Genomic DNA, 115,343 nt, shown 5'->3' with positions numbered 1-115,343 from the left:
CCCTAAAACTGAAAATGTATGCACAAACACGTAAAGAAAGCAGTATCAATTCTGTACAGGGTTTTTCCCAATTGATCAGCAGCGACCTTATAAATACACATACAGAGGATTTTGAGCTCAAGTACGGGTCCCAACAAACCCCAAATCAGAACCGACACCCCCTTCATGTCAACCATTACAATCAAGCCACTGCCTATTGGATGGATAACTGGACTATGGCAAATTTGCTGAATGACGGCACCATAAGTGCCACCACGGGACTAAGGGTTTCCTACAGAAACATAACCGACCCGAGGCTAAGGTATTATATCTTCAGACAGGTTCCTGGAGACGGTGGAGGAGCAGTGGTGACTTGCGCAGGAGGGGGCTGCCCCGTAGGCCTTATAGGTAATGGGTATTTGGGAAGGGATGCAGGTGACCCTTCGGCGTTTTCCAATGAGGGGGCACTTCTTGCTACTTTTGGGGTGTACCCTGTGGCTGGTTTGGTGGATACGGATGAACCAAAAACAGTAACTGCTGCGGATGGAACGGGAAGAGGTATTTTCCCCATGCTGACAGCCTATATGGTGAAGTTCCTTCATGCAGAAATGGCCTTAACCACAGAGGTGAGCGGAGATCCACTTTCCCTGCTTCAGGAGGCCTTACGACTTTCCATGCAGAAGGTGAAAGCCTTTGGAGCAGATGAAATGCCCTCCATCGTGGGCAGCCCTTTTGAAATGCAGGATGAGGCTGTGGAAGCCTATATAGCAGATGTCACTAACGCCTTCAATAGTGCGGGGAACCAAGATGAGCGTCTGAATATCATCATGACAGAATACCAATTGGCGCTTTGGGGAAATGGTATAGAAGCCTACAACAATTACAGAAGAACCGGGTTCCCTGATTTTTCGGTGACAGCACCAGTGATGGGAAATCCCCCATACCCACAGCGGTTTATCATACCCGTTTCAGAACTGGAAACTAACCCTTCCCTTTCCAACTATTCTCCTGATCCTTTTGAAAGGGTGTTTTGGGCTATTCCTTAATCCTTTAAAACATTACAAATCAAGAAGCCATGAAAAAAAATATTCAAATATATCGCTTACTTCTTTTTTCCTGTCTGTTTTGGACGGGATGTGTGGATGAAGACAGCATCAAAATGCCAGATTTTGAGGTCGGCATTATTGCAAGGGCAGAAATTGAGGCCGGAAAATATTGGTTTAACATCAATCAACTCAACAGTACGGAGGTGGCCTTTGACCTTACCTATGAGGGGTTTGACATGCATACTGCTGAAAGGATTGACCTATTTCTGGGCAGGGGCAGCAGCACTGTGGATTTGGGGAGCTACACCACATTTCCAAGCAGGATCACCATGACAGGGGCAGAGGCCTATGCCCTTTTTGGATTTTCCCCGGAGGATGTGGAAGCTGCGGGAATTGTTCGTGATGAATTTAGGATTACCTATGCCATTACCACAGCCACTGGCGAGGTGTTTTCCCAATATGGGCAATATTTTAATTATAACCCCTCCTTGGATGGCAGGTTTACGGGGAGATATGCACAATTCTACACAAACCTTCCTGGTTTTGGGACATTGGTTCTAGAGGCAAGATCTCCAAATCCCCAAAATCCAAATGAGCAACAATAAAATAGTATTAAAAATAATTAGGCCGGGAAAATTCCTTTCCCGGCTTTAATGCTATGGGTCGGTATTTGTCGGAATCACAAGCAAATTCTTGAAACTTTTCCAGCTACCAGGTCTCTTCCATATTTTTGAGATCTTGGCTTGAAGGAAGTGCAGAAAAACCTTTATGAATAGGTACTTTCTGTTTTATACCAACTTGACTGGAATTGAGACCTTAATCCTGGAGACTCGACAACCATATACCTATAATCCAAATGAACAAAAGTATAAACGCTTAATCTTTCCAAGAAGACTCCATAAATCAGGAATAGGCAGACCTTGATTTTTGAATTTTCTTTACGTCAAGTTTAAAGTCATTTCAGCCTGCTTTTGTCCTATTAAAAAAGCAAAAAAAGAATAGAATTAAAATAATGGTAGATGTTGCCTTAACGTACATATGCTAATAAATCAGCAATCCTTCTATACCTCTAAATCATCGCCAGTATACCCTAAAGATATGGCCTTCAGCAAAAATACACCAAGCTCCCAATAATCAAATAGCGGTTTTATGCCTAAAGGGTATTTTCTCTGGATCCTAGAGCATGCTTTGAAGAAAAAACAACTGATTAAGTATTTTAATGGTTATTTCCACCCCTTCACAATCCCCTTTAGCTCGTCCAAGGAAAAGCTCAACACTGTCTGCCCCATAGAGTAGGGAGCTACTTCGTAGGTGTTGTACACCATTACCCAATCCTTGCCCTCATATCCCATGGCAGAGGGAAGAAAAATGGAATCTTTATCCAGAAAGAAACGGCCGTCTTCCGACAAGCTTATTCCATCCTCCACCTTATGGTGTTCCCTGAAAGCAGCCTCCACCTTTTCCAGTAGTGCATCCCTATCCAAAATAAGCTCTAAGGGATCAAGGACCTTACCTGGTTCACTCAGGTCAAAAATCATATAACTCACTACGGAATTTGGATGGGCACCACCCGTAAACTGATGATGATTAATCCTGAGGCTGATCGTTTCTGTACCCATTTGGGTGATATTTGCCCGGGTATCCAGCTCCCAATTTTGGGGGGATTCCACTTTGCCGGAAGCGGCTTCTTTAAAAGCTTCACAAAAAAACTCGAACATTTCGTTTTCCTCGGCCTGCTCCTCAACATCCCCAATTTGTAAATAAGAATAAAGCTCACCGCTAACCCTTTGATTCATTTGCCTAAAAGTGGGGTTTACCGGCTTGAACCTTGGATAGGTCATATAAACGGAGGCACATGCATCTTCATCACAGCATTCAAGCTCTTTATTGACAATATCATAAAAATAATAAACCCCATCCGGGTTTTCACAGGCGGTAAATACCGCCAAAATCATAAAAAACAAACCCTTCCTCATTAATATATATTCAATTTTGAAGAAACAATTCCATCAATTTTCTTGCCGCAGACAAAGTGGCCACTTCACCTTCTCTCACTTTTTGCAACAATTTAGGCATTTCTTCTTTAATGCTGGGGTGGGCATAAAAATAGAGTTCTATGAAATCGGTGATTTGAGTTTTGGCCCAATGGACACGCTGAGACCTTCTCTCCTCTTCCATATAACCTGATTTATAGACCAATTGCCAATAATCAGTGAGCTCATTCCATAACCTTTCTATTCCATCACCTGTTAAGGAGGAGCAAGTTAATACCTTGGTGGGGAAATTGTGGAGTTTTGGAGGAAATAATTTCATGGCCTGGGAATAAGCCCTTTGGGCCTCCCTGGCAGGGGATACAGATTGGCCGTCCGCCTTATTCACTACCAATATATCCGCCATTTCTACTATCCCCTTTTTAAGCCCCTGCAATTCGTCCCCGGCCCCCGGCAAAAGCAAAAGCAGAAATGCATCCACCATATGCCTTACCGCCACCTCGGATTGGCCTACTCCTACGGTTTCGATGATGATGAAATCAAAGCCTGCCGCCTCGCATATCAGGGAACCTTCTCGGGTGTTGGCACTGATGCCTCCCAGTGCACCCCCAGTAGCGGATGGGCGCACATATACCCGAGGATCTGCTGCTAAAGCACCCATTCGGGTTTTATCTCCCAAAATGCTCCCCCTACTTGAAGGGCTACTGGGGTCTATGGCCAGCACGGCCAATTTATGGCCCTTACTCACTACCTCCTTTCCAAATCTGCCAATAAAAGTACTCTTTCCCACCCCTGGCACCCCCGTAATACCCAACCTAAAACTTTTTCCAGTATGCGGCATCAAGGCATCCATGACTTCCTCAGCCAACTCCCTATCCGCCTGCAATTTACTTTCCACTAAGGTAATGGCCCTACTCAACATCACCCTGTCTCCTGCCAAGACCCCTTCAATATATGCTTCCTTATCGGGTCGCTTTTTTCGGCTCATTGAAAGGGTTGTTTTAAAAAATTCACCTCTCCCATAGCCGACTTTTCATAGGAGGCTAAGCAAAAAGGACGTAGGTCCTCCGAGAAATAGGGAGAATCTGGAGCCAACACCAAATCATTATCGGTATCAACCTTCTCTGCATCAAAGAAAAAAACTTGCGTCCTGCCATATTTGGTGTGTGGCATCAGGTCACCATAAGCTCTCATGTCCTCCCATAAAGTGTCTTTTACGGCTACTGCATAAACCCGCACTACCGGCCCAGTGTTGTTTTCATTTCTGTATTTCGCCCATTCCTGGTATTCCCCCTCAAGGCCATCTAGGCCTGGTTGGGTAAAGGTATCGGTAAGCATCCACCCCATAAGGAAGATGACCACTACCAGAAGGGCATAAAAGAGGTAATTCCCTCGCATATCGTTGGTATTTATCATCCTTAAACCATTAATTTAGGAGAAAAATTTCAGAATGGGGTTCGAATACGTAAAAGCACTGCATATTATTTTTATCGTCACCTGGTTTGCCGGCCTGTTTTACATCGTTAGGCTTTTTATTTATCAAGTGGAGTGCATGGAGCGACCACCTGAAGAAAGGGCAATCCTCAAACCCCAACTCGACCTAATGGCCTTCAGACTTTGGTACATTATCACTTGGCCCTCAGCCATTTTAACTTTGGTATTTGGTATTTGGGTTTTTTCTTACAGGTGGGGTTACCTGCATCTTCCTTTTATGCAGGCCAAGCTGGTTTTTGTTTTCTTGCTCTATGTTTACCACCTTAAATGTCATTTTATATTCAAGGATTTACAGGCGGGGGTGGTAAAATGGAACAGTTCCCAGCTTCGCATTTGGAACGAAGCATCCACCCTACTGCTTTTCGCCATCGTCTTTTTAATTGTCCTAAAAAGCCTTGTGGACATGGCTTGGGGCCTGCTGGGATTACTGGTGTTGGCAGCACTATTGATGCTGGGAATAAAAGCCTACAAAAAGGTCAGAGAACGGAACTAATACCCCATTTCCCTTGTCTTAACTTAAAAAAAACAAAGAGATGACATATAGGATTGTGCAATCCATGTTTATGCTGCTGATAGTGATGGTCACCCTAAGCTGTGAAAACAATAATAGGTCAAACGATCTTCCCATTTTGGGGAACAGACATACCGAAGAAATAGAAATTGAGGGGAAATTGGTGGTGGACACGGTATATCATACCATTGCCGACTTCTCTTTTCAAAACCAGGATGGCGAAACGATCAGCAACCGGGAAGTGGAAGGAAAGGTATATGTGGCTGACTTCTTTTTTACCAGTTGCCCTACTATCTGTCCGGTTATGAAAACCCAAATGCTAAGAGTTTATGAGAAATTTAAGGAAGAACCTGATTTCCTGATTTTGAGTCATTCCATAGACCCTACCCACGACACCGTATCCTTGCTTAAGGACTATTCCACCAGACTTGGCGTTTCTGACGCAAGAACCTGGCATTTTCTGACCGGTGAGCAAGAGCATGTGTTTGAAATTGGACAAACCTCCTACTTGACCACTGCTATGGAAGACAAAGACGAACCAGGAGGATTTCTTCACAGTGGAGCTTTTGTGCTAGTGGATCAGAAGGGACGCATTAGAGGGGTATATGACGGCACCAAAGAAGACCAGGTTGATAAATTAATGAAAGATATCCCAAAACTCTTGGCTAATGAAGGGCAACGTAGCTAGCCTAATCGCTAATGGCTGTTTGTACCTATTGTTGTCTTCATGTGGTAGTTCTGGGGAAAACGGCATTCAGGGCATAAAAGATCTTAAAACCAGACAGTATGCGGTGGCGGGACAGGAGCTCTATGTACAGCACTGTGCCAATTGCCATCAAAAAGATGGTTCGGGGCTTGGCCAATTGATCCCGCCCTTGAAAGGCGTTGGTTACGGTGAGAATGATGCCTCAAGAATTGCTTATATTATACGAAATGGATTACAAGGAGAAATTGTGGTGAATGAAAAAACATATAACCAACCTATGCCAGCCAATCCCCAACTAAAGCCTTTGGATATTGCCAAAATCACCACCTATTTGATCAGCAAATGGGGGGAGCAGCCTACCTTGGTCACCGCCGATCAGGTTAATGACTATATGAGAAATAATTAGCAAACACCTCTCACTATATCACCAAATCACTTTATTACCCCATCACCTTCCTCCAATAAAACCTCCGCCTCTTTTAGTGCCTCCTTGATGTCCTCATTGACTATTACCACTTTTTCCCTCTGCTCTTCCAGATAGCCCATGGCCTCCTCTTCGGACATTCCTTCCAATGTGGAATCAAATTGTCTCATCCACTCAAACATCCCCTCATACGCCTTTTCACATGCAATGGCAGCCTGTAGATAAGATTCAGCCGCTTGCGCTTCCAGTTCCTCAGCCTTGGCAGAAAGTTGCTTCTGGTAATCCCTAAGCTGCCCCATTTTTGGCATCACCTCATCGTGAATGGCAATTACCTCGGTTTTTAATTCCTCAACTTCATCTTTCTCCTCAGATCCCCTACGTTCTCCAGGGCCACACGACCATACAAACATCCCGATGATAAAAATTAGAAGGCACAGTTCTGTTTTCATGATTTTTGGATTATGTTTACACCTTGCAAAGCTAATCAATCTTTACACTACTCAACCACTATGAAACCTTTCTGTTTTGCCAAAGACAAGATCATTTCCTCCCATGAGGCATCCTGTCATCCCTTGGACATTGGCTTGATTCGGGGATATGCCATCTTCGATTTTTTTAGAACCGTAAACTACCAAGGGCTCTTTTTGGAGGAATACCTGGAACGTTTTACCCAATCTGCAAAAATGGCTTTTCTTCCCTTGGATTTTGAAAAAGAGGCCCTTAAAGAAATTATCACTACCCTGATTGAAAAAAATGACCATGCCAAAGGAGGCATTCGCATGCTTTTGACGGGTGGCATTTCCCCCAATCACTTCCTACCCGCTAAGGGAGATTTGTATATCTTTTGTGAACCACTGCAGTTGCCCTCTGAGGAGAAATATGCACGTGGAGTGAAATTGCTTAGCGTTGATTATGTAAGGCCTATCCCTACCATCAAGACTACCAACTACACCCTTCCATGTCTACTTAGTGTTGACTGGAAAACCGCCGGGGCAGAGGATGTGCTTTACCATCATCAGGGCGTGATTTCAGAAAGTAGTCGCAGTAATGTGTTTATCGTTAAGGACGGAATTATTTCCACCCCGAAATCCAATATTTTACTGGGCATTACCAGACGGCATACCATGGAACTGGCTAGAGAGGTACAGGTAAGGGATATTGCATTAAAAGAGGTGTTTGAGGCGGATGAGGTGTTTATCACCAGTACCACCAAGCGTATCCTTCCGATCACGCAATTGGATGACCAGGAGATTGCCGATGGCAAGGTAGGTAGCCTCACCCGCTCATTGATGAATCAATTTGAAGCCATGGAAAAAGAAGAAGTAATGGCCTGAGCCTACCTTTCCCAAAAATTGGGAGGGGTGATGCCCAATACTCTTAGATATACATAACCCTGGCCTCTGTGGTGGATTTCATTGTCTATCATATACAATAGACTGCTGTACACCTCCCCTTCATAGGTATTGAAAGCCTTGATCACCTGTTGAAAATGCTCGACAGGGATTTGTGGAAACCATTTATTGATGCCAGCAGTGTGCCTGTCCCAGGCCTCCAACAACTTATCCTTAGATTTTTCTTTTAAAGAAGCTTCGTCCAGTTCCTCCCACTCCCCAGTGGCGAAACCTTTTGCCGATGGCTCGGCCATTGCCAGAAGTTCCTGTGCCATGTCCCCAAAACTGCGCATTCCCCCGAGACTGAAGCTGAATAGTTTGTCTTCCGGAAAAGCCTCGATGACCCTTCTGGTCAAAGCCCTATGCCCCTGCCAATGTTCCAGCATTTGGTTGGGAGAAATTAATACTGGTGCGTGATTAGCGACTTGATCATTCTTTTCATTCATGATTTTTTGAATTAGGAGTTGTTGATTTGTTTATCCCAAATGTAGCTGGGGATATTGACAACCTATTGTCAGTAGGCTTTCAAAAAAATGGGTAAACTTCTTATATTCGTAAAACATTATGATTTTAAGGCCAACTTTAAAACCATGAACAGGTTAACCAGGCTCACCTCCATACTCACCCATTTGCAGACTAAGCGCAAAATCACAGCGCAGGAACTTGCCTCCAAATATAAAGTGAGCCTGAGGACAATTTATAGGGACATGCGAACCCTGGAAGAAGCAGGAGTCCCCTTAATGGGAGAAGCAGGAATGGGCTATGCATTGGTAGAAGGGTATCGGTTGCCCCCGGTCATGTTCACCCAGGAAGAGGCACTTTCTTTACTGCTGGCAGAGAAGCTATTTGGCAAGGTGTCAGACCATGAAAGCAGCCGCCAATTTGAGTCCGCCATGGAAAAAATAAAAGCCGTACTTAAAACCCCGGAAAAGGAGGCCTTGGAAGAATTGTCCTCCTTCGTGACAGTTAATCGGCATAATAGCCTATCCGGAAAAGATAAAGGGGAATATATACCCTGCATACTGAAAAGCCTTCATGAACATAAGCTGCTGGAAATGGTCTATACCTCCTTTGAGAAGGAGGAAACCACCCATCGCCAAGTGGAACCTGTAGGAATCTACTTTGCCCATGAACATTGGTATTTAATTGCTTTTTGCAAATTGAGAAAGGACTACCGGAACTTCAGGATCAGCCGAATAAAACAGTTGAGGGTATTGGATGAACCCTTTACCACCGGGCATCCCAGCTTGGAACAGTATTTGGAGAGCGTAAAGGAAAAAGAAAAATTGCTGAAAATAGTAATCGCCATTCCCAAAAAGTTTCAAAAATATATTTCAGAGGAAAAATACAACCACGGATTTGTAATGGAAGAGGAAAAGGGAGATGAGATTTGGCTAACCTTTATGAGCAGTTCCCTGGAGGGTTTTGTGCGATGGGTGGTCATGATGGGGGACATCGTAGAAGTCATAAGCCCTGAATCCTTAAAATCCCGCCTAAATCAATTACTCAAGGAAATGTTAGCCAAACAAGGCAATTTCAACGCCACCCCTACCTATAACTAAAGAAATATTAATAGTTTTGCTACATGAAATGCCCATGAGAAAGAATTCTCACACAGGGGGATGATTATTCTGGGCATTCCATCTGACCGCTGAAAAGAAATTATACACAGATGAAAAAGTTACTTCTACTGTTCAGCATTGGGGTATGGGGGTTTACCATGTATGCCCAGGGCGACGATATCCAAGTACTATTGATTACCGGGGGGCATGACTTCGAGAGAAATCCCTTTTTCGATATGCTGGAGGGAATGGAAGGTTTGGTTTTTACGGAAGTAAAACACCCGCAGGCCAATGACTATTTTAAAGGTGACAAAGCAAAACCTTACGATGTTATTCTATTTTACGACATGGTGCAGGACATAAACCCTGAACAAAAAGAAGGCTTTAAAAAGTTGGTGGAATCAGGTATTGGCCTTGTTTTTTTGCACCATGCCCTAGTATCCTATCAGGATTGGGACTACTTTCAGGAAATCGTGGGGGGAAGGTACCACGAGGGAGGTGAAAAAGCTTCCAATTACACCCATGATGTCCATTTTAATGCGGAGGTGGTGGACGGTTCCCATCCAGTATTAAATGGCATTACCGATTTTGAACTCTTTGATGAAATCTACGGAAACGTGGAAATCTCAAATAAGGTTAGTCCTTTGCTTAAGACCGATCACCCCGAAAGCATGCCTTATATCTCCTGGGCACAGGAACCCACCCCAACTACTCGAAGCATTTATATACAGCCTGGCCATGGGCCACAGGTCTATTCCTTGGATCCTTTCCAGCGCCTTTTGAAGCAAGCTCTGACCTGGGCAGCATTTAAATAATGGCAAAAAAACTGAAGAGAGGCTTTCGGAAAGCACGGTATATTGTATATAGAGAAACCAGCCATAACCCCACAGATAACATGTGGGGCTTTTTTGGGTCCCTTCTGGGTATATCCACCATTGGTTTGCTACAAGAATTATATTTTCGTGGTAGTGACGATGATATCCTTTTCTTGATTGGAGCTTTTGGAGCCACCTCCGTTTTGCTGTTTGGGGCAACCAACAGCCCCTTGGCGCAACCCCGTAATCTTATTTTTGGAAGTATCATTTCTGCAATTGTAGGTGTGACGGTTTATCAATTACTTTTTGTGGAAGCTTACCCTTGGCTTTCACCTGCAGTTGCGGTGGCCTCGGCGATTCTAGCCATGCAATACACCAAAACCCTTCATCCACCCGGTGGAGCAATTGCTTTAATTGCCAACATTGGATCCAGCGAAATAAAATCCATGGGGTATTATTATGTGGTCAATCCTGTAATGACTGGAGTGGTCATCCTGTTTGTGTTGGCAGTTTTGTTCAATAACCTCTCCCGAAACCGGATTTATCCTTATCAAAATATAAAACCCAGAGGTACTTCCTATTGGAGAAAAATTCAATTTTGGAATGTTCGGGTGTGGAAAAAGGAGTAAGAAAAAAAGAAGAAAACCCGGCTTCTCTGGTTACAGTTTAGGAAAATCAACGTATCCAAAAAATTTTGTACTGTCATTTCTCCCAAAACCTATCCTCCCATGATTCACAAAATGGACTTTCCTCAACCTGGCAAAGCAGTTTCAGTTCCTCCTCCTTGGCTTTGGACTGTATTTCTTGAAACAATACTCTTTCCTCAAACCTGATATGCGCATCCAACTCATCCGCTAATTGCGCCAATATACCCTTTGAAGCTACAGCTCTTTCAAACAATTCCCTTAATTGCTTATGCTGATTAAGAGCCTGTTGCACCATGGGGTGGTTTTTTCCCAAAATTGGAAAAAGTACCTGCTCCTCCGAGGCAAAATGATTTTTCAACTCTTCCTCCCAAAACCATTGGCAATACTTATGAATGCGATCTTCCACAATTCCTTTTTTGATACCTTGCCGGACTTTAAAACATAGCAATAACCCATTATGGTGTTCCCTGCTCCAAGACTGCAAGGCCGGGTGCCTTTTGATGGGTTTGCCTTTTGGTGGATGGTACATGGCCTAAAGATAGTAATATCACTGGACTTTCCTTAAGGTCCTTCCTGCGAAAGTACTGGTAAATACTCCTTCCTTGACCACCCATTCTCCGTTGACAAACACGTTTGTAACACCTGTGGCCAATTCATAGGGGGATTCGAAGGTGGCCTTATCTCTAAAGGTGTTGGGATCAAAAATGACCAAATCAGCGAAATACCCTTCTTTGATCTGCCCCCTTTTTTCGATTCCAAAAATCGCAGCGGTTTGGGCACTGGATTGGTAAATGGCAGTGGACAAATCCATCCATTCCTTTTCCAAGGAATAATGGCCTATTTTTCTGGCAAAGGAACCAAACTTTCTGGGATGACCCGAAGATGCATCTGAGCCAGTGACCACCCATGGCTGGGTCATGAAACGCCTCAGGTCCTCCTCCACCATATTATAGGAGATCACCCCAAGGCCTCTTTCATTACTTACCAAGTGTACCACAGCTTCTGGTTCAGATAGACGCAAATTTTGCGCAGCCTCCTTAAGGCTTATTCCCTCCAACTCGGGATTGCTGGTTTCAGAAAACACCAGAGCCTGGGCACCTCCCCTTTTACGGATGTTATCCTTTATTTCTGCCAGGATTCTTTCCCTGGATTCCTGCCTATGCAATCGTTGCATAAGGGCTTCATGCCCTCCCTCCTCGGCCCACCTTGGAATTACTGTAGGCTGAAATCCAGTTTTGGAGGCAAAATAGGGGTACTGATTTGCAGTGACAATAATTCCTTTGTTTCTAGCTTGTTCTATCATTTTCACCACCTCCTCACTCTGCCCCCAAACATCCGCCCCCAATGCTTTGATATGGGATATATGGACAGGGATTCCCGTGCCCCTTCCTACCTCAATAGCCTCTTCCACCGCGGCCAATAGGCCTACCGAATAAGAGCTTTCATCCCTCATATGCGTGTCGTAGATTCCTCCATAAGAATGAGCTACCTTCGCCAATGCCAAAATTTCGTCCAACTCGGCGAAATTTCCAGGTGCATAAAAAAGTCCTGTGGACAACCCAAAAGCCCCCTCTTCCATGGAACGCTTCACCAAGGTCTCCATCTCCTCAAGCTCTTGTGGGGTGGGTACAGCCGAAGAGGACCCCATTACCACACGTCTAATGGTACCATGCCCGACAAACATTGCCACGTTGGTTCCCAACCCGTTTCTTTCCCATTCATCAAGTTTCCGCCCCACAGGAAGTGGGCTTCCCCCGTCGTTACCACCAATGATGGTAGTCACTCCCTGCATAAGGGCCGATAAGTTTGCTCTACCCTCCGGATCAGACAGGTCCCCCTCCAAATGCGTATGAGGGTCTATAAAACCCGGGGCTAAATAATGGTCCTTTGCCGAAAAAATCTCTTTTGGGATGAGGTTGGCGTCAGAAGCCTTACCAATAAACTCAATTTTATCCCCCAGAATCCCCACATCCAACTTTTGAGGGGATTCGTCTTGACCCGTAAACACCCAGGCATCTGTGAGGAGAATGTCCAATGGTATTTCTTGTGGTGAGCAAGAAAAATACAGCAGAAAGGAAATAATAATGAGTGGATGCTTCATGGGTGTTTAGATTTACCTTGAAGATGGGGAATTATTTCCTAACATTATATATTCCTCCTTTAGGAGATGTAGGAAAATGCTTCGATTTAAAGGATGTTTTGATTTCAGGAGGAAGGAAAACCCTCCAAAATTTCATAAACTTCCACTCAAAAATTTTTAGCATAGGGAGTGTTAAATGCAGAGTGATTCCGTCATAGGTTAAAATTGATTGATTTTAAAGCCATTTTTGTGGCATTTTCATGAAGAATTCAATAGGACGCTTTAAAAAACCCAACCAAAAATTATATCCTTTTCTTAATGGGAACACCCTCAAGCCAAATAAATCTTAGAAATCTATGAATAAGGGTTAAGATTTAAACTTCTTTTATTTAATTTTGACAAAAAAATCACTCACGACCATGTACAACCACACTCAATTTGGGAAAAACAGGTTTCCCTCTTTTAAAAATCCCATCCCCTATCCTTCTCTCTTGACCGTCTTGCTTGGGATCGTTTTGATCTTAGCAGGCGCTTGTACCACAGAAGAAGACCTTGAATCCAAAGTGGAAAGGATTCATGCCAATGTACTTACCTTGGATACCCATGCGGATACCCCTCTGGTATTGGCCAGACCTGGCTTCGATATCCGGGAGGAACACGACGCATGGAAAACCGGTACCCAAGTAGATATTCCGAGGATGCGAAAGGGAGAATTAAACGGTATCTTTTTCATTGCCTATCTGGGTCAAGGCCCCCGGGACAGTGCCTCCCATGTATTGGCAGATGAGAAAATGACGGAATACTTTGACATTATCCACAGTACCATCTCCGAAAACCCCAATAACCTGGCCTTGGCCACCAATCCAAGTGACTTGGAGTCCAGTGCTGAGGAAGGGAAAATTGCCATTTATATAGGCCTTGAAAATGGATATGCCCTTGGCACGGACATCAGTAAGGTGAAAAAATACTATGACTTGGGAGCCAGGTACATCACACTTAGCCATAGCAGGAACAACGAAATCTGTGATTCCTCCACGGATCCCGATGGGCCGGAACATGGGGGCTTAAGCGCGTTTGGAAAAGAAGTGGTGACGGAGATGAACCGCCTGGGGATGATGATAGATGTGTCCCATATCTCCGATGACGCCTTTTATGACGTATTGGAATTAAGCACACAACCCATAGTGGCCACCCATTCCTCTGCCCGCGCAATATGTGACCATCCCCGAAACCTTACTGACGATATGATCAAGAAATTGGCGGAAAAGGGTGGAGTGGTACAGGTAAATGCCCTTAGTGCTTACGTAAAGACCCCAGAACCCAATACAGAGCGGGAAAGGGAAATGGAATTGCTAAGGGAAACCTATGGGGATTTTCAGGAAATGAGCCCTGAGGATAGGGATAAGTACCGTGAGGAGATGAGGGCTCTAAGGGAGAAATATAAGGAGGATATGGCTTCCGTAGCCGATTATGTTGACCATATTGACCATATCGTGGACCTGGTGGGCATAGAATACGTGGGCATAGGTATGGATTTAGACGGTGGCGGTGGCCTTAGGGACTGCTACGATATCAGTGAGATTCAGAACATCACGTACGAACTGGTAAAGCGAGGATATTCCGAAGAGGACATCTCCAAAATCTGGAGTGGCAACTTTATGCGGGTGTTTAACGAAGTGATGGAGACTGCTCAGGAGGATTTGAGGATCATGTAGGTTTTTTTTGCCACGGATGCACTAATTTTCACTAATAATTTGGAAGAATTAACCCTCCAGGTTTCCAAAACCTGAGGGGTTTTTTATTTAGGCGTTATCCATGGCAATTTATCAATCCTCAAACCATTTTTCACCAAATTTATACCTTAGAGAAAAGGTATGGTGTACAGCGCTACCCATGGATGAAGCCTCAAAGGAATATTGGTCTGGGTTTGACATAGGTCCATAATTCCCTTCCAACCTTACCATGGTACTGGTGCCCCATAATCTGCTAAGCCTGTACAATAACTCCAACCTCCAAAACAAAGGAACCCTTGCCTCAATCCCCCCTTCAAATGCAACAGAGTTCTTTCGGACTGGGTAGGTATCCATTGTACCGGTAAATTCTTCGGGGGACCTTGGATTCATGGGGATAAAACTTACTGATTGATTTTGTCGAACAATATTCATATTTGCATTTAAATCATACACATTTAAACCTCCTACCACTCCAATTTCTATAAAGCTAACCGGCAATGGGACATCGTAAATTACCCGTAACGGAATTTGTAAGGTTCTGTAATCCGTACCCTCAAACCAACTATTGGCAATTGGTTGATATCCTTCTTCATTATAATACCCTGTAACATTACGATTAAACTGGGTTTCATAGATACCCGCCTCCACGCTAAAAGCAGGCGCAAACTTATAACGAAGAGTACCTCCCAAAGCAAATCTTGGCATATACCCACCTACTAGATACCCTTGGGGATCTTGAAAATCCCTAATTTCATTCCTGGATATAACGTCAAAACTCACACTTAACCTGTGCTGGGAAAATCCTGTACCTGTCCAAACTGGCAAGGATATAAGTACGATAATAATAATTTTATACACCCTCTTTATTAATATATATTCTAATTTCACCTTCATGTCCTCCTCTTTTTACAAAATGACAAGATTCACTTTTCTTTATTTTTACACGCTTGGCTGCTTTCCATTTTGGTTTGCAATAAAAATTTTCATCTGCCAGAATATCCCGTAAATCATCGGTAAAATCGTTATCAGGGTCACAGTCTACTAGGGTTTGTTGATTAACAGTTCCACCAATTACCGCAGCCAGCTACCAAAAAAGCTTAATTCTTCAGGATCTTCATAAATATTTTCCTCAAAAAATTCATTAAAGCTCTCCAAATTTGCAAATTTAATCCTTCCGTTATCATCGAGTTGTGGAGGTTGAGATTCTGCGTAATTAATTTTTTCCAGATTTTCGTCTGAAATATCATTTATTTCGCATCCAAAAATCATTATTGCAATTAATGAAAATGTTTGGTAATGTTTGGTAATGTTTGGTAATGTTTCATTTTAATTATTTTTTTTATTACTAAAACACAATTATAATAATGAATTATGAACAAAAAAAATAATGGCATAATAAAATAAAATTATTATACTCTATATTAAAAAAATTATTTAAATACTATAGCTTTACTCAATTTAAACCCAAAGATTTTTTCCTCTCGAAAACCCAGCCTCAAAAACCAAATCCTTTACCCCTACCCTGCCCTTAATCAAACTTAGCTCCAGTGAAGAAGCCATAGTTTCAACTAAGTCCATTTTGAGTACTGAAGGTGAAATGGCCCTGGTGGGCATAGAATACGTGGGCATAGCATCTAATCCCAATTTAATAAAAACGAGGTATACTCCTAATTTATACAAATTGTCATTTTGGGAGCTACCCTATCAATTTCTTTATCGTCTTTTCTAACTCCATTGGTAAAATTAAAACCCCATTTTTCTACTGTTCTAACTCCCCCTCCTGTTTTAGGAGGGGGTTTGGGGGGTGGTTGAACGTAGGGTGATTTAAATTGACTGACTCGTCCCGAAAAAAGTTTACAGATTAAATTTTATTCATTGTTAGTCCTGTTACAAATTTACAGACATCGAATTTCATTTGCCATGGAGGCACTAATTTTCACTAATAATTTGGAAGAATTAACCCTCTAGGTTTTCAAAACTTGGAGGGTTTTTTTTAACGATGCATTGTCCACTACTTAAGGTCAAATCCATTCTTTAAGCTCAAAAAGGCTTGGCAACATAAGTCGACCAACGCATCATTTTCCCCGTACGATAGTTAAATCACCGCTGATAATTCACGTCCGATTTAAGGGAGATTTGCTAATGGAAATCGATTTGGACAATGGAAGGTCCTTTGTTGTCCCCTTGGAAAAATTTCCCGAAGTCAAGGAACTTACGAAACCCGAAAGAAATGATTTTGAGGTTATTGACGGAAGTTATTTGTCTTTTTAAAGCATTGATAAAGTATTTAGCATCAAAGAATTAATCGGAATTTATTAAATTGCACATCTCAATCTACTCCCATTTCACAAACCTACTATCCACCAGCTCCTCAGGGGCAATTTTTTGTTTTATCAATTTCAGCTCGGACAATACATCCATGGTTTTTTCCAGGTCTTTCTTGTTTACTACAGAGGAAGCAGCCCAGGTAGTCTGCGAAAACCATTCGGCTACATCGGAAGCATTAAGGCCATAAAATTCCTGAATCGCCTCCTTGGTGGAAGCAGCCTCTTTGCCAAGGGCAGTGTTGAAGGCATATAGCCCATCCCTTATCCTCCTGAGCACCTCTGGGTGTTCGTGAAGGGCACGTTCACTCGCCACCATGACAAAGCAAGGCCAGGGAGTGGGGATTTCCCCTACTCTTCGGAACAAACCCTTATCCACCAGCGGCTGGGTGGTGTATTTTTCCCATAAAAAGGCCTTCGGGGTGGCTTTTTTAAATGCCTGGATTGCCCCTTTCAGATCGCCTATTACCTCAAATTCCAAGGAATCACCCGGCCAGGCCTCCCTTTTCGCTAATAGAAATGCCATCAAATGCGACCCTGAACCCATCCGGCTCACCAGAAAGGGGATGTTCTTGAGTTGGTGGATCTCTTCTATGGAGGAGTTGGCAGGCACGTGGATCCCCCAAATTAATGGCGATCGTACGTGAAAACCGATGATTTTACCGGAGCTACCTTCAACTTTGTCCTTAATAAAGCTTTCCGTAAGGATGATGGCCAAATCCGCCTCACCCTCTCTTATGGCCCGGTTCATGGCACCGGACCCTTTGGGCTCATCCCTCCAATCCAGGATAATTTCATCCTCTACAAAGGACTGAGCCTCTACCCATTTCCTCCAGGGATAGTTATAATGTTCCGGAACCCCTATGATTCTGATCTTTTCCATATCCAAATATACACAACACTTTAAGGTATTTCCCTAATTTAAAAGGGATAGAAAAGGATTTTACCCACGGGATTTATATCTTTGTGTATAATTATTTGGCTATTTCATAAATCAAGCCAAAAATCCAATACATATTTCATTAAACAAACACCTATGAAATTTAAACCAGGAGTCAAATACGGTGAGGAACTGAAAGACCTTTTGGCCTATGCCAAAGAAAGTGAATTTGCCATGCCAGCGGTAAACTGCATCAGCAGCAACACCGTGAACGCAGTGCTTGAAACAGCTAAGAAGATCAACTCACCTGTAATGGTACAGTTCTCAAATGGGGGTGCTCAATTTTTTGCCGGAAAGGGACTTCCCAATGATAACCAACTAGCAGCCGTTGCCGGTGGCGTCTCTGGTGCCATGCACGTACATAAAATGGCCGAGGCTTATGGCGTCCCCGTGATTCTACACACGGACCATGCTGCCAAAAAACTTCTTCCTTGGATAGATGGCATGCTGGAAGAGGGAAAGGCGTATTACAATGCTTTCAAAAAGCCGTTGTTCAGTAGCCACATGCTGGACCTTTCCGAAGAACCCCTTGAGGAAAATATTGAGATTTCTAAAAAATACTTCCAAGAGTTCAACAAACTGGAAATGGCCATAGAGATTGAATTGGGAGTAACGGGAGGAGAAGAAGACGGTGTGGACAATACCGACATAGATAGCTCCAAACTCTATACCCAACCCGAGGAAGTGGCCTATGCGTACGAGGAGCTCAATCAGGTAAGTGATATGTTTACCGTGGCCGCTGCCTTTGGTAATGTGCATGGCGTGTATAAACCTGGTAATGTTTCCCTTAGGCCCATTATTCTCAAAAAGTCCCAAGATTACATTAATGAGAAATATGGTACCTCCGGCAAACCTGTGAACTTTGTGTTTCATGGCGGATCCGGATCCACCGTAGAGGAAATCAGGGAAGCCAACAGCTATGGCAGCATCAAAATGAACATAGACACTGACCTTCAATGGGCGTTCTGGGAGGGCATCCAGAAGTACTATAAAGAGAAAGAAGGCTACCTGCAAACCCAACTTGGAAACCCGGATGGGGCAGATAACCCCAACAAAAAATTCTATGACCCAAGGGTTTGGCTAAGAAAAGGAGAAGAAAACTTCAGCAAAAGGCTGGAAGTGGCCTTCGATATGCTTAACTGCATCAATAGGAACCTTTGATATAAAGGAATAAAGCTTACAATGATATGCCGCCAAGTAGTCACCTGGCGGCATTTTTTTTTCAGAACAGATTTTGATTGTTCAATCAAATGTAGTTACTTTGTAATAACGTTTAAAAAATTATGGAAACATCAATAATAAAAATCGGAAATTCAAAGGGCCTGCGATTGAGCAAGACCATCTTGGAAAAATACGGCATTAAAGACAAAGTGGAATTGATTCTCGAAAAAGGGCACATTATTCTTAAACCAATTGCATCACCGCGAGAAAATTGGGAAAAGGAATTTAAAAAAATGAACGAAAATGGTGACGACAAATTACTGATGAGCGATGTGTTTGGGGATGAAAACCACGAAGAATGGAAGTAAAGCAGTATTCAATCGTACTTGTTAATCTCGACCCGACAGTTGGGAGTGAAATAAAGAAGACAAGACCTTGTGTAATAATTTCACCTGATGAAATGAATAAGTACTTGAACACCGTAGTTCTTGCCCCAATGACCACGAACTTAAACAAATATCCGACAAGGGTTCCGGTAAAACACAATGGGAAGAAAGGTATGATTGCAATTGACCAAATTCGGACAGTTGACAAAGCCCGAATTATCCGAGTTTTTGAGAATCTGACGAAACTAGAAATTGAAAAATGCAAAGGAGTATTAAAAGAAACCTTTGTGGATTAAAATAGGCATAAAACCTAAGGCGTGGGTGGCCGCAGGCCGGCCCATAAGCACCTTTTTAACAGCTCCCTAAATCCAACCAAGACAAGGTACTTCCGGGTATCGAATTCCTCGAATCCAGGTAATTATCGGCACGATAAAGCTTGGAGAAGTAGGTACTGGATTTAGTAAAAATAGCAAGATCCCTCCTTTGGTCTTCAGCTGCTGGCAGCCTCTTTTACCACGTTAAAAAGGTTTTCTTTTGCCCTTAACTCAAACCCGGCCATCGCAAAATCCAGATCAGGAAGCTGAATATAGCGGTCAAAGCCTGCGTTTTTTCCCTCTTCCCCGGCACTGATCAGCCAAATGGGGGTCTTTTCTTGCTTAGCCATCCTCATAAGTTCATAACTCCCTTTTCCTTGGGCAGATTGCATATCGTATTTTCCCTCCCCTGTCAGCACCACATCTGCCCATTTCAACTTTTCCGGGATACCTACTTTTTGAAAGAAATAGGGGGCACCCGGCAGAAGTTCCGATTCAAAAAAAGCGCTTATCCCCAAGGCAATTCCTCCAGCAGCCCCAAATCCTGCCTGATCTCTTAATGGCTTCCGGCTCTTCTTTTGTAAAAGTTGAAAAAGGGCGGCAGAAGCCTTTTCAAATTTCTCCTTATCCTCCTCTTTCAATCCTTTCTGAGGGCCGAAAACGGGTATGGCACCGTTCTCCCCAAAAAAGTAATTATTCACGTCGCATAGAAAGGTAAACTTTATAGTCGGTAATTTCGGGGAAAGTTGGATATGCTTGATTTTTAAGATCATATCTGGGGTAAAGGGCCGGATTTCCCTGCCTTTATCATTTAAAAAGGATATTCCCAATGCTTGGAGCATTCCCAGGCCCATATCCACGGTAGCACTACCCCCCAAACCAATGACCACCTGTTCTACACCCCTTTCCAAGGCCGCTAAAATAAGTTCTCCGGTACCATACGTGCTGCACACCCAGGGGTCCCTTTCCACCTCCCTTAACCATTTTATGCCCGATACTGTGGACACGTCCAAAAATGCAGTTTTGGTGGAAGGTTCTAAAGAAAAAAAACCTTCTTTAGGACTTCCCAGGGGATCCCCTGCTGTCTCATGGATTTTCTCCAAGCCCAGGATTTCACTTAACAAAAAGCAAGTACCATCTCCACCGTCTGCGATGGGACAAGTCTGCACCTGGTCATTGGGATTTACCTCCAGGATGGCCCTTTTTATGATCTCAGCCGCTTCATCCGCTTCAATAGTGCCTTTAAACGCATTGGGTGAAATTAACCAGTTCATTCTTTATCCAGGTTTTTCATTCTTGTGAAATAGGCTTTGGTCTCCGCTTTGACTTTAGGCGCCAGGTAAAGTGCCGAAATCATGGTGGGAAAGGCCATGATGGCATACATCCCATCCACAAAGCTCATTACCACCGTGAGGGAAGTAACCGCACCTGCTACAATTGTGACCAGGTAAAAATAATTATAATAATCAGCTTTGCCTGCACCGAATAGGTAATTGAAGCACTTATGCCCATAGTAGGAATAAGTAAACATGGTGGATAGGGCAAAAACCAATACGGCAAACAGCAAGCAGTATTTCCCCACACCTGGCAAGCCCTGCTCAAAGGCAGACAGGGTCAGTAACACCCCATCCATCTCACCTGTTTTCCAAACTCCGGTAACCATGATCACCAGAGCGGTAAGTGTACACACCACTATAGTGTCAATAAAGGGCCCCAGCATGGCGATCAAACCTTCTCTAACCGGTTCGTTGGTCTTGGATGCACCATGTACCATTGGAGCTGTGCCAATACCTGCCTCATTGGAAAAAGCAGCTCTTCGCGCCCCTATGATTATCACCTGCCCCACTGCCCCTCCCAAGACGGCGTTACCAGAGAAGGCATCGTAAATGATGAATTTAAGCATTTCCGGTACCTCAGCCAGGTTTTTGAATAAGATGATAAACACGCAGATAAAATACATGGTAACCATAAATGGCACCAACCTGGAGGCCACAGCAGCAATCCGCTGAATGCCTCCAAGAATTACCAATGCCACCAACAGCATCATTACTATACCGATTATCCACCTGGTGGGTTGTCCCCAATCCAGGCCCATGGGTTGCAGCAAGACCACCCTAAGGACCTCGGTAAGCTGGTTGGCCTGAAAGATGGCCAAAAGACCCATAATTCCCGCTACACAAAAAATCACCGACAGGAACTTCCATTTTTTGCCCATTCCTTCCTCTATCACATACATGGGGCCGCCTTGCACATGCCCTGAGCTATCCTTACCTCTGTACATGATGGCCAACGTACAGGTAACGAATTTGGTGGCCATCCCCACAAAAGCAGAAACCCACATCCAAAAAATGGCCCCAGGACCGCCCATTCCTATGGCCAAGGCCACCCCACTGATATTTCCTAGACCGACAGTGGCCGCAATGGCCGAGGATAAGGCTTGTAAAGAGGTGATGTCGCCCTGGGCATTGGGGTCGTCATACTTACCTCCCACAACCTTCATGGCATGTCTTAAGCCCCTAAAGGGTATAAACCCCGTATAAAGAAGCATAAAAAAACCACCACCCATCAATAATATAAGTAGTGGTGTACCCCAAATCCAATCGCTAAATTGTATAATTAAATCTCCCACAAAGGTTAGGTTTAAAGGATGGTCAAATACCTTCCCAAAGTAAGGCTTTTATACAAAAAATCTAGGGATTTCAAGAGATCCTTTTGTGGAGTTTTGCTGGGAGGAATAGCCTAATTCAGGAAAGGTTCCTATTTTTGCAGGCATCTGCAAGTAACAAAATGAAACCTGACACAAAAACAATAGTGGTGAAAATTGGGTCCAATGTGCTCACACAGGAAGACGGAAGTCCTGATATGGCACAGATGGCCGCTTTGGTAGAACAGGTAGTGTTTCTCAGAAATCATGGGATGCAGGTGGTGCTGGTAAGTTCAGGTGCTGTGGCCTTTGGAAGGAAGAGCCTTCCTATTCCGCAAAAAGGGGACGCAGTAACCAAAAAGCAGGTCTGGGCAGCAATAGGCCAGATATCCTTAATCCGAAATTACAGAGAGATGTTTCTGGAAAAAGGGCACCAAATTGCCCAACTCATGGTAACCAAGGAGGACTTTAGGGACCGCAGGCATTACCTCAATATGAAAAACTGCCTGGATGGTCTATTGAAAAATGAGGTTATCCCTGTAATCAACGAAAACGACGCGGTAGCCATCACCGAATTGATGTTTACGGACAACGATGAGTTGGCAGGGCTAGTGGCTGCGATGATAGATGCCCATACCTTGCTCCTACTTACCAACGTGGATGGCATATATATGGGGCACCCCAGCGACCCCAGCTCCACATTAATTAGGAATGTCGGAAAAGAAATGCCCGACTTGAGCCAGTATATCTCCTCCAGCAAATCCTCCTTTGGTAGGGGCGGTATGCTCACCAAAATGAGTATGGCGAAGAAATCGGCGGATTTGGGTATAGAGGTGTTTATTGCCAATGGAAAAAAACCCAATGTATTGCTGGATTTTTATGAAGGAAGCCTGACCTGTACCTATTTCGAGGCCGGAAAATCCCGGCACAATCACAAGAAATGGATTGCCCATAGCGAAACTTATTCCAAAGGGGAAATCATCGTGAATAAGGGCGCAAAATCTGCCCTACTATCCCCACATATTACCAGCCTACTACCCATCGGAGTAGTAGCGGTAAGTGGGGAGTTTCTTAAAGGGGACGTGATCCGCATATTGGATGAGGAGGGGAATAAAATTGGACTAGGCAAAGCCGAGTACGGGGCAAAGGCCGCCATAGAAAAAATAGGTCAGAATCACCAAAAACCCGTAGTACATTACGATTATCTTTACATTTACGATCATGTCTGAAACACTATCATCTGAAAATACCTTGCAAGGCACTTTCCAGCAAACCCTCCAAGCTAGCAGAAGCCTGGCCCTTCTTAGAGAAGAAAAGATCAACGAGGTGTTGCTGGAATTGGCCAAAGAGGCTGTGGCCAATTCAGCATCCATCTTAAAAGCCAACTCGGAAGACTTGGAAAGGATGGATCCCCAAGACCCAAAATACGACCGGTTAAAACTAACCGAAGAGCGCATTACTTCCATTGCTGAGGATATTCGCAATGTTGCCGCACTTCCCTGCCCGCTAGGCAAGGTGATGATGGAAAAAACCCTGGAGAATGGTTTAGCTTTAAAAAAGGTCAGGGTGCCTTTGGGAGTGGTGGGAATAATTTATGAGTCAAGGCCCAATGTCACCTTTGACGTGTTCAGCCTTTGCCTGAAAACAGGCAATGCCCTAGTTCTAAAAGGGGGGTCGGATGCTCATGCCAGCAATACTGCAATTCTGCGCGTGATTCATGGGGTGCTGCGCAAATTTAACCTCAGTACTGATATTGTCACCCTTTTGCCTGCTAACAGGGAAGCCACCAAGGAGATGTTACAAGCAGTGGGGTACATCGACATCATTATTCCCAGGGGAAGCCAGGGGCTGATCAATTTTGTAAGGGAAAACAGCAGGGTTCCGGTAATTGAGACAGGAGCGGGCATTGTACATACTTATTTTGACGCCTCCGCCAACCTTGATAAAGGAAAGGAGATTATCGTAAATGCCAAAACCAGAAGAGTTAGTGTATGTAACGCCTTGGACTGTTTGCTCATCCACAAAAGCAGAATTAGTGATCTTCCTGCTATTGCCCAAGGACTAGCCGAAAAAGCAGTGCTGATTTATGCCGACGAACCTGCTTACCGGGAACTGGAAAAAAGCTATCCTGCCCCTTTGTTGGAAAAAGCCAGGGAGGAACATTTTGGTATAGAATTTTTGTCCTTAAAGCTTTCCATAAAAACGGTTGAAAGCCTAGAGCAGGCCATTGACCATATTTCCCTCCACAGCTCCAAACACAGTGAAGCCATCATCGCAGAGGATGAGGAGGCTGTTGACCACTTTCTAAAGGCTGTGGATGCAGCTGCGGTATATGCCAACAGCTCTACGGCATTTACCGATGGGGCCCAGTTTGGTTTAGGGGCGGAAATTGGCATCAGCACTCAAAAACTTCATGCCCGCGGCCCTATGGCCTTGGAGGAGCTTACGTCCTACAAATGGATCATTAGGGGTGAGGGGCAAATTAGGCCATAGGAGAGAAAACCTCCAATTGAAATTATTGAAGGTTCTTTTTTTGTAATTCGCGATTCAATAATAAATTAAAACATGTACTTGTAAATAAGTATTTTATGGAATAGATTTAAGAAAATTTGTAAAACCCTTATTCTCTATTTATTATGAAAAATTTAGGTAAAAATCTTGTTCAACAACTTCCTAAATTCGATTTGGAAAAAGTGAAAAATTTTCATCTGGAGAATTTATCCAGCAAATGTTAATGGTTTGATTCAAACTGTCTCAAAAGTCATAAAATGAAAATTTTCCTTTCATGATCGGGTAACTCTTTTGAGACAGTTTTTTAAGAATGACATGGAAAATCTGGAGGAAACCTCAGCAACTATCATAGGTTTTTTGAAAGGTTTACCATTCCCTCCCCGGGTAAATGAAATTATTTTTGATGAAAAGAACTTAAATAACCATAAGGAGCTGTTTCTTCCATTTTTTCATGCGGTATCAGAACCATTTCCTTCTATAGAATTGGAGACAAAGAAAATAGCCGGCGCAGCGGTTTATTTGGGTGCCTTGGGAGTTTATGGACTAGACCCTGTACTTGACCTCCAAATCAGTGGGGAGAAAATAAGGCCATCCATCTCATCCTCTTTTTGCCTATTGCAACATGCCCAATTTTTGTTGAGCAAAATATTTCCACCTAGTTCCAAATTTTGGAAGAGTTACTTTTATCGCTGGGAACTTCATTTCAAAGAACTTGAATTGAGCAAAGTCGATGAAGAAACTTTAATCCAATGGAATAAAGAGGATTATTATTCTCTATTATCCCACAAATATGCACTACTCTTTACCCCCCTTGATATTTGCTATCACCTTTCCCATTCGGATCACAAGACCTATTCATTGTTGGAAAATGCCCTAAAAGATTTTATTATTGGCTATAATATTCCCAATGAAATAGTTGGCTTTCAACAGGATACGGAGTTGAATATTGCCAATTACAGTTGGTGTAAAATGGTTCCAAAATTGAAAGAGATAGGACTTCAGGTTGAGGATTATTCCCTAAGCGACCTTCATAAACTACTTTACCTCACAGGGACAGCGGAAAATATGTACCAAGAATCCTTGCAAGCATATGATAGGTGTTTAATAACACTTAAAGAGTTAAATCTTGGTCTATTGGAAAAGATAGTAAGTGCCAGCAAGAAAAAGATCAAGCAGGAAAGTGAAATGTCAAATGAATATATTAAGAGCTTAAGAAGTTCCTGATGAATTTACTATTGGTCTATGGCTTAATTTGCCTGATTTACCATTTTATGGAATTCTTTTTAATTGGGATAATCCATGGAAAAAGTAGTGTGAGGTCTCTATTGATAGGAATTCCCTATATTATGGCTCAAATTTTTTTATTAATGGAGTTTCTCATCCTAGGTGAGAAATTTTCCCTTCCCTATCTGGGGTTGGTGGGTATGTGCATTGGTCTGAGCCTAAGATGGACAGCAATTCTCCAAGCGGGGAAGTCTTTTACTCATGAGCTAAGGACAGAAAAGGAACCCAACCATCAACTGATTACATCTGGTGTATATGGATTTTTTAGACACCCCTCCTATTTAGGGTGGTATATTTTTAGCCTTTCAGCCCCTGTTTTCCTTGGAAGCCCATTTTCTCTATTAGGGTTCAGTATATTAGGTTGGTACTATTTTAGGGCAAGGATTAAAGAAGAGGAAAAATATTTGATCCAGTTGTTCGGTGAAAGTTATCAAATTTATAAAGACAAGACCAGCTCAGGCATACCATTTATCGCTTGAAAATTCGTATCGAGCGGTGTAGATTCGGTTAAGGTTGCTTTTTGGGCTTTCAATTAGGGACAAATTAAACCCTAAATGGAATTTAGATAGCTGTTCCTCTCAAAAAATTTAAGGAATTGAGGTAATTAAAAGTTTAGCACCTCAATTCCTTCTTGGGCAAGCCTCATACGTTCATCTGTGGTGAATACCCATCAGAAAACTGCCTAGCGGCAGTAGCGATGGATAAGTTCCTGCTTTTTGCCCTTTTTAATGGCCTTTTTCGCCAACCAGTTCCCCAGAGGTGAAATCAGCTTATACATGAAATCGGTAACTTTCATTTTACCCATGTCTCCAAGTATAAAAGCAGTGGCCAAGTCCTTCGGGACACCATCTTTGTTTATCAATCCATCGTGGGCAAGGCCGTACATAATCCTTAGGGAATCCTCAAAGCCCGGCTGTCCTGGTGTCAGCTTTACTTCAAAGGTGATGTGCTCGGTGGAGGCATTCGCAAAACCATGCACCTCCATTCGTTTCACGGTGTAACTCTCTCCCGGTTTTAAGGGGAGAGACTGGCCTTTTGCCTGCTTTACCGTTAGCAGTCCCTCTTTTGCAGTAAATTTTTCTTCATAGTCGAAATGATAATGGAGGGGATTTCCCCCGCCAGGGCTCAGCTCTATTTCCAATAATGTATACTCTCCACCTGTATCTTTGGAAGTTTTCAAAAAAGTAACTTTGTCATCAAATACCGGATTGGTAATCACTCTTTCCATATGGTTATAATTGTCTTTTAGCCGCCATAAACTGCCCCTGACTGCCCCGTCCTGATATTTGCCGGAATTCAGGGAACGCGGTTTCATCTGTTTATAATTTTTTTTACAACGGTCAGATAGCTTGCCCCTAACTCGATTCGGGGGAATCTCGCTTTGAAAATCATCCCTACGTGTGAGGTTCTCCTCATGCTCGATTTCATGGCATTAAATATTTAAATCACAGAGTAGGCAAAACTATAAAATTAAGGCCTGAACCCCAAACCAAACTGCAAGTAGGGGCCCCGCATAAAACTGGCCATATTCAAGTTGGCCAAAGGATAGTTGCCTATTGGCAACTCATACCCGGCATGAATGGAATAAACCAGGTTAAAAATCTTGAAACTGGATAGTGGCATGGCATAAGCTATCAATACCTCCGGCTTCATCATCAAGCCCCTACTTACCAAGGTACCGTCGTGGTCTGGTTCTTCAAAAAGCAGGGGAAAATCGGGTTTGCCGTCTTTTTCCAGGGTGTACCTGAGATTTCCATAGCCCAATCCACCCAGTAGGCCCAGTTCAAGGTTTTTACGCTTATAAAGTTGTAAACCCAAATTGCCATATACTCTTACTGAGTTTAGGGTTTGGGTAAAATCCTCATTTGCCCTGTTAAAGGTACTTAAGTTCATCACTTCCATACCATACATTACCCTACGGTTTTCTCCTATGATTTTCAACCCAAAATTGCCCCTTACGTCAGGCAAGGGACTGTAACCGTGGTTTTCCAAAAAAGGATTTAAGGCTTCCGGGCTGTTAAAGTTTTGCCCATAAATAAAATGTACCCCTAAGGTGGCATCGGAGTAAAACATGTTTTTATCCGTGAGGGTGATCCCTGCACCAAACCTGACGAAGGCCCCACTTTGTATGTTGTCAAAACTAATTCCATTCAAGTTCCACGCATTTTCGAATGGGCTGAATGCATATCCGAACTTGGTGACCAATTCTAGGGCTTCTTCCAATCCCGGAATGTTGATGTCATACCCTAGCTGAAAGCCAATCTCCGTAAGGAAGCCACCAAAATACTGGCTTCCTCTGTGGATATTGTATTTTCGGAGAATAAATCCCTGTTCGGGATTTGCCAAAAATTCTTCTATATTTCCAAATTCAGCTTCCTTCAGCATCTGGAAGTTCATATAACCCATGCCCAGTGACATATAGTGCATAAGGTTAAATCCACCCTCCTCAATCATGGAATAACCTACATTGAGAAACAACCTAGTAGTCCTGTAGTCCACTTCATACTCCCTGAAGGTAGACCTGGGACCGTTGTTGTGATACAGTTCCACCCCAAGGTCAAAATCGTTAACCTGTGCTTGGTAACCTATGCCATTGGAGGTATATCCATTTCGCATTGAAGAAAGGCCCTTTTGTTCCAGCATAGCATTGAATTCCCTCACATTGGCTCCAGAGGGGCCGTTAAAAAGGTAAAAGGTAGACCTTCTCGAAACCGCGTTTTGGGCAAACGTGTCGGTTAGAAGTAAGAAAAAAAGAAAAAGGGTGATATGCCTCTCCATATTTGGTGGATCAATTTAGGGCAAAAATAAGGGTAAGACTTTATTTGCCATTGAGAAAGCACAAAAATATCATTGCAAACTTAATACGTATCCTTACAGATACTTGATAATTTTTGCGTAAAGGTTGCCCGGCACGAAGGGTTTTGCAACAAAATCATCCATACCTGCTTCTTCCAATTGCCCTTTTACCTCTGAAAAGGAAGCAGCTGTAAGTGCAATAATGGGTACCTTTGATTTTTCATTTTCTTCCATACTCCTGATTTTCTTGGCTACCTCAAAACCGTCCATGTCGGGCATTTGTAAGTCCAAAAGCACCATGTCAAAAGATTTTCCGTAGTAAAGCTCTAGTGCTATCCTTCCATCCGAAGCAAATTCCAGGTTGCCCACACCCCATTTGGAAAGGTATTTTTTCAATAGCACTTGATTGACCACATTATCTTCCGCCACCAGAAGGCTCATATTTTGCAACTCCTTGGATTGGCCTAATAAGGTTTCCTGGCTTTGAGCTTCATCGGAAGGAAGCTTGTCAAAACTGATATCAAACCAAAATACGGTGCCTAGCTCAGGTTTGGATTGTACATTTATGGAGCTACCAAACAAGTTTATCAGCTTTTTCACTATAGCCAGCCCCAGTCCAGTACCCCCATATTTTCGGGTAGTGTCTGTACTGGCCTGGGTAAAAGCTTCAAATATGGATTCTGTTTTATCCTCTGGAATTCCAATCCCAGTATCTTCGACTTCAAAATGGATTTTCACCTTCCTTTCACTTTGGAATACCTGACTTAGAGAAACGGTAATACCACCTTTATCGGTGAATTTCACTGCGTTAGAAATCAAATTATTAAGTATTTGCGCTAACCGCACAGGATCGCCCACGATGGCCTCCGGTAGTTCAGAATCTATTTTGGTAGCAATCTGAAGTTGTTTTTCCCTTAACTGATAGGAATAGGAGTGAACGATACGGTTGAGAATGTTTTTGGGGTCAAAGGGGACTTTTTCCATCTCAATCTTGCCCGAGTCAATCTTATTGAAATCCAGGATGTCATTGATCAACCCAAGGAGGTTTTCGGCAGAAAACTGCAAGGTACGGAGGTTCTCCAATTGATCTTCCCTAGGGTCGTCTTCCAACAACAAATGCGATAGACCGATAACCGCATTCATGGGGGTCCGGATTTCGTGACTCATAATGGAGAGAAACTGTGACTTTGCCAAAAGGGCCTTCTCTGCCTTCTCCTTTGCAATAAAAAGTTCATTTTGAGTTTCCTTTAGCCTGGTAATATCCCTTGCTATTCCGGTATAATAACGTATGTGTCCTGCCTCATCCTTTATCACCTTTCCATTTGAGCTGAAAACTTTGTAAGTGCCATTTCTGTGCCGCATGCGGCATTCGAAATTTGGATTCTTTAAAAAGAAAAGCATGGGATCTTCTCCCTCCGTAAGGAAAACATTAGCATCTTCGGGATGTAAAAAATCAATCAATCCTCCACTGGTGAACTCAAAGGTTTCATATCCCAAAAACTGTTTGATATTTGGTGAAACATAACTCAACTCCAAACCCGTGGTGATGGAATAAATTAGCTCTGTGCTTTCTTCCACTAAGTTTCTATACTTGGTTTCACTTTTCTGAAGCTCCTTTTTAGCAGTAAACTCTTCATTGATATCTCTGACAATTCCAAGTATATACTCTAAGTCCTTTCCATTGAAAATGGGTTTGGCAGTAAGTTCGTACATGCGGTTGAGATATCGGAATTCCTTGGAAACCGCCTTCTTCACCTTAAGTGCCCGCTCCACCACTGAATATATTTCCTGATAATTAGTAGTATGTGCCTGGCGAAGGTTTTTCCCTTCAAAATAACCCTTATCCAAGCCCCAATAGGCAAAATCGGGGCCCTCTGCTACTAGGTAGGTCAAATTTGGATCCACCAAAAACACATTGGTTTTGGGAATATTGGATGCCAGCACTCTATAACGGTTTTTAATTTTTTCGATTTCCTGACGGTCCTTTTTTCTTTCCGAAATATCCTGAAAAAGTCCCTCGTAACGAATGGCCTTTGTGTTTTCAAGGGTAAGCTCACTTAGTTTTTCCTCTACCCAGATAAATCCTCCATCCTTCAACCTTATCCTGTACTCCCTGTTGGCGGGAAATTGCTTTGAATTTGCAAAATCGTTTAAGTATTGCTCTAGATCCTCCGCGTAGATGAGATCCAAAAAACTGGTAGCCTTTGAAAGTAAGGATTTTGCCTCATAACCATACTGACTAATATTTTCTGTGACATAGGTTAACCTGTAGTTGTCCAATGGATCTATAGTGAAAAGTACCGCCTGGCTTTTCTCAACAATCAACTTGGCTTTTTTTGCCATATCCTCCCTTTGCCTTACCAGAGAAAGGTCCCGAAGAAGGAAGGAAAAACCCAAAATTTCCTCATCTACATTTTTTATGGGCTTGATAGAAACCTCATAGGGGCCTGGCGGAAAACCCAAACATTGCAGGTTCAATTCTTCTTTCCATATACCCTCTTCTTGGGACTTTGGTACGTAATCAATGATGGTTTTTTCTTTTTCTCCAACCACCGAAAAGATGGAGGAAATCTTCCCCTTAAATGAAGCCTCTATACCACTAGCCAATTTAGCAGCCTCATTCATGTAAATTATATGAAAATCCAGGTTGGTTACAAAAATAGGTTCATTTACCTGAGCCAGGATTTGAGATTCCAACATCAGGCTTTCTTCTATGGCTTTATTGTCGGAAATATCCCTGCAATAACCAAATACCTCCATTTGCTTCTTTGGGCTTAGGTGGTTAACCTGAATGCTGTAGGAAAGGAATTTTTCTAGGCCATCGGAATTTTTCAGGGTAAATTCACCTGACATGGTTTGCTTTTTCTTGATTGCCTTTTGAATCTGTCGCTCTACCTTCTTTTGATCCTTGGGAATAACCAACTTCAAAAAATCCCTAAAATATATGGAATCCATTCCTGGTTCAAGTTCAAAAATTTTGCGCAGCCCCTCAGAAAGGTAAATCTTCCTTTCGACATGCTGAAAACGCCATGACCCTGACTTCGCTAGCAATTCCGCGGAATTGAGCAGCCGCTCATTTCTAAACAACTTGGATTTAGATTCTCTATTGAGCATGGCTGCACCAAATACATCCCCAAGCTGACGCAACACGTATTTATTGTACTCCTGCCTTTTCCATAAATCATTAGGCTGCTTGCTGCTAAGCACATATACCCCTAAAAACTTTTGATCTGCGGTTATTGGCACAAGAATCAAAGAGGCGATATTAAATTTCCTGATCACCGAAGGGCTTAAATAGGGAACTACTTGCTCCCCTTCCCCAGTGAAAAGTACCAACACCCCGTTCTTTTGCAGTTCTTTTATGAATCCCTCCGTCTCTTTAATACTGATGTATTTTAAGGGCTGGTTTCCTTCCTGTTCAATAGAGGAGTTCACCCACTCAAAGGCACACTCCAGCCTGTCCTGATTTTCTCCTAAAACAAACAAATTGGCCCTGTCTGCCCCTTGTAACTTGCCTATCAGTCCAATAGCTTCTCTGAAAATCTCCTCTATTTCTTGATCCCGGGAATTTAGGAACCGGGTGGATATCCAATTCACCATCCTTTCCAACTCAAGTTTCCTGTTAAGTTGGGTCTTCAATTCTATTTGAGAACTATCCAAAGAAGCCGATTCCCCCTCTTCACTGTCTTCTATCTCTTTGGAATGGGGTGCTCTTCCATAGGCTAGACATAACTTACCTAGCTCGGGAGAATGTATTCCTTCCACCTCCCACTCGATCAGGTTCCCAATGGTATCCAAATAAACTTTGGGGGACATTTCCGATTCCTCTTTTGAGGAAAAAAAATGTTCGAGCTCATGGAGCAAATATGGGACATGTTCGAAAATTACCCTCCAATCCAATGGATGCTTTGGGTTCTGCGTAATAGTATGCAATCCCTTAGAAAAAATAACCTTACTCGGACCCAACACCAGATAAACATCATGGCCTTTGGGTCTTCCATATAGTAAACCTCGATAAAACGATGTCTTCATTTTAAAAATAATTGAGAAAACTCCTTAATAACCCTTCTTCACTTAGGCGAATCCTCTTAATTTAAATTGTAAATTTCACTCAGGCTAATTTAGAATTAATTTCTAAATTGCGCCCCTACTTAAAGTAGCCATTATAAAAGTAATAAATCCATAGGTCAAAACTACAACAATTCAACAAATTACTTCAAAATCAGGCACTTTTGGTAAACCTTCAGCACTTTTCACGGATTTCGGGCAGGCTGGCCCGCTTGATCACCTCGCTATTAATCACCACCATTGGCCCAGTCTTACAAAAATCCATACACTTGGTTTTCACTACCTTACACTTCCCTTTGTGTTCAGAAACTTTGAGCATCCCTTTTATGTCCTTGAGTAATTCCTTGCATCCATTTCGCTTACAATCCTTGCCTGTACAAACAAAAATAAACTTTCTATAGGTAGCCATACTAGAATAAATTTGAAACCCATTGTAATAATAATCCACAGAAATAGGCACCATAGGTACCCACCGCATATCCTAATACAGCTAAAAGTACGCCAACTGGTGCAAGGGAGGGATTAAAGGCAGATGCCACGATAGGCGCAGAGGCAGCCCCTCCCACATTGGCCTGTGATCCTACCGCAACAAAGAAAAAGGGAGCTTTAATGAGATATGCCACAATCAGCATTATGGAAATATGCAGGATCATCCACACCATACCTACAAGAAAAAACACCGGGTTGTCCAATACGGCCTGTAAATCCATCTGCATACCAATGGTAGCTACCAATACGTAAAGCATCACGCTCCCAAGCCGGGAAGCCCCAACCCCCTCCAGGTCCCTGGCCCTTGTAAAAGAAAGTAACAAGCCTAACGTGGTTGCCACTATTACAATCCAAAAAAAGCTGCTGTCCAAGGAATACTGGCTGAGTCTCGGATAGTTTACCCCTATCCAAGGAGCAAGTGCATCTGCCACCAAATGTGCCAAACCTGTCACGGCAAAACCAACGGCAAGGACAGCCATGGTGTCCCCCATCATGGGGATTTTAAGTATCCCTTCCCTATATTTCTCTACTTTGTTTTTAAGTGCCTCTATGGCAGATGCATCCGCTTTGAAAATCTTGTCAATTTTTCCGGGTTTTGCAGCCCAATACAGCAAAAAAGCCATCCAAACATTGGCCACTATTACATCCACCGCTATCATTTGACTGAAAAGTGCAGGACTGGCACCAAACACCTCCAACATGGATGTCTGATTGGCCCCTCCCCCTATCCAACTGCCGGCTATGGTGGACAGCCCCCTCCATGTTTCATCGGGACCAGTCCCTCCCAGGATATCGGGATAAAAAAGAGCCACCAGAAAAAAGGCTAATGGACCACCAAGCACAATTCCAATAGTCCCTGAAAAAAACATAATCAACGCTTTAGGACCAAGTTTAAGGATACTTTTCAAGTCTATGCTCAAGGTGAGTAAGACCAAGGAGGTGGGTAGTAGGTACCGGGAGGCCATAAAGTACAAACCAGATGATTCTCCTGAAATTACACCAGCAGAATTCAGCAGAGCAGGAATAAAGTAACAGAGCAATATGGTGGGCACTACCCGGTAGAATTTTCGAAATAAAGGGTGCTTGGAAGCCCCAGTGTAAAAGACCAGGCCAAGTATGGCCATCAGCAGTCCAAAGACCACTGCATCGTTCTGGATGAGAGGTTGGTGTTCGTGCATTTAGGTGGCATTAAAAACCCAAAGCTAATAAAAAGTGTGAGGGAATTTAGGTGGTGCAGATAGAAATTACTGTGGGTATATGCTGGAATGTGTAGGAATTCACTGATAATTTCTTTGAGCCCACACTTTTAACCCTATTAGAGAATAATGTCCAAATCCTGCCTTCCTATAATCGCCATTATTTCAACATTGTCATTATTTATCCTGTAGTATATGCTATCGGAGCCACAGACACATCGTCTATACCCTTTTTTAATGTGATCGACCGAATCAAACGAAAATAGCCGTTCGGCAATAATGTCAAAATAGGTAAAAAATGAATCGAAGTAATTGTCTGCTTGAGAAATTCCAAATTTTTCTGTCCCGTAATGATGAATTCGTATAAGGTCTTCTTTTGCTTCATGACTCAAACGGTACTTAGCCATTGAGTAAAGACTTGGATTGATTTAAAATTTGCTCTTTTCTTTCCTGCGTAAAGCCACTATTTTCAGCTTTTTCAAGTTTGACCCTAATCCAGTCTATTTGGGCTTGCTGCTTTCTCGCCTGTCTTAATAAGATCATTCACAAGTTCGCTTTTGCTAGCGTATTCTTTGCTATCCACTTGAGATTTAAGCCATTCATCGTTGGGTGCTGTGAAGGAAATACTTTGTCTTACCATAACTTGTCTTCTTTGGTATAAATTTACATCAATCATAAATCAATAACAACAAATTTTATTTTCAACAATAGCTGGCATAGAATGGTTTTGGTGGTGCAAGGGTGAACATGTCGTCTTCCCATTTTTAAGAGCGACCCTATTTAACGGAGTCCTTTTCACTCCTCTTATCCTGAACAAATTCAGAAGGCGTGACACCATCATACTGCTTGAAGGAATGGCAATGTAGGAGTACCAAACCGACTATGGTGAGGGATAGATTTAGTGGAAATCTCCCGCCCCTAAAAAGCTTGGGGAAGTAGTTTGGCATTATCACAGAGTTCCACCCTGTGTTAACATATTACGCCCTTTCAGGGCTGGGGTGAGTGTAAAAATCACAAAAACCCTCCGTACCCATTCGTGCAACCATGGCAAAAAAAACCTCCCGAAATGATACCCCATCATCCAGGCCTTTCTCAATTAGATTTACACTTTAATGACTGGGGTGAAGGTGAAAAACCACAAAAATCCTCCACAAACAAAAAATGTACTTTTATATATGAATCATGGTTAAAGTCATACTTGCCATCATTTTTACTCTTTCAACATAAATTGCATAATAAAGCGTTTCTCCCAAAACCCGCCTGATATCTTGACGTTTTAACAAAAACATCTATTGAACTAGGCACCTGATAAATAAGTTCTTAATTAACTGATCATCATGGTATTAAATGCTTTCGATTATTGAAAAAAGCCAGCAAATTGGCTTTTTGCGGTTTATTCCTGAAATAAAGTTCCTTTTAGGACTAATAGACTGAGATTGAATTATTGACTAGGTGCCTAATTCAAAAACAATAAACAAACCATGACTTGGTTTTAGTAATAATTTCCATATTCACTTAAAATATAATTATTATTTGTTTTAATCTCATAAAATATAATGATTTTATTATTTATTTTAGTAAAATTTAAATTTCTATAAAATTTTTATATATTGAATTTAATATATAAAAAATTTAATTTTTATTTTTTATATCTTTCTTCTTATTTTTCTCCCTTTGAAAAAAATTAAAGTTAAAGTTACGGATTCTACTGAAAGGAGAGAGACTAAAATAAATAATTAGCAAAAAAATTATTCCGAAAAACATTAGATAAAACCCATCAAACCCAGTTTTCATCAGAGTCCTACTGTTTACTCCATGAGCTACCAAACCTTTAGCGATCATCGCTCCGCCCATTAAAATAAACAATATTGATACTATTAATGGGAAAACAAAAAGGTAATTTGGTTTCATTCGCATTCCTTCTATTTATATGACAGAGCGAGATCTTAAATATCTCAATCCTATATAATAGGCTTTCGATATCTCTTTTTCTAAATAGCTTACCCAGTCAGGATTATTTTCGCCTCGATAATAAGAATATAACGCCATCAAAAAACCGTGAGCCTCTGGAGAGAGCTGGCTAGGGCCTTTATACATATACGATTCACTCTTTAAATCATTAAACCAGGCTTCCATTTTAATAACGGAACTGTTTGCGTTAAATATGCCAAATCCAAATAATAATAATACCACTTCTAATGAAACTACGTCATCTGAATACTCTTTACCATCCCTTCTTAATTTTAGCCTAGCAATTTCAAATACAATGGCTGAAACCAAACAATTGGAGTCGTGTAAATAGGACCGGTTAATTAATATCTCAATACTACCGTCTGAGTATTCCGTGAACCTACTTGATGCAAACTCACCTCCCCCCTCGGAAACTAATACGACTCCTGAATCGAGGAGAATATTCCCTGGTTCATCGAAAAAACTCAACTCTACATGCTTCAAATTTACATCCATTATAGCCCCCAGATTTTTAAAAAGAATATGACCGTAGGTCTCGTCTCCGCTAAACTTCCTACCAGTTATCTCTTCGAGATCGGTGTAAATTTTGGAACTCAAAACAAATAACTCGGAATAATCCTTGGTCACAAGGCTAAAAGTGCGAACCAACATAAGTCTATCGGTATCACCGACAGGACAATGCGGATTTTTTTTAAAAAAACTAATTACTTGGTCTAACCACATCATTTCTTCTTTTATCTACGGTATCTGGCTTTACACCATTTAGCATATCTTCGATCATTGAGAGGGGAGATGGACCAGTGAAAACCCTAGACAATCCCATTCTCATATTTTGTTCTTCAATTTGGAGCTCTCCAAACTCTTCAGGAGACAGCCCTCCTCTCGCTCTTTCCCTTACATTGCTCTCCCATTGTTCCTGTAACTCCATTAATTCTATTGTTGTGTTAAAATCATTGACAAAATAATTAGCTCCAAGAGATACCTCAAACCTGCCAACTTCTTCAATTATTTCAACCTTCGTTATGGTACGTACATCGTCAAGTAACTGTGCAGTTAATTTTACAAAATTTCCACTAGAATTGCCGTTTGTATGGGTATTGTCGAAATTTTCAGCAGCTCCTGCAGCAATAGAAGTATATATATTTCGTCCCCCTCCCCGACTGGTATGAAATCTTTGAGTTTTTACGTGTGTCCCATTATTTCTACCTACTAATGCAAATCCAGAATTATTAATTCTAGTAGTCTGAGATACTGGCCTTCTTAGTTTGGATATGGTCATTCCTCTTCGGGAGTTTCTTGCAGCAGGCCTTGCTCCTCCCGGGCAACAAGGCATCTTTCCATCCGGATCAATATACCTCACTGGATTGTTCCAAAACGCAGAATATGGAGACATTCCTATCTGCTTCGGATGATCCCCCATCGGGTCCACCCCCCACCACCTGCCCACCACGGGATCGTAGTGCCTGGCGCCGAAGTCGTAGAGGCCGGGTGGGTTCACCAAGTCCTTGCCATTAAAGCCTTCCATCCCATACCTTTCCCCCTGGTATCGGTATTCCAGACCACTAAGCTCCAGACCCCAAGGATCGTAGTGGGTCTCCTCTACCACCAGGGGCGGGGAAGTGCCCACCCTGAAGTCGTCGAACCAAACATCCACCCCGGACTCGTTCACCAAGAAGGCCTCCATCCTTCCATCCATGTCAATATATAAATTTTCTTCCAAATGCATATGCTTGCCCTCCGCATTTTTATCCAAAGCAAGCTTCCCGGTTTTATACCTCTTGCCCTCCGCGTCATAAAGAAGGTACATCATATAAGCCTCCGGGGCAGGCTTGGTTTGCAGTGCGCCTGCCAGCAGCGTCACAATACCCAAAAGAGCGGTGCTTCGGGAAGGGTCGTGCAATACATGCGTAAAGTCCGGAAGTGCCGCCACCACCCCTGACCTCGCTCCCGAAACCGCGAACACTTGCGCACCAAACATCCCTGCACCTCCTGCCCGGTATTTCCCGTTAACCGAAAGGTGTACCTGCTCCCCTTCCTTCACTTTTTGAACCCTTACCGGACCCAGCACCCTGCCCATAGTGGCATTTAGCCATACCACTCGGTCCCCACCTGGGGTGGTGTTGTGTTCTTTGGCCCCTTGGCGAGAGGCTTGTATCATTTCAAATTGCGCTTCTTCGTGAGCTGACCTGTCGGCCTCCATGGTGGCTGTTTGGTATTCCAGTTTGGGTGCCCTCATCACCTGCCTAAGGCTTCCAAGGTGATCCCTTGCGTAGAAATCGTAATAAAAACCATCCAACGCGGGAATAACCCTGCCCTCATCGTGCAGGGCTTGGTGCAGTTTACCGTTTTTCAACACAAAGCTTCCCGCCCACTCCCAGTGCTCTTGCATTCCCTCACCTAAATATCTTCTTTGGGAAAGCCTTTCTCCACTTGCAGAATAAACGTTTTCCACCCTTCCACCCGGGTGGAGGATTTCAGCGGGCAGGTCCAAATGGTTGTACACCATACGATTGATCCCTCTGTCCGGGTTGGTCAATAGGTTGCCGTCGCTGTCATAGGTGTATTGGGCTTCAGATGGGGAAGGCTTGAAGTCCATGGCCAAAAACTGTGTGGAAGTCCTGGCGTCCCTTACTTTGAGCAACCGGTTCCCGTGGGAGCCATACTCGTACCGCAGGTCGTCCACCTCTCCAAAAGAGGATTCGGAAATTTGATTCCTTCTTTTTAGGGTGAGCAGGTTACCATTGGGATCATAGCTGTTCCAACCACTGGTGTAGTGGTGGTTTTCATGGGAACGGCCTGGAACTAGGTACGCACCTCCTATCAGCCTGGAGACCGGGTCGTACCGAAAGTGGTATTGCCTTTCTACCCCGTCCTTTCCTTTCCAGGCTGCCATTGAAATATTGCCGTCCCACCGCCCTTGGTTGCCTCCTTTCTCATAATGAAGCCTCCAGGAAAACAAACCCTTACCAGCCTGCCGCTGCTCCATCCAAAGTGGCCAGCCCCTAAGGTGGTAGCCTTGGTTAACCTCTACCCCCAGAAGGGGTAAAGTCTTGCCGGACAGCCTGCCAAGCCTATCGTAGGAATACCTGACCAGCACCTGCTCTGGATCCGATTCCATTTTGACCCTTGTCATGGATAGGTGACCCGAACGACTATAGCTGTACCTGTGCCGCAAGGTAGCTTTTGCCGGGCCCCTAAGTTGCTCTAGCTTCCTGAGGGTCTTTCCCTCGAAATTATAGGAAGTGGAACGTCTCAGTGTACCACCGTTACTCAGTTCAACCAGTTCCTGGATAAGTCTCGCTTCCTTGTCGTAGAAAAACGATTTCCTCAATAGCCTCTCTTGCCCACCTATCTCGACCTCCAGCACGGCAGTGAGCAGTCCCTTGGTTCTGTGATCCGGATCGGTGAATCCACTGGGCCTAACGAACGTATTCATGCCGGGCGCAGTGGGGCCGTCATAAAAGTTCACCATTAGCACCTTACCCTCATTGGTGGGAAACCCTCCCCCTACCTTATAGGTGGTCCCCGCAGGGGACAGTTGACTTTCCAGACGTGCGTTGTTTTCTCCGTTCAGGGATTCGTGAAAGGACTGCATGGAGTTCCTGTTCCTTGCGTCCTTTACCAGGCCCTCCTGGAGTTTCCTGTTTAGGACATCGTACTTGGTGTAGTGCCAAGTGCCTGCATCCCTGAGCTTGCCGTCCTGGGTGGCCACCACCCTGTCTCTATTGTCATAAACGTAGTGCTTGACCGCCTTTCCTGGCAACTTACCAGTTTGCAGCCTGCCCAAATGGTCATAGGTATAGAGAAAGTATTGTCCCTCCACGATGGCATTTTCCCGGGAGCGGTGCCAAGCACCTGTAAGAAAACGGGTTGCTTTCGGAGGGATCAGTACCCTGAGGTCACCCCTTGCGTCGTACACATGGTAGGTGCACAGCCAGCCTGCATGCTGTAGGGAAGGGCTTTCTCCCTCCTGCACCTTTATCAAAATGATCTGGCCTTCCAGGTCAATGAACTCCATTCGTCTGTTCCCCTGCTCGTCCTTGCTCTCCCTCATCCATAGCCTGCCTGCTTCGTAGGCCCCGGGGCTATGGGGCAGTCCCTGCGCATCCACCTCCCAACGCCTGACCCCGTCGGCCGACAGGTTGGGCCTTTCGGCAAAAGTGGTGGCCCTGCCGGTTTCAGAGGCCCATGCTTGTCCAGGGCCTAAGGAGGTGACCACCCTTCGGAGAGCAGAGGATTCAAAAGTATGCTGGGTAAAGGCCCTTTCTTCACCCCCAAAGTTGTTGCGGTAGAATGAACGTTGCTCGGAAAGTGCATTTGGGCGAAACCCTCCGGGAAGGGCGCCACCACCACGGGGATAGGGAAGGTATTCTCGACTCTCCCTGCCAGCAAAATCGTAAAAGTAAGGTTGTACAAGGTCCGCCCCTGAAGGACTTGCCTGTCGCCCCAATTCCTGAATGGGCCTGCCCAAACCATCGAAATAGCGTATGGAGAGATAGGATGAGGCAATCCCACCTGTATGCAACTCTTCTATATTCTTTGTGGCATTCCTAGCCTTATAATGCGATATATGGCTATTATTTTGAAAGGAATACCCATTCATGGCTACCACTAGGCCAATAATAACAAAAACAAAGCTTTTCATATGTTTATAATTTCTTTTTAGCGGTCATATAGCCTGCCCCTGCCTGCCCCGAACTTGTTTAGGGGGACTCGCTTCGGGGGAATCTCGCAATCTTAATCCTCCCTCCGTGCGTCGCTTGCGTCATGCCCTGACTGCCGTCAGGACAGGCTCGATTTCATGACCTTAGGGGTTAAGAGCGAATGCATAGTCGAAATGATCCAGCAAATACCCTTCATCGTTTCTGACTGCCCTTAGCCTCCCGGCAGCATCATATTCATAGTAGCTGGTATAGTTTCTATCATCCGTATGGCTCAGCATTCCCACCAAAGGTTCGTAGGTATAAGTCCTCAAAAAAGCATTTTCAGGATGTAGCCTGAGTTCATCCACAAGGATTCCACTTCCATGGATACTGATGGATGTGGAACTCACCTCCCTTTCTATCAGCTTCCATTGGGTGGTAAGTGTTTCCGTTTTTCCCATAAACTGCCAGGTCCCTGTGCCACTAGCCCTACGGGCAAAAAAAGTTAGCTTATATTTATGCTGAGTACTGGCACTAATAGAGGTTTTAGAGATGGTACCCCTTGAAAGATTGTAACAATACTTACCTGTCTTTGCTAAAGCAGAGGTTTGTGGCTGGCCGGAGTATTCCCATCCTCCTTTGTCAGCAGTTTCAAAACTTGTATAAGCAATCTCAGACTTTCGGGCATTCAGAGCCACCACATTGAGGTAATTCCCGTTTCTCTCATAACCGTAAAATACCCTTGGTCCTGCCCTTGGTTTCTCTTCCGCAATATTCAAATATGGGTCATAGGAAATGACTTGGTTTCTGACCACCCTTTTCCCCTCAGCTCTCCCCCATTCTATCCATTTTGGCATCACCAATTCTCCCGATACTTCCATGACAACCCTGGTCTCCTCACGTAAGACATTGTTTTTGGAAGTTTTGGTATGCATTTGCAGGGCTAACCTATGCTGTTGAATCAATCGATCTACTGCTTCCTTCTCCCCGGGCTTATATTCCGAAGAGGGAAGATTAAAGGGATAATAGGTGCTGCTTGTCAAAAAACCTAAATCGCTAGTATGCTCTCGGGTTTGGGTGGGCAAAAGGTAAATTTTATCATATTGCGTTTCGGTGATCCGCTGCAAATAGCTACCCTGGTTCAGGTCAAAGGTCCGTTCTTCCCTCCGGACCTCAGGGTTCCAAATAGAACCGTGCTGATATTTCACGTGCAAAAATTGAATACAGCCATGTGGACCAAAGCTTCCGCAGCCCAACACATAATTTGAATTCCCCGAAATTTGTTCGTAGGCGTAGGAATGAATTAGCTCTCTCGACTTTTTGAAGCCTTGACCAACCCTAGCCCAATACACCTCGGATTTTGGTAAACCCCTCCTGTATTCATTGGAAAAGACCACCCCTGAAGGATAGGAATATCGTATGACATCCGGAAATTCCAGTGCACTATAAAAATTAAAATCCGTCCTTAATTGCTGTTGACCAGACCGTTGAACTTCCCTTACCCTAGCGTATCCAAAATAGGCTCCATTACTTCCCAATGGGATATTGGATTGGGAAATAAGTTCCAGCTTGACGCATCCGCTAATGATTTTTCCCATATCCATGGGCAATGCATCTACGGTCCTATTAAACCTATAGATATCGTAGGTAGGAAATGCAGCTAGTACCCCTGATGACCCTGTATTACCTAGGTTATAAACGTAATTGATGGTTTCGGTTTTTGGTACAAAGTCTTTGATTACTTGTTTAACCCTCAAGCCCCCTACGTTGACTTCTATTTTTTCAGTGCCACCCACATCCAACAATGGTGGGTTTCGGAACCCTTTTACCATCGCACTCACTCCACGAGTATCCATCTGCCTGCCGCTCATTTTTAAGGTATATTGTTCACCAGCCTTGAGGTAAACTTGTCCTCTTAGTTGTCCATTATTAAAGGTTCCGCTGGTTAAACTCACATAATGCCCCGGTTGCTGATTAAATAAGGCCAACTCCAAGGTTCCTACTTTGTCTCTGTCCCCACCTTCAAAACTATCCAATGAACTCACATTGACTAGGACCTCAAAGGGTTTAATAGTGTCATATTCGAAAATCTGAGGTTCCACCCTAAATGTGGAAGTACTTGTGCTTTCATTTATCCAGGCATGATAGGATTCCTCTTCCGCTCCCTGGTGAAGGGGAGCCAGAAATCGGGCATACTCAGATTTGGAAACTAATGCGGTGTTGCCCTCCATCTCAAAAGTCACACTGCCTCCCGTAGGAAAATTTATTTTTCTTAAATGGCCAATTGAAGCAAATACTGGGAAGGAGAGTCTGTTTGCATTTCCTTTGGTATACCTTGAAAACCGAGGAATAAGAGAGGTATTGGACTGCCCGTTATAAAAGCCCCAATGATCCTGTGCAAATGAAAAAAGATGAGGGAGCCTGTTGTCTGAATAATCAAAAGTATAAGGCATTTCCGCATTTAGCTCGATTAACTTTACCAGCCGCAATCGGCGTAGAGGGGTATTTGAACTAACTAAAGCAGGAAGTTGCATACTATTGGCATGCAGGTTACTGGAATAGTAATCATGTTCCAGCCTAAAATCCCTGATGGTTTTTCCCTGTTTATTCACCACTTGTACCCGGGACAATCTTCGGGTGGGGCTATCCAGTCTGTCCTCCTGTCCTAAAAACCTTACCTCTCCCTCCCCAAACTGGATGATACTGATCTGTTTGCCAAAAGTGGTGGTTTTCACCCAATGGGTGGTATTTCCTTCGGTAAGGCAGGGGCCCGTGAAGGCAGGGCCAAGTTCATTGTAGGAAGCTGTTTGAGAGGCCCTTCTGTATATTTCCTCAGAATAGGAACTGTAGGTAAAGTGGATTTTTCTTCCCTTGTAGGTACTGATCTCACTGAGATGCCAAGCTGAATTGGAAATAGGAAATAGTAAGTTACTCCTTGCCCCGCTGAGTTGCTCCTGAAGGGAACGTTCCACTTCATTAAAAACATATTTGTTCCCCCATTCGTCCCAGACCCTCCACCCAGTAATCCTGGAACTGTTTATGTCGAATTCCACTTTCAGGTTAGTGCGTTGTAAGAACAAAATACGCTTATCCTTATTGATCACGAACTTCCCCGAGTGAGAACCAAAGGAAAAATAGAATACATCCTGTTCTGCATCCAAAATTCCTTGGGTAGTCCTTAAATAATAGTCAAGTTGCTGTTGGGGAGTTAAGTTTTCATAGTCCATAAAATGGTTCAAAAAACCAGAAGAAGCCCCACTGGCTTCATCAGGAATCCCTTTAATGGTTCTGCTTATAGAACCTCCGGCCTGAAGAGCCCATCCCAATCCTACCCATCCCGCACGCTCTTCCACCCTGATCCCTCCGTGATGGTAGCTTAATGAAATGGGAAGAGAGAACTCATCCTGGACAATCTCATAGAGGGGTAAGCTCGTATTAGGAAGTCCACTGTACTTGGATATGGGGACATCGGCGAACTTGGCGAGGGCGCTTACCTCCGGAGATGGAGGATAATTTGCCGGCAAGGGAACCTCTTCCTCCTGGGCATATAAAAATTTAAATAAGAGAAAACAGCATAAGGTTAAATAAAATTGGGCATAGCTAATTTCTTTGGTTAAGGTTGGTTTTTTCCTTTCCATGACAGAATTGGGATAGTAAAAAGGTAATGTTGGCAAAAGCCATCACAGGCTCCCTTCCCTTCAAACATTCATAAACAACACGAAAACAATCCAGACCCCCAACAATGCACACGAAAACGAAAAAACAACCTAAAACGGCCTGGTAAATAAAGAAAGGGATTACCTTTAAATTGGATAAAATTGAAACAACTAGATTGAGAAAAACTGCTTAACAAGTCTCAACTCTCTTGTTTTTGCAGTACCTTATCAGAACTTGCATCCAAATCGGAAAAATTTCCTTTGAAGAAAAGTTTGACAAGGCCTTAAAGTCGATTTCTAAGTAAATTACTTAGACACAAAACAATTTGTGATAACCAATTTAGATAAAAAAGCTTTAAATCCAAACAAATTCTTAAAAAGAATTAAGCCTAGTGCAAAAATTTAACTAAATACCCATAAAGATTTATGAGTTCAATATTTCAAATGAGGTGTCCATTATTTATAGAAATAAATTTGAAAACGCTGCTGTATACCTTTCTTAGTATTTCATTTATCACATTTTCTTGTCAAAGACCTCAAAATATCCAGGAGTCTCATGAAGATAGTTCTTTTTTTTATACCCAGGAGCTTTTTAAAGGAAGAGGGGGAAGGAGTATAGTAGCCGCAAGAGATGGAACCATAATCGCATTTAATGGCAATGAAATCCGAAAAAGTAAAGATGGAATTACCTGGACAGACGTAGAAGATATCGGTGAGGAAGCCAAGGGTACGAATGCCATCCTAAATGAGGAAAATGGAGATATCCTCCTCTTGAACCCTAAAGGATATGTGCTGAAAAGTTCGGACCATGGCAGCACTTGGAGAAAAGAGGATATCACAATCCTTCCAGATGCCTTCGGCCTTGGGTCCCCCGAACATGTCCCCGTGATCGTGTGGGCTTCTCAATCAGGGACAACTTTGGCACATGGCCCTGAAAAGGGAAGGTTGCTGATGCCTGCCCGAATACTAGGCCCCACAAATTCCAATGAGGAAGAATGGCGACCTTACCACTACAACACGGCATTGTATAGCGACGATGGTGGAAAAGTCTGGCAGGTAAGTGCCCCCTTTCCCGTAATGGGTACAGGGGAGTCCGCATTAACAGAATTATCGGACGGCAGCGTTTATTACAGTTCTAGGGAACATATGACAAAGGGCAATCGCTTTGTAGCATGGAGCCACGACGGTGGTGCCACCTGGCTAAATGCCTACCGCTGCCCTTATCTTCCCGATGGCCCAAAGGAAAGTTCATACGGATGCATGGGCGGGGTGATTAGACTACCCCTAGAAGGAAAGGATATCTTGATTTACAGTAATTTGGATTCCGATAAAGGGAAAATGCCAGAACTGGTCGGAGGAACCATAGAAAATGACCGGGAGAATATCAGCGTCTGGGCTAGCCTGGATGGTGGGATTACCTGGTCTGCAAAGCGTAGCGTCTATTCTGGACCTTCCGCTTATTCCAATTTAGGGGTGGGGAGGCCAGGCACAGCCTTAGAAGGTAAAATTTTTCTCCTTTACGAAGGTGGTAAAGAACATATGTATGAGGGTGTACACGTAGCGGTATTCGACTTGGCATGGGTGTTGGAAAAGGAAGATTAAATTCGGGTAGTTTAGTTTCCACATAATTCCTCCCAAATCTAGTTTTATAAAAAATCAGAGAAATCTTAAACTCCTTTATTATTAGGGAGTGGGGAGGATTTTCACCTCCCCAAAAACCGATTTAATTTCCCAATACTAAGCTGGAATTAGCTGGCAATTCCGCTTTACTGCTTTCCTTCTTTGCCTCATTTAGAGAGTAAATCTCCTTTTTGAACCCCTCTGGTAAGTCCAAATGTAAAGTGTTGCTTCCCAAGTTGTGAACCACCAGTCTTTCTTCCCCTTCCCACTTGCGAATATAGGCCATCACCTCCTTAGGGAATTCCTCCTCCACCAAGACCAGCTCCCCTAAAGCAAGGGCCTTATCTGTGTTCCTTAGAGCAATAATTTCTTTATAGAAATTAAAAAGACTGTTTTTATTCTCCTGCTGTATGGCTAGGGGCACCACAGTTTGATCCGTGGAAAAGGTGGGATTAATCCAGCTGGTCCTTCCCTGGTCCTTCTCTTTTACATCCCATAAAAAGGGTTCCCGGATATTGGGATCAGGCTTCTCTCCCAGCATCCCTATTTCTTCACCATAATATAAATAGGGGGCTCCGGGCATGCTCATCAGAATGGCAATGGCCTGCTTGGCCTTATTCTCATTCCCATCCAGATCCGACAATATCCTGGGTTGATCATGGTTGGAGGAAATGGTGGCGTCGATAAACTCATCTGTAATATCCTGATAGAATTCCAAAACCTCCTTTTGGCGCTTGGGCAACAGTTGCCCATCTTCCTCCCTAAAACTTTCTAATAGCGTATAATGAAAATCAAAATTAAACAAAGCCGGAAGTCCGGGGAGATAGGGAGCCACCACCTCTTTCATGTCATAAACTTCACCCACCAAGTAAATATCCGGTTTGATTTTTTCCATCTCTGCCCTAAACTCCTTCCAAAAGGCATGGTTGTCCTCGGGTCTGTCGTCAGGAAAAATATGTTTGGCGGCATCCAACCTGAAGCCGTCGACTCCAACCTCCTCCAGCCAAAACCTACCAATATCGTAGACTTCTTCTCTTACCTTGGGATTGTCAAAATTCAGGTCAGGCATTCCGCCATAAAAAAACCCGTAATAAAAATCTTCTCCATCTCCTGGATCATGCCACTGCCGTATATTGTCCGAGTCTAGGGTAATGGTCTTTTTCTCCAGATACTCGGCTATGGTGTCCTTCTGCGCCCAAACATAATAATCCCTGTAGGGGTTATCCCTATCCTTTTTTGCCTCCAAAAACCAGGGATGCTCACTGCTGGTATGGTTGATGATCAAATCGATTACGATGCGTATATCCTTTTCATGAGCCTCCTCAATCAGATTTTTGAAATCTTCCATGGTACCATAATCTGGATGTATGGCCTTATAATCTGTAACATCGTATTTGTGGTAACTTGGGGAAGGCATTATCGGCATAAACCAGATCGCATTGGCCCCAAGCTCCTGTACATAATCCAATTTCTCAACCACTCCATTAATATCCCCTATACCGTCGCCATCTGTATCATAAAAAGACCGTATAAAGATCTCGTAGGTAACACCCGCTTCCGGCCAATGGTCCTCTATGGCTGGGGTAGTAGGTTGACAAGCCAATAATAATACCCCTAAACCAGAATAAATCATCGTCTTGAATAAGCTGTTCTTTTCCATTTTCATTTTTTTATTGGCACTTAATTTAAACTTATTAATCTTTAAGGAAAATTTTCCTCAAGGGGATGTTCCCATTTTGGACTTGCAAAAGGTAAGCTCCCTTTTTCAAGGACAAGGTAGGGATCACGTGAGTTTTTTCTTCTCTTGGTAATTCCCCTTCTTGCATTACTCTGCCCTGTAAATCAAAAATAGTATAATGCCTATCCCTTTGATTTAAAGGCAACTCCAAATTAATCGCCTTCCCAGCAGGAACAGGATAGATTTTTGTTTCGCTTTTCTCATACTGCTTTATATGGGTGATAAGGTCCGTTTGTAGAATATCCCCCTCAGGAAGTGGAATTGGTTGATTAGTGAAAATATAAAATGCGTTGGGTGCAAGGTCAAAAGCCCTACTTGCAGAAGATAGCCTTAACTCCTCCCCTGTGAGATAATCATACCAGGTGCCAGAAGATGGGAAATCAATAAACACATTGGTTTGATCCGAAAGGGAAAAATTCCCAAAAACCACTACATCCATTCCCTCATGCCTCAAGGTGATTTGCTTCACCAATCCAGTTAAATCCATAGTAACTTGCTCAGCACTGTTAAACACTGGATACGATTTCTTTAGTTGTATCATTGCCTTGTAGAGGTTCCATAGTCGATTTCTATCCTTATCTTCCAAGTATTCCCAACGGGTGGGTTTAATGCCCAAACGGTCATTATTCAGTTCCTCGTCATAGCCAAATTCCCCAAATTGCCAGATCATTTTTGGACCCGGCACGGTAAAATAAAAAGCTGTAAGCAACTGTTTTCGGTTTACAGCGTCGGATAGGTTTCTAAGGTTTAGGGGGGATGTGTTTCCATGTTGCAGGATATCAAACATCACCCTCTCCTCATCATGACTTTCCATATAGGCCACAAGGTGGTTTTTAGACCAATTTCTTGTTTGGTAATAAGCTCCATTGAAATTTCTGGAGGCGCCTCTGCCCATTTCCCTAAAAAGGCCATTCATGTTTCCCCATAGCAGCATGCCATAATCTGCCAATTCAGTTTCCTCATCATTGTTGGCAAAATGCTCCAATATCACGTAGGCATCTGGATGGGTGGACTTGATACGGTCGTAAATCCCTTTCCAGATAGCAATTCGAGACGGATCCCTTTGGCTCCACAAATCCACGTCGTCTCCGGAATTAAACTGAGTGAACCCCTTACTGAGGTCAAACCTGTACCCATCAAACTTATACTCCTCCAGCCAATAATGGTTGACAGAGTCCACGAATGCTTTGGTAAAGGAACTTTCGTGATTAAAATCATAACCCACGTTGAAAGGGTGTCTGGCCACCCGGTTCAGGTAAGGGTTTTCTTCAGTGGGGGGGCCATAATCCCCCTCATTATATAGACGCACCAAAGGTGACTGGCCAAATGCGTGATTGAGCACCATATCTAATATAACCACCATTCCCCTGCCATGTGCCTCATCAATAAGGGTCTTAAGGTCATCCTTGGTACCATAATATTTGTCAGGAGCGAAGAAAAAACTGGGATTATATCCCCAAGACAGGTTTCCTTCAAACTCCTTAATAGGCAAAAGCTCGATGGCATTAATCCCCAACTCCTGTAAATAATCTAACCTTTCCGTCACCGCCTGATAAGTTCTTTGCTCATCAAAATCCCTCACCAGCAATTCATAAATGACAAGTTCCTCCGGAGCGGGCTTTTCATAATCCAGGTGTTTCCAGGGAAAGGGTTGCTGGGCAGTTTGAAGATAGGAGGCTTGAAAAGTAGTTTTTCCCTCGGGATAGGGTCTTAATCCAGGGTATCGGTTCTCCCTTATGATCTCCTCGTCGTGAAGTGGATCGGAAACCTTCTCCGAATAAGGGTCTCCTATCCTTACATTCCCATCCACGAAATATTGAAAAATATAGGGTTCCCCGGGGATGAGCTCTCCTATTTCAAGCCAAAACAAGTTGCCATCCGGAGATTGGTGCATCTTGTATAATTCCTTTACCTGCCAATCGTTGAAATCCCCTATCACAAATACCTGCTGCTTTCCTGGTGCCTCCAGCAGTAAGCCCACTTGGGTATCAGAAAGGTAATTTATCCCCCTCTTCCAGTCTCCCGGAACAGGAGAAACAGTGTTTTCCCCAGTTACAATGATCGCTATTTGGGCTTCTTTTCTTTCCTCGCCTAGCTGCCCGATTACCTTTACAATATAAGTCCTCGGTTCTTTCCCCAAAAAGGTGTATTCTAGTTGGGTAGCTTCCTGCATGTTCAAAACCTCAATGCCATCGATTTCCAAATACAAGTCCGCTACCTGAGATGCCGCAGCAATTAAATGAATGCTTTCACCCTGTGTTAGAAGTAATGAGGAGGACTGGGGTTTGGTAAATGCCACTTCGAAGCCCTGACTAAGGTCAATAAAAAAATCTTGATTGGTATCCGTTTTCCCTTCCCTGCTTCCGTCTGCATTTCTGAACACCATTCCCAACCTATAAATGGTGACTGCACCGGTATCGAAAAATTCGTTTGGGGTTAAACTATAGGTCCATAGATCACTTTCACCCTCCACTTTTTGCATTCGTGCTTCGGGGTTACTGCTGCCCCAGGTAAATGGCACAATGTCCCATTCAGTAGATTCAGGTCCTTGCGTTACCGCTCCAATATGAATATACACTTGGTCGGCACCCTCCAATCCTGTGGTTCCCTCGCTGGCATCATAATAGATCTTGACCTCTTGGCCTGCACTGGGGAATTGGGGTTCTGTGCTTACCTGGGCCTCCACGAAGTTGCTGGAGAAAAATAGGGCAAAAACACCAAATAATAAGTAAAGGGTTCTCTTCATGGATCTAATTTCGCAGAGACAAAAGCAGCTGTCTCCTCACGCATTACCATGTGGAGACAGCCTTTTGCAATGAGGAAGGTTAGGTTAATTCTTTTCCAGGGTATAACTTATTTGGCCAGGGACTTTCCAGTCCATTACAATAGTATAGGCACCAGCCTCCGAAACTACAATATTGGCTCCATCTGCGTCCAGGACACCATTTGTCCCATCGTCCCCATAATTGAAACCCCAATCGTTGTTAGCCCTAAATTTCATCTCCCCCGCATTTAGCTCTACTGTGAGGGTAAGTACATTTTCTTGACTGTCAAATTCCAAGGGGGTATCTGTATCCCAACCACCTGGTGTGGCATCTCCCACGATTCCCCAAACTCTTCGGGTTCCGATTTCGTATGACATGTCATTGAGATCTACCTTAAGGCGAAAGGTGCCGAAGGTATCGCCTACATTGAGGTTGGCACCATCTGGATCCAATGTGCCATCCGGCCCATTGTCTCCATAATTGACTTCCCAACCAGGCGTTTCATTTACCTTGAATTCTCCCGAGCCACCCAAAATATGGACGAACCCTTCATAAACGCCATCCGAATTTTCCGAATAAATAATCGTATTTTCATTGGTGGGATCCCATCCTTGATAGTCCCCTGGCAAGTAAACCCGGGGGAACTGCAACTCCGCCGCAAAGGCTATGACCTGTAAGGCAACTGATTCAGAATACCTATTTTCCACATTAGGATTCACACTTGCCCTAACCCTGAAAACCACATTTTCGGCATCATTGGGTGTCAGCCCCTTCTGGATCAATCTTTCGTTAAAATCCGCCACCCTTATGATAGCCGGAGAGCCAAAACTGTTCACCACGTCGGTAACCTCCTCGAAATTACCTTCCAAAGCCATTTGGACGGTATAGGTGACAGCAGCCTGAAACCCAAAGTCGGCAGGGGTAAACTCAAAGTTGATGACTTCATCTGCATTTTCCTGATCCAGGTTCAAGGTCGCACCAGAAGTGGGGCTCAGCAACACAGGGGCATCCGGGGTCGCACTGATCGTAACAATTTCCTCCTCGGTGCAGGCAGCTGCCATTCCTATCAGGATCATGTACCATAGTTTATTATATATTGTCTTCATATTTCCTTGGGATTACAATTAATAACCAGCGTTTTGGGTAAGGGTAGGATTTGCAGTAAGGTCTGCAGCAGGCAAGGGATAAAGATTTCTGAAATCAGAAACTGAAGTACCGTTTATGCTTCCACCTTTCCATTGCCATAGGTATTGGCCTCCGGTGAATCTTCCGTACCTAATTAGGTCAGTCCTTCTATGGGCCTCCCACTTCAGTTCCCTGGCTCGCTCGTCAAGTACAAAATCAAGGGTAAGATCCCCTTCGGAGATATTGCCGGAGTTATCGTCATAAGCCCGTTGGCGCAACTCATTAACCAATTGAAGAGCCTGCTGGATTGAACCTCCGGAACCGCCCCTTAGCACAGCTTCCGCATACATCAAATAAGCATCACCCAATCTGAATAAGGGGAAGTCTACCGAAACTTGATCATTTACGGGACCCTCTGGCCTGTTTCCCTGTCGGGTAACGTTCCTATATTTGACCACAGCGTACCCATCGGTAAACTGGCTTATATTTTCGATGTTTCTTTGCTGTCCTTCGGTATGAAATTGCCCCCTGCTATCAGGGGTTCCATCTGTGGAGGGATAAAGGTTTACCAGTTCTGGCCTGGCTCTCAGTCCTTGCCATCCACCCGGCACACCAAACATTTCCCTATCCATGCTTCCTCCAATGGCGGCATTAACCAAAAAGGTGGTGCCTCCCCAAGAAGTGGTATTTACCAAATCAAAAGCTATGGGAAAGATGATCTCAGCACTTTGGTCATTATCTGCCAAGAATAAATGCCCATAGTCGGTTTCCAAAGAAAATCCTGCATCCAAAATTTGGCTTAGGTAGGTAATAGCATCCGTGTACCTGTTTTGGCCGGCATAGACTTCTGCATTCAGGTACAGCTTAGACAAAAGCATCCAGGCTGCTGCCTGATCTGCCCTTGCGTATTCATTTTGCCTAGGGGCGGAAAGCTGAGGAATAATGTCCAATAGTTCACTCTCCAAGTAGTCAAACAACCCCACCCGGCTAATTTGCTCAGGGAAAAAGGAACCCACGGGATCTGCCTCTGTCACAAAGGGCACATTACCATAGATATCCAAAGCATGCATATAACTTAAAGCCCTCAAAAACCTTGCTTCACTCCTAAACCTAACAGCTTCTGCCCGGTCAGGGCCTTCAATTCCCCTGGCCAAAAGGTTTTGGTCGCTAAGTTCCCGGATATATTCATTTGCCAAGGTGATCTGGTAAAAAATTCGGTAGTACATGGCAGCGATAAACCCATTGTCCGAAGACCAGGTAAGGGTGTTAAGGGAAGGAAGGCCCTCATCGTTCCAAGCGATAATACTTTCATCCGTGGGGAGTTGCTGTAGTTTCCAAAAGGCCCTTAGGTATGTGGAAGCCCCTTCATCCTGGCCCCCTATGTCCCCTCTTCCCGCTGGACCCTGCTGACCACTCAAGGCCAAGCCTCCATATATTTTTGCCAATACGGCCTTATAATTGTCAAAATCTTCATATACCTGAATGGAGGTAACCTCATTAAAGGGTTCAAGATCCAGGTCATTACACCCCATCCCTGTCCCCATAAGGATCAGCAACAAGATTAATTTATTGTTTACTATTTTTTTCATCTGTTTATAATTAGTTTTTCAGCGGTCAGATGGAATGCCCAGATTAATCATCCCCCTGTGTGAGAATACTTTCTCATGGGCATTTCATGGTTATTATGCATTTATGCGATTAAAAACCCAGATTAAGGCCTAAGGAAAATATCCTTGGCAATGGATAGAAATTATTATCTATTCCCCCGGGGATCTCTGGATCCACTCCGGTATAGTTAGTGACGGTAAAGGCATTCTGAACCGTTGCATTGACATTTAAGGTATAGCCCCTCTCCCGGATGCTCCCAAAAGTATACCCAAGGCTGATGTTCTCCATCCTTAAGAATGCAGCATCCTCCAAATAAAAGTTAGACCTTAATCGCGCAGTTTGAAAACCGGTGTTCAACACGCTGGTATGCATATTGGCCAGGTAGTCGGGGAACCTCAAATTCTGAAAGGCTCCATTAGCGGAGGAAACATTGTTATAGGCTCTGTTTCCCAAATTTCCTCGCATTACAAACCCGAAGTCCCAGTTGCGGAAATTCATTCTGGAATTCACCCCAAAGAAATGTAGGGCATCAGGGAAGCCATCCCTAAACAAATCCTGCTCATTGACTATTCCGTCCCCACTCCTATCTACGTATAGATTCTCTACAGGCCTGCCTGTCTCATCATACACCTGTTGCCAAACGTAGAAGGAGGCAGGTTGAAAGCCCACGGTATGTACTTGGATGGTGTTTCCCGTGCCACCGGAGATCCCTCCCACCAAAATACCTACTGCGTCCTCCTCCACATTGGAGAGGCTTATGATTTTGTTTTGGTTATAAGTGAAGTTAAGACCAAGGTCCCATGAAATATCCTGAGTCTTAAATACATTATAAGTTAATGCAGCTTCAATTCCTTGGTTTTCTATGTTTCCCACATTGGTGAAAAGCAGGTTGGTGAGGTTGGTTCCAGCAGGTACAGGGATCACAGCAAGCAAGTCATTGGTGCGCTTAAAGTAATAATCCAAGCTCCCATATAGCTTCCCTGCCAAGAATTCATAATCCAAGCCAGCATTATAAGTTACCGTCTCTTCCCACTTGATATTCCTATCATATCCCTCAGGCCTTAGCATGGTCAGGTATTCATCGCCAAACCGGTATCGGGCGGCATCGTCACTGAGGGTGTACCTAGGCAAAAAAGGAAAGAAAGAACCAATATCCTGCTGACCGGTAATCCCATATCCCAACCTTAATTTAAAATCTGTCAAAACGGTGTTGTCCTCAAGAAAACTTTCCTCACTAATTCTCCAAGCCGCTGCCAAGGAGGGAAACACTCCCCATCGGGTTTCCGGACTGAACCTGGAAGAACCATCCAACCTAACCGTTGCGGTGAGAAGGTATTTTTCTGAAAGGTTATAATTTACCCTTCCGAAATAGGAGATAAGCCGATTTTGAGGGCGAGTCTCCACTCCAGCAGGTGTCAGCACCTCACCTACTTCATTTACCCTATCAAAAGTGGGGTTTTTGATGAGAAAGTCCTGAAATGAATATCCCAAAGTGGCATCCAACCTGCCATATTCATTAAAGTTTCTGGAATATGCAAAATAAAAATCCGCCAAAAGGTTTTGCTTATATTGCTCATAAGGAGCAATGGAACCACCTTCGTTAAAGCCCAGTGCGGATGTAGCAGGTATGAAAGTTCTTCCATCACTTTGGCTGATATCATATCCCAAATTTAAATTTGCTCTTAACCCCTCCACAAATGGAATGGCATAATCGAGCTGTAGGTTACCTATACTTCTGTTCACTTCCCCCAGATCATCCCTTTGCTCCAGTAATCCCAGCGGATTTCTAGGAGCCAATGTTTGTGGGGTGCCATTGGCGTTTCTCCACTCCCAAAAGCCACCTAATCCTTCTGGATCATAAATTGGCTGAGTAGGGTCAAAAACCACTGCGGCTCCTATTGCTCCCTGATCGGCAAACCGGCTTTTGGTAAATACCCCCTTCATATTAAAGTTGATCTTAAGTTGGTCATCAAGGAGGGATGGATTCAGAGAAACGCTGGCTGTAGTCCTCTCCAGGTTATCAGTTTTCAATATGCCGTCTTGGTGCAGGTATCCAGCACTTATGCGGTAAGGAACAGCTCCTATGGCACCGGATACGCTTACGTTGTTGTCAAAGGCCAAGGCATTTTGGTAGATTACCTCTTGCCAGTTGGTGTTTTCCTCACCCATCAATGCCTGTTGTTCCGGGGTTGTATGTTGTGCTGCTGCTTCCCTGAATTGATCAGCATCCAAAACACTGATCATTTTGGTGGGTTGGGACACAGAGGCAAGGGTACTTACATTTACCCTGGTCGGTTGGCCTGCTTTTCCTTTTTTGGTGGTGATCAAGATTACCCCATTGGAGGCTCTAGAACCATAAATAGCCGTCGCAGAGGCATCTTTGAGGATGTCCATGGCCTCAATATCATTGGGATTAAGGAAATTAAGCGGATTTGAGGTACCAGAAACTCCGGTATTGTCCAAGGGAACACCATCAATTACAATCAAAGGATCATTGGTGGCATTGAGGGATGATCCTCCTCTTATCCGGATACGGCCACCAGATCCTGGCCTTCCCCCGTTGGGGGTAATTTGAACCCCTGCCACCTTTCCGGCTATGAGTTGTTCGGCATTGGTCACCTGGCCCACGTTGAAGTTTTCCTTGGTTACGGAGCCTACTGCGCCTGTAATATCAGCCTTTCTTTGGGTGCCATAGCCAACCACCACCACTTCCTCAAGCTGCTGGGTGTTCCCCTTCAAGTTTACATTTACCACTGATCGATTTCCAACAGAGGTCTCGAAAGTACTAAACCCAATAAAGGTAAACACCAGTACTTGCTCGGAGTCGCTCACCTCTATGGAGTAATTTCCATCAATATCTGTGGTGGTACCTTTGGTGGAGCCTTTCACGGTAACGTTGACGAAGGGTAGCTCCTCACCCGAATCTGCGTCTGTTACTTTTCCGGTTACGGTTCTGCCCTGGGCAAATAAATTGGCATTTAATAAAAACGCCAGGAAAAATACCGCAACCACCTTTAAGGTAGTCAATCTTTGCATCATAATTATTTGGATATTATAGTCAATTATTACCTTGAAATCTATCTTTGAATAATTTAATTAAAAACAATTTTATTTATGTTTTCACTTAATTCTAATTATTCGTTATGATGGTTTCATTAATGAGTTTAGGTAATTTCATTTGAAAAAAAATACCCGGCAAAGACAAATTTGAGGGAATTCCGGAAAAATTTTTATGCAAACGAAACCGCAAACGATTTCCATGCTCATTAATTTTAGTGGAAAAATCAGCAGTTTTTTGAGGTTCTAGTCCAAATGCGACTAAATGTTACTTATCTTAGCTAGGAAACGAAGGAAGTAATCAAGTCAATAATTTCTTAAATAAATACCATAATGAAACTGGGTAATGCCACGATAAAAGACATCGCGAAAGTATTGGGTATTTCTCCATCCACCGTGTCCCGAGCTTTAAAGGATTACCCTGGCATTAGCCAATCCACCAAGGGTAAAGTTAAGGAGCTGGCAAAAAAAATGAACTACAGGCCCAACGCCGTTGCACTAAGTTTACGCAAAAGCAAATCTTTCACGATTGGGGTCATCATTCCTGAGGTTGTCCATTTCTTTTTCAGCACCGTCATCAGTGGCATAGAAGAGGTGGCCATAGCGAGGGGATACAATGTGATCCTTTGCCAGACCAATGAGAATTACGAACGAGAGAAGAAAATGGTGGACACTATGATAGCCAACCAGATTGATGGATTGTTGGTCAGCCATTCAAAAGAAACCGAGAATTTCGACCATTTCAAAAACTTGCTGGACCAAGATTTTCCAGTAGTGTTTTTTGATCGGATTCCTGCATTGGAAAATACTACCAATGTAATTGTCGACGATTTTTCTGGTGCCTATCAGGCCGTTTCCCACTTGCTTCAGCAGGGCTATCAGGATGTTTTACACCTGGCAGGCCCTAAAAATTTGAAAATATCCATAGAAAGAGAGCGGGGCTATAGAAAAGCTCTAGAAGACAATGGAAAAACTTGCAAGCCAGAAAGGATCATTCCCTGTACAAATGGCACAGTAAAAGAAAGTGAAGACATTTGTTACGCTATTTTTAATCAGCCGAATTGTCCAGATGCCGTTTTTGCTTCTAATGATATCGCTGCAGCTGGATCCATACAGGCTTTAAAAAGCTTGTCCATCAAGGTACCTGAAGAAGTAGGGGTGGTAGGTTTCAGCAACTGGCAGTTCAGCGCCATGATTGACCCCCCAATGTCCACGGTTTCCCAGCCCGGATTTGCCATGGGTGAAAAATCCACCCAACTCCTTCTTGGCCTTATTGAACATGACGAAATAACTCCAGGAACGAGCATTTTGCCTACTGAATTGATACCCAGGGTTTCTTCAAGGAAGAAAAATTTTTGATTTTTTACATTTTTATGCAAACGATTGAAAGATATTGCTTTGGGCATTTTTTCCTTAATATGCACAAAAAACCTGCTTCTAAGATGGGAATCAGCACTTGTAATAGTTTTTTCCTTTGCTTTTCATTTCTAAATTAGCTACCCATAAAACGCCTGCTTGTCGCTATAAAACGAAAATTATAAGCCCAACACTATGTTAGTTTCTACGCCCATAAGTGGTTGTATTACCCCAGGATCGATAAATCAAATACTACCTATTTCCTCCGGATTGAGTGGAAAGACGGAAAACGCTATATTCACTATCACCCAATACGACCCTGAAATTGTCCGGATTCAAGTTTCCAGAGGGGAAGATTTTTCCCCAAACCCGTATTCAGTCACCATGACCCCAAAAAAAGGAAAGCCTGATTGGGAAGATAAAGAAAGTATAATTTCCCTGCATACGGGTAAGTTTCAGGTGCTGATCGAAAAAGAAAACCTGAGCTTTCGCTTCTTAGACCAAGAAGGAGAGGTATTAAGTGAGGATGATCCCAATTTCGGGATCAATTGGCTGGGAACGGAGATCAGTAACTACAGAAAACTCCAACCTTGGGAAAAATTTATTGGGCTAGGGGAAAAAACCGGGGGGCTCAACCGCTGGGGAAAGGTTTACACTAATTGGAATACCGACTATTTCGGGTATGGCCTGGAGGCTGACCCTCTATATATGTCCATTCCCTTTTTTATTGGTCTTCATAATGGAAAGGCCTATGGTATATTCTTTGACAACACCCACAAAACGGTCTTTAATTTTGGGGCAAGCAATAACCGATACAGCTATTTCAGTGCGGATGATGGGGATTTGGACTATTACTTTTTTCATGCAGATACTGTGGCCGAGGTGATTTCCGCCTATACAAGACTTACCGGCAGGATGGCCCTTCCGCCAAAATGGGCACTGGGGTATCAGCAATGCCGTTATTCCTATTACCCGGATAAGGATGTTCTGAGATTGGCCCAAACATTCCGGGAAAAAGACATTCCGGCAGATGTTATTTACTTGGACATTCACCATATGGAGGCCTACAAAGTGTTTACCTTTAATGGCAAAAGTTTTCCCGATCCTGCGGGTATGATTAATGCCATAAAAGAGAAAGGATTCAAGATAGTCGTGATTTTGGATCCGGGTATCAAGACAGAACAAGGCTACCTTCCTTTTGAGGAAGGCAAGAAAAACGGACTTTTCTTAAAATATCCCGACAACACCACATACGAGGGACACGTGTGGCCGGGTTGGTGTGCTTTTCCGGACTTCACCAATCCTGAGGCCAGGAAATGGTGGGGGGAAAAAATGGCTTTTTATACCCGGTTAGGTGTGGATGGTTTTTGGACTGATATGAATGAACCTGCCTCCTGGGGCCAACATACCCCCAACATTGTAATGTTCAACTATGAAGGGGAACCATGCAGCCATAGAAAGGGCAGGAATGTTTATGGTTTGGAGATGGCCAAAAGCACCCAAAAGGGAGCCCTCACCCATCTTCCGGATAAGAGGCCATTTGTGTTGAGCAGATCCGGATTTTCTGGAATCCAACGCTATGCCGCTGCCTGGACAGGGGACAATGTTGCCAATGACGATCACATGCTTCTAGGCGTAAGGTTGGTCAACAGCCTTGGCCTTAGTGGGGTGTCCTTTGCCGGATATGATATTGGGGGATTCGCAGGCAACACCCATCCCAACCTTTTTGCCCGGTGGGTAAGCATAGCAGCCTTTTCCCCTTTGTTCAGGGCGCACTCCATGATCAACAGCAATGATTCTGAGCCTTGGGCCTTTGGGGAGGAAGTGGAAGAAATTTCCAGGAACTATATTAAGTTCAGGTATGAAATACTACCTACGCTATATTCCGCTTTTTATCAAAGCCACCAAGATGGCTTACCCATTGCCAGAAGTCTGGCTATAGACTATTCTTTTGATGACAAGATTTATCACGGTGACTTTGAAAATCAGTACCTATTTTGCAATAAATGGCTAATAGCCCCTGTGGTTAGTTTTAAGGAGGTTACCAAAGTCTATTTCCCCGAAGGCATTTGGTACTATCTTTATACCGATAAACTTTTCCATGGGAACCAAGAAACCTATATGGAAAGCCCGTTGAATTACCTGCCTGTTTTTGTGAAAGGGGGAGCAATTATTGCCATGCAGAATGCCATTTCACATGTGGAGGAACCACATGATGGGATACTGCTACTCCATGTTTACAAGGGCATAGGGAATTCTAGCCATTTACACTACGAGGATGAAGGGGAAAACCTCGACTATCGACATGAAGCATTTTTCAAAAGGGAAATTTTGCTGGATAGTGAGAAGGGCTCATTGACCCTTGGGGATGCTATGGGAGATTACTCCTCTGAGTTTTCCTCAGTGAAAATATATTTTCACGGATTCGAACAAAAAAACGCATTTTTTCAGGATAAAGAGCATATCTTGGATCAGGTTGATGTTTCTTTCATGGATAAAATGAGTGAGTTTGACCCTCTTCCTGATGATAAACATACGTTTCATCAGTGCAAGGGGATAAGCAGTATCACTGTGCCTCATGTTAGGGAGGAATTTTCGATTCAACTCTACTAATTCTCCGTCACTGCCCCTAATAAAAAAGCCCATGTCCCTATCCCTTCATAAAAAAAAGCTCAGCTTTTGGCAAATTTGGAATATGAGTTTTGGGTTTTTGGGTATTCAAATGGGGTTTGCCCTTCAAAATGCCAATGCCAGTAGGATCCTCCAAACTTTTGGGGCGGATGTAGAACACCTTTCCCTCTTTTGGTTAGTTGCACCTATTACAGGAATGATAGTTCAGCCCATCATTGGTTATTACAGTGACCGCACATGGACGAGATTGGGAAGGAGAAGGCCATATTTCCTGGCAGGTGCAGTCCTAGCTGCGATTGGATTAATTCTGATGCCCAATGCATCACTTTTTGTTGCCTATTTGCCAGCATTATGGATTGGTGCCGGGTTTTTAATGATCATGGATGCTTCTTTCAATGTGGCCATGGAGCCTTTTAGGGCATTGGTGGCAGATAATTTGCCGGCCGACCAACGTACCCTTGGGTTTTCCATCCAAACCTCTTTGATAGGGGTAGGGGCCGTATTGGGGTCTTGGTTACCTTATGTACTTACCGAGTGGTTTGGGATGAGTACCACCGCTAACCCCGGTGTAGTACCTCTCAACGTGATTTGGTCATTTGGTATCGGGGCCACTGTGCTATTGGGAAGTATTCTGTGGACAGTGGTCAAGACCAAGGAATATCCCCCGGAACGTTTAGAAAATCCGGAAAATGAAAAAGAACTTCCTCCGTCCAAGGGCTTGATGGATATCTTCAGGGATTTTAGGTATATGCCAAAAACCATGAAACAACTGGGTTTGGTGCAGTTCTTCTCCTGGTTTGCTTTGTTTTCTATGTGGGTATTCACCACCCCAGCACTCGCACAGCACGTATGGGGTTTACCAGCCACGGATAGATCTTCCCTCCTTTTTAACGAGGCAGGGAACTACGTTGGAGTAATATTTGGAGTGTATAATTTAGTGTCTGCTTTGTTTGCGCTGCTCCTTCCTTATATAGCGGCAAAGGTAGGCAGAAAAGCAACTCACGCCATTTGCCTTACCGCAGGTGGGATAGGGTTAATGGCTTTTTTCCTTGTGGTAAATACAGAACACAAATGGGTTTTGAACATTCTTATGATTGGTGTGGGAATGGCTTGGGCGAGTATTTTGGCCATGCCCTATGCCATTCTGGCTGGAGCTATCCCTGCAAAAAAAATGGGGGTATATATGGGTATATTCAATTTTTTTATCACCGCTCCCCAAATCGTGAATGGATTTGTGGGGGGATTTATGGTCAAGCATTTTTATGGAGGACAAGCCATTTATGCCATAGTAGGTGCAGGTGTCCTTTTGATCTTTGCAGCCATATGCGTGGTTTTTGTTGACGATAAGGAAGAGCAGGCCTTAAGAGACCTGAAAAACATCCCAAATCATTAAAATACTCATAACCAATTATTTAAGATTAAATTAATTGTTTAATATGATTTTTTCGTAATTCTACGAAAATTTAGTAGGATATTAGAATTTTTTAGTTTACATTTGGATATGGAAAGATTGACAGAAACAGAAGAGCAACTAATGCACATCATTTGGAGTATGGAAAAAGTACTTATTAGGGAGGTATTGGAAAAACTCCCTTCCCCAAAACCACCCTATACCACCTTGGCCTCACACTTCAGACAATTGGAAAAAAAGGGTTTTTTGGACCACCTTACTTATGGCAATACCTATCAGTATTTCCCTTTGGTCAGTAAAGAGGCATATCAAAAAAGCAGCACCAGCCAATTGATCAACAACTATTTTGGGGGATCCGCGAAAAACTTCCTTTCCTTCTTGGTAAATGAAGAAAAGCTTTCAAAGGAGGAAATTACGGAACTTAAAAAATTAATCGAACAGGCCGATAAAAAATAATACCATGACCACTCTACTGACATTTCTTCTCGAAGCCAGCATCTGCCTAAGCATTTTATACCTACTGTATAGAGGCTTACTTGCCAAATGCACCCATTTTGGGTGGAATAGGTTATACCTATTGGGAATACTTGTATTATCCTGTTTGTTTCCCCTCCTCTCCCTACCTTCCCTTTGGAGTCCACCTATTATTTTTTCTCAGGGGGGAGAATTTTATCATAATTTGGAAGAGGTGGTGGTTTGGTATAATCAGCCGTCCTCCTTGGTATCTTTCCCTCATTTATTAGCGATTGTTTATCTGCTTGGCCTAGTATATGGCATAGCCCGCTTTATTGGGAGTTTGGTTTGGTTTTACAGGATCACTAAAAAAGCGGAAAGAAGAAAGGTTAACGGTTATTGGGTATATATCCATCCTGAGTTTAAGCCGGCTTCTTTCTTAAACTATATTCTAATGCCTGAGTATGATCTCGATCACAGGACTTCTGAGCTAGTACTGGTTCATGAGCAAAACCATATAAAGATGGGTCACAGTATTGATCTTTTGGTACTTGAATTTTTTCAAATCCTCTTTTGGTTTCATCCTCTTCTCTACCTGATTCGCAAAAGCCTGAAAGAAGTACATGAGTTCCAGGTAGACAAGGAACTGGTGAAGGTAAGTAGCCTTAAAGAATATGCCTCTCTTCTGATCGAGCCCTTTGCCCAGGTTAGAGGACCGTCATTTATCCATTACTTTAATCATTTACAAATCAAAAACAGAATTATCATGATGACTAAATCTCAATCCACCCCTTGGGCTAAAAGTAGGTATGCCCTGTTGCTGCCCATAGTAGCCCTTTTAACTTTTGTGTTCTCTTGTGAAAAAGAAGCAGAACCTACAGATGACGTCCGTGCTTTATCGGCAAAACCCTCAAAGACGAATGTTTTTGATGTAGTGGAAGATATGCCCGTTCCCCAAGGTGGCATGGAAGGCTGGAACCGGTACCTCCAAGAAAACCTGCACTACCCTCCAGATGCCAGAGAAGAAGGGATTGAAGGTACAGTCTATGCTGAGTTTGTCGTGGATGAATCCGGAAAGATCCGTGATGTCGAGATACTACGAGGAATAGATAACCGATTGGATGCGGAGGCATTGAATGTGTTAAAAAATTCTCCTAATTGGAGCCCCGGAAAACATGATGGAAAGGATGTCAATGTAAAGATGAGACTTCCCATCAGGTTTCAAAAATCGAAATAGATGTTAAATGCAGGGTAAACAAAAGGCCATCGGTATTCCGATGGCTTTTTTCCCTAAACAATCAGGAATAAATACCAGTGGAATACCTTTCCCATAGAAAAACCAATTCACTCAGCATCATGGCGGTAGCGCCCCATACAACCTCTCCATGTATGTCGAAATAAGGGGCCTTTATAAATTGACCGCTACTCAACTTCAATTCCTTTTCTTTCCGGATTCCCTTATCCATAAGCCCCAAAAAGTCACAGAAAAAGAGTTGATCCACTTCCCTGGAATCGGGATTGAAAGTAGGTGTATAATCCAAAAACCCAATATAGGGGTTTACTGAAAAATTGGATGGAGGGATATAAAGTCTGGAAAGGCGTCCAATTATCTGAATATCTTCTGGGTTTACCCCTAGCTCCTCACTTGTCTCCCGCAGAGCAGTTTCCTCCAAATTACTGTCCCCAAATTCAAATTTGCCACCTGGTAGGCCTACTTGCCCGCTATGTACACCTTTATATATTGGTCTTTTAATGAAAGGTACCAAGCAATCATCCCCATTTGGGAAAAGCAATAAAAGCACCGCACCCTTTCTTGCATTACTTTTCTCTTGCAAGGCAAACCTTTCCTCATCCAAGGGCAAGGGTGCCATTCCCATCTGTCCTTCCTTTCCCGGAAGTGGAAATTGCAGAAGATGTTTAAGTGTCTCCAGAATTACCTTAAATCCTTGATTTTCCCCTACCTTATCCTTCATTTTCCAAACTGTCCATCCGAATTACAACTTGCCATTTTTGTTAGACAAGAAAATACGCATATTTATTTATATAACCATCTACTACCAGGTAAAAGGTTCATCCATAAAAAAAGGTCTGAACAGCGTTCAAACCTTTTTCACTTATCAAACCTATTAAACCTATTGGGTTTATTCATAATAATGAATAAACTTGGTTGAAATTTACGTAATAATTCCATTTTTGCAAAAACACTTTCATATCATTTACTCCAAGCTTCCAAAATTGGGATGCTAATCTCTCCATAAAAGTGTCAAATGAACAATCTTATGTGTATGTCAAAAAGAAATAAGAGTCTGATAAATAAAACCATAGCTCATATCCATGAAGGTTTTCTTGATTATATGGATGCCTTTGAAAAATTGACACTTTTAGCACCAAAAAACTTTAGCCTTCGAAACTGGGATAATTTACAAGCCAACCACAGGGAGCGATTGCGACTTTATAAAGATAAACTTAGGGTGACCATAGGGCAATGCAAATCAATTCTGGGAGAACAATCCGGTGAAAGCGAATTATGGAAACAAATCAAAGCGGCCTATTCCTATCATATCCAAGAACAACCCGATCAGGAGTTAGCGGAATCCTATTATAACGCCGTCATCCGGAAGACCTTTCCGGGGTTGGCAGTGGACGAGGAGTTGATGTATGTGCACCAAGCTTATAACAGTTGCCACATTGAACCTGCCGAAGCATTATTTTATAATTATCCTGCCCATTTAGGCATGAAAAAAATTTTCAAAAAAATCCTAGAGGACTTTGATTTTGGGGCTCCCTATTACCAAAAAGAAAAGGATATAGAATTTTTGGTCAAAGGGGTTAAGGAAATCATCCTGACTAGGTACACCACTACGCAGGAAACCACCACTCAGGTATTGAAAAGTGTATTTTACCGTAACAAGGCAGCGTATCTTATCGGGCGTACCTATATCGGAAATAAATGGATGCCTTTTATCATCCCTTTTGTGCACAATGAAAAAGGAGTATTCGCCGATACCCTGATTTTCGACCCCAATATAATGAGTGGTATCTTCAGCTACACAAGGTCCTATTTCATGGCAGATATCAAAATACCTGCTCAGGTAGTTTCATTCCTAAACTCGGTAATCAAACACAAGAGGCCTTACGAACTATACAACGCCATAGGCTTCAACAAGCATGGCAAAACGGAGTTTTATAGGGATTTTTTGTACCACCTTTCCCAGACTGATGACCAATTTGTGTTGGCTGCGGGAATTAAAGGCATGGTAATGACAGTATTCACCCTCCCCTCTTACAACATCGTGTTCAAACTTATCAAAGACCATTTTGATCCCCCAAAAAACATGACACGGCAACAGGTTAGGGAAAAATACAAATTGGTGTCCCTGCATGATCGGGTAGGAAGAATGGCCGACACCCATGAATTTGAATACTTTCACTTGCCGCTAAACCGAATACACCCCGAATTAATGAGGGAACTAAAAAACACCGTTAACTCCCTTTTGGAAATAAAGGGGGATTATCTGGTAATCAAGCATCTCTATATAGAACGTAGGTTAAAGCCACTCAACATCTACTTAGAAGAATGCGGCCTTGATGAGGCCAAACAAGTTGTAGAAGACTATGGAAACGCGATCCTTCAATTAGCCAAAGCAAATATTTTCCCTGGTGACATGATGACTAAAAATTTTGGGGTAACGCGACAAGACAGGGTGATTTTTTATGACTATGATGAAATAGAATTCTTGGTGGACATGAATTTCCGAGAAAAACCCAAGGCCACCACCTACGAACAGATCTATGCCCCTGAACCTTGGTACGACATTGGTCCTCAGGATGTCTTTCCCGAGGACTTCAAAAGATTCATGATAGGTAGGGCAGACATCAGGCAACATTTCTTCGAATTCCACCGAAAACTCTTTGATCCTAGTGTATGGAATGACATCAAGAGTAAAATAAAAGAGGGAGAATTACTTCATGCATTTCCTTACCCGGAGTCAATGAGGTTTAGGCCAGAGGAGGAAATTTAGGGCTGATCCTCATACCATCCCGCATACATTGGGTAATTCCCGGCAATCCTGATGATCTCCGATGTCATTTTTTCATCCGTTGCCTTTACACGCTTTGCGGGAATACCTGCGTAAATGCTGTTTTCTTCCACTATGGTGCCTGCCAATACTACTGCTCCGGCGGCTACTACAGAGCCACTATGGATTACGGCGCCGTCCAGGATGATGGCTCCCATTCCTATCAACACATTATCGTGAATAGTACAGCCATGCACAATGGCTCCATGGGCAATGGATACGTTACTCCCAATATTGGTAGGTGCTTTTTGATAGGTGCAGTGGATGATAGCTGCATCTTGTATATTGGTCTTGTCACCAATTCGGATTTCATGCACATCTCCCCGGATTACCGCATTGAACCAAACCGTGCAGTCCTCTCCCAATTGAACATCTCCTGTCAGAGTGGCATTATCTGCCATCCAGCATCCCCTACCCCATTCAGGGGCTTTTCCATTTACCTTTTTTATCAAAGCCATAATCTCGTGGATAAAATTAAATTAATCGTTGATAAATTTACTACTATTTAAAAAATATTTGTACAACATATGAACTTTTTGGCACAGCTTTAGTTTGCATGTATATACATTAAAAAAACTGAACCTTAACAAAACATCATCAAACATGAATTTAATTAAATTTCCCGCATTGATTATTGCCAGTGCCTTACTGATGGTAAGCTGTGGAGGCGGCGGCGACACTGTAGAAACATCCGAAGCCGAAGACGTAAAAGCAGGATCAGGTGCTACCTTGACCATTGCACCAGAATCTAGTAAAGTAAACTGGAGAGGGTATAAGCCTAAAGGTCAGCATTATGGTATCATCCCTGTCACTCACGGAGAGCTGAATGTAGAGGGGAATAGCATCACAGGCGGAAGCTTTTCTTTTGATATTACCAATTTGGAAATCCACGATCTTGAAAAAGATTCGGAGGATCATGGTAAGCTTTTTGGGCATCTTCAGTCTGATGATTTCTTTGATGCAGGAAATCATCCTGAAGCCAGGTTTGAAATAACCGGCATTGAGCCTTTTTCTGCTGACCAATTGGAAGATGAAGACCAATATGAGACAGAGAATACGCCAAAAAGTTCTACAGAACTGGCTCCTGATAGTCCTACACACTGGATTAAAGGAAATTTAACCATGAGAGGTACTACCAAGAACATCAAATTCCCTGCAAGTGTATCCATAAATGATACTGCTGTAGAAGCCAAGGCCGGGTTCAATATTGACAGAACCGAATGGGGGCTTTCTTACGGTGATGAAGCCAATGTAGTAGACAGGGCTAAAGACCAATTTATCTATAATTCTGTCAGCGTGGAATTTGATATTAAGGCTAATTAATACTGACAATAGCTATAATGAAAAGAGGGGGTGATTTCGCCCCCTTTTTTTGTGTAATTTTAAGTCGTGAATATTTTTAAACATATTAACAAAACGACATGGAGTCCAGAATTGACACAAAAGGCCCTGTATTGGGCCTGCCAGAATTTCCCCTACGTGGCATATTTTTGTCCTCAAAATTCAGGTTATCCCAAAGATGGATTTGAGCACCTCCTATTTGCAGGAACAGAATCCTTGCCGAACGCTTTACACCAAGTAACGGATGGCTATAAGGTTGGGATTGTAGGGTATGACAAAAAAAATGATTTCGAAGATTTAGAAAGCCAGAATCCAACCCTCCTCCAGTTTCCTAAGGAGTTTTTTTTCAGACCTTCCCTATGCATACAGATTCATCCTTATGGAAACAAGGCTACCCTTTCATCTGATTTTGGTGTATCGTTGGAAACAATAAACCAAACGGTTATTGCTACCGCAAATGCTTTCGCAGAAGGTATTCGCATAAGGTCTATGACCCGGCCTGATGAATATTTCAGCAATTTTGAGAAGATTCAAGAACATATAAAAAGGGGCGACGTTTATGAGTTGAATTATTGTCAGGCCTTCGAGGGCACCTTTACCTCCATGGATTCCCTCAGATTCTATGCAGCTCTTTCCCAAAAGTCCCCCATGCCATTTAGTTCCTATTTGAAGGTGGATCATCTTGTGCTGGTAAGTGCTTCGCCTGAGCGGTTTCTCAACAAAAAAGGCAACATACTACTAAGTCAACCCATAAAGGGAACCAGCCCCAGGGGCAAGACAAAAGAAGAGGATGACCAATTGGCCTGCAAGCTAAGCAACAGTGAAAAAGAAAAAGCCGAAAACCTCATGATTGTGGACTTAATGCGCAATGACCTCTCTAAAGTGGGAAAGATTGGTTCTGTAAAAGTGGAAGAGTTATTTGGTATTTACCGGTTTCATCAGGTCATCCAAATGATTTCATCCGTCACCTGCGTGCTTGATAAAAAGCTTTCACTTGGAGACATCTTCAAGGCCACCTTTCCCATGGGCAGCATGACAGGAGCACCAAAAATCAAGGCCATGGAGTTGATAGATAAGTACGAGAATTTTAGCAGAGGATGGTTTTCCGGTGCGCTGGGATATGTTACTCCATCCCAGGATTTTGATTTTAATGTGGTAATTCGTAGTGTTTTCTTGGATATGCTTAAACAAACTATCTATTTTGCAGTCGGTAGTGCCATTACCTCCGATGCCTTGGTGGAGGAAGAATACCAAGAATGTCTTCTTAAAGCCCAGGCCATAAGAGAGGTTCTCTATGAGGCGCAATCCAATAGCCAATTCATTTAATTCCTTTTATCTGACCTTTCTGCCACTACTTCCACCCTTTTTATTACGTCAAAAGCTAGTATGAAAAAACTAAAAAGTATCTTAGAAACAATCCACAAAAAAAACCCAGGTGAAAACGAATTTATCCAAGCTGTTTCCGAGGTTTTTGAAACTATTTCTCCCCTATTAAATGATGATGATGCCTGGCTGGACCAACGCATCCCGGAACGCATGGCTGAACCTGAACGCGTCATTTCCTTTAAGGTAACATGGGTTAATGACCAAAACCAGGTTCAGGTAAACAGGGGTTTTAGGGTTCAAATGAATTCTGCTTTGGGGCCTTATAAAGGGGGACTTCGGTTTCACCCTAGTACCAACCTAAGCATATTGAAGTTCCTGGCCTTTGAACAAACCTTTAAGAATTCATTGACAGGACTTCCCTTGGGAGCCGGCAAAGGAGGGGCGGATTTTGACCCTAAAGGAAAATCCGAAAATGAGGTAATGCGATTCTGCCAAGCCTGGATGCAAGAAGCCTATAAATACCTAGGGCACTTCATAGATATTCCTGCTGGTGACATTGGTGTAGGAGAGCGGGAAATAGGATACCTATTCGGTGCTTACAAAAAGATCACCAACAGGTTTGAAGGAGTACTTACGGGAAAGGGGCTGGATTACGGAGGATCCTTTCTTAGGCCGGAGGCCACGGGATATGGCTTGGTGCATTTTGCCCAAAACATGCTGGAATCCATCAACGAGGCTCTTGAGGACAAGGTTTGCCTGGTATCGGGAGCGGGGAACGTCTCCCAGTTTGCCATAGAAAAATTGCTGGAAGAAGGTGCAAAGGTAGTAGCTTTTTCGGATTCTTCGGGTTTTATCCATGATAAGGAAGGTTTAGATGAGGAAAAACTGGCTTTTTTGAAAAATCTCAAAAACATAAAAAGGGAAGGCATAGAAGGATATGCCAAAAAGTACAAGTCCGCCAAATTCCATAAAGGGTCGAACAAATCCATTTGGGAGATTGACGCAGATTGTGCCTTTCCTTGCGCTACACAAAATGAGGTAGACGAAAAGCATATTGAAGCCATGATCAAAAATAAATTAATTCTTTTGGCAGAAGGAGCTAATATGCCACTCACCCAAAAAGCAATTGATGCTATACAAGCCTCCAAAATATTATATGGCCCAGGCAAGGCTGCCAATGCCGGAGGGGTGGCTATCTCAGGTTTGGAAATGACCCAAAACAGGATGGGCAGGCAGTGGAGTAAACTTGAGATGGAACAGGAACTACGCATCATGATGCGGAATATACATACACATTGTATAGACAGCATTCGTCAATATGACCTAAAGGAAGGGGATTATCTTACTGGAGCAAATATTTACGGATTTAAAAAAGTAGGAAAAGCAATGATCGCACAGGGGGTGGTATAAAAAAAGCGGCCCGAATAGGGCCGCTTTTTTAACTTATTCTTCAGCTTCTTTAAGTTGTAAGGTATAGTTGTAATCCTCGTCAACTTCTTCATCCAGGGGCTGCATATCTTCCCCTAACATGGTTATTGTCCTATCTTCGTTGAGCACAAAATACCTTGGTTCATTCGTGCCAGGATTTAATTGATACAAGGTAGCATCCCTATCTTGACCATGCCCAGCAATAATGGTGTAGTTTCCTTCTACTTCTTCTTCAGTATCACCAGCGGGGGTGTTGTTATATTCCATCACAAGCCTGTAGTCAGGGGTGACTTCGGTTTCGTCATGCTCCAACCATAACTCCATAGAAATATAATCGCAATCCAAACAGGGTATGTTGCCTTCATAGACTACCCAGTCTGGAGTAACTTCTGACCTTACATCCTCCACGGTTTCTTCTATTTCTTCTATAACTTCAGATCCCTCCCTTTCGGCAGGCCCACATGCAAAGGCAAACGCCAATACACTCGATAATAACACTATATTTTTCATGATTAATCGTTGGTTTAGTGTGATATGTGTAATTTCTTTCCATAATAAGACAATATTTATGCCAAGAATAGATGTATTATCCTCGCCCCAACACTGGAAAGCCACATTTAGTCGAATTATGGACAGGAAATATTTTTCCTACCTATCAGGTAAGTATAAACCCTTCCATTCTGGAATTTGTTGCTAACAAAAAGAGAGCTGGTCCTTGGACAGAAAGATCATACATATTGATATGGATGCATTTTTTGCATCGGTAGAACAGTTGGATCATCCTGATTTAAAAGGTAAACCTGTGGCCGTAGGAGGAAACAAAGAAAGAGGGGTTGTGGCTGCTGCGAGCTATGAGGCCAGGGCTTTCGGTGTGCGTTCGGCCATGTCTTCCAAACTTGCTGCCCAGAAGTGTCCAGAGTTGGTTTTTGTAAAACCAAGGTTTGCAAGGTACAAGGAACTATCGCTTCAGATCAAGGAAATATTCTTTGAATATACGGATCTGGTAGAACCACTTTCGCTGGATGAGGCTTTTTTAGATGTCACTGCCAATAAAGCTAACAACCCAAGTGCCACTCTAATTGCCCGAGAAATTAGGACCAAAATATTAGAACAAATTGGTTTGACAGCTTCTGCAGGCATCTCCTACAACAAGTTTCTGGCGAAGGTAGCTTCTGACCTGAATAAGCCCAATGGGCAGGCTGTAATTCCCCCAAAGGAAGCTTTGGCCTTTTTGGAGCGGCTGGCCATTGAGAAATTTTTTGGAATAGGGAAAGTAACCTCCGAAAAAATGCATAAACTGGGCATTTACTCTGGGAAAGACCTGAAAGCTTTCACCCTGGAGTTTTTGGTGGGGAGGTTTGGAAAAGCAGGCAGGCATTATTATGATATTGTAAGAGGCATTCATTTGAGTGAGGTCAAACCACACCGTATCAGAAAGTCGATTAGTGTGGAAAGTACCTTTGAACAGGACATGGAGGAGTTTGTACTAATGAGGGAGGCTTTATCCAAGCTATGCGAAGAGTTAAAATCAAGGTGCCACAAACAACTTCTGAGGGGAAGAACTTTTACGCTAAAGATCAAATACAAAGATTTTACGCAAATAACCCGGAGCAAAAGTTTTGAAAACCCAATTTCCCTGGAGGAGTTTTTCCCTGTAGCTGTGGATTTACTTATGCAACAACCCCTATTGATGCCTGTCAGGCTATTGGGTATAGGAGTTAGTAATTTAGAGAGCAGGGAAAAGGGTTTGGGCAAGCAAATCCCTATCCCTTATTCGCCGTTATAATGGATTTGGCATTATTCTGGATAGTTTAAATTCAATCAAATTTTTAATTTAAAACCTACAAGTCATGGAAATCGAAAAAAAGTACTTTAAGTTTGGGGTGAAATATGGGGTACCTTTGATGGTAATTGGTGCTACCATTGCCATGAAAAAGTCAAAAGGACTGGGGAACCTACTTATGTTTGCTATTACTGGCCCTCTTTTACTTGGTTATGCCTATAGCCTTGCCAGGATCAAGCAAAACTACGAGGAATTGTAAGAGGATCTTAGAAGGGATAACCGATGGCGAAATTAAAGACTAGGTTTTCCCTTCTCCAGTCCCCATCCCTAATTTGAAAGCTTTTCTCCCACCTTTCCCCTTCAGGCAAATGAGGTCTTCTTACAGGGGTAGCCAGATCTAAGCGGATCACGAAAAAGTCCACATCTACTCTGACTCCAAAACCCACCCCTACGCCTAATTCCTGCAACCAATCCGAAGTGAATTTACCACCGGGCAGCGCTTCGTTTTCATTCACCAACCACACGTTTCCGGCATCTGCAAAAAACGCTCCCTTCAAAACAGAAACGATAGGAAACCGGTATTCCAAATTGGCTTCAATCCTTATATCCCCAGCTTGGTCAAAAAATCCAGCAATATTTGCTTGGTCTGGAACATATGAACCAGGCCCCAAGGACCGTATGCGAAAAGCTCTCACACTATTGGGTCCACCTGAAAAATATTGCTTAACGAAAGGCAAGGAAACCGAATTTCCGTAGGGAAGGCCTATCCCGCCAAATAGCCTGCTCACCAACAGATTGTTTTCGCTAAACCGGATATAATACCTGAAATCGATATCTCCCTTATTGTACTGTGCATAATCAAAGCCCAAAAAGCGGTTGGGGTTTTGTGAATTCACCAATTCGTTAGCAAGGTTAAGGCCAGCACCGGCAACATCTAAATTGGCCCCAAAATAAATGCTGTGGGTTCGGAATTTATCCATTAGCTGGTTATATGCAAAGCTGTAGGTGATACCAGCAATGAATTGTTGCTCAAAGCTTAACCTCAGAAAGGGGTTTCTGTCCAAAATCTCATCAAATTCCGGAGTGGTTCTGGATAAATGCACAAAGTTCAAGCTAATAGGGTTGATTTCGTGGTATACAAACCGATTTGCATTCCAAAAATAACCATAGGTAGATGAAACGGAACTCAACCTGTATAGTCCCCTCCTATCCTGAAATTCCGTCCCCAGACTGATTTTTGTTTTCGGTACTGAATAGGCAAATCGCTCACGGATAGGAATAGGGAACACAACTCTTGGGAAGATCAAGTCCCCTTTAAGCCCCAACTCGAAAGAGGTCAGTCCTTCTCTTTCCCCACTCGCAATCTGCGCCTCATAGGCAAATTTCCCTGTTAGGCTAAGGATTTCTCCTCCCTTAAAAAGGTTCCTGTTTCTATAACTAAGTAACAAGGCTGGGCCGGCAAAATTGTTGGATTTAGAAACACCTTGAAGTTCAGCCCTAACTGCCCGCTTATCGAGTGGAGACAAATAAATATGGCTGTCCAACACGCCTTCCCCATCTTCATTCAGTTCCTCCCTTTCTCGGTATCTGATGTTGACGTATCTGTAATTGCCGATACCGGAAAGCCTGTTGCTGGTTAGCCTGGACCTGTCCGAATCAAATAAATCCCCTTCTTCCATAAGGATGTATTGCTCCAGCAAATGGGGTTTAAAGACCTTTTGTCTTTGCACAAAATCAATCCCCCTAACAGAGGAAGTGTCAGCCCCTTCCTCATACCCCTCAAGGGCAAAATTTGGGTATACGGTGATGTCCTCTATCCTGTAAGGTATTATTCCCTCTTCCGGTGCATTCTGTTTTAACCTCAAGAATAAGTCAAAAGTCTTATCCTCATAAGGGTTGGTATCTGCTTCAAATATCAAAAAATCCGGATTGAAATTGTAAAAGCCCCTTTTCTTAAGTGCCACATCCAGCCTTTCCCGTTCTTCCCTCATCAGACTTAAGTCAAACCTGTCCCCCTCCTTGAGTTTGGTGTCATCCAGCAATTCCCTAATGACCCTATCGATGGTTAAAGAATCATGGTCATATTCATAGTTTTTGAGTTTATACGGGGCTGGAGCGGTTGCCTCATATTTTACTTTAGCAGTATAACTGCGGTACTCCACCTCTGAGGAAGCCGTGCTGTAAAAAAAACCTCTATTTTCTAGCCTATTAACAAGCAATGACTCGGTCTGAGGAATGTTGACTTCATTCAGATAAACAGGCTCCTCTCCTATTTGGTTTTTCAAAAAACGGTTGATAAAACCTGGCTTTTCCTGGGAGCCCTTAAAATGGGCCCATAGCCCAACACGTTGTCCCAAAATCTTGGAATTTGGAGTAGGCCTGAAAAGGGAATTCAGTTCCCTTTCAATGTCATTCCATTTTTTCACACTCTCTTCTTTTTCCACCTCAAGTTCAGCACCTTCGTAGAGGTATCTTCCTTCCGGGATGAATTGCTTTACATTACAGGCTGCAATGCAAATAAGTAATAAAGCATGTGTGAATATCCTTTTTCCACTCATTTAATCAGATATTTTACTATTCTTATGGTTGCTCACTTTCTTCTGAAGTGTCCTCCTCCTCTTCTTCCCCATTGCCTCCATCTTCTTCCTCTTTCCTAGCTGCGCCTCTCACTCTGTTATTCCTTTCTACCTCAATCCCTCTCCACAATTCCCTGAAATGGTTAAACTCTCTATTAAAAATCACTGACATACCGGTAACTATCAGTTGACCATCAATAAAGCTTTCAAATGAATTTCTCCTAAAGCCCCTGAGCCTATATCTCCCATTTTCGGTAAGCAAATACTCTATGCTCACATTTCCCAAAAGGGCATTTCCCCTGTCCATTTGCTGGGAACTACCTTCAATATCAATTTGGCTGCCCACTTGCACTATCAACCTGTCATCCATAAACCTGGTTCTGGCACTTACATTAAGCTGTGTGCGATCCTGTGGCCCCCCTGACTGGTAATCGGTAAATGAATCCATGTCAAAATCCAACTCAACCCCAGAGTCTCCTAATAGACTTTCCGAAAGATTGTTCAACTGGCCGGAAAGCACCTGACTCACACTGGATCTAGCCAAGGCTGCTGTACCGCCACCTGCCCCATCCCCACCACGGTCAGGAAAAAACCTGTTTAGCACCAACAGTGAAAAAACTTGCCTATTGAGTTCCCCTTCTTGGTTGTTCAATTGTTGAATTTGACCATAAACGTTGCCACCTGCCGCTCCACGACTTTCCTCCGGCATATCCAATTCAAACGAAATTTCAGGCCTTACCAACTCTCCATTTATGTTGAGGTAAACCAGAAAAGGGAGTTCTTGGCGAAAGCCTCCAGTATTTCCTCCTGCTTGGGAAGCAATTAGTTCTGAGGGCGAAGTCCTCACTCTGTAGATGGCTGTTAGGTTGAGGTTGGCATCCAAAGGATCACCGGCCCATTGGATTGTACTCCCCTCCTGAATCTCAAACCGCCTGCTTACTACATTGTAAAGACTCATTTCATAATGCCCCTTCCTCAGTTCATAGGTACCGGAAAGGGTAACCCTGCCATTGGGATCCAAATTTAAGTTCAGGTTGCCCTCACCGGAAATCATAAGGTTGTCACCAGACCTTTCATCCACTATCACCCTGAAAACGGCATTAGGGTCTACCTCCAGCACGGCGGCAACTTGATATCCAGTTATCCCAGATGTGGTTTGTTCAATGGCCCTTCTGGTCAAGATATCATCAGGATCATCTCTGTTTACAAACCTGATCACTCCATCTCTTTCAATAAGATCCAGCTGGGATTCCGGCACTATGAAGGAAAGATCTGTTCCTGACCTAACCTTTAATCTACTGTCTACAATGGGCAATTCAAGGTTTCCACTGATGGTTACATCTGCATCTATGGTGGCATTTCCAAAGAACAAATCATTGTCTTCACGAGTAGAGTTTAATACCCTGAAATTATTGGCATTTAAGGCCAAATCAAAGGAGGGATTTGAAAGTTCCTCAGTTCCTACGGTTCCGTCCAAGACAAAAGTATTGTTGTCCTGGTCATTAATGGTGAATTTATCTATATACACCCCTTCGTTATCTACCCGCAAGACTTCTTCCGATAGCCGAAACCTGGAGTTTAGTTCCGCCACTGTAAATGCGGCTCCGTTAAATTTGAACGTGCCCTTATAATCAGGGTCTGAGGTGGTACCTGACACCTCTATTTCTCCAGATATAAATCCCTCACCATCCCTCAGGTTATCTTGGGAGAGCCCTGCCAAAGTTTCCATTTGCACCGCATTCAACACTAATCCAAGATCCAACTGGGCCCCCTCTTCGTCTGCCTTAAATTCCCCCTCTAAATCCAGGTCTATCCCCCCCTCTTTAAGGGCTAAATTAAAGTGGTAATCATCTTCCCCTACCGACTCGGCTTCCAGGTTGAGGTTCCCCAAAAGAATATCAAATACAGTCAGTTCCCTGACCGATAGATCGGCAAGTATTCCCGTTGCCCCGAAGGGATTTTTGACTATCACATTTCCATCCATAAACCCTCCAGCAAGGGCTTCGTCTGGATTAAGGATACTTGTAAAAGTACCCAACCTAAAGTCCGCAAACCGTAAAGCTATATGAGGTGCTTCAATATCACTCACCTGATGGGTAATTTCAAATTTTTGGGTATTTCTGGTCCAAATGAAATCATAAAACTCCACTAGATCCTCCATAATCCTCACTTCGTTACTATCAGGTATCTGCCATTCCCTTTTATTAAACACCAAATCTTCGGGCAAAATATGTAGGGCTATGGTGTCTCCCGAAAACCCAAGGTCAAAATTCACATGTGCCAGTCTCTCCTCCCCGTCATAGGCATTAAAATCAAAGAGCAACCCTTCTTCTAATAGCTCACCAGTGAAAAAAGTCCTGCCAATTGCTATTGGGCCACTTTCCAAGCTTACCAAACCGAATCCAAACCGAAATCCCTCCTGGTCTGCTCTCAGTCGAACCCCCACACTATCTATATTTATGCCCGCATAGTCCAAGAAAGGGAAATCCAACCTCCCATCTACACTGCCAGCACTTTCGTCAAAGTCAAAATTTAATGTGGCTGAATCCAAACGGTTTAAGTCCGGCAATACCACCTCGCTTAAGAATTGGGTGTCGTTAATTCCCATAAAAAATTCCACATTCACCGGAGAATAAATGGTATCCGGTGGGATGCTGTCCAAAAAATATTGGTTAAAAAAACGCTCTAACCCTGACATCGTTTCCTCCGGAGAGGAATTGGACAATAATGTCATGTTTACTATTGAACTTGCCAATTCCAATTCGGTAGAATCAACTCCTATGGTTGCCATAAAATCAAACTCACCTATGGAAAAAGGCCTTTCCTCAAAAACAACCAATCCATCTTTTAAAGTTGCCTCAAGACTGAACTCCTCTAGATCCCCAGCAAAGGATGCTTTAAGTTTAAATCTTGGACGGAGGTCATTAGGGCTAAGGTTCAATGCCAAAAGATCCGCTCCCCTAAGATCCAGGTCAAGATTCACCCGTGAATTTAAACTATCCAAATGAAGGTCACTCAATAACTCAACGTCCAGGTTTTCATCTTGGAAGGCTAACTTCAACTGGCCATCGCTATTGTGCATTTCACCCTCAAAGACCAATCCCGCAAAATCATAACCATTCAATTCCAGCCTTTTGAAATCAGAACTCAGATAAGCATCAATGTCATTCAGCCCGTTTCCTTCTCCCTCTGCCAGTAATCGAAATGAAATAACCCCCACCTGGGGGTTCTCCAGCAATTCCCCAACATCAAAGTCCTGAATATCCAATGTAAAACCAAAAGCCAATCTATCCTGTTGCGAAAACATCCCGTCCAGTTCCATTACCCCTTCCGGTATTTCCAAACGTAGTTGTGCGGCTAATTCCTCCATTCCTCCTTTGGCCTTTCCAGTCAATTGTATCGTTTCAGGCATATCAAAATCAACCTCTGCAGCAGCTAAGAATGGCTCCAAATCCGCTCTTTTACTTTCAAAGGACAGGTTTTTGATGTCAGCAAGTAGGTTTTCAGTGTCCATAAATTGACTAAAACTTCCTGAAACCCTTAATTTAGTATGTCTGCCCCAATCCAGACGGAAACGATCTAACATTACATTTTCTGAGTTGCCAGAAACTAATACCGTACCCCTAATGGGGTGGGCAGCTATAGCCCGGACATAGGGGTCATCCCTTAATTCAGGAGAAAAGTAATAAGCATCTCTGGCATCGAGAATTAGCTCTGGCAAGCGCACATCAAAATTTCCGGACTCGGGATCTGCAATAAAGGCTTCCAAAGAGGGGTAAGAAATGAGCATTTCCCCTCTTAGAAGGTTTAAGTTTGTTTGAAGGTTCAAATCACTTATCCGGGTTTCTTGGTCGGTAATCTTCAGGTCAAATTCAAACCCTTCTAACCTAAACCCACTGCTTTCCAAAAAGCTGAGTTTTCCAAGTCCCAAACCCACTTGTTCTTCCTTTAAGAACAAATTGTTTAAGGACAGGTTAAACCCTTCCATATGTATAGCTTCTGGGTTAAAGTAACCTTCTCTTGCTTGTTGTCCATTAAGAGAATAAGATAGGGAATTGTTCTCCAAATCAATATTCCCCACATCCACTTTCCACTCAGGCCAATCAAAACCCTCGTTACCTTCAGGGGTGGGTTCCTCGATATCTTGTTCTTTCTCGACCTCCTCAGCATTGTATCTAATGGTAGAGTTTTTCAGGCTGAAGGTTTTCAGCATCACTACCTGTTTATCCAGATCGGCCTCAGGCAAATTCAAAAACAATTCCCCTATATCGAGCAGGGCTTCCATCCCATCTGGTTCAGAGATATAATTTGCCTTTATGTCTTTGAGCGATAAATGATCCACCACCAATAAGGGCATAGCTGTTTCTGTGGTGGTAGTATCCGGCGGGGTAACGAATGGCTTTGTTTGTCTATAGTTTGCTTCTGTATCTTCCCAATCCAACCTTTCTATGTGAAAGGCCATTTGATTGAGATCGATATTTCCCATATCCAGTTCCAAAAGCCCAAGTCTTAATTGAACATCCATACCGTCCTGCTCATCTATATAGCTCAGACGAAAATCCCTCCACCTTACAGGCCCAATTCCTATATTAGGCATTTCTGTATCTTCTGCATCTAACTCCTCTGGCTGTCTTTCATCCTCAGGGGTAGAATCTTCTGGATCGATAAACGCATCCAATAGAAAATCAAAATTGAACTCCCCCTCCTGGTTTCGGTGAATGTTTGCATTTAACCCTTCCCAATCCAAACGAGTTACCTGAATTTCCCCCTCCCTAATCAGGGGTAATACCTTCACTCCAGTTTCTAGGGATTTGGAATACAAGAGGGTATCTCCCTTAGTATCTTCCAGGTAAAGACCCTCTAGGTATAAATCTCCCCTGAAGGTCAAGAAAAGCCTGTCTACTGAAAATAGGGTTCCCGTTTGATTGGAAACGTAAGTAGTTACTTTCTCAACAATAAAGTTTTGCCCTAAAGGACTACGGATGAAAAGCAACAAAGCCACCAACAGTACGACAACAAACAATAGCAAGTAGCCAAACACTTTTAAAAGTGTGTAGAGTATCTTGGAAAACGTAGTCAAAATGCGTTTCTGTAGTTGGTTAGTTTTCAACGGCAAAATAACACCCTTGGTGTTTAAAAACAGCGTAAATATACATCAAATCAATTTCATACCTAACAACAATAGGATCATGAAGTTCAAAAGCCAAGCTCAATGAACATGCCATATTTAAAGTAGAGCCTAAGAAAAGGTGGGAATAAAATTAATCCCCACCTTTACTTCCAATTATCGTAAGCTGTTTTTTTCATTAGTGCATTTCACCCATGGCACCCATCACAGCATTCACATCAATGTTTAGACCTTTCGCTACCCTGGAACCAAATTCCTCGTCCATCCTAAACCAATGACATAATTGCCTGTAAATGATATCCTTTTTCTTAGGCCCTGTAATACCCCCCATGGCCCCTATCACATTGTTAATCGTATTGTCTTGTTCCTCTTTAGTCATCACGTCCCTAAAAAGTGCTCTTGGTTGGGAATAATGATCATTGTCTCCAATTTTGCTGTTTCTGTCATACCAATCTGATATACTATCCCCTAAATCCTCAGACGGTTCGCTATAAGATTCATCTATTTCAATCTGATCAAAACTATTAGGCCAGTAGTTTGGAGCTTTGCCCCCGTTGGTATCCATTCTCACGGACCCGTCCCTTTGGTAGTTGTTTACAGCATAGGGACAGGCATTAACGGGTAATTGCTCATAATTGGTGCCTAATCTGTATCTGTGGGCATCGGGGTAGCTCAATAACCTACCCTGTAACATCTTATCCGGAGAGTAGCCAATCCCATCGACCACGTGGGCAGGGGCAAAAGCGGACTGCTCAACATCCCTGAAATAGTTATCAGGATTTTGGTTCAATTCCATAACTCCTACATCCATCAGCGGAAAATCCCCATGTGACCAGATTTTGGTCAGGTCAAAGGGATTGAAGTCCACTTTTTTGGACTCCTCAACGGTCATCACCTGCATTTTAAGGTTCCATTTCGGAAATTCTCCCCTATCTATGCTTTCAAGTAAGTCCCTCTGCGAATAATCCATGTCCCTGGATTTCATTTCAGCCGCTTCTTTATCGGTTAAATTCTTTATCCCTTGCGCGGTTTTAAAATGAAACTTCACATACACCCTTTCATTCCTGGCATTGAGCATGGAAAAGGTATGGCTCCCATATCCATTCATATGTCTGTATCCATCTGGGGTTCCCCTGTCACTCATTAGGATAAGTACTTGATGAAGGGATTCGGGGTTGAGCGACCAATAATCCCACATCATCGTTGGGGATTTACAATTGGTGTAGGGATCTCTTTTTTGGGTATGAATAAAATCCCCAAATTTTTTGGGGTCCTTCACAAAAAATACTGGGGTATTGTTCCCAACCAGATCCCAATTGCCATCCTCCGTGTAAAATTTAACTGCAAAACCTCTGGGATCCCTTTCAGTATCCGCCGACCCTTTCTCACCCCCTACGGTAGAAAAACGGGCAAACACCTTAGTTTTTTTTCCTAATTTATTGAATAGTTTGGCTTTGGTAAATTTGGTAATGTCATTGGTAACCGTAAAAGTACCGAAAGCACCGGACCCTTTTGCATGAACGACTCTCTCAGGAATTCTTTCCCTATTAAAATGAGCCATTTTTTCGTGTAGTATATAATCCTCTAATAAAATTGGGCCTCTGGGTCCTACGGTTTTGGAATTGTCATTTTCCACATAAAACCTTCCAGATGCCGTGGTTAGCTTATTGTTTTTCTTCTGATCTGACATAATTGTTGGGTGTTTTTTCTAAAATGTAAATGAATTAATAAGTTGATGACTGCTAAGAACTGACTTATTTAAGATAATTTGGTGATTAGGAAAATTTTCAGACTGTTCAATCACCTTTAGTCCCTATTTAATAGAACCCTGTAATGGCTTACCTGGATAGGTAATTTTATACATTCAAAACTGTTATGATTTTTTAAAATAATTAAGATAGAACATCATAATAGTTCCGCTTTGGGCTGTCATTTTGTCCGCATTTTACTAAATTTGCGCTTTGAAAGCTGCACAAATTCTATGCAAAACATTATTAAAGATATTGATATTTTACCTGAACAGGAAGTCCAGGGCTGTGAATTTACAACCACGAAGGAAGAGCAAACAGGGAAATCAAAGAAACTGTACATAGAAAGTTATGGTTGCCAAATGAATTTCTCAGATAGTGAAATTGTGGCATCCATCATGAAAAAAAACGGCTTCGACACCACCGCATCCTTTGAAAAGGCGGATGTGATCTTCCTCAATACCTGCTCAATAAGGGAAAAGGCTGAGCAAACGGTGCGGAAGAGGCTTCAACAGTTTAACCATATCAAATCCCAAAATCCATCCCTTACCATAGGGGTATTGGGCTGTATGGCTGAGAGGCTCAAGGAAAAATTGTTAGAGGAAGAAAAACTAGTGGATGTTGTGGTTGGCCCCGATGCTTATAGGGACTTGCCTTCTTTGGTAATGTCCGCTGAAGAAGGCAATAAGGGGGTCAACACCTTTCTGTCCAGAGAAGAAACCTACGCAGATATCTCTCCTGTCCGGTTAAATAGCAATGGGGTAAGTGCCTTTATTTCCATTATGAGAGGATGTGACAACATGTGTTCCTTTTGTGTGGTGCCCTTCACCAGGGGTAGGGAAAGGAGCAGGGACCCCTATTCCATAAAGCAAGAGGCTGAGGAGTTATTCGAAAAGGGCTACAGAGAGGTTACCTTATTGGGCCAGAATGTAGACAGCTACAAATGGTCCCCGCAGGAAAATAATAAGGCGAGGCTAAACAAAAAAGAGGATGCGGTAGAACAAATAGTGAACTTCTCCAACCTTCTGGAGTGGATAGCCAAAATTGACCCTAAACTGAGAGTAAGATTTTCTACCTCACACCCTAAAGACATCACAGATGATGTACTATATACCATAAAAAAGTACGACAACATCTGTAAATACATCCATTTACCCGCGCAGAGCGGGAATTCCAGGGTATTGAAGCTGATGAATAGGACCTATGACAGGGAATGGTACCTAGAGAGGGTTCAAAAAATTCGAGAAATACTGGGGGAAGACTGTGGCATATCTTCCGATATGATTGCAGGGTTTTGCTCTGAAACTGAAGAGGAACACAGGGATACCTTAAGTCTAATGGAAATTGTAAAATACGACTTTTCCTATATGTTTTATTATTCGGAACGACCTGGAACCCTGGCTGCCAAAAAATACAAGGACGATATCAACCTAGAGGTTAAGAAAAGACGGCTCCAAGAAATCATCGCCAAACAGAATCAAATATCCTTAGCCAGAAACCAAAGAGACATAGGAAAAGTGCAAGAAATACTGATCGAGGGTACTTCCAAACGTTCGCTGGAAGAGTGGAAAGGCAGGAACAGTGCCAACAAAGTGGTTATCGTTCCAAAGGGAGATTATAAAAAAGGGGACTATTTAAAAGTAAAAATTGTGGATTGCTCCTCTGCAACGTTGTTTGGGGAAATAGTGGCTTGAAAGGATGAACATGATCAGCGACTCCGAAATATTGAGTGTTAAACAACGGTTTGGAATCATAGGCAACAGCCCACTTCTCAACCACGCCATACAGGTGGCCATGCAAGCTGCACCCACAGATATGACGGTATTAATTACAGGGGAAAGTGGAAGCGGTAAAGAGTCCTTTTCCAAAATCATCCACAGCCTGAGCCCACGGAAGCACGGTAAGTTTATTGCCGTTAACTGTGGTGCCATACCGGAGGGCACGATTGATTCAGAACTATTTGGTCATGAAAAGGGGTCTTTCACAGGAGCACATGAAGCCAGAAAGGGGTATTTTGAAGTTACGGACGGAGGTTCTATTTTTTTGGATGAAATTGGGGAAATGCCTCTTGGTACACAGGCAAGGTTGCTGCGGGTACTTGAAAACGGAGAATTTATCAAAGTGGGTTCCTCTAAAGTGATGAAAACCGATGTGCGGGTGGTCACGGCGACAAATGTAAACCTGTTAAAGGCAGTGGAAAAGGGAAAATTCAGGGAAGACTTGTATTACAGGCTTAACACGGTTCCTATTTTTGTACCTCCACTGAGGCAAAGAGGTGAAGACATTATTTTGTTATTTAGAAAATTCACTACTGATTTTTCTGAAAGGTATCATGTGAAGCCCATATCACTTACCGAAGAGGCAAAGTCACGTTTGATTAAGTATCCGTTTCCCGGCAATATCCGCCAGCTAAAAAACTTGGCCGAACAAATTTCCTTATTGGAACAGGAAAAAGAAGTGGATGGCGAGACACTATCGCAATATTTACCCACGGAAAACTCCACACTGCCAATTTCCTATTCAGGTGGAGGCAATTCTCACGGCGAAAGCAAGGCAGATTTCAGCGAGCGGGAAATCCTTTACAAGGTTTTGTTTGATATGCGTAAGGACATGACAGACCTTAAGAAGCTGCTGCTGGAAACTTACCAATCCGGTGGGTTAAACCAAAGCCTTTTGAAGAAACACCAGGATTTGTTTGAAGATGTGGAAAGTCAGCCTTCTTCCTATGATAGGAAAGAACAGACCAGTACAAATTTACCCCTAGTGCTAGACAATATTGGGGAAAAGGAAAGCCAGGAAAGAAACCATACCCCAAAAAGAGAGTATAAAGAGGATATCATCGAAGATATTACCCATGAAGAAGATGAAAGTTCCCTATCCATTGAAAAGAAAGAAAAGGAACTCATTCTCAAAGCACTGAAGAAACACAATAATAAAAGAAAATATGCTGCCATGGACCTTGGAATCTCTGAAAGGACGTTATATAGAAAAATAAAACAATATGATATTCAGGAATAGGTTTATTAGTGTCTTCTCAATGCTGTTGACCGCTTTCTGCCTTTGGTCCTGTAAGGTGGAGTATAGCTTCACTGGCACCACATTAGACTATAATGTAACCAAGACTTTTTCTGTGGAAAATTTCTTCAATGATTCCGGAGGAGGTCCTGCCAATATGGGTCAACTATTCACGGAGGATTTGAAGGATTACTTTCAACGTAACACGCAATTGGAACTGATTAGAGGAAGTGGAGACCTTCAGTTTTTGGGAGCTATCACCAGATATGACATCACGCCACAAGCACCGGTATCCAGTCAAAGCCCCACACAACCTGACAGAGCCGGTCAGATGAGGATCACAATTGGTGTGGAAGTGGAATTTATTAATCTCACTAATGAGGAGGAAAATATGAAAAGAACCTTTTCCTTCTTCCAGGATTACGATCCCAGGAACACTTCCCTCCTTCAGGTGGAAACCGAACTTGTAGAGGTAATCTTTGAAAATATCATCCAAGACGTTTTTACCGCTACTGTAGCAAATTGGTAGTTTGAAATTATTGACTTAACTTTATATCTTACCATAATAAATTAATAGAAGTGGACGCAAAGGAATTTTTGGAACTGATAAAGAACATTGATCATTTGGATCAAGAGAGGTACCGGGAGGCGCTACAGTTGAGCCAAAAGTTCCCCTATTTCCTCCCACCTTTTATTATAGCAGCGAAGCATGAAATCAACTCTTCTAAGGGGTATGCCAATGACAAGCTTCATGATGCAGCCTTAAGGTCCACAAACCGACAATGGCTTAAAGAATTAATAGAAAATCCTTTAGGTAGCTTAATTCAGTTGGAAAAGGAAGGGCCTATTCCTAGTGAAACGAAGGATGATGCACCAATACCCTTGTCAGTTGCCGACAAAGATGATGTTGGGAATACGGTTTTCACTCCTGAAAACCCTTCCCTTTCAGAAGAGGAAGGAAAGGAATCAGGAGAAAAACGGAAAAGAAATGATAGTAGGGAAGATGTATTAAAAAGACTTGAAGAAAACCTGAATAGATTTAAAAAAAAAACTGAAGATGCCGCTGTAAGCTCCCAGAACTTGGAAAGTACAGAAGAAGACGAAACAGGAGAAAGGCTAATAGACTCCATCAAGAAAAAGGAAAAAAAAACGATTAGCGACCCTATTCAGTTACAGCAAAAGGAGCTTATCAAACAGTTTAATAAGAAAAATATCAAGATAGCACCTGCAAAAGGTCAGGAAAACCAGCAAGATCTATCCTTGAACAGTACCCAACCCAATAGTGAAGTGGTGTCCGAACCTTTTGCCAAGTTGTTGGTACAGCAAAAGAAATTAGATGAAGCAAAGGGAATCTATGAAAAATTAATGTTGAAATTTCCAGAGAAAAGAGCTTACTTTGCCGACGCAATTGAAAAAATAGAGAATAAATCATAATACAGCTATGTTTGTAGTGTTAATTAGCATAATCATTATTTTGGCCGTACTACTTGTATTGGTCATATTGGGACAAAATTCAAAAGGGGGCGTGGGTGCTGCTTTTGGAGGCTCAGCCTCCCAAATCATGGGAGTGACAAAAACCGGTAATATCCTTGAAAAGGCAACTTGGGTTTTGGCCATATTTATCCTTGTCCTATCCTTGGCCTCATCCGCCTTTCATCAAACTAGCAGTGGTCCTGAGTTCAGTTCTCCAAACATAGACAACGCCAGGAACCAAATTTTGACTCCTTCCTTTGAGGAAGAGGACAACCTACTACCTATGCCCCAGGAGGGAGAAGGTGAGGAAAATATTTTGGAGCCTATAGAAGAGGAGGAGTAAATTACTGTTTTTTACTTACTTAAAAATTCAAGAGCCTGCCCATCCATGGACAGGCTCTTTCTTTTCCCATTGGCATTTTCCCTAAGCACAAATTTAAGTGTTCGATCTTTTGAAGATCTCGATTAAAATCCCTAAATTGGTGTTATTGTTTCCCAAGAAATTCAATCCAACCTTAACTTTATGTTTGAAAATCATCTTACCTTAGAGGACATTGGTGCAGATCAGTGGCCGAATATTATCTTATGGGCAGCACCAGTAATGTTTTTTCTTGTTTTTGTGGAATGGATAATAAGCCTAAATAAAAATAAAGATGCTTACGATGGCAAGGATTTTCTTGCCGCCTCCACCATTGGTTTTGTTAATGTAGGAATAAGTGCCTTGATCAAAGTAGCTATCTTTGGCATTGCATTGTTCTTTTATAATATTGTTCCTTGGAAAATCCCAGCAACTTGGTGGTCCTTTATTCCTTGTTTTTTTGCTTTGGACTTTGCAAGGTATTGGGCACACAGGGTTGCTCATGAGCAGCGGTTCTGGTGGGCCACCCACGTCACCCACCACAATTCAAAAAAATATAACTTCTCGGTTTCCTTTAGACTTAGCTGGACACAACATATAAAAATTATATTCTTTATCCCTGTGATGTGCATGGGCTTCGATCCATTTGTTTTCTTTATTTGCCATCAAATCGCCGTGTTGTACCAATTTTGGATCCATACCGAATTTATCAAAAAACTTCCGGCTCCTATTGAGTTTTTCTTTACTACTCCCTCACACCATAGAGTACACCACGCCAGCGACGAACATTATCTGGACAAAAACTATGGATCCACCTTTATCATATGGGACAGGATATTCGGCACTTTTATGCCGGAAGGGGAAAGACCAAATTACGGGATCACTAAACCTGTAACTTCCTACAATCCCATTTATTTGGTGTTTCATGAATGGGTGGATATAGTAAAGGACATGAAAAAAGCCGAAAGCTTTTCTGAGGCCTGGAAAATATTGTTTGCTCCTCCTGCAGAGGATGTGATAAAGGCAAGGGAGGAAGCTAGACAAAATGGGATGCAGGAGAATACATCCATTGCTCCTAAGACCGCTCCGACTCCAGTTTTGAATACCAATGAAAACCCCCTTATGGACAAAGAGGAATAAGGAACTGAACATTCCCCTAATCATGCGCTAAAAAAATTAACAACCTAGCAGAGGAATTCGGTCTTCCATGGTAAAACCTTCTTCCTCTACTAGGTTTTTTTTTCACTTACAAACAACTATTTTTTTAATATTTCCTCAATCCGCTTTAACTCGTCCTTAGTAAACTCTAATTTGTTTAGGGCATCAACATTGTCCTTTAATTGAGAAACCTTGCTGACCCCGACCAAAACTGTTGTAATGCGGGGATCTTTTAGCAACCATGCAATTGCCATTTGTGCCAAACTCTGTCGCCTTTCTTGCGCTATGGCGTTCAAACCCTCTACTTTTTGGAGAAGTTCAGGAGTGATGGCATCCATTTTTAGGTACCGGCCGTCCTTTTTGGCACGAGAATCCTCCGGAAAACCACCTAGGTATTTATTGGTTAATACCCCTTGTTCAAGTGGGGAAAAAGCAATTGACCCTATACCTTCTTTTTCCAATACATCCAAGAGACCATTTTCCACCCAACGATCCAGCATGCTATACCTAGGTTGGTGAATCAAACAGGGAGTACCCATGGCTTTTAGCAATTTGGAGGCCTTGGCAGTTTCTTCAGCACTATATTGGGAGATACCCACATAGAGGGCTTTCCCTTGTCTTACTATCTGATCCAATGCTCCCATAGTTTCTTCTAGCGGGGTGTCGGGATCAGGTCGGTGGTGATAAAATATATCCACATAGTCAAGTCCCATGCTTCTTAGACTTTTATCCAAAGAGGCGATTAAGTACTTACGAGAGCCAAAGTTACCATAAGGCCCTGGCCACATATCCCAACCTGCCTTTGAAGAGATGATCATTTCATCCCGATAGGGTTTAAAATCCTTTGACATAATCCTGCCAAAATTCTCCTCCGCGGCTCCGTAAGGAGGGCCATAGTTGTTGGCCAGGTCAAAATGGGTGATCCCTAGGTCAAATGCCTGCCTTAGCAATTGCCTCTGAATTCTAAAGTCATCGGTGTGCCCAAAATTGTGCCATAGGCCCAATGAAATAAGGGGAAGGTCTATTCCACTTTTTCCGCATCTCCTATACTGCATGCGTTGGTATCTGTCATTTGCGGGTTTGTACATGGGCAAGGGTTCGTGGTCTCTAATATCCATTTGAGAAAATAGTTAGTTGAAGATAATCGAGGCTAAAGTTACTCAGTATTTAGGAGGGCAATAAGTAAATATTATCCTTTTTTGCTTTCTCCAAGTAAGACCTAAGCAAATGTTTTGTCTCCATAACCGGTTTTACGGCTTTCAACTGATTGGTAATATCTCCTTCTACTTGATGTTCTCTATCCACAAAACCAAATGCGGACAAGATCCCATTTTCAAAAAGAAGGGCTACTTCCTCTGATTGATCCCTGCCCTTTTCCTTGATCAGGATCCTGGATCCATCCATGCGCACCTTGTCCAAAAATTGCTGGATACGGGCATTATAACTTTCTGGTAATTCAGCCCCCATACAGGCACCGTTGCATGGTGCCCCCTCTAATCCGAAACATGCCCCCTTTGCCTTTTGAATTCCACAGAGTTTAGGGCAAAGGGAATGATTTTTAACCTGGTCCATTAAAAAATGCCAGGCCTCAGAATGGCTGGAGAAAGTACAAATAGGAACCTGTTTCCCGTTAACTTTGGACACTGTCATGCGTTGGTATCCGTTTTGATCTTCATACAAAAAAATCCCCCACCCGTTGCTTTTAACCTTCAAGGAGCGGTTGTATTTTGGCCATAGCCTTTTGATTTCTAAGGTTTCCAGCAACAAGGCTAAAAACTCGTTGCCCGTAAGCTCAAAAGACACATCATGTATTTCCGTTCTAAGGGCAATTTTCGATTTACCCACGAAGTGTCCTTTAAACCTCTTTTTGATATTGTTGGCCTTACCAACATAGATGACTTGCCCCTTGGCATCATGAAAATAATACACCCCTGTCCCCTCTGGAATGTTTTGGTATATATCCTTACTGATGTTAGGCGGCAAGCTCATTTCTGCCCCTTTGTTTTTAAGGGATGCAAGGATGTTTTGTTCAGGATCGTTCTTAAGCAACTGGCCAAAAAGCAATGCCGTGGCATGGGCATCTCCCATCGCTCGGTGCCTTCCATCTATTTTTATTCCCCTGACTCCACAGATAGCGCCCAAGGAATAGCTTCTGTGACCAGGAAAAATCTTCCGGCTAAGCCGTACTGTACATAGTTTGGAGGGATTGTATGCTATACCTACCTTGATGAATTCTTCTTTAATAAAATTTAAATCAAAATTTACATTGTGGGCAACAAAAACTTTGTCCTTTAGCATCCCATATAGCCGTTGGGCAATATCATTGAAAACAGGGGCATTGGATAGCATGTCTTCATTAATCCCCGTCAACCCCGTGATAAATCCGGGCAAGTTACGTTGAGGGTTTATCAAAGTCTGATAGGTATCGCATATGCTATCCCCATCATAGAGAACCACAGCAACCTCTATGATGCGGTTACCGGAAGAAAATCCACCAGTAGTTTCTATGTCAACAATCGCATACAAAACCCCCAAATATTTAAGTCTAATTTATCAAAGGTGGCTCAAAATAAAAGATTTCAAGCCAAAATTAAGGACATTTTGGTTATATTTCCCGAAAGTATTAAATAGAATTTCATTAGCCAATACAATCCCATCTATGGATATGAAACCGAGCATGACGAGCACATCACACATTGGACTGCCCCGGATAGCTATTGGGGTGATTGTTAGATTCTCCCGAATCGAGTCCCCCGAAGCAAATTCGGGGCAGGCAGGTGCAAGCTGCCTGCCTGACGGTTTACCTGCCGAAGGCATGCCAGTCAGGTGTGACCATTAAAAAACAAATTATAAACCTATGAAATCGAGCCTGTCCTGACGGCAGTCAGGGCATGACGCAAGCGAGGCACGGAGGGATGATTATAGACTACGAGATTCCATATGGCCTTTAAAAAACAAATTATAAACCTATGAAAGAAAAAGCCGATAAATGGCAAATGGAAATTGCAGAGCTGAGCTATTCTTTTGAAAAGACCGTAAAAGGCCTTCCTTTGGAAAAGCTCAATCACAAGCCTTCTCCCAATAGGTGGAGCGTAGCAGAAAATCTAGCGCATCTTATAACTGTCAATTCTTCCTATTTCCCAACTTTCGACCAGATCTTAGAGGGCAGTTATCGCGAGTCATGGCTGGCAAAACTGCCATTAATTCCCCAGAAAACAGGAGAATTATTACTTAAAGCCATGAAGCAGCCTAGAAAGACTAAGACTTTTGGAACTTGGAAACCCAATAAAAGTCTTTACGACGAAAGAATCTTAGAGGCCTTTTTTGACCAACAGCACGAGTTGTCCAATTATATCCAACAATTGGAGTCGAAATTGGAAAAAGATGTTATCATCGCTTCTCCAGTGAGCAATTGGGTGGTTTACCCCCTTTTCCTTGCTTTCGAAATAATTATAGCCCACGAGGAGAGGCATTTGAAACAAATCGAACAAACCTTACTAGCATAGCGCATGGCTACAGAAAAAGAAAAGATGCTGGCAGGGGAACTCTATTTGGCTTCCGACGAAACGTTGGTGAAAGAACGGGTTAGAGCTAGAAAGGCTGTGAAAATGTTTAACGAAAGCGACCCCGAAGCCCTTAAGATGGATCTATTAATAGAACTTTTTGGTAAAACCGGAAAAGACTTCTTTGTAGAACCCCCATTTCACTGCGATTATGGTTATAATATTTTTGTAGGTGATCAGGTGTATTTTAACTTCAACTGCGTAATTCTGGATGTAACTCCGGTAAATATAGGCAATCGCTGCCTTTTTGGCCCCCATGTGCAACTTTATGCAGCCACGCATCCCCTCGATGCTAAGACCAGGGGTACCTTGCTAGAAAATGGCAAACCCATTACCATAGGAGATGATGTATGGGTAGGAGGTGGAGCCATAATTTGCCCAGGAGTCACCATAGGTAGCCGGTCTGTTGTGGCAGCAGGTGCTGTCGTTACCAAGGATGTTCCTTCCGATGTTGTGATGGGTGGAAACCCAGCAAAAATCATCAAGGAACTTTCCATATGATTGGCCAGGTTTTCTTAGGATTACTAGTTTAAATTTGTAATACATATCAGGTAGGAAATTTGCACAGCCAATTCTATGATAGAAAAAGGCCAGTTTTCAGGTCAAATTTGTAAAGTTATAAACGGTCAAAAGCTCACTTTCCTGATGGAAAAGGCTTTATGGCAGGAAGATTTAAGTACCCTTTTAATTGCAGACACCCACTTTGGCAAGGCAAGGCATTTTCGTAAGGGGGGAATACCTATTCCAGAAAACATTCATGAATCCGATTTTGCCCTAATTGCAGAACTCATCCGCACAAAAAAGGCCAGAAAGGTAGTTTTCTTAGGTGATCTTTTTCATAGTGACTGGAATACTCATTGGGGGGTTCTTGAGATGTTCATGAAAGAGTTTTCACAAGTGGGTTTTGAGTTGGTAAAAGGCAACCATGACATTTTAAGGGAGGAAATTTATTCCCAATCCCAACTTACTGTTCATCATCACCCTATCCAGATTGGCTCTTTCCTATTGAGTCATGAACCGGTAAATGCGGTGGGGCTTACCAATATATGCGGTCATCTCCACCCGGGAATACGGCTCAGCGGTAAGGGAAAACAGAGCCTTAGGTTTCCTTGCTTTTACGAATCCGAAGATAGAGTTGTCCTGCCTGCTTTCGGGAGGTTTACAGGAACAATGGAAATTAATAATTATGGGGAAGGAATGGCCTATGCGGTAGTGAGCAAAAATCTTATTCCAATCAATTTGTCATAAAGGTTGGTTAAGTAACGGTTGCTCCTTAATTTTGAAAATTATTTATTTTAGCCATGGCAAAAGTACAAAGAAGGAAAACAAGGTTAGGTAGTTATAAATTCGCCAGCGTACTTTTCAGCATTACATTATCATTGTTTATCACGGGGTTATTCGGGTTAATCATAATTCAGGCCAAAACCTTGACGACTTTGATACGAGAAAATATCGAGGTGCAGGTATTCCTCAACAAAGGTTTGTCATCCAACCAAATAAAGGGGTTGGAGCAAACACTGGGAAAGAAGCCTTACGTGCTAAACAAAGAAGGTAAGGCCATGCTCCATTTTATTTCTAAGGAAGATGCAGCCCAGGTTTTTACTCAGGAGGTGGGCGAGGATTTCACCAAATTCCTTAAAGACAACCCCCTTAGGGATTCGTTTACCTTTTCTTTAGAGGAAAGTTACCAGTCCACTTCAATGATCGAGGAGATTGCCCAGGAATTAACATCCATGGAAGGTGTATTTGAAGTGACCTATATGAGTGACTTGGTGGAGTCCATCAACCAAAACTTGGTCAAGGTGAGCCTTGTACTTGGGGCCTTTATACTTATTTTGATGATAACGGTGATCATACTTATCAATAATACCATACGGTTAGCCTTGTTTTCACAGCGTTTCCTAATACGCAGCATGCAATTGATCGGAGCCACTAAGGGATTTATACGGGGGCCTTTTTTGTGGAGAGCTTTTTTTTATGGAGCTTTAGGGGGTATTATTGCCTCCGGGATGTTGTTCCTTTTAATGGAATATGGCAAGCAAATGATAGAGGGGTTTAACTTGTTATATAATTTGGAGTGGCTTCTCCTGCTTTTTGGGGCGTTAGTTTTGCTGGGTGCCTTCCTTTCCTTATTAAGTACCCTTAGGTCGGTCAACAAATATTTGAAAATGTCCTTGGACGAACTTTATTGAATCATGAAGAAAAACGCATTTCCATTTTCTCGAAAAAATTATCAACTGATGCTTATCGGTCTAGGCATCATCATTTTAGGCTTTACTATCATTGGCTTGGACCGTGAACCGCATGGTTTTGGCTTCATGGGACTTACCCTGGGGCCTATTCTCACTATGCTGGGATTTTTATTTCAATTTTTCGCAATATTTTATAGAACTGAAAAAAAATAATGACTGTTTTTGAAGCAATCATCCTTGGCATAGTCCAAGGATTGACAGAATTTTTGCCTGTATCATCAAGTGGACATTTGGAAATCGCATCGGTAATTTTAGGCAGCCGAAGCCTGCCTGAAGAAAGTTTGATGTTTACAGTAGTGGTACATTTTGCCACCGCTCTAAGTACTATTGTAGTATTCCGCAAGGATATTTTAGAAATATTAAAGGGCTTGTTTCAGTTCAAATGGAATGAGGAATCTATTTTTTCGCTTAAAATTATCCTATCTATGATTCCCGCAGTAGTCGTAGGTGTTTTTTTTGAAGAAGAGTTGGAACAGGTCTTTGGAGGAAAAATTGTCTTTGTGGGTTTCATGTTGCTGGTTACCGCAGTTTTACTTTTCTTGGCCGATAAGGCCAAAAACACAGATAAACCGGTATCTTTTAAAGATGCCTTTTTAGTCGGGTTGGCCCAGGCCGTGGCTATGCTACCCGGGATTTCTCGTTCTGGTGCCACCATATCTGCCTCTGTACTTTTGGGTATTGATAAGGGAAGAGCCGCACGGTTTTCCTTCTTGATGGTTTTGCCTTTAATTATCGGTAAAATCGGAAAAGACTTGTTAGAAGGCTCCTTGGCCTATGAAAACGAGCAATTTGGCACAATGGCCATTGCTTTTGTGGCTGCTTTTGTGGCTGGACTTTTTGCCTGTTCTTGGATGATTCAACTTGTAAAACAAAGTAAATTAACGTATTTTTCAGTTTATTGCTTGGTGGTGGGATTACTTGCCATAATTTCAGGTTTATCGATGTAAGATGGATGAAGGAAAGGTGTTTTTAATAAATAAACCACATGGGTGGACATCTTTTGATGTAGTAAAAAAAGTAAGGAATGCGCTCAAAATCAAAAAAGTTGGGCATGCGGGAACCTTGGATCCGTTGGCTACCGGTTTGTTGATACTTTGCGCAGGTAAGGCCACCAAAAAAATCGAATCGTATCAGGCTCAGGAAAAGGAATATACAGGTACCTTTGTACTGGGGAAAACGACAGAGTCTTTCGATCTTGAAAGAGAAGTAATAGAAGTAGCAGACCCATTCCACCTTAGGGATGAAGATATCATCCGTGCCGCAGAAGCGTTGACTGGTTCTATCTCGCAAATTCCTCCTGCCCATTCGGCCATAAAAAAAGATGGCAAAAGGGCATATTTATCTGCCCGAAAGGGGAAAGAAGTGGTTTTGGAACCTCGGATAGTGGAGGTAAAAAAATTTGAGATCACATGCGTACACCTTCCTGAGGTAGAATTCAGGGTAATATGTTCCAAAGGCACCTATATCAGGAGCTTAGCAAGGGATTTAGGCAGTCTTTTAGGAGTAGGTGCCTACTTGTCCAAATTAGAAAGAACCAGAATTGGGGACTTTGAGTTAAACAAAGCTTATGAATTGCCAGTTTTGATTGATAAAATCAATTCCGAAAAGCATGCAGATTTACGAGGACCTGGATGAAATACCTCACATCCAACACCCAGTAGTAACCATTGGCACCTTTGACGGTGTACACCTTGGCCATCAAAAGATCCTGAAAAGGTTGGGGGAGATCGCCAATGCCATAAATGGGGAAACTGTTTTGGTGACTTTTTGGCCCCACCCAAGGATGGTGCTGAATCCGGAAGGGCACAACATCAAGCTGCTTTCCTCTTTTGAAGAAAAAAAAGCATTACTACGGCAATATGGGGTTGATCACCTAATAAGTATCCGCTTCACCAAAGCATTTTCCCAAACCTCCTCCCAAAGTTTTGTAGAGGATATCCTGATAGAAAAAATTGGTACCCAAAAACTGGTGATCGGTTATGATCACCGATTTGGTAGAGGAAGAGAGGGAAGTTTCGAGCACCTAAAAGCTAACCAGGACAAATATGGATTTGAACTCGAGGAAATTTCAAGACAAGACATAGATAACAATGGAATAAGTAGCACCAAAACCAGAGTTGCGCTGGAATCAGGAGACTTGGATACCGCAAAAGCCTTCCTAGGCAGACCCTATGAACTCTCTGGCACGGTAATTAAGGGAAAGCAAATAGGCAGGTCCTTAGGGTTCCCAACCGCAAATATTGAGGTAGCTAACCCAAACAAGCTAATTCCAATGGACGGAGTATACGTGGTGGAAGTGGAATGGGAAGGAATGCTAAAAGAGGGGATGCTGAATATTGGTAACCGTCCTACATTAAGTGGACAAAACAAAACGGTGGAAGTTCACGTATTCGAATTTGAAGGAGATTTATATGGTAAACAGATAAAAGTCTATTTCCATGACTTCTTAAGAAGGGAAAAAAAGTTCGATGGTTTGGACTCACTGAAGGCCCAATTAGCAAAAGATAAAATTTCTACCATGAGTTACTTCCAACTAAAGCCCAAATGAAATCGAGCCTGTCTTGACGGCAGTCAGGGCATGACCAGGATGACTCACAGAGTTCTAAAAATTGGCATTTACAGAAAGGAAATGACATTTGGTTTCTTGCAGGCCTTTCCTGAGTTTTTTCAGGGGCCGCAACGAACCTGCAACGCTCGTGGAGTGAATTAGTAACTCATCATTGGTAGCAATGATTATATAACACCTGCCTGAAGGCAGTCAGGTGCGAGGTTCCTCCCGATAGCAATCGGGAGGACTGCTAAAAAAACAAACAGATGTAGCAATGATCAATAAGACCATCAAAAATGCCGAAGAAGCTGTGAAGGACATTGGGAGCCATTCTGTGTTGATGTTGGGTGGTTTCGGTCTTTGTGGTATCCCGGAGAATTGCATTGCAGCCCTGCTGGAAAGACCCTTGAAGGGACTAACCTGTATCTCCAACAATGCCGGTGTGGACGATTTTGGCATAGGTCTGATGTTGAAGGAGAAAATGGTCAAAAAGATGATCTCCAGCTATGTGGGAGAAAACAAGGAGTTTGAGAGACAATTACTTTCTGGAGAGCTGGAAGTGGAACTCATTCCACAAGGCACTCTGGCAGAAAGGATTAGAGCAGGAGGAGCGGGTATTCCTGCCTTTTTTACACCTGCTGGTGTGGGTACAGAAGTGGGAGAAGGTAAAGAGATCAGGGAATTTGACGGCAAATTATATTTGCTGGAAAGGTGGTTGAGGGCTGATTTCTCCCTGGTGAAGGCCTGGAAAGGAGACACAGCCGGCAATTTAATCTATAAGGGAACAGCACGCAATTTTAATCCTATGATGGCTGCGGCCGGCAGAATAACCATTGCAGAGGTGGAAGAGTTGGTACCTGCAGGAGAATTGGACCCTAATGCCATTCATACACCTGGTATCTACGTGAAATATATTTTTCAGGGCAGCAATTATGAGAAACGAATTGAGCAAAGAACCATAAGAAAGACCTAAAATAACCCGAAAGTACCTATGCTAAGCAAGGAAAAAATCGCACAACGCATTGCAAAGGAGATCAAAAACGGTCAGTATATCAATCTGGGGATAGGCATCCCTACCCTAGTTGCCAACTACATACCCGATGAACTTGAAGTTGTACTTCAAAGTGAAAATGGATTGTTAGGAATAGGCTCCTTTCCTACAGAGGATCAAGTAGATGCTGACCTCATCAATGCCGGGAAACAAACCATAAGCATGGTAAAGGGCTCAGCACTTTTCGATTCTGCGGAATCATTCGGAATGATAAGGGGCGGCCATGTGCACCTGACTATTCTAGGTGCCATGGAGGTCTCAGAAAATGGAGATATTTCAAATTGGAAAATACCAGGGAAAATGGTAAAGGGCATGGGAGGGGCAATGGACTTGGTATCTGCTGCCAGGCAAATCATAGTAGCGATGCAGCACTGTAGTAATGAGGGTAAGTCCAAACTTCTTAAGGAATGCCGATTGCCCATTACCGGAGTAAAATGTGTAAGAAAAATAGTCACTGATCTGGCGGTTTTGGAAATCTTGCCAGAGGGAGGCTTTAAATTGATTGAAAGGGCACCAGGAGTGTCTGCTTCTACTATCCAGGAAAAAACGGAGGGTAAATTGATCATTCCCTCAGAGGTGCCTGAAATGGAATTCGAATGATTTTTTGGTGGATAAGGAGCCATTTCCCTTTTCTTTATTAATTTTGCCCCTTGAAATAGGTACACATGAAAAAATCAGAGATAAAATTTAGTGTTGCACTGGACGAAAAAAACCTTCCTAAATCCATAGAGTGGGAAGCATCCGATAAGGAAGAAGAAGGTTTGGAGTCCACAAAGAGTATCAGCCTAAACGTATGGGACAACCTTAACCACAGTACCTTAAGGATAGACCTTTGGACAGATGAAATGTCTGTGGTGGAAATGAAAAGGTTCTACATTGATATTTTAAGCGGTATGGCACAAACCATCCTTAATAGTACGGGAGACGAATATTATTCCGAAGAAATAAAAGAGCTTTGCGACAGATTGGTAAAACATGTAAATGAGGAAAATCAAAAATCTGATGGACAACCTTAATTGGTTTGTCTAGAAAAGTAACTTTTTTTTCCTCATTTTAAAAAAAGAAAGAGGTGGCCTGATTGTTTTTTTATGGATTCCTGCTTCAATCCCATGTCTTAATTCAAGATTTTTTAATTTTATTAAAAATTATCCTATTTTTAACTATCAAACACTTATATTTTACGTTTAATCCATATTAATGCAAGAGTTTTCTTTGATTGCATAATTCAAGGAACTCTGTTTTGACTATCAAATGGTAGGGTGATAATAGGTATGGCTCTAGAGTCATTATTGTGATGTTTGCGTAAGTATCATATTTAACCCAAAAACCAATGATAAACTATTACCAAAAGTATTGCTCGGTTTTAGCCCTGATAGCTCTATTTTCTTTCAATTATCCTCAAAAAGGATATACCCAGGAACAGGTAACTATTTCAGGTAGCGTAATAGATGCTGATACTAATGACCCTCTTATTGGTGTGAATATCCTGGTGAAAGGTAAGGTAATTGGTACCATAACCGATCTCAACGGGAACTTCAGCCTTAGGGTCAATCAGGCCCCTCCCCTGACCCTGGTATTTTCCATGGTGGGCTTCGCCACTCAAGAAAGGAATATTACCGAAACTAGTGTAAGTAACTTAGTCGTTAATCTGGAGGAACAAACTTTGCTTGGACAGGAGGTAGTGGTTTCAGCCTCCCGAGTGGAAGAAAGTATTCTTCAATCCCCGGTATCTATCGAGAAGATGGACATTTTGGCCATACGGGAAAATGCCAGCGACAGCTATTACAAGGCCATTGCAAACCTTAAAGGGGTGGATATGACGGCTTCCTCGATCAATTTTCAGATTTTGAATGCCAGGGGGTTCAATTCCACCGGAAACACCCGCTTTGTGCAGCTTATCGATGGAATGGATACCCAGGCTCCAGCACTTAATTTCCCCATAGGCAATCTCAATGGACCTTCGGAACTGGATGTGGAGAGTGTGGAGTTTATCCCTGGTGCTTCCTCGGCCTTGTACGGACCCAATGCCTTCAACGGTATCTTGCTCATCAACAGTAAAAGTCCTTTTGAATACCAGGGCTTGAGTGCCTATTATAAGCAGGGGTTTAACCATTTTGGAGGTAGACCCGGGGAACCCAGTTCGCCACAACCTATGTATGAGGGCTCCCTTCGCTATGCCAAAGCCTTCAACAATAAGTTTGCATTTAAAATCAGTGCTTCCTTTATGCAAGCAGAGGATTGGTACGGCACAGACCAAACAGACCTCAATGTTGCGGCACAGGGTGAATTACCTTTTAATCCAGGACAAAATAGCGTCCATGTCTTTGGGGACGAAGTTTCCAACAACATCGGCTTGTTAAGGAACGTCGCTGCGATACAGCAACAAGCCAATGCGTCGGGTTTGGGGGGCTATATTTCCAGCATTCCCGATCAAGTGGTTTCCCGAACTGGCTATGATGAACGATACTTGGTGGATTATGGGGCTAAAAACTACAAGTTGAATGGCGCATTGCACTACAGGGTAAGTGACAGGGCAGAATTATCCTACACCCTAAACTACGGTTCTGGCACCTCGGTTTATACCGGTGCCCAGCGCTATTCCCTAAACAATTTTGAAATTAGCCAACATAAATTGGAGTTGAAGGGAGATAACTTTTTCTTAAGAGGATATACCACAAGGGAAAATTCGGGGGACTCGTACATTGCCGATTTGACCGGGGTAAATATCAACAGTGCATGGAAGGACAACGCACAGTGGTTTGGCGAATACACTCTTAACTATATGGGTGCTCTGGCGCAACAGCAAGTGGCTCCAGGAGGCATGGGTAATCCTTCCCAACAAGCAGCCGCTCACCAATTTGCCCGATCCCAAGCCGACCAGGGAAGGTTCCTGCCAGGAAGCCCAGAATTTAATAATGCAGCAAATGAGATACGTTCTGATTTCATTCCTGGAGGATCCTTGTTTAATGACCAGTCCAGGATGTATATGGCCGAGGGGCAGTACAATTTCAAGGAGGAAATCGACTTTATGGATCTCCAAGTGGGTGCCATGTATAGAGTGTATGACTTGAGATCCAATGGAACCATTTTCGCAGACGTGGAGGGTAATGATATCACAGTCACCGAGGTGGGTGGATTTGCGCAAGGGTCCAAGCGGGTATTGGACGACAAGCTTAAGATTACTGGATCTATTCGATATGACAAAAATGAAAATTTCCAAGGGCAATTCAGTCCAAGAATTTCAGGCGTATATACTGAAGGGAACAGTAATTTCAGGCTTTCTTACCAAACAGGATTCAGGATGCCGACTACTCAGGCCCAGCATATAGACCTCAATGTGATTTCTGCAAGACTTATTGCTGGCTTACCCTATTACAGGGAAAAATACAATGTTTTTGAGAATGCCTATAGCCTCACCTCGGTGCAAAGGTATATTGAAGCTGTTGGCGCGGGGGAAAGTCCCGTCTCCGCAACTGCCACCGGTCATCTGCAAAGGGTGGAATCCTTACCGGACTTGCGCCCGGAACAAGTGAGATCTGTAGAGGTAGGGTATAAGGGATTACTTGCCCAAAACAGGTTGTTGATTGATTTTGCCTATTATTACAATATCTTTAATGACTTTATTTCTCAGACAGCTATAAGAAAGGCAACAGGACCTGTTTTTCCCGGCGCATCCCCAACTACTGAACAAGGAGCCTTGAACGCCATCAATGCTCCCTCCCTATTGACGCCAGTCACTATTCCTGGTCAGGAAAACACCTTTCAAACCTATACCAATATTGTAGACCAAGAAGTAAGGGCACATGGTGCCGCTTTAGGGCTCACCTATAACCTCCCCAAAAATTACACTATCAGTGCCAATTACAATTACAATAAGCTGATCACCGAACTGGATGAGGGTTTTTTGTCCGAATTCAACACCCCTGAGCACAAAGGCAATATTATGTTTGGGAACAGAAAACTAACCAGAAATCTGGGTTTTAATCTTTCCTATCGCTACCAGACAGCCTTTAGATGGGAATCTTCCTTCGCCCAAGGAGACGTGCCTGAGGTACACAATATGGATGCCCAGGTGAGCTATAAGGTAAGTAGCTTAAAATCAATCGTGAAACTTGGCGGATCCAACATCTTCAATAACAGGTACATCCTCAACTTCGGGGGACCTACTATAGGGGCTATCTATTACCTGTCTATCACCTTTGATGAATTGTTAAATTAAAAGGCCAAAAGAAATGAGAACTATAAAACAATTACTGCTCTCCCTCCTATTGATTTTGGCGTTTGCTTGTCAATATGAATTTCCAGAGGACCTGACACCTGCTCCTAGCCAAGGAGATGCGGATTTCTCCAAAATGGTAAGTATAGGGTCTTCGATAACTGCTGGGGTAATGGATGGTGCCCTCTACAACCGTTCTCAACGAAATTCATTTGCCGTTATCCTTGCCAATCAAATGAAGCAAGTGGGGGGAGGTCCATTTAACAACCCCGACATCAATGCAGAGGTAGGTTTTTTTAGTCCAGGTCCAGAGGGGGTAGTTTTGGGAAGGTTAATTTTGAGACAAAACCCTGCAACAGGACAAACCCTACCAAACCCCATAATTCCCGGAGACCCTTTCACCCCATTTGAAGGGGATAAAGCTATGCTCAATAATTTTGGGGTAAACAGAATCTCCTTGGCAACTTCCATGATGCCAGAAGTGGGGGATGTTTCACAGCCTCAGCATCCTGCCTTTAACCCAGAATATGCACGGTTTGCAAGCGATCCAGGAAATAGTACCTTAGTAGGGGATGCCGCAGCGGCACTTTCCGATGGAGGAACGTTTTTTACTTTTTGGCTGGGCAAAAATGATGTGTTGGGGTATGCACTCACCGGAGCAGCAAACCCCCAGCTATTAACTTCGGATGAGAATTTTACCCTAATGTACAATACCGCTCTTAGTAGGATGCTTACTGCAAACCCAGAAGCAAAAGGGGCTGTTGGTAACATACCATCACTCAATGTTTTACCCTATTTCAACTTAGTGCCATGGAATGCAGTACCCTTGAGTTCCGGGCAGGCTACTGCGGCAAACCAAGGTTTCCGAGAATATAATGGGGGACTGGAGCAGGCAGAGGGGGCAAACCTTATAAGCTCAGAAGAGCGGGAACTAAGGACGGTTCAGTTTCAACAGGGGGCAAATGGTTTCCTTATGGAGGATGAGACCCTTACTGACTTATCTGGTTTAGGATTACCTTCCATACGACTGAGTAATGCCGGAGACAGAGCCACTTTACCCCTTTCCCAGGTTCTTGGTCAACCTGTAGACGGAAGCCCTACTGCTATTTTTGGTGTTTCTGTACCTGTTGGAGATGAATATGTGTTGATTCCTACGGAGCAAGAAGAGATTTCCGGTAAAGTAAACTCCTTTAATGCTATTATTCAATCTGCTGTACAAAGCCATTCCGACCGACTGGTTTTAGTAGATATTAATGGTTTGTTCAACCAAGTGGTACAAGGAACTGTAAGCGCAGGCGGAGTGGCACTTACTGCAAGCATAGCCCCTCCAAATGGTGGGCTCTCGGTAGATGGCGTACACCCAAATGCTCGAGGAAGTGCGTTCATAGCAAACCATTTCATTGAGGCTATCAATCAGAAGTGGAATGCAACTATTCCTAAAGCCAACCCCAACGAATTTATGGGGAACGACCTTCCTCGGTAGTAAAATGGTGGGGGAAGTGAAATTTCCTACCCCCACCTTATTATTCGAATTCACCCTTCCTTTTTTCCCATACTTCCTCAATTTCCATCTTCTGGGTATGTTCGGTAGGCATAAAATCCTTATTCGCTTTTCGTATATTCATAAACCCAGAAAGCTGGCCAAAAACGAAGAGAGGGATTTTCGGAATAACTAATAAAACCGACTTTGGGGTTCGGTTAAGCAACAATATTAAAAGAAATCCAGCAGCGAACAGGCACAAAGCAGCAAATAGAAGCAATCCATATATGGGTGCGACAACTAGGGTAACTATTAAAAGGGCCAAACTCATGCCTACCAAAACTACCATAGGCGGCATCAAAACAACTATTGCAAAAAAGGTCAAGTTCCAATCCAATGACAATAACCCCTTGAAAAAAGCTCCCAAAGCGTCTTTGCTATGCCTAAAGTAACTGTTCAACCACCTGCCCCTTTGTTTGCCGATTTGATGAGCTTGGATGACTTTTTCGTCAAAGACCACAGCCTTGGAAGCATAGGCTATTCTTTCACCTTTTTGCACCATTTGAAGTTGAAGGGACTTATCCTCAGACACTACCACTCCTTTTGCATTTAGTTCCTCCATTTCTTTCCTTAAATTCTCCTTATACAATTTTTTTTCTATGGACATTCCAGAACCTGCTATGGTAGATGAGGATCCAAGAAGAAATGGAGTGGCTCTAACGGAATAATCGTAATAGTATTCTCCCAAAGCATCTAAGGCAGCAAAAGTGCTATCAACATTCTTAGCTATTCTCTTTCCTTGTACCAGGTTAAAACCTTTTTGGTGCCATGCGGCAATCTCGTTTAGAAAATGGTGAGGAACCAAGTTATCAGGATCAAATACTGCCACATGCGTAACCCCGGGATCCATTTCTTCAAGAGCATAATGAAGCGAAGCAACCTTGCTATTAAGGGGGGAACTTGGCTGAAGGAGGTGTAATTTATTGTTTTTAACCTCTATTGGTTGTCCCATGCAGGAATCTGCTACCAGGTAAATTTCAAAATCAGGATAGTTTTGCTTCAGCAAAGCCCTGACCAAAGGCCATGTCATACTTAAATCTTTGTATGCCGTGATGACACAGGCAAAACAAACCCTATCCAAGTTTTTGCTATTAACAGGTTTAATGGTTTTTGCCAAAACAGTAGCCCATATAGCGGTGATTATGGGGAAAAAAAGGTAAAAGGCACATGCGAAAATTAAGATTTGGAGAATTATCAAAGGAATAAAAATTTAAGTTTCAATTATGCGATGAAAATAATATTTTTATGCTGCTTATTCCCTATTTTTAGTCTAATTTTTATTTATTTCTATCAAGGCAGCTTTACATGCATAAATTAAAAGAAATCCCTTTAGTAATGGTGAGTATGTCCAGGTGGGATGGGGATTTTTCTTCAGCTTCGTGGTCTTTAGCTAAAACATTTGCCAAGAACCAGCCCGTAATTTATGTGGACTACCCATTTACATTTTCGGATTATTGGAGGGAAAGGAATCTTCCCAGATTAAAAACCAGGAAAAAAGCGTTATGGAGAAAAAAGGGAGCTTTAAAAAAGCTGGATCAGTATCAAGGTGAACTTTATGCCTTGACTCCTCCACTTATGATACCAATAAATTGGCTGCCTGAAGGAAAAGCTTACAGGTTTTTTTCCAATATCAACGACAATTGGCTTGCCAATTCGATTACCCTTGCCCTTCACAGCTTGGGATTTAGTAGTTGTGTTTTTTTCAATTCATTCAACCCGCTTTACCTCTCCCAACCATCAGGGAAACTGGATTTTCAATTCTACATTTATCAATCTAGGGATAATATCAGGGGGCTTGAGCCTTATTTGAGAAAACACGGCACCCAAGCCGAAATTATTGCCATTCAGCAAGCTGATTTGAGTATTGCCACTTCCAGACAACTTCAGAAAGACCTAAGTTCACTTTCCGGAAAAGAAGTGGCTTATATCCCGAACGCCGCAGATTTCGACAACTTCAAGAAAGCATATTTAGGAAAACCTCCATTACCGGATGAATTAAAGGAAATCCCTGGTCCATTGATTGGCTATACAGGTAATATTTGTCATAGACTGGATTATGACCTCATCAAAGCCATCTGTCTGGCTCACCCTGAGAAAAACCTAGTAATGGTTGGCCCCAGAAACCATTGGAAAAGCACCACCATTGATTTGGATGAAATAGACAATTTACACTTTGTGGGGCCAAAAGCAATCGAAGAATTGCCCAATTATCTTGCCCACTTTGACTTGCTCATCCTACCCTTTTTGTGTAATGAAGTGACAAAAAGCATTTACCCTCTTAAGATCAATGAATATTTGGCTTCGGGAAAACCAATTGTTGCCTCACCTTTCTCAGAAGATATAAAGGATTTTGGTGAATTCATTACTCTGGCAAAAACACCAAAGGAATTTGTAAAAGGTATAGAGGACGGAATAATAAACGATACCTCAGAAAAAAAAGAAAAAAGACATCAAATAGCTGCCCAAAACACGTGGGAATATAGGGTGAAATGTCTGTGGGAACTGGTGGATAAAACAAGATAGCAATTCAGTGCCTGCAATGCTATACATTTTCACTTTGGAAAAGTGCTGGAATGGTTCTCAGGATGATTTTAAAATCGAACCAAAGGCTGAAATTTTTTACATAATCATTGTCCAAGCTCAACCTCTGATCCTCAGACATCTCTCCTCTCCCTCTTTTTTCTACTTGCCAAAGTCCCGTGATGCCTGCGGGGCCTAAAAAACGAAGTGAATATTTATCGGTGGTGATTTTTTCAGCTTCATATAAGGGAAGCGGCCGATTTCCCACCAAAGACATATCTCCCTTGAGAACGTTCCAAAGCTGAGGCAGTTCATCTATGCTGGTGTTCCGAATGAATTTGCCTACCTTAGTAATTCTCGGGTCATCCTGGATTTTGATAAAAGCCACATCCTTATTGGTCGCCTTTCTTTCCTTGTAAATTCTTTCACAGACCACATGATTGTCGTCATACAATGGCTGAAGACATCCTCCACCCGCCTGTTCACACCATTCACATAATTCCCTCACCACTGCCTTTTCGTTAACCTCCTTGGGTGAATTCGCGGTATTGTACTGATTTAGGTGCTTTAAATTTTGCAATTTTGCATCAGCACCAGTATACATAGATCGTAATTTGTAAAACTTGAATATCGTATATCCAGTGCCCACCCTGTAGGAATAATAAAAAATGGGTCCTTTAGATTCGATTTTGATTAAAATCCCAATCACTAGTAGTAATGGGGACACCAATAGCAATACCAAACCAGAACCAATAATATCCACAAGACGCTTCAACAAAGGGATTTTATATGGCTTTAATTGAAAGTCCGATTTTTTGTTGTTTTTCCTAAAGGCTTGGGGATGTTTCAGCGTAAAGGCTATCCTGTATTTTAAATGCTTTTCCTCCATGGGTTGGGCAAATACATCCACAACCCCCTCTTGAAGACAATCCTTGAATTGTTCAGTTTCTAATTTTGGTACGATTAGAAAAAAAGGAATTTGGCCAAACCCCAATTCATTGACCGTTTTTTTTAGCGGAAGGCCATGAATATCCCTCACTGCAGCGGCACTAATGATCAAATCAGGATGGATTTTTTTATGGACCAATGAATTATATAGTGCCACCCCATTGCTAAAGTTAATCAGATGATAGGATCCCTTAAGCAGCTTTCTAATCTCCTCAGCTAACTTTTGGTCTTCCGCTACAATAGCAATTGTACTTAGGTTGCCCTCCATTTATGCATAGGAAAATTTTCCAACTCTTCGGAGTATAGAATTTATTCTTGCCTCTAATTCCTTAGGGTTAAAAGGCTTGACCATAAAATCATCAGCCCCAGCATTTAAAATTTCAATTTTTTTCTCAGAGGATTCTGTTGCAGACAACATGATCACAGGTATCGATGAAAAAAAGCTGCTGGAATTTAAAAATTTCACAAAACTTTCCCCATCTATATCTGGCATATTCAAATCACAGATGATGACATCCGGAATGTTCCCATCTTGCATCCAAGAAATAGCATCTTCCGGTTTATTATAAACCTTAACATTAAATTTTTCTTTGAAATAATGTTGAATGATTAGAAGAACGGAAGGTTCATCATCAATTGCCAATATTTTCAATTCCGATTTCATGGCTCTTTACCGTAGGTGACAAAAGTATTACTCCTCAAATATAACTTAGTTTACTTAAAAACAGTTAAAAAAAATATATTTTTTCGAAATAATTTAAATGACAATACCGTAAAATTAGAACAGAAAGTGTATTTTTTTATAAATTACAAAATATTATATTTAAAAGACGTTTTAATAAAGATCAAATCCAGTTAGTAAATTTGATACCGAAAGGGCATTTTAGCCCATTTCAGTAAGTGTCTTTTCGAAATAAGATATGGTTTTGTCCAGCCCTTCCTTAAGTTGCACTTTAGGCTCCCATTCCAGTTCTTTTTTTGCCAAATCAATAACTGGTTTCCTTTGCATAGGATCATCCTGCGGTAAAGGCATAAACTTCAACTTGCTCTTAGAACCTGTTAATTCAAGTACGTTCTTGGCAAGTTCCATCATGGTAAACTCCACCGGGTTGCCTATGTTCACAGGGCCTGTGAATCCTTCCCTACTCAACATCAATTTATGCATTCCTTGAATTAGATCATCCACATAACAAAAACTCCTGGTTTGTTTTCCATCCCCAAAAATGGTGATATCCTTACCTTGAAGTGCCTGAACGATAAAATTACTCACCACCCTACCATCAAATGGGTTCATTCTAGGCCCATAGGTATTGAATATCCTCATAACTTTGATGGAAAGTTTATTCTGCCTATGGTAGTCAAAAAAAAGTGTTTCTGCGCACCGTTTCCCTTCATCGTAACAAGCCCTAGGGCCTGTCACACTAACACTTCCCTTATAGGATTCAGGTTGTGGGTGAATCTCAGGATCCCCATATACCTCACTAGTACTTGCCTGAAGGATTCTAACTTTCAAACGCTTGGCTAGGCCTAACATGTTGATAGCGCCAATCACCGAGGTTTTGGTGGTTTGGACTGGATCAAATTGATAATGTATAGGACTAGCTGGACAAGCCAAATTATATATTTCATCCACCTCTACGAAGAGTGGCATGGTAACATCATGTCTAAAGAATTCGAAATTCTTGTTATCCAAAAGATGGTGGATATTTTTCCTTCTTCCAGTAAAAAGGTTGTCTACACATAATACCTCGTTACCTTCCTCAAGCAACAAATCGCAAAGGTGGCTCCCTAAAAATCCAGCACCCCCTGTCACTAAAATCCTTTTCATTATTTGGTGGTTTAAAGAATAAATATTTAAAATAAAATGGCGGCTATTAACAATTCTATCACTCAATTACCCAAATTATTGCCTTCAAAAGTAATCATTATTTATTATTCAAAACACGGTTTGGCGGTAATTTCTAAAAAAAAACAAAAAGCCTTTATGCCTACAAAAAATTACATTTAATTGTGAGTTATTAAATTAAACCACCGAATTCCATGCCTGAAGAGGTTTGTGGTTTCGGTGCAAGGAAATTTCCACCTCTCTTAAAAATTGAAATAGAATATTGAAAATTGATAGTACCTTTATGCTTTAGTTCAACGATTATAACTCAAATTAACAATGAAGATTCAGATATTACCAATGCTTCTGGGGTTGTGTGTTTTCTGCACAGTCCATCTACAGGCCCAATCAGGAAAAAGGGAACTGTATGAATTAAAAACCTACCACATCAAAAATGCAGATCAGGAAAAAATGCTTGATGAATACTTACAGCAAGCCTATATCCCCGCCGCAAATCGCCAAGGCATCCAAAAAGTCGGAGTATTCAAACCTAGATCAACAGAAGAAGATGCGGGTAAAATGGTGTACGTTTTCACCCCATTTAAAAACCAAAAAGCCTACTTTGAATTTGAAGGTAAGCTTCAAAAGGACAATAACTACCAGGAGAAAGGCAAGTCCTATATCCATGCCGCCCACGACAATCCTCCATATGAACGCATAGAAACGGCACTTTTATTGGCTTTCTCCGGTATGCCTGCCTTCAAGGAATCCAAGGTCTCTGGCCCTAAAAAAGACAGGGTTTACGAACTTAGAAGTTACGAAGCAGCTACTGAAAGGCTATATAGACAAAAGGTTAAAATGTTTAACCAAGGAGAAATCGATATTTTCGACAAGTTGGATTTCAACCATGTCTTTTACGCGGAAACCTTGGCAGGAGCCAATATGCCGAACCTTATGTACATGACTACATTCGAAAACATGGACACGCGAAACGAGAAATGGAAACAGTTTGGAGCTGACCCTGACTGGGAAGCAATGAAAGACTTGGAGGAGTACAAAAATACGGTTTCCAAAAATGACACCCGCTTATTATATCCAGCGGACTATTCGCAACTATAAAAAGAAGTTTTCTTTTTCTTTAACAGTTTGTGAATCAATCTCTTAATACAGGGGCTTCTTAATGGTCTTGCTACACAATCTACCCCATCAGGGTTAATCCTTATCTAGGTTAACCTTGATGGGTTTTTTAATCGTTTTTGAGCCCTCCTTAAACAGATTATTTACCTTGCATTCTATAAAAAACAAACCAAATAAGATTTCCTTAAACTTTAATATAAATTCGCTTCTTATCCATGAGGAACCCAATTAGCCAAATAAGCAGCATAAAGGCCACCGAAAACAAAAAAGAAGCCAAATTTAGGGGTAGGAAAGGCGCGAAAAGATTTTCAAAAATATAAACTTTAGACATTACCCCTCCGATATAAATTACCATCATGATTCGGGCCAATACACCGGATAGCACATACAAGACAAGGGGATTCCTACCATAAACTTCAAAGAAATAAGCCCAGGATTTCAATTGAAACACCTCCAGTAGGCAAATCAAAATAGCCAAAATCCCAGTGGACCAACCTATAGTGTACAACACAAAACTACTTGTCCAAATTTTCTTGTTTATGGGAAAAAATGGATCCCACACCAACCCAAGAAGGATTAGGATTAGTCCTGTGGCAAAAAGCATATAAGCGGCCTTTTCTTTCGATGTGATACGCTGAAGATAGATTCCTACTAAATATCCTCCTAACACATTTACAGTAGCAGGTAATGTACTCAATAACCCTTCTGGGTCAAAAGGAACCCCCTCCCCTTTATACAAATGAGCTTCACCAATTACCCACAGATCAAATTTTCTTGCTGCATTGCCCAGCAAAGCAAAGGGGTCTTCCCCCTCCCCAAACCAATACATGATTCCCCAATAACCCATTAAAATAGCTATTATGATAAGGATAGTTAATCGCTTTGTGGTAAAGCGAATAAGTAAAGCTGCTAAAAAGTAGCATAGGGCAATCCTTTGTAGAACTCCCATCCACCTTATGCTTCCTAGATCTATAAGTTCATATTGTCCATCTACTACCCTGAAAAACGGGAACATTCCCAATAAAAAGCCTATGGAGAAAATAATTAATGCCCTTTTTCCCACTTTACTGAAAAAAGCACCGTTGGATTTCAGTTTAAACTTTGCCATGGAGAAACTCATGGCGTTTCCTACTACAAATAAAAAAGAAGGGAAAACCAAATCGGTAACTGTGAAACCATGCCAAGAAGCATGTTTCAAAGGTTCATATACCGCAGACCAAGAACCGGGAGTGTTTACCACCACCATCAGAGCTATTGTCAATCCCCTTAAGACATCCAAGGACTGGTATCTTTGGGTGGTAGAAAGCAAGTCATTGGGGGGCATTCTGTTTTACCAAATTAGACCTACAAAATTCTCTTTTTCAAATACCTCAACAAAAGTTACCCAAGGCTGATCAACCTCCTTTTCAGCCGAGGGATCAGCCAGGTACTTTTCCAGCCCATCCAGAAAAACGTCTGCCCCAGACCATACTGTAACCATTACTCCCTGAAACCTATCTTTCATTTCAGAGGTATTGTGGTTTCGGAAAGTAACCATATCCTCAAGCTGTTGAACCCCAACCTGCGGCTTGTTCCAGGAGCAGGAAATGACATCCAAACCCTTAGCCGCAAAAATAACAGGTGTCTGTATAGGTGAATTATAATGCCAATCACAAATCATCACTTCCTTGGGAATCAAGTCAATGGCCCTATGTGTATTATTCATACTGCCTTCCCACATCCCAATTCCGGTACGTTTCCCATCAATCAATCTATCTCCCCAAATCCACAACCTTCTTCCTTGGAGGTCTAAATGGTTCTGAATTTTAGTGACCTCACCTGCAAAAAGTTCGGCCTTGTCCAATCCCCCACATCTAGGGCATTTATCATCACCAATAAAGAATACTTCATCCATGCCGGCATGAAAGTCGGAGGTTTCAAAGGCCTCACAAAGCTCATCCACCAATGCGAAAACAACCTCATGGACTTCAGGATGTAAGGGGCAATAACTCTTACAATAAAGGCCATCTTCATTTGGCCATTCATAGTTTTCTGGCATTTTAACATGGGGGGTTTCATCAAATTCCGGATATTCTTTCAGTAAATTGCCCAAAGTGCCCGCCCAGGATTGGTGTCCTAAAAGATTGATCTGTGGAACTACCTTTATTCCATGTTTTTTTGCAGCCATTTTTATTTTATCCACATCCCCCTTGGTTAAGGGATTCTCATCCTGCAGCTCTGGGTGGGACTGGAATGCATAATTGAAATCAACACGGAGAACCAGTGTATTTATACCCCTTGGGCCAAGTTCCTCCTCCATAAACTTTACAAATCGGTCAAGCCCATCAGAATTAGGAGCCGCAATGGCAAAACCCTTTACGGGTAAATCCTGCGAAAAAGAAGTGAAACTTAAAAAAAGGAATAACGAGCTTAACAATAGTTTCATTTTTTCCGATAGTGTTCTCATGATGAGGAGGTTTGGGTGATTAATAAAATTTTTAAATTTCAATAAGTCAAATATCACAGGAATATCCAAGTTTTGAAAACCGAATATCACAATTAACATTGGATTTTGGCTAATTTCTAAAAAGGTCAAAGCCCTATACTTTTAACCTTATCTTCACTTTTTCCAAAAGTCCAGTCACCAAAATGATACCTATTGCGTAAAAGAGGGATTTAATAATTCCCACTCCACCAGTCCTAAGCCATATGGGAAGATATAAAGCTGATAGACTCAACAATGCATAATGCACATAAGGCAATAAGTAACAGGTCAGGGTGCTGGTACCTGCTGGCTTTATGAAATCAAACCATGATTTTTTGCCCTTTAACTCCACGAGCCAAATCATTGCTCCGTATACAGCCATACTTATACCCAAACATATCCAAACCCAAGAAGGGGAAGATCCAATTTTATGGATACCCCAGATAGGTCTGGTGATTAATCCCAGTACTACCGATAAAAGCGCCCCAATAAGCAGGAATATCCAAAACCTGTTTCTATAGTTGGTGGAAAACCATTCCCTGAAATAAATGGAAACAATAACCCCACCCATGCAACTCACTGGTGTAGCACCATTATCGATTAGCCAAATATAAGGTCGAATAGTGCTAAGAAATCCTAGGAAACCCGATTTCTCCATTACATGAAAACTCACCAGGAGCAGGAAACTCATCCAAAGCGCATTTTTGTTCTCCTGGCAAATCAAATAAATCAAACTTACAATTAGATAACCCCAGCCAATAAGTCCTAAGATTCCCCACCATTTTGGACGCATCCAGGTAGGTTCATCCATTGGACCGCCTTGGTAAATGGCCGCAAGACCTATTAAGAGTACTATCCCTAAACCCTGAAGGTAGGGTTTAAATTGAACCTTCTCCCATCTGGAATAATCCATCCAAACCAGAAAGAAACCTATGGTAATCAGTATCTGCCAAGCCGGCTTTGGCAATAAAGCCAATTCACTGTTATAGGATTCCAAGTTGACATGGAAAACCCCCATAATAATCAGGGCGAGGGATCGAATTACTATGTGTGCAAGGATTTGAGTATCGCTATCCCCCTTACTTTTTCTATTGGATATAGCATATGGAATAGATAGCCCTACGATAAACAAAAAAGCGGGAAATACGACATCGGCGAGTCCCAGCCCATCTACGCCTGCGGGCACATGATCCAGCCATTTGGGAGTCTCTTGGAGCGTCCAAAGGTCATTGACAAATATCATCAGCAACATAGTAAGGGCCCGATATACATCTATAGCATGTAACCGAACCCTTTTTTTTGGTGCCTTTTCAAATACAGTGTTACTCCCCGTCATTGCCTAGTTTCTCTGAAAATCATCCTGTACCCTTACAATGTCATCCTCGTTGGAAGGCTGCGTGGGGTCTGTATGCATCCATATCTCAGCCACTATCCCCCAGTCATCAAGGCCAACCAGCCTATGCCGTTGTCCCTGATTCAAACTGACCACTTCACCGGTTTTCATTTCTTCCAATGGCCCCTCCTCGTCTGTTTCACTGGTAATGATACCCCCTTTACCCCCAACGAGTTTCCAAATTTCTGCCCTTCGAAAATGATATTGCCAGGACAGTCTTTTTTTAGGGGCCACCATTAATATTTTGGGGCTTAGCTTTTTGGACAATTGAGACTCACTAAATGAAACCTCAGGAAAAAAGGTTTTTCTGAATTTATCAATCTGTTCTTCGGAAATTACAAAAAAACCTCCCCAGGGCCTAGCATCGTCCTCACTGGCTATTTCGAAACCATTTTCTTTCAGCCAATTCTTGACAGCAAAAAAAACCCCACTCTTATTGGCATTCTTTTCAATCTTAATCATATCTCACTTTTTAGGTTTTATCTAATATGCATATAAATTTACCAATATTTAATCCTCGTATTCCTTACTGCTTCTTGATTTTTGCCAAATGGAAGCCGCTCCATATTTTGAGGCTAATTCACCTAACTTACTGATGTGAATACCAATCGACAAATCAGCATTTTCTATGATTTTTATAGTATGCGGCAAAAACAAATTTGCAGCTTTGGATATATTGCCCCCCACGATTAGCGTATCTATACCCTTTTCTTTAAGGTGAGGCACGAGAAATTCCCCTAAATTTTGGCCAAATTCCCTCAAGGCCTCCTCTGCAATTGCCCTGTCCACCTCTTCCAATAAGGGTTTCAACCCATTGATTTCCAGCCCATAGTTTACACTTGACCAAGTTTTAAACCAATTGGTGCCAAGGTAATCTTCTGCAATAAGGTCCCTAAATGGAGATGACCACAACTCAGCATCCTCGGCCATGCCTTCAAGTCTAAAAGCTGTGCCAAGGCCAGTGCCAAGTGTAATACCCATAAGCCTGGAAGAGTCTTCTAAACCTCTGTAATCAATTTCCCCCTGAAGAAACGCGGCAGCATCGTTGGTAAATATGATTTTTTCGGAATCAATACCAAGTTGCTCGGCAAAGTGCGCTTTAATATTCATTCCATACAGAGCGGAAAATTTTCCCTGATCCCTAAGGTAGGCTATTCCATTTTTATAGTCAAACGGAGCAGGCATGGCTATACCCATACCTGAATAAGAGGATAGGGGAAATTGGTTAAGCAGGTTGAGCCATTGCCCTAATATTTGGATTTTTGAGCCCAAAGCATCTACTTCTACCCTTTCGAAATTTTGTTCGTCGATTACTTTGGCATTTACATCGACAGGAGCTCCTGAGATATGCGATCCTCCAATATCCACACCCAAAACCCAGTTTTTCATTTCAATGCCATTTTAAAAGCTTCACTTTCCCTGTACACTTTGAACTCAAGATCTTCCACCGCTCTCAAACGGAGTTTTTCACTTTTCTCTGTGGCCTTTCCCAGATACTCACCTAACTTATCCACCTCACCGTTCCTTGCTGCAATAAGGGCCAATCCATAGAAAGGATATCCATTTTCCATATTCATCAAAGCTGCTTCCTCAAAATTGACCAAAGAATTCAGGTAGTCCTCGGCCAGTAGGTAGGCCAACCCCTTATTGAAAAGTGTGATTTCATCAGCAAAAGATTTGTCAAGATGGATGATTCCTAGTCTATAATCGCCAGTATGTATCGAAACTGCACCCAGTTTTGCCTCATGCTTCTTTCGTAAATCGGCATTTTCGGTAAGGTACATGCTTTTGTAAAATTCTTCATAGGCTCCAGAGTAATCCCCAAAAATCATCAGGATTAAGGCATAGTTATAAGAGGCATACGGATTAGGAAATATGGAATTGGCCTCATTGAACGCATGCCTAGCCAAACCTAAGTAACGGTTTTTATCGGAGGTGCTAGCAGTC

The 115,343-nt window shown here is 42.7% G+C and carries 97 protein-coding genes (2 of these 97 running past the window's edge); 51 read left to right on the top strand and 46 right to left on the bottom strand.

Annotated elements, in window-relative coordinates:
* Nucleotides 1-1,025, top strand: the 3' portion of a protein-coding gene (locus tag DB520_RS16720) for a SusD/RagB family nutrient-binding outer membrane lipoprotein (RefSeq protein ID WP_114750858.1). 604 nt of this gene lie to the left of the window's left edge; 1,025 of the gene's 1,629 nt are visible here — the last part of the coding sequence; its start codon lies off the left edge, out of view; the stop codon is at nt 1,023-1,025.
* A gap of 29 nt (nt 1,026-1,054) precedes the next feature.
* A complete protein-coding gene (locus tag DB520_RS16715; protein WP_114750857.1) occupies nt 1,055-1,630 on the top strand; it encodes a hypothetical protein in 576 nt (191 codons plus the stop codon).
* A gap of 618 nt (nt 1,631-2,248) precedes the next feature.
* Here DB520_RS16715 and DB520_RS16710 read toward each other — a convergent pair.
* Genes DB520_RS16710 through DB520_RS16700 form a run of 3 tightly spaced genes read right to left on the bottom strand, consistent with a single transcriptional unit; the run spans nt 2,249 to nt 4,432 of the window.
* On the bottom strand, nt 2,249-3,001 hold the full coding sequence (locus DB520_RS16710; protein ID WP_114750856.1) for a DUF3298 and DUF4163 domain-containing protein: 753 nt from the start codon (nt 2,999-3,001) through the stop codon (nt 2,249-2,251).
* Between the two features lie 10 nt (nt 3,002-3,011).
* The gene (gene meaB / locus DB520_RS16705) at nt 3,012-4,004 is read right to left on the bottom strand and encodes a methylmalonyl Co-A mutase-associated GTPase MeaB (RefSeq protein WP_114750855.1); all 993 of its coding nucleotides are present in this window, start codon (nt 4,002-4,004) and stop codon (nt 3,012-3,014) included.
* Nucleotides 4,001-4,432 (bottom strand): hypothetical protein, encoded by a 432-nt coding sequence (locus DB520_RS16700; protein WP_232835026.1) that lies wholly within the window; start codon nt 4,430-4,432, stop codon nt 4,001-4,003. The genes meaB and DB520_RS16700 overlap by 4 nt, the downstream gene beginning before the upstream one ends.
* 34 nt (nt 4,433-4,466) lie before the next feature.
* Between DB520_RS16700 and DB520_RS16695 the strand changes: the two genes are divergently transcribed.
* From DB520_RS16695 to DB520_RS16685, 3 genes are all read left to right on the top strand, one after another.
* Nucleotides 4,467-5,003, top strand: a complete 537-nt coding sequence (locus tag DB520_RS16695; RefSeq protein ID WP_114750854.1) for a CopD family protein — start codon at nt 4,467-4,469, stop codon at nt 5,001-5,003.
* Between the two features lie 70 nt (nt 5,004-5,073).
* A complete protein-coding gene (locus tag DB520_RS16690) occupies nt 5,074-5,709 on the top strand; it encodes an SCO family protein (RefSeq protein ID WP_394340944.1) in 636 nt (211 codons plus the stop codon).
* The gene (locus DB520_RS16685) at nt 5,690-6,133 is read left to right on the top strand and encodes a c-type cytochrome (protein WP_114750852.1); all 444 of its coding nucleotides are present in this window, start codon (nt 5,690-5,692) and stop codon (nt 6,131-6,133) included. The genes DB520_RS16690 and DB520_RS16685 overlap by 20 nt, the downstream gene beginning before the upstream one ends.
* Before the next feature lie 26 nt (nt 6,134-6,159).
* Here DB520_RS16685 and DB520_RS16680 read toward each other — a convergent pair whose 3' ends face one another.
* A complete protein-coding gene (locus DB520_RS16680) occupies nt 6,160-6,600 on the bottom strand; it encodes a hypothetical protein (protein ID WP_232835025.1) in 441 nt (146 codons plus the stop codon).
* Between the two features lie 60 nt (nt 6,601-6,660).
* On the opposite strand from DB520_RS16680, the gene DB520_RS16675 reads away from it, so the two are divergent.
* Nucleotides 6,661-7,485 carry an aminotransferase class IV gene (locus DB520_RS16675; protein WP_114750851.1) on the top strand — a complete coding sequence of 275 codons (825 nt, stop codon included), beginning with the start codon at nt 6,661-6,663 and terminating at the stop codon, nt 7,483-7,485.
* Between the two features lie 2 nt (nt 7,486-7,487).
* Here DB520_RS16675 and DB520_RS16670 read toward each other — a convergent pair whose 3' ends face one another.
* A complete protein-coding gene (locus DB520_RS16670) occupies nt 7,488-7,988 on the bottom strand; it encodes a DinB family protein (RefSeq protein ID WP_114750850.1) in 501 nt (166 codons plus the stop codon).
* 144 nt (nt 7,989-8,132) lie between these two features.
* Here DB520_RS16670 and DB520_RS16665 point away from each other — a divergent pair, with 144 nt between their 5' ends.
* From DB520_RS16665 to DB520_RS16655, 3 genes are all read left to right on the top strand, one after another.
* On the top strand, nt 8,133-9,104 hold the full coding sequence (locus DB520_RS16665; RefSeq protein WP_114750910.1) for a helix-turn-helix transcriptional regulator: 972 nt from the start codon (nt 8,133-8,135) through the stop codon (nt 9,102-9,104).
* Between the two features lie 110 nt (nt 9,105-9,214).
* Complete coding sequence (locus tag DB520_RS16660) at nt 9,215-9,919, top strand: ThuA domain-containing protein (RefSeq protein ID WP_114750849.1); 705 nt, start codon at nt 9,215-9,217, stop codon at nt 9,917-9,919.
* Nucleotides 9,919-10,548 (top strand): HPP family protein, encoded by a 630-nt coding sequence (locus DB520_RS16655; protein WP_114750848.1) that lies wholly within the window; start codon nt 9,919-9,921, stop codon nt 10,546-10,548. The genes DB520_RS16660 and DB520_RS16655 overlap by 1 nt, the downstream gene beginning before the upstream one ends.
* A gap of 73 nt (nt 10,549-10,621) precedes the next feature.
* On the opposite strand, the gene DB520_RS16650 is transcribed toward DB520_RS16655, so the two are convergent.
* A complete protein-coding gene (locus DB520_RS16650) occupies nt 10,622-11,095 on the bottom strand; it encodes a hemerythrin domain-containing protein (RefSeq protein WP_114750847.1) in 474 nt (157 codons plus the stop codon).
* An 18-nt stretch (nt 11,096-11,113) separates the two neighbouring features.
* Nucleotides 11,114-12,667: an N-acyl-D-amino-acid deacylase family protein gene (locus DB520_RS16645; RefSeq protein WP_114750846.1), complete on the bottom strand. Its 1,554-nt coding sequence runs from the start codon at nt 12,665-12,667 to the stop codon at nt 11,114-11,116.
* 398 nt (nt 12,668-13,065) lie between these two features.
* Between DB520_RS16645 and DB520_RS16640 the strand changes: the two genes are divergently transcribed.
* On the top strand, nt 13,066-14,361 hold the full coding sequence (locus DB520_RS16640) for a dipeptidase (RefSeq protein WP_114750845.1): 1,296 nt from the start codon (nt 13,066-13,068) through the stop codon (nt 14,359-14,361).
* Nucleotides 14,362-14,472: 111 nt separating this feature from the next.
* On the opposite strand, the gene DB520_RS27750 is transcribed toward DB520_RS16640, so the two are convergent.
* The 3 genes from DB520_RS27750 to DB520_RS26735 all read right to left on the bottom strand — a co-directional run bounded on the left by DB520_RS27750 (nt 14,473) and on the right by DB520_RS26735 (nt 16,008).
* The gene (locus DB520_RS27750) at nt 14,473-15,273 is read right to left on the bottom strand and encodes an outer membrane beta-barrel protein (protein ID WP_114750844.1); all 801 of its coding nucleotides are present in this window, start codon (nt 15,271-15,273) and stop codon (nt 14,473-14,475) included.
* A 177-nt stretch (nt 15,274-15,450) separates the two neighbouring features.
* Nucleotides 15,451-15,648 carry a hypothetical protein gene (locus tag DB520_RS16630; protein ID WP_114750843.1) on the bottom strand — a complete coding sequence of 66 codons (198 nt, stop codon included), beginning with the start codon at nt 15,646-15,648 and terminating at the stop codon, nt 15,451-15,453.
* 189 nt (nt 15,649-15,837) lie between these two features.
* A complete protein-coding gene (locus DB520_RS26735; RefSeq protein WP_157972126.1) occupies nt 15,838-16,008 on the bottom strand; it encodes a hypothetical protein in 171 nt (56 codons plus the stop codon).
* Nucleotides 16,009-16,404: 396 nt separating this feature from the next.
* Here DB520_RS26735 and DB520_RS27685 point away from each other — a divergent pair, with 396 nt between their 5' ends.
* Nucleotides 16,405-16,650, top strand: a complete 246-nt coding sequence (locus DB520_RS27685) for a DUF2442 domain-containing protein (RefSeq protein WP_394340942.1) — start codon at nt 16,405-16,407, stop codon at nt 16,648-16,650.
* Nucleotides 16,651-16,713: 63 nt separating this feature from the next.
* Here DB520_RS27685 and DB520_RS16620 read toward each other — a convergent pair whose 3' ends face one another.
* A complete protein-coding gene (locus DB520_RS16620; protein WP_114750908.1) occupies nt 16,714-17,586 on the bottom strand; it encodes a type 2 periplasmic-binding domain-containing protein in 873 nt (290 codons plus the stop codon).
* A gap of 153 nt (nt 17,587-17,739) precedes the next feature.
* Here DB520_RS16620 and fbaA point away from each other — a divergent pair, with 153 nt between their 5' ends.
* The 3 genes from fbaA to DB520_RS16605 all read left to right on the top strand — a co-directional run bounded on the left by fbaA (nt 17,740) and on the right by DB520_RS16605 (nt 19,486).
* On the top strand, nt 17,740-18,804 hold the full coding sequence (gene fbaA, locus DB520_RS16615; protein WP_114750841.1) for a class II fructose-bisphosphate aldolase: 1,065 nt from the start codon (nt 17,740-17,742) through the stop codon (nt 18,802-18,804).
* Between the two features lie 122 nt (nt 18,805-18,926).
* Complete coding sequence (locus tag DB520_RS16610) at nt 18,927-19,172, top strand: AbrB/MazE/SpoVT family DNA-binding domain-containing protein (RefSeq protein WP_114750840.1); 246 nt, start codon at nt 18,927-18,929, stop codon at nt 19,170-19,172.
* On the top strand, nt 19,163-19,486 hold the full coding sequence (locus DB520_RS16605; protein ID WP_114750839.1) for a type II toxin-antitoxin system PemK/MazF family toxin: 324 nt from the start codon (nt 19,163-19,165) through the stop codon (nt 19,484-19,486). Before DB520_RS16610 ends, DB520_RS16605 begins: the two co-directional genes overlap by 10 nt.
* A 194-nt stretch (nt 19,487-19,680) precedes the next feature.
* Here DB520_RS16605 and DB520_RS16600 read toward each other — a convergent pair whose 3' ends face one another.
* Both DB520_RS16600 and DB520_RS16595 read right to left on the bottom strand, forming a co-directional pair.
* Complete coding sequence (locus DB520_RS16600; protein WP_114750838.1) at nt 19,681-20,778, bottom strand: glycerate kinase family protein; 1,098 nt, start codon at nt 20,776-20,778, stop codon at nt 19,681-19,683.
* Complete coding sequence (locus DB520_RS16595; protein WP_114750837.1) at nt 20,775-22,133, bottom strand: alanine/glycine:cation symporter family protein; 1,359 nt, start codon at nt 22,131-22,133, stop codon at nt 20,775-20,777. Before DB520_RS16595 ends, DB520_RS16600 begins: the two co-directional genes overlap by 4 nt.
* 158 nt (nt 22,134-22,291) lie before the next feature.
* Between DB520_RS16595 and proB the strand changes: the two genes are divergently transcribed.
* The 4 genes from proB (at nt 22,292) to DB520_RS16575 (ending at nt 26,422) form a co-directional block, all read left to right on the top strand.
* Nucleotides 22,292-23,377: a glutamate 5-kinase gene (gene proB / locus DB520_RS16590; RefSeq protein ID WP_114750907.1), complete on the top strand. Its 1,086-nt coding sequence runs from the start codon at nt 22,292-22,294 to the stop codon at nt 23,375-23,377.
* Complete coding sequence (locus DB520_RS16585; RefSeq protein ID WP_114750836.1) at nt 23,370-24,641, top strand: glutamate-5-semialdehyde dehydrogenase; 1,272 nt, start codon at nt 23,370-23,372, stop codon at nt 24,639-24,641. Before proB ends, DB520_RS16585 begins: the two co-directional genes overlap by 8 nt.
* Before the next feature lie 309 nt (nt 24,642-24,950).
* A complete protein-coding gene (locus DB520_RS16580) occupies nt 24,951-25,883 on the top strand; it encodes a hypothetical protein (RefSeq protein ID WP_232835024.1) in 933 nt (310 codons plus the stop codon).
* Nucleotides 25,883-26,422 carry a methyltransferase family protein gene (locus DB520_RS16575; protein WP_114750834.1) on the top strand — a complete coding sequence of 180 codons (540 nt, stop codon included), beginning with the start codon at nt 25,883-25,885 and terminating at the stop codon, nt 26,420-26,422. Before DB520_RS16580 ends, DB520_RS16575 begins: the two co-directional genes overlap by 1 nt.
* Nucleotides 26,423-26,625: 203 nt before the next feature.
* Here the strand turns inward: DB520_RS16575 and DB520_RS16570 are convergent, their stop codons facing one another.
* From DB520_RS16570 to DB520_RS16520, 10 genes are all read right to left on the bottom strand, one after another.
* Nucleotides 26,626-27,258, bottom strand: coding sequence for a cupin domain-containing protein (locus DB520_RS16570; RefSeq protein WP_114750833.1), 633 nt, complete (start codon nt 27,256-27,258; stop codon nt 26,626-26,628).
* 155 nt (nt 27,259-27,413) lie between these two features.
* Nucleotides 27,414-28,721 carry a hypothetical protein gene (locus tag DB520_RS16565; protein ID WP_114750832.1) on the bottom strand — a complete coding sequence of 436 codons (1,308 nt, stop codon included), beginning with the start codon at nt 28,719-28,721 and terminating at the stop codon, nt 27,414-27,416.
* 93 nt (nt 28,722-28,814) lie between these two features.
* Entirely contained in the window at nt 28,815-32,771 is a 3,957-nt protein-coding gene (locus DB520_RS16560) for a PAS domain S-box protein (protein ID WP_114750831.1), read from the bottom strand.
* Between the two features lie 211 nt (nt 32,772-32,982).
* A complete protein-coding gene (locus tag DB520_RS16555) occupies nt 32,983-33,216 on the bottom strand; it encodes a (2Fe-2S) ferredoxin domain-containing protein (RefSeq protein WP_114750830.1) in 234 nt (77 codons plus the stop codon).
* 1 nt (nt 33,217) lies between these two features.
* Nucleotides 33,218-34,474, bottom strand: coding sequence for a DUF819 family protein (locus DB520_RS16550; protein WP_114750829.1), 1,257 nt, complete (start codon nt 34,472-34,474; stop codon nt 33,218-33,220).
* Between the two features lie 137 nt (nt 34,475-34,611).
* Nucleotides 34,612-34,899: a type II toxin-antitoxin system RelE/ParE family toxin gene (locus DB520_RS16545; RefSeq protein ID WP_114750828.1), complete on the bottom strand. Its 288-nt coding sequence runs from the start codon at nt 34,897-34,899 to the stop codon at nt 34,612-34,614.
* Nucleotides 34,900-34,982: 83 nt separating this feature from the next.
* A complete protein-coding gene (locus DB520_RS27070) occupies nt 34,983-35,132 on the bottom strand; it encodes a ribbon-helix-helix domain-containing protein (RefSeq protein WP_198675369.1) in 150 nt (49 codons plus the stop codon).
* Nucleotides 35,133-36,418: 1,286 nt separating this feature from the next.
* The gene (locus DB520_RS16530) at nt 36,419-37,090 is read right to left on the bottom strand and encodes a hypothetical protein (protein WP_157972124.1); all 672 of its coding nucleotides are present in this window, start codon (nt 37,088-37,090) and stop codon (nt 36,419-36,421) included.
* Between the two features lie 73 nt (nt 37,091-37,163).
* A complete protein-coding gene (locus tag DB520_RS16525; protein ID WP_198675368.1) occupies nt 37,164-41,108 on the bottom strand; it encodes a DUF6443 domain-containing protein in 3,945 nt (1,314 codons plus the stop codon).
* Between the two features lie 162 nt (nt 41,109-41,270).
* Nucleotides 41,271-44,744, bottom strand: coding sequence for a hypothetical protein (locus DB520_RS16520; protein WP_114750825.1), 3,474 nt, complete (start codon nt 44,742-44,744; stop codon nt 41,271-41,273).
* Between the two features lie 492 nt (nt 44,745-45,236).
* Here DB520_RS16520 and DB520_RS16515 point away from each other — a divergent pair, with 492 nt between their 5' ends.
* The gene (locus DB520_RS16515) at nt 45,237-46,364 is read left to right on the top strand and encodes an exo-alpha-sialidase (RefSeq protein ID WP_157972123.1); all 1,128 of its coding nucleotides are present in this window, start codon (nt 45,237-45,239) and stop codon (nt 46,362-46,364) included.
* Between the two features lie 121 nt (nt 46,365-46,485).
* Here the strand turns inward: DB520_RS16515 and DB520_RS16510 are convergent, their stop codons facing one another.
* The 5 genes from DB520_RS16510 to DB520_RS16490 all read right to left on the bottom strand — a co-directional run bounded on the left by DB520_RS16510 (nt 46,486) and on the right by DB520_RS16490 (nt 56,657).
* On the bottom strand, nt 46,486-48,042 hold the full coding sequence (locus tag DB520_RS16510) for an alpha-amylase family glycosyl hydrolase (protein ID WP_198675367.1): 1,557 nt from the start codon (nt 48,040-48,042) through the stop codon (nt 46,486-46,488).
* Between the two features lie 34 nt (nt 48,043-48,076).
* Nucleotides 48,077-50,866, bottom strand: coding sequence for an alpha-amylase family glycosyl hydrolase (locus DB520_RS16505; protein ID WP_114750822.1), 2,790 nt, complete (start codon nt 50,864-50,866; stop codon nt 48,077-48,079).
* Between the two features lie 84 nt (nt 50,867-50,950).
* Complete coding sequence (locus DB520_RS16500) at nt 50,951-51,991, bottom strand: SusE domain-containing protein (RefSeq protein WP_114750821.1); 1,041 nt, start codon at nt 51,989-51,991, stop codon at nt 50,951-50,953.
* 18 nt (nt 51,992-52,009) lie between these two features.
* On the bottom strand, nt 52,010-53,599 hold the full coding sequence (locus tag DB520_RS16495) for a RagB/SusD family nutrient uptake outer membrane protein (RefSeq protein ID WP_114750820.1): 1,590 nt from the start codon (nt 53,597-53,599) through the stop codon (nt 52,010-52,012).
* A gap of 109 nt (nt 53,600-53,708) precedes the next feature.
* Entirely contained in the window at nt 53,709-56,657 is a 2,949-nt protein-coding gene (locus DB520_RS16490; protein WP_232835023.1) for a SusC/RagA family TonB-linked outer membrane protein, read from the bottom strand.
* A gap of 351 nt (nt 56,658-57,008) precedes the next feature.
* Between DB520_RS16490 and DB520_RS16485 the strand changes: the two genes are divergently transcribed.
* The 5 genes from DB520_RS16485 to DB520_RS16465 all read left to right on the top strand — a co-directional run bounded on the left by DB520_RS16485 (nt 57,009) and on the right by DB520_RS16465 (nt 63,763).
* Nucleotides 57,009-58,034 carry a LacI family DNA-binding transcriptional regulator gene (locus DB520_RS16485; RefSeq protein ID WP_114750819.1) on the top strand — a complete coding sequence of 342 codons (1,026 nt, stop codon included), beginning with the start codon at nt 57,009-57,011 and terminating at the stop codon, nt 58,032-58,034.
* A 192-nt stretch (nt 58,035-58,226) separates the two neighbouring features.
* Nucleotides 58,227-60,644, top strand: a complete 2,418-nt coding sequence (locus DB520_RS16480) for a glycoside hydrolase family 31 protein (RefSeq protein WP_114750818.1) — start codon at nt 58,227-58,229, stop codon at nt 60,642-60,644.
* A 31-nt stretch (nt 60,645-60,675) separates the two neighbouring features.
* On the top strand, nt 60,676-62,055 hold the full coding sequence (locus DB520_RS16475) for an MFS transporter (RefSeq protein ID WP_232835022.1): 1,380 nt from the start codon (nt 60,676-60,678) through the stop codon (nt 62,053-62,055).
* Nucleotides 62,056-62,163: 108 nt separating this feature from the next.
* On the top strand, nt 62,164-62,529 hold the full coding sequence (locus DB520_RS16470; RefSeq protein WP_114750817.1) for a BlaI/MecI/CopY family transcriptional regulator: 366 nt from the start codon (nt 62,164-62,166) through the stop codon (nt 62,527-62,529).
* Nucleotides 62,530-62,533: 4 nt separating this feature from the next.
* A complete protein-coding gene (locus DB520_RS16465) occupies nt 62,534-63,763 on the top strand; it encodes a M56 family metallopeptidase (protein WP_114750816.1) in 1,230 nt (409 codons plus the stop codon).
* A 61-nt stretch (nt 63,764-63,824) separates the two neighbouring features.
* Here the strand turns inward: DB520_RS16465 and DB520_RS16460 are convergent, their stop codons facing one another.
* On the bottom strand, nt 63,825-64,499 hold the full coding sequence (locus DB520_RS16460) for an NUDIX hydrolase (RefSeq protein ID WP_114750815.1): 675 nt from the start codon (nt 64,497-64,499) through the stop codon (nt 63,825-63,827).
* A gap of 312 nt (nt 64,500-64,811) precedes the next feature.
* On the opposite strand from DB520_RS16460, the gene aceK reads away from it, so the two are divergent.
* Nucleotides 64,812-66,548 carry a bifunctional isocitrate dehydrogenase kinase/phosphatase gene (gene aceK, locus DB520_RS16455; RefSeq protein WP_114750902.1) on the top strand — a complete coding sequence of 579 codons (1,737 nt, stop codon included), beginning with the start codon at nt 64,812-64,814 and terminating at the stop codon, nt 66,546-66,548.
* Here the strand turns inward: aceK and DB520_RS16450 are convergent.
* Nucleotides 66,545-67,063: a gamma carbonic anhydrase family protein gene (locus tag DB520_RS16450; protein WP_114750814.1), complete on the bottom strand. Its 519-nt coding sequence runs from the start codon at nt 67,061-67,063 to the stop codon at nt 66,545-66,547. The genes aceK and DB520_RS16450 overlap by 4 nt on opposite strands.
* A 145-nt stretch (nt 67,064-67,208) precedes the next feature.
* Between DB520_RS16450 and DB520_RS16445 the strand changes: the two genes are divergently transcribed.
* The 3 genes from DB520_RS16445 to gdhA all read left to right on the top strand — a co-directional run bounded on the left by DB520_RS16445 (nt 67,209) and on the right by gdhA (nt 70,682).
* Nucleotides 67,209-67,928 (top strand): YceI family protein, encoded by a 720-nt coding sequence (locus tag DB520_RS16445; protein ID WP_114750813.1) that lies wholly within the window; start codon nt 67,209-67,211, stop codon nt 67,926-67,928.
* Between the two features lie 66 nt (nt 67,929-67,994).
* Nucleotides 67,995-69,272: an anthranilate synthase component I family protein gene (locus tag DB520_RS16440; protein WP_232835021.1), complete on the top strand. Its 1,278-nt coding sequence runs from the start codon at nt 67,995-67,997 to the stop codon at nt 69,270-69,272.
* A gap of 60 nt (nt 69,273-69,332) precedes the next feature.
* Nucleotides 69,333-70,682, top strand: coding sequence for an NADP-specific glutamate dehydrogenase (gene gdhA, locus DB520_RS16435; protein ID WP_114750812.1), 1,350 nt, complete (start codon nt 69,333-69,335; stop codon nt 70,680-70,682).
* A gap of 33 nt (nt 70,683-70,715) precedes the next feature.
* On the opposite strand, the gene DB520_RS16430 is transcribed toward gdhA, so the two are convergent.
* Complete coding sequence (locus tag DB520_RS16430; protein ID WP_114750811.1) at nt 70,716-71,210, bottom strand: copper resistance protein NlpE N-terminal domain-containing protein; 495 nt, start codon at nt 71,208-71,210, stop codon at nt 70,716-70,718.
* A 205-nt stretch (nt 71,211-71,415) separates the two neighbouring features.
* On the opposite strand from DB520_RS16430, the gene dinB reads away from it, so the two are divergent.
* Entirely contained in the window at nt 71,416-72,486 is a 1,071-nt protein-coding gene (gene dinB, locus DB520_RS16425) for a DNA polymerase IV (RefSeq protein ID WP_114750810.1), read from the top strand.
* A gap of 64 nt (nt 72,487-72,550) precedes the next feature.
* Nucleotides 72,551-72,742 carry a hypothetical protein gene (locus tag DB520_RS16420; protein WP_114750809.1) on the top strand — a complete coding sequence of 64 codons (192 nt, stop codon included), beginning with the start codon at nt 72,551-72,553 and terminating at the stop codon, nt 72,740-72,742.
* Between the two features lie 7 nt (nt 72,743-72,749).
* Here the strand turns inward: DB520_RS16420 and tamL are convergent, their stop codons facing one another.
* The 3 genes from tamL to DB520_RS16405 all read right to left on the bottom strand — a co-directional run bounded on the left by tamL (nt 72,750) and on the right by DB520_RS16405 (nt 81,877).
* Nucleotides 72,750-75,041, bottom strand: coding sequence for a translocation and assembly module lipoprotein TamL (tamL, locus tag DB520_RS16415; RefSeq protein WP_114750808.1), 2,292 nt, complete (start codon nt 75,039-75,041; stop codon nt 72,750-72,752).
* Nucleotides 75,042-75,063: 22 nt separating this feature from the next.
* Nucleotides 75,064-80,139 carry a translocation/assembly module TamB domain-containing protein gene (locus tag DB520_RS16410; RefSeq protein WP_198675366.1) on the bottom strand — a complete coding sequence of 1,692 codons (5,076 nt, stop codon included), beginning with the start codon at nt 80,137-80,139 and terminating at the stop codon, nt 75,064-75,066.
* Between the two features lie 226 nt (nt 80,140-80,365).
* Nucleotides 80,366-81,877 (bottom strand): catalase, encoded by a 1,512-nt coding sequence (locus tag DB520_RS16405; RefSeq protein WP_114750806.1) that lies wholly within the window; start codon nt 81,875-81,877, stop codon nt 80,366-80,368.
* A gap of 291 nt (nt 81,878-82,168) precedes the next feature.
* On the opposite strand from DB520_RS16405, the gene miaB reads away from it, so the two are divergent.
* The 6 genes from miaB to DB520_RS16375 all read left to right on the top strand — a co-directional run bounded on the left by miaB (nt 82,169) and on the right by DB520_RS16375 (nt 87,921).
* Nucleotides 82,169-83,629: a tRNA (N6-isopentenyl adenosine(37)-C2)-methylthiotransferase MiaB gene (miaB, locus tag DB520_RS16400; protein ID WP_114750805.1), complete on the top strand. Its 1,461-nt coding sequence runs from the start codon at nt 82,169-82,171 to the stop codon at nt 83,627-83,629.
* A gap of 10 nt (nt 83,630-83,639) precedes the next feature.
* Nucleotides 83,640-84,953 carry a sigma-54 interaction domain-containing protein gene (locus tag DB520_RS16395; RefSeq protein WP_114750898.1) on the top strand — a complete coding sequence of 438 codons (1,314 nt, stop codon included), beginning with the start codon at nt 83,640-83,642 and terminating at the stop codon, nt 84,951-84,953.
* A 19-nt stretch (nt 84,954-84,972) separates the two neighbouring features.
* A complete protein-coding gene (locus DB520_RS16390) occupies nt 84,973-85,479 on the top strand; it encodes an LptE family protein (RefSeq protein ID WP_114750804.1) in 507 nt (168 codons plus the stop codon).
* Between the two features lie 50 nt (nt 85,480-85,529).
* Nucleotides 85,530-86,384 (top strand): hypothetical protein, encoded by an 855-nt coding sequence (locus DB520_RS16385; RefSeq protein ID WP_114750803.1) that lies wholly within the window; start codon nt 85,530-85,532, stop codon nt 86,382-86,384.
* A 7-nt stretch (nt 86,385-86,391) separates the two neighbouring features.
* On the top strand, nt 86,392-86,766 hold the full coding sequence (secG, locus tag DB520_RS16380) for a preprotein translocase subunit SecG (RefSeq protein WP_114750802.1): 375 nt from the start codon (nt 86,392-86,394) through the stop codon (nt 86,764-86,766).
* 180 nt (nt 86,767-86,946) lie between these two features.
* Nucleotides 86,947-87,921 (top strand): sterol desaturase family protein, encoded by a 975-nt coding sequence (locus DB520_RS16375; protein WP_114750801.1) that lies wholly within the window; start codon nt 86,947-86,949, stop codon nt 87,919-87,921.
* A 116-nt stretch (nt 87,922-88,037) separates the two neighbouring features.
* On the opposite strand, the gene mgrA is transcribed toward DB520_RS16375, so the two are convergent.
* Entirely contained in the window at nt 88,038-89,057 is a 1,020-nt protein-coding gene (gene mgrA / locus DB520_RS16370) for an L-glyceraldehyde 3-phosphate reductase (RefSeq protein ID WP_114750800.1), read from the bottom strand.
* 49 nt (nt 89,058-89,106) lie between these two features.
* The gene (locus DB520_RS16365; RefSeq protein WP_114750896.1) at nt 89,107-90,465 is read right to left on the bottom strand and encodes an exonuclease domain-containing protein; all 1,359 of its coding nucleotides are present in this window, start codon (nt 90,463-90,465) and stop codon (nt 89,107-89,109) included.
* 443 nt (nt 90,466-90,908) lie between these two features.
* Between DB520_RS16365 and DB520_RS16355 the strand changes: the two genes are divergently transcribed.
* The 13 genes from DB520_RS16355 (at nt 90,909) to DB520_RS16295 (ending at nt 103,052) form a co-directional block, all read left to right on the top strand.
* The gene (locus DB520_RS16355) at nt 90,909-91,445 is read left to right on the top strand and encodes a DinB family protein (RefSeq protein WP_114750798.1); all 537 of its coding nucleotides are present in this window, start codon (nt 90,909-90,911) and stop codon (nt 91,443-91,445) included.
* A 3-nt stretch (nt 91,446-91,448) separates the two neighbouring features.
* Nucleotides 91,449-92,003: a sugar O-acetyltransferase gene (locus DB520_RS16350; protein ID WP_114750797.1), complete on the top strand. Its 555-nt coding sequence runs from the start codon at nt 91,449-91,451 to the stop codon at nt 92,001-92,003.
* Between the two features lie 75 nt (nt 92,004-92,078).
* Entirely contained in the window at nt 92,079-92,750 is a 672-nt protein-coding gene (gene pdeM / locus DB520_RS16345) for a ligase-associated DNA damage response endonuclease PdeM (protein ID WP_114750796.1), read from the top strand.
* 53 nt (nt 92,751-92,803) lie between these two features.
* Complete coding sequence (locus tag DB520_RS16340) at nt 92,804-93,694, top strand: cell division protein FtsX (RefSeq protein WP_114750795.1); 891 nt, start codon at nt 92,804-92,806, stop codon at nt 93,692-93,694.
* A 3-nt stretch (nt 93,695-93,697) separates the two neighbouring features.
* Nucleotides 93,698-93,907, top strand: coding sequence for a DUF3098 domain-containing protein (locus DB520_RS16335; protein ID WP_114750794.1), 210 nt, complete (start codon nt 93,698-93,700; stop codon nt 93,905-93,907).
* Nucleotides 93,907-94,701 (top strand): undecaprenyl-diphosphate phosphatase, encoded by a 795-nt coding sequence (locus DB520_RS16330; protein WP_114750793.1) that lies wholly within the window; start codon nt 93,907-93,909, stop codon nt 94,699-94,701. The genes DB520_RS16335 and DB520_RS16330 overlap by 1 nt, the downstream gene beginning before the upstream one ends.
* Before the next feature lies 1 nt (nt 94,702).
* Nucleotides 94,703-95,389, top strand: coding sequence for a tRNA pseudouridine(55) synthase TruB (gene truB / locus DB520_RS16325; RefSeq protein WP_114750792.1), 687 nt, complete (start codon nt 94,703-94,705; stop codon nt 95,387-95,389).
* Entirely contained in the window at nt 95,364-96,302 is a 939-nt protein-coding gene (locus DB520_RS16320; RefSeq protein WP_114750791.1) for a bifunctional riboflavin kinase/FAD synthetase, read from the top strand. The genes truB and DB520_RS16320 overlap by 26 nt, the downstream gene beginning before the upstream one ends.
* A 274-nt stretch (nt 96,303-96,576) precedes the next feature.
* Nucleotides 96,577-97,275 (top strand): CoA transferase subunit A, encoded by a 699-nt coding sequence (locus tag DB520_RS16315; protein WP_114750790.1) that lies wholly within the window; start codon nt 96,577-96,579, stop codon nt 97,273-97,275.
* An 18-nt stretch (nt 97,276-97,293) separates the two neighbouring features.
* Nucleotides 97,294-97,953: a 3-oxoacid CoA-transferase subunit B gene (locus tag DB520_RS16310; protein ID WP_114750789.1), complete on the top strand. Its 660-nt coding sequence runs from the start codon at nt 97,294-97,296 to the stop codon at nt 97,951-97,953.
* Nucleotides 97,954-98,018: 65 nt separating this feature from the next.
* A complete protein-coding gene (gldC, locus tag DB520_RS16305; protein ID WP_114750788.1) occupies nt 98,019-98,369 on the top strand; it encodes a gliding motility protein GldC in 351 nt (116 codons plus the stop codon).
* Between the two features lie 314 nt (nt 98,370-98,683).
* Nucleotides 98,684-101,572: a TonB-dependent receptor gene (locus tag DB520_RS16300; protein WP_114750787.1), complete on the top strand. Its 2,889-nt coding sequence runs from the start codon at nt 98,684-98,686 to the stop codon at nt 101,570-101,572.
* Between the two features lie 13 nt (nt 101,573-101,585).
* On the top strand, nt 101,586-103,052 hold the full coding sequence (locus tag DB520_RS16295) for an SGNH/GDSL hydrolase family protein (protein WP_114750786.1): 1,467 nt from the start codon (nt 101,586-101,588) through the stop codon (nt 103,050-103,052).
* Between the two features lie 40 nt (nt 103,053-103,092).
* Here the strand turns inward: DB520_RS16295 and DB520_RS16290 are convergent, their stop codons facing one another.
* Complete coding sequence (locus DB520_RS16290; RefSeq protein ID WP_114750785.1) at nt 103,093-104,307, bottom strand: glycosyltransferase; 1,215 nt, start codon at nt 104,305-104,307, stop codon at nt 103,093-103,095.
* 107 nt (nt 104,308-104,414) lie between these two features.
* Between DB520_RS16290 and DB520_RS16285 the strand changes: the two genes are divergently transcribed.
* On the top strand, nt 104,415-105,632 hold the full coding sequence (locus DB520_RS16285; RefSeq protein WP_232835018.1) for a glycosyltransferase: 1,218 nt from the start codon (nt 104,415-104,417) through the stop codon (nt 105,630-105,632).
* Nucleotides 105,633-105,651: 19 nt separating this feature from the next.
* Here DB520_RS16285 and DB520_RS16280 read toward each other — a convergent pair whose 3' ends face one another.
* The 3 genes from DB520_RS16280 to DB520_RS16270 all read right to left on the bottom strand — a co-directional run bounded on the left by DB520_RS16280 (nt 105,652) and on the right by DB520_RS16270 (nt 108,405).
* Nucleotides 105,652-106,845 carry a sugar transferase gene (locus tag DB520_RS16280; protein ID WP_114750784.1) on the bottom strand — a complete coding sequence of 398 codons (1,194 nt, stop codon included), beginning with the start codon at nt 106,843-106,845 and terminating at the stop codon, nt 105,652-105,654.
* The gene (locus DB520_RS16275) at nt 106,846-107,241 is read right to left on the bottom strand and encodes a response regulator transcription factor (protein WP_114750783.1); all 396 of its coding nucleotides are present in this window, start codon (nt 107,239-107,241) and stop codon (nt 106,846-106,848) included. It abuts the gene before it with no gap.
* Nucleotides 107,242-107,460: 219 nt separating this feature from the next.
* The gene (locus DB520_RS16270) at nt 107,461-108,405 is read right to left on the bottom strand and encodes a UDP-glucuronic acid decarboxylase family protein (RefSeq protein ID WP_114750782.1); all 945 of its coding nucleotides are present in this window, start codon (nt 108,403-108,405) and stop codon (nt 107,461-107,463) included.
* Between the two features lie 336 nt (nt 108,406-108,741).
* Between DB520_RS16270 and DB520_RS16265 the strand changes: the two genes are divergently transcribed.
* Nucleotides 108,742-109,521, top strand: a complete 780-nt coding sequence (locus DB520_RS16265; protein WP_114750781.1) for an NIPSNAP family protein — start codon at nt 108,742-108,744, stop codon at nt 109,519-109,521.
* Between the two features lie 202 nt (nt 109,522-109,723).
* Here DB520_RS16265 and DB520_RS16260 read toward each other — a convergent pair whose 3' ends face one another.
* The 6 genes from DB520_RS16260 to DB520_RS16235 all read right to left on the bottom strand — a co-directional run.
* The gene (locus tag DB520_RS16260) at nt 109,724-110,863 is read right to left on the bottom strand and encodes an acyltransferase family protein (protein ID WP_114750780.1); all 1,140 of its coding nucleotides are present in this window, start codon (nt 110,861-110,863) and stop codon (nt 109,724-109,726) included.
* 6 nt (nt 110,864-110,869) lie between these two features.
* Complete coding sequence (locus DB520_RS16255) at nt 110,870-111,985, bottom strand: family 20 glycosylhydrolase (RefSeq protein WP_232835017.1); 1,116 nt, start codon at nt 111,983-111,985, stop codon at nt 110,870-110,872.
* 133 nt (nt 111,986-112,118) lie between these two features.
* A complete protein-coding gene (locus tag DB520_RS16250) occupies nt 112,119-113,339 on the bottom strand; it encodes a heparan-alpha-glucosaminide N-acetyltransferase domain-containing protein (protein WP_114750779.1) in 1,221 nt (406 codons plus the stop codon).
* Nucleotides 113,340-113,342: 3 nt separating this feature from the next.
* Nucleotides 113,343-113,858 (bottom strand): cupin domain-containing protein, encoded by a 516-nt coding sequence (locus tag DB520_RS16245; RefSeq protein ID WP_114750778.1) that lies wholly within the window; start codon nt 113,856-113,858, stop codon nt 113,343-113,345.
* 48 nt (nt 113,859-113,906) lie between these two features.
* Complete coding sequence (locus tag DB520_RS16240; RefSeq protein ID WP_114750777.1) at nt 113,907-114,785, bottom strand: ROK family protein; 879 nt, start codon at nt 114,783-114,785, stop codon at nt 113,907-113,909.
* Nucleotides 114,782-115,343 carry the 3' end of a tetratricopeptide repeat protein gene (locus tag DB520_RS16235; protein WP_114750776.1) on the bottom strand. Its footprint extends 971 nt past the window's final position, so the window shows 562 of its 1,533 coding nt (coding positions 972-1,533); its start codon lies off the right edge, out of view; its stop codon occupies nt 114,782-114,784. Before DB520_RS16235 ends, DB520_RS16240 begins: the two co-directional genes overlap by 4 nt.

The sequence above is a fragment of the Pleomorphovibrio marinus genome, from assembly GCF_003347495.1.
Lineage (GTDB): Bacteria > Bacteroidota > Bacteroidia > Cytophagales > Cyclobacteriaceae > Pleomorphovibrio > Pleomorphovibrio marinus.
The sequence above is the reverse complement of the archived record's forward strand: the minus strand, read 5'-3'. Positions and strand labels throughout refer to the sequence as shown.

Coding starts and splice junctions, on each gene's coding strand:
- DB520_RS16265 (WP_114750781.1), top strand. CDS start 108,742: ATGAAGATTCAGATATTACCAATGCTTCTGGGGTTGTGTGTTTTCTGC.
- DB520_RS16270 (WP_114750782.1), bottom strand. CDS start 108,405: ATGAAAAGGATTTTAGTGACAGGGGGTGCTGGATTTTTAGGGAGCCAC.
- DB520_RS16295 (WP_114750786.1), top strand. CDS start 101,586: ATGAGAACTATAAAACAATTACTGCTCTCCCTCCTATTGATTTTGGCG.
- fbaA (WP_114750841.1), top strand. CDS start 17,740: ATGAAATTTAAACCAGGAGTCAAATACGGTGAGGAACTGAAAGACCTT.
- DB520_RS26735 (WP_157972126.1), bottom strand. CDS start 16,008: ATGCCCACGTATTCTATGCCCACCAGGGCCATTTCACCTTCAGTACTC.
- DB520_RS16350 (WP_114750797.1), top strand. CDS start 91,449: ATGGCTACAGAAAAAGAAAAGATGCTGGCAGGGGAACTCTATTTGGCT.
- DB520_RS16490 (WP_232835023.1), bottom strand. CDS start 56,657: ATGATGCAAAGATTGACTACCTTAAAGGTGGTTGCGGTATTTTTCCTG.
- DB520_RS16480 (WP_114750818.1), top strand. CDS start 58,227: ATGTTAGTTTCTACGCCCATAAGTGGTTGTATTACCCCAGGATCGATA.
- DB520_RS16660 (WP_114750849.1), top strand. CDS start 9,215: ATGAAAAAGTTACTTCTACTGTTCAGCATTGGGGTATGGGGGTTTACC.
- gdhA (WP_114750812.1), top strand. CDS start 69,333: ATGAAAAAACTAAAAAGTATCTTAGAAACAATCCACAAAAAAAACCCA.
- DB520_RS16335 (WP_114750794.1), top strand. CDS start 93,698: ATGAAGAAAAACGCATTTCCATTTTCTCGAAAAAATTATCAACTGATG.
- DB520_RS16650 (WP_114750847.1), bottom strand. CDS start 11,095: ATGTACCATCCACCAAAAGGCAAACCCATCAAAAGGCACCCGGCCTTG.
- DB520_RS16300 (WP_114750787.1), top strand. CDS start 98,684: ATGATAAACTATTACCAAAAGTATTGCTCGGTTTTAGCCCTGATAGCT.
- DB520_RS16715 (WP_114750857.1), top strand. CDS start 1,055: ATGAAAAAAAATATTCAAATATATCGCTTACTTCTTTTTTCCTGTCTG.
- DB520_RS16330 (WP_114750793.1), top strand. CDS start 93,907: ATGACTGTTTTTGAAGCAATCATCCTTGGCATAGTCCAAGGATTGACA.
- DB520_RS16550 (WP_114750829.1), bottom strand. CDS start 34,474: ATGCACGAACACCAACCTCTCATCCAGAACGATGCAGTGGTCTTTGGA.
- DB520_RS16690 (WP_394340944.1), top strand. CDS start 5,074: ATGCTGCTGATAGTGATGGTCACCCTAAGCTGTGAAAACAATAATAGG.
- aceK (WP_114750902.1), top strand. CDS start 64,812: ATGTCAAAAAGAAATAAGAGTCTGATAAATAAAACCATAGCTCATATC.
- DB520_RS16390 (WP_114750804.1), top strand. CDS start 84,973: ATGCTGTTGACCGCTTTCTGCCTTTGGTCCTGTAAGGTGGAGTATAGC.
- proB (WP_114750907.1), top strand. CDS start 22,292: ATGAAACCTGACACAAAAACAATAGTGGTGAAAATTGGGTCCAATGTG.
- DB520_RS16645 (WP_114750846.1), bottom strand. CDS start 12,667: ATGAAGCATCCACTCATTATTATTTCCTTTCTGCTGTATTTTTCTTGC.
- DB520_RS16600 (WP_114750838.1), bottom strand. CDS start 20,778: ATGAACTGGTTAATTTCACCCAATGCGTTTAAAGGCACTATTGAAGCG.
- DB520_RS16395 (WP_114750898.1), top strand. CDS start 83,640: ATGATCAGCGACTCCGAAATATTGAGTGTTAAACAACGGTTTGGAATC.
- DB520_RS16315 (WP_114750790.1), top strand. CDS start 96,577: ATGATCAATAAGACCATCAAAAATGCCGAAGAAGCTGTGAAGGACATT.
- DB520_RS16250 (WP_114750779.1), bottom strand. CDS start 113,339: ATGACGGGGAGTAACACTGTATTTGAAAAGGCACCAAAAAAAAGGGTT.
- DB520_RS16495 (WP_114750820.1), bottom strand. CDS start 53,599: ATGAAAAAAATAGTAAACAATAAATTAATCTTGTTGCTGATCCTTATG.
- DB520_RS16405 (WP_114750806.1), bottom strand. CDS start 81,877: ATGTCAGATCAGAAGAAAAACAATAAGCTAACCACGGCATCTGGAAGG.
- DB520_RS16320 (WP_114750791.1), top strand. CDS start 95,364: ATGCAGATTTACGAGGACCTGGATGAAATACCTCACATCCAACACCCA.
- DB520_RS16280 (WP_114750784.1), bottom strand. CDS start 106,845: ATGGAGGGCAACCTAAGTACAATTGCTATTGTAGCGGAAGACCAAAAG.
- DB520_RS16450 (WP_114750814.1), bottom strand. CDS start 67,063: ATGGCTTTGATAAAAAAGGTAAATGGAAAAGCCCCTGAATGGGGTAGG.
- DB520_RS16670 (WP_114750850.1), bottom strand. CDS start 7,988: ATGAATGAAAAGAATGATCAAGTCGCTAATCACGCACCAGTATTAATT.
- DB520_RS16695 (WP_114750854.1), top strand. CDS start 4,467: ATGGGGTTCGAATACGTAAAAGCACTGCATATTATTTTTATCGTCACC.
- DB520_RS16545 (WP_114750828.1), bottom strand. CDS start 34,899: ATGGCTAAGTACCGTTTGAGTCATGAAGCAAAAGAAGACCTTATACGA.
- DB520_RS16570 (WP_114750833.1), bottom strand. CDS start 27,258: ATGAAACCGCGTTCCCTGAATTCCGGCAAATATCAGGACGGGGCAGTC.
- DB520_RS16555 (WP_114750830.1), bottom strand. CDS start 33,216: ATGGCTACCTATAGAAAGTTTATTTTTGTTTGTACAGGCAAGGATTGT.
- truB (WP_114750792.1), top strand. CDS start 94,703: ATGGATGAAGGAAAGGTGTTTTTAATAAATAAACCACATGGGTGGACA.
- DB520_RS16355 (WP_114750798.1), top strand. CDS start 90,909: ATGAAAGAAAAAGCCGATAAATGGCAAATGGAAATTGCAGAGCTGAGC.
- DB520_RS16710 (WP_114750856.1), bottom strand. CDS start 3,001: ATGAGGAAGGGTTTGTTTTTTATGATTTTGGCGGTATTTACCGCCTGT.
- DB520_RS16565 (WP_114750832.1), bottom strand. CDS start 28,721: ATGGAGAGGCATATCACCCTTTTTCTTTTTTTCTTACTTCTAACCGAC.
- tamL (WP_114750808.1), bottom strand. CDS start 75,041: ATGAGTGGAAAAAGGATATTCACACATGCTTTATTACTTATTTGCATT.
- DB520_RS16285 (WP_232835018.1), top strand. CDS start 104,415: ATGCATAAATTAAAAGAAATCCCTTTAGTAATGGTGAGTATGTCCAGG.
- secG (WP_114750802.1), top strand. CDS start 86,392: ATGTTTGTAGTGTTAATTAGCATAATCATTATTTTGGCCGTACTACTT.
- DB520_RS16430 (WP_114750811.1), bottom strand. CDS start 71,210: ATGAAAAATATAGTGTTATTATCGAGTGTATTGGCGTTTGCCTTTGCA.
- DB520_RS16575 (WP_114750834.1), top strand. CDS start 25,883: ATGAATTTACTATTGGTCTATGGCTTAATTTGCCTGATTTACCATTTT.
- DB520_RS16630 (WP_114750843.1), bottom strand. CDS start 15,648: ATGATTTTTGGATGCGAAATAAATGATATTTCAGACGAAAATCTGGAA.
- DB520_RS16605 (WP_114750839.1), top strand. CDS start 19,163: ATGGAAGTAAAGCAGTATTCAATCGTACTTGTTAATCTCGACCCGACA.
- DB520_RS16665 (WP_114750910.1), top strand. CDS start 8,133: ATGAACAGGTTAACCAGGCTCACCTCCATACTCACCCATTTGCAGACT.
- DB520_RS16560 (WP_114750831.1), bottom strand. CDS start 32,771: ATGAAGACATCGTTTTATCGAGGTTTACTATATGGAAGACCCAAAGGC.
- DB520_RS16475 (WP_232835022.1), top strand. CDS start 60,676: ATGTCCCTATCCCTTCATAAAAAAAAGCTCAGCTTTTGGCAAATTTGG.
- DB520_RS16655 (WP_114750848.1), top strand. CDS start 9,919: ATGGCAAAAAAACTGAAGAGAGGCTTTCGGAAAGCACGGTATATTGTA.
- DB520_RS16260 (WP_114750780.1), bottom strand. CDS start 110,863: ATGCCCCCCAATGACTTGCTTTCTACCACCCAAAGATACCAGTCCTTG.
- DB520_RS16585 (WP_114750836.1), top strand. CDS start 23,370: ATGTCTGAAACACTATCATCTGAAAATACCTTGCAAGGCACTTTCCAG.
- pdeM (WP_114750796.1), top strand. CDS start 92,079: ATGATAGAAAAAGGCCAGTTTTCAGGTCAAATTTGTAAAGTTATAAAC.
- DB520_RS27750 (WP_114750844.1), bottom strand. CDS start 15,273: ATGAAGGTGAAATTAGAATATATATTAATAAAGAGGGTGTATAAAATT.
- DB520_RS16620 (WP_114750908.1), bottom strand. CDS start 17,586: ATGGAAAAGATCAGAATCATAGGGGTTCCGGAACATTATAACTATCCC.
- DB520_RS27070 (WP_198675369.1), bottom strand. CDS start 35,132: ATGGTAAGACAAAGTATTTCCTTCACAGCACCCAACGATGAATGGCTT.
- DB520_RS16445 (WP_114750813.1), top strand. CDS start 67,209: ATGAATTTAATTAAATTTCCCGCATTGATTATTGCCAGTGCCTTACTG.
- DB520_RS16640 (WP_114750845.1), top strand. CDS start 13,066: ATGTACAACCACACTCAATTTGGGAAAAACAGGTTTCCCTCTTTTAAA.
- DB520_RS16275 (WP_114750783.1), bottom strand. CDS start 107,241: ATGAAATCGGAATTGAAAATATTGGCAATTGATGATGAACCTTCCGTT.
- meaB (WP_114750855.1), bottom strand. CDS start 4,004: ATGAGCCGAAAAAAGCGACCCGATAAGGAAGCATATATTGAAGGGGTC.
- DB520_RS16525 (WP_198675368.1), bottom strand. CDS start 41,108: ATGAAAAGCTTTGTTTTTGTTATTATTGGCCTAGTGGTAGCCATGAAT.
- DB520_RS16465 (WP_114750816.1), top strand. CDS start 62,534: ATGACCACTCTACTGACATTTCTTCTCGAAGCCAGCATCTGCCTAAGC.
- DB520_RS16240 (WP_114750777.1), bottom strand. CDS start 114,785: ATGAAAAACTGGGTTTTGGGTGTGGATATTGGAGGATCGCATATCTCA.
- DB520_RS16255 (WP_232835017.1), bottom strand. CDS start 111,985: ATGAGAACACTATCGGAAAAAATGAAACTATTGTTAAGCTCGTTATTC.
- gldC (WP_114750788.1), top strand. CDS start 98,019: ATGAAAAAATCAGAGATAAAATTTAGTGTTGCACTGGACGAAAAAAAC.
- DB520_RS16485 (WP_114750819.1), top strand. CDS start 57,009: ATGAAACTGGGTAATGCCACGATAAAAGACATCGCGAAAGTATTGGGT.
- DB520_RS16500 (WP_114750821.1), bottom strand. CDS start 51,991: ATGAAGACAATATATAATAAACTATGGTACATGATCCTGATAGGAATG.
- DB520_RS16505 (WP_114750822.1), bottom strand. CDS start 50,866: ATGAAGAGAACCCTTTACTTATTATTTGGTGTTTTTGCCCTATTTTTC.
- DB520_RS16245 (WP_114750778.1), bottom strand. CDS start 113,858: ATGATTAAGATTGAAAAGAATGCCAATAAGAGTGGGGTTTTTTTTGCT.
- DB520_RS16310 (WP_114750789.1), top strand. CDS start 97,294: ATGCTAAGCAAGGAAAAAATCGCACAACGCATTGCAAAGGAGATCAAA.
- DB520_RS16375 (WP_114750801.1), top strand. CDS start 86,947: ATGTTTGAAAATCATCTTACCTTAGAGGACATTGGTGCAGATCAGTGG.
- DB520_RS16420 (WP_114750809.1), top strand. CDS start 72,551: ATGGAAATCGAAAAAAAGTACTTTAAGTTTGGGGTGAAATATGGGGTA.
- DB520_RS16680 (WP_232835025.1), bottom strand. CDS start 6,600: ATGAAAACAGAACTGTGCCTTCTAATTTTTATCATCGGGATGTTTGTA.
- DB520_RS16520 (WP_114750825.1), bottom strand. CDS start 44,744: ATGGAAAGGAAAAAACCAACCTTAACCAAAGAAATTAGCTATGCCCAA.
- DB520_RS16675 (WP_114750851.1), top strand. CDS start 6,661: ATGAAACCTTTCTGTTTTGCCAAAGACAAGATCATTTCCTCCCATGAG.
- DB520_RS16610 (WP_114750840.1), top strand. CDS start 18,927: ATGGAAACATCAATAATAAAAATCGGAAATTCAAAGGGCCTGCGATTG.
- DB520_RS16700 (WP_232835026.1), bottom strand. CDS start 4,432: ATGATAAATACCAACGATATGCGAGGGAATTACCTCTTTTATGCCCTT.
- mgrA (WP_114750800.1), bottom strand. CDS start 89,057: ATGGATATTAGAGACCACGAACCCTTGCCCATGTACAAACCCGCAAAT.
- DB520_RS16510 (WP_198675367.1), bottom strand. CDS start 48,042: ATGGAAAAGAACAGCTTATTCAAGACGATGATTTATTCTGGTTTAGGG.
- DB520_RS16340 (WP_114750795.1), top strand. CDS start 92,804: ATGGCAAAAGTACAAAGAAGGAAAACAAGGTTAGGTAGTTATAAATTC.
- miaB (WP_114750805.1), top strand. CDS start 82,169: ATGCAAAACATTATTAAAGATATTGATATTTTACCTGAACAGGAAGTC.
- DB520_RS16470 (WP_114750817.1), top strand. CDS start 62,164: ATGGAAAGATTGACAGAAACAGAAGAGCAACTAATGCACATCATTTGG.
- DB520_RS16460 (WP_114750815.1), bottom strand. CDS start 64,499: ATGAAGGATAAGGTAGGGGAAAATCAAGGATTTAAGGTAATTCTGGAG.
- DB520_RS16685 (WP_114750852.1), top strand. CDS start 5,690: ATGAAGGGCAACGTAGCTAGCCTAATCGCTAATGGCTGTTTGTACCTA.